Consider the following 110,783-nt stretch of genomic DNA (forward strand, 5'->3'; position numbering starts at 1 on the left):
CAGGCCGACCACGGTCAGTACCGGGATCAGCGCGTTGCGCAGGCCGTGCACGAACACCACGCGCGAGGGCGACAGGCCTTTGGCCCGTGCGGTGCGGATGTAGTCTTCGCGCAGTACTTCGAGCATCGAGGAACGGGTCATCCGCGCGATCACTGCCAGCGGAATGGTGCCGAGCACGATGGCCGGCAGGATCAGGTGATGCAGGGCGTCGAGGAACGCGCCCATGTCATCGGCCAGCAGCGTGTCGATCAGCATGAAGCCGGTGCGCGGCTCGATGTCGTAGAGCAGGTCGATCCGCCCGGAAACCGGGGTCCAGCCCAGGCTCACCGAGAAGAACATGATCAGGATCAGGCCCCACCAGAAGATCGGCATCGAATACCCCGCCAGGGAGATGCCCATCACCCCATGGTCGAACAGGGATCCTCGCTTGAGTGCCGCAATCACCCCGGCCAGAAGGCCCAGGACACCGGCGAACAGCAGGGCGGCCATGGACAGTTCCAGGGTCGCCGGGAAGAGGGAGGTGAACTCGGTCCATACGCTCTCACGCGTACGCAGGGACTCGCCGAGATCGCCGTGGGCCAGTTTGCCGATGTAGTCCAGGTACTGGGCATACAACGGCTTGTTCAGACCAAGGCGTTCCATTGCCTGAGCGTGCATTTCGGGGTCGACCCGACGTTCGCCCATCATCACTTCCACGGGGTCGCCAGGGATCATGCGAATCAACGCGAAAGTCAGCAGGGTGATGCCGAAAAACGTGGGGATCAACAACCCCAGTCGGCGGGCAATAAAACTAAACATCTTGTGTGGTACCTCATCAGCCGGTTAGGCGTGCCCGGCGACCCTGGGATCAGGGAGGCCGGGAGTTTCTTATCTACTTCACCTGGGTGGTGGCGAAGTTATTGGTTGTCAGAGGGCTGATGTGATAACCCTCTACGTTGTTGCGCATTGCGGTAAACATCCGGGTGTGGGCCATGCTGATCCACGGTTGGTCCTGATTAAACAACACCTGGGCCTGTTCGTAGAGCTTCGCGCGTTCGGCCGGATCTACTTTAGCCCGTGCTTCGTCCAGCAGCGCCTGGAATTTCTCGTTGCACCAGCGAGCGTAGTTTTCGCCGTTCTTGGCCGCCTCGCAACTGAGCATAGGCGTCAGGAAGTTATCCGGGTCGCCGTTGTCGCCCGCCCATCCGGCCGACACCATGTCGTGCTCGCCGTTCTTGGCGCGTTTAAGCATCTCGCCCCATTCCATCACGCGGATGTCGACCTTGATGCCCACTTTCGCCAGGTCGGCCTGCATCATCTGTGCGCCGAGCATCGGGTTCGGGTTGGTCGGGCCACCGCCGTTACGGGTAAACAGGGTAAACACGGTGCCTTCCGGAACGCCGGCTTCCTTGAGCAGGGCGCGGGCCTTGTCGAGGTCACGTGGCGGGTTCTTCAGGTCGTGGTTGTAGCCCAGCAGCGTCGGCGGGTACGGGTTGACCGCCACCGAGGCGTTGCCTTTGCCGAACAGCGCGTTGACATAGGCTTCCTTGTCGAAGGCGATGTCGATGGCCTTGCGCACGCGCACGTCGCTCATGTATTTGTGCTGGGTGTTCATCGCGATGTACGAGACGGTCATCGCGTCCAGCTCATCGACTTTCAAGTTGCTGTCTTTCTTGATGCTCGGGATGTCATCCGGTTTCGGATACAGCGCAACCTGGCACTCGTTGGCCTTGAGCTTCTGCAGGCGTACGTTGTTGTCGGTGGCGATCGCCAGAATCAGCGCGTCGGCTGGCGGCTTGCCACGGAAGTAGTCCGGGTTGGCCTTGAAGCGCACCTGCGCATCCTTGGCGTAACGCTGGAAGATGAACGGGCCGGTACCGACAGGCTTGTTGTTCAGGTCGCCGGTCTTGCCGGACTTGAGCAACTGGTCGGCGTATTCGGCCGGGTAGATCGAGGAGAACGCCATCGCGATGTCGGCCAGGAATGGCGCTTCGCGGCGGGTCAGGGTGAACTTGACGGTGTTGTCGTCGACTTTCTCGACGTTTTTCAGCAGTTCCTTGAAGCCCATGCTCTCAAAGTACGGGAAGCCCACACTCGACAGTTTGTGCCACGGGTGATTCGGGTCCAGTTGACGCTGGAAGCTCCAGACCACGTCGTCGGCGTTCATGTCGCGGGTCGGCTTGAAGTATTCGGTGGTGTGAAACTTGACGCCTTTGCGCAGGTGGAACGTGTAGGTCAGGCCGTCTTCGCTGATGTCCCAGGATTCGGCCAGTGCCGGAATCACTTCGGTGGTGCCGGGCTTGAAGTCCGCCAGACGGTTGAAGATGGTTTCGGCCACAGCGTCCGCCGTGACTGCAGTTGTGTACTGGACCATATCGAAGCCTTCCGGGCTGGCTTCGGTGCAGACCACCAAGGGTTTGGCCGAGACGCCGATGGCGGCGCTCAACAACGCAGCCGCGACGGCCGCACGTAGGGGAAGCATTTTCATCGATAACCCTCTGCAATCGGTTGAAGACAAAAAACCGAACGGCCGACTCTTCATGAATCAGCCGTCGGTTGGCGTTTTTTACAGGATGTTGAATGGAACAGTGGTCACGAGACGGAACTCGTTGATGCTGCCGTCAGACTGGTTTTCGCTGGCGCGGTGAGCGGTGTAGGTGCCACGAATGGTGGTCGCCTTGAGTGGGCCGCTCTGTACCGCATAGGTAGCACCGATGCCGTATTCATAGTGGTGCTCACCGTCCATGTTGCGTACGTCGTACGCGGTGCCGGTGTAGTGAGTACCGTCGATGCCCCAGCCGCGCGCCTGGTAGATGTTGAACTTCAGGCCTGGCACGCCGTATTCGGCCATGTTCAGACCGTAGGCGACCTGGAAGGATTTCTCGTTCGGGCCGTTGAAGTCGGACAGCAGGGAGTTGGCCAGGTAGATGCCGTTGGTTTCGTGCAGGTAGTCGAAGTACTCGTCGCCGTTGATGGCCTGGTACGAGAAGGTCAGGCTGTGGGCCTGGTGAGTCAGGCCGAACGACAGCGAGTAGGTGTCGTTGTCGATTTCGCCCATCTCTTTTTTGCCGGTATCGACCGTCTTGTAGTAGTTCAGGCCGGTGGTCAGGCTCACGATGTTGCTGTCACCCAGTTCATGGGTGGCGCCGAAGTAGTACTGGTTCCAGAAGTCTTCAACCTTGGAGGCGTACAGGCTGGTCTTCAGGCTTTTCAGCGGCTGGTAGTTCAGGCCGACGATGCTTACGCGATCGGTCTCGGCTTTGTTGTTGGTGTACTCGGAGCGGAACTTCGACAGGCTCTCTTCGGTACGCGGCGATACGCGGTCGAAGCTGCCGGCGTCGAACGACAGGTTGTTCAGTTCTTCGCTGTGCAGGCTCACACCTTCAAAGCTCGAAGGCAGCGCACGGTTGCCGATGGTGTCGACGATCGGGGTGCTGAAGTTCTGGCGACCGGCGGTCAGAGTGGTGTTCGACACACGGAACTTGACGTTGGCCAGGCCCAGTTTGCTCCACTGGCCTTCAGCGTCGCCGCCTTCTTTGGTCAGCGTACGGTTGTTGCCCGCGCCCGGACGCGAACCCGGTGCACCACCGTTGTTGGAGGCCAGATCCTTGCGATCACGCTCCAGCGCCACGGCGTTGTAGGCGGCTATTTCAGTGCTGACACCGACGGTGCCCTGAGTGAAGCCAGAGTTGAAGTTGACGATGGTGCCCTGCACCCAGTTGATACGACGGTCAGTCGGGGTGGCGACGCCGTCCTTGCGGTAAGTGAACTTGCCACCGCGCTTGAGTTGCTCGTTGGCGTACCAGTTACGGGTGGTGCCGCTGATTGTCGAACCTTCGAGGAAACCGGTGGCGTCAGCCTGGGCGCTTTTCTCGTTGACGGTCACCGGGGTGAACGCCTGGCTCTGTTCCTCGGCATAAGCCGAGGCGGTGATGCTGCTGATGGCCAAGGCCAGTATCGCGGTGCTGCTCAGTTTCATGGGTGAAGCTCCTTTACTTTCTTTTTATGCCGGCTTTTTTGGGTTGGCCGGTTATTGGTTTAGAACTCATTCACACATCGCAAACGTTTGCAAAAGGCCGGATCGGCGAATTTCGGCAAAGCGCTTGCGTGAGGGGGATAGACGGCCCCCCTCAGCGTTGCGGCTAATCGGTTGGGTTAATCGATACTGACGCCCGAGAATACGTTGCGACCGAAGGGGCTGACTTTGAACCCTTCAACCCTGGCGCTTAACGGCTGGTTGACCGTCGAGTGGGCGACAGGCGTGATCGGCACTTGCTGCTTGAGCAACTGCTGAGCCTGTTTGTAAAGCGTGGTGCGCTGGTCGCGGTCGGTGACGACCTTGGCCTCTTTGATCAGCTTGTCGTACGCCGGGTCGCACCACATGGAGTAGTTGTTGCCGCCAATGGCGTCGCAGCTGTACAGGGTGCCAAGCCAGTTGTCCGGGTCCCCGTTGTCACCGGTCCAGCCGATCAGGCTGATGTCGTGTTCGCCATTCTTGGTGCGCTTGATGTATTCGCCCCATTCGTAGCTGACGATCTTCACTTTCAGACCGATTTTCGCCCAGTCAGCCTGGAGCATTTCGGCCATCAGTTTGGCGTTCGGGTTGTACGGACGTTGTACCGGCATCGCCCACAGGGTGATCTCGGTGCCTTCTTTGACGCCGGCAGCCTTGAGCAGCTCGCGGGCTTTTTCCGGGTTGTAGGCGGCGTCCTTGATACTGTCGTCGTAGGACCACTGGGTCGGCGGCATGGCGTTGACGGCCAGTTGCCCGGCGCCTTGATAAACAGCGTTGAGAATCCCTTGTTTATTCACCGCCATGTCCAGCGCCTGGCGCACTTCGAGCTGGTCGAAGGGCTTGTGGCGTACGTTGTAGGCGATGTAACCAAGGTTGAAGCCCGGCTTGGAAATCAGTTGCAGTTTCGGGTCGGCTTTCAGGGCTTCAACATCGGCGGGGCGCGGATGCAGGGTGATCTGGCATTCGCCGGCCTTGAGCTTCTGCACACGGACCGACGCATCGGTGTTGATCGCGAAGATCAGATTGTCGAGTTTGACCCGGCTCGGGTCCCAGTAATGTTTATTCCCGGTGTAACGGATGTTCGAGTCTTTCTGATAGCTCTTGAACACGAACGGCCCGGTACCGACCGGCTTCTGGTTGATGTCGCTCGGCTTGCCTTCGGCCAGCAGCTTGTCGGCGTATTCGGCGGACAGGATGGCGGCGAAGCTCATGGCGATGTTCTGGATGAACGCGGCGTCGACGCTGTTGAGCGTGAACTCCACGGTCAGCGGCCCGGTCTTTTCGACCTTGGCAATGTTCTTGTTCAGGCTCATCCCGTTGAAATACGGGAATTCTGTCGGATAAGCCTTACGGAATGGCTGCTGCGGATCGAGCATGCGGTTAAACGTGAACAGCACGTCGTCGGCGTTGAAATCGCGTGTCGGTTTGAAGTACGGCGTCGTATGAAACTTCACACCTTCACGCAGGTGAAAGGTGTACTTGAGACCATCCTCGGAAATATCCCACTTGGTTGCCAGACCCGGTACGACGTTGGTCGCGCCTTTTTCGAACTCGACCAGGCGGTTGTACAGCGGCTCGGCGGCGTCGTTGTCGGTCGCCGTCGTGTATTGAGCGGTATCAAAACCCGCCGGGCTGCCTTCGGAGCAGAACACCAGGCTCTTGCTGGCGGCGTAACTGGCGGAGGTGGCGGCCAACAGACCGGCACCCAGCAATGCGGAAAAAACCAAGGTATGGCGCATGACGCTCCCTCTTTTTGTAGTGTTGTCCAATGCACCGCGATCCCGTCCAGGGAAGTTGAGGTTGCATTGAGCTCAATCCAGTACGTACGGCAAGCCGGTGGCCCACACAGAGACTGGTCAGAACCCGACGGTAGGGGCCGTGGGTCTGGCAGTAAATGCGTAATTGCCTTAAAACTCGTAGGAAAAGACGACACGTCCTCTGCCGCTGCAGTCATCTGCAGCGGAATTGGCTGTAGGCAAATTCCTGACTTCCCGGCAGCTAAAACAACGGCGACGTCATGAACGTCGCCGTTGCAATGGCTTAATTGCTGACGCTGACGCCGTAGAAGGAATTCAAGCCGAATGGGCTGATCTTGAAGTCCTGCACGTTGGCGCGCATGGGTTGGTACACCGTCGAGTGAGCGATAGGTGTCATTGGGACTGCATCTTTGAGGACGTGTTGCGCCTGTTTGTACAGTTCGGTGCGCTTGGCCTGGTCGGTCGTGCGCTTGGCTTCTTTGACGAGGCCGTCGAACTTCTTGTCGCACCACTTGGAGAAGTTGTTGCCGCTGAGCGAGTCGCAGCCGAACAGCACGTTCAGCCAGTTGTCCGGATCACCATTGTCACCGCTCCAGCCAATGATCATGGCCTGGTTCTCGCCACCTTTGGAGCGCTTGATGTACTCGCCCCACTCGTAGCTGGTGATCTTCACGTTCAAGCCGATCTTCTTCCAGTCGGACTGGAGCATTTCAGCCATCAGCTTGGCGTTCGGGTTGTACGGACGCTGAACCGGCATCGCCCACAGAACGATCTCGGTACCTTCCTTGACGCCAGCTTCCTTGAGCAGTTGCTTGGCTTTTTCAGGATCGTACTTGGCGTCCTTGATGGTGGTGTCGTAGGACCACTGGGTCGGCGGCATGGCGTTGACGGCCAACTGGCCAGCGCCCTGGTAAACCGAGTCGATGATCTGTGGCTTGTTCACTGCCATGTCCAGCGCCTGACGCACGCGCAGGTCAGCCAGCGGGTTTGGCTCGTTGCTGCCCTTGACCTTGTCCATCACGTTGTAGGCGATATAGCCCAGGTTGAAACCGGCCTGGTCAGGCATCTTCAGGGTCTTGTCGGCCTTGAGTGCCGCGAGATCCGCCGGACGCGGGAACAGAGTGACCTGGCACTCGTTCTTTTTCAGTTTCTGGATACGCACCGACGGGTCGGTGGTGATGGCGAAGATCAGGTTGTCGATCTTCACGTCCTCAGGTTTCCAGTAGTCCTTGTTGCCGGTGTAACGGATGTTCGAGTCTTTCTGGTAGCTCTTGAACACGAACGGGCCAGTGCCGATCGGCTTCTGGTTGATGTCGGCAGCCTTGCCTTCCTTGAGCAGCTGGGCAGCGTACTCGGCGGACTGGATCGAGGCGAAGCTCATGGCCATGTTCTGGATGAACGCGGCGTCAACCTGGGCGAGGGTGAACTTGACGGTGTGGTCGTCGACTTTATCGATCTTGGTGATGTTGGTGTCCATCCCCATGTCGGTGAAGTATGGGAATTCGGTCGGGTATGCCTTACGGAACGGGTCATCCTTGTTAATCATGCGATTAAAGGTGAACAGCACGTCGTCGGCGTTGAACTCACGAGTCGGCTTGAAATACGGGGTAGTGTGGAACTTGACGCCTTCACGCAGGTGGAAGGTGTAAGTCAGGCCGTCCGGGGAAATGTCCCAACTGGTGGCCAGGCCCGGGATAACGGCGGTGCCGCCACGCTCGAACTGGCTCAGACGGTTGAACATGGTTTCGGCTGAGGCGTCGAAGTCGGTTCCGGTGGTGTACTGGCCTGGATCAAAACCGGCCGGGCTCCCTTCGGAGCAGAACACCAGGTTAGTCGCAGCGGATGCGAAAGGTGCGGAGGCTAACAAGCCTGCGCCGACTAAAAACGGAATGACCGCGTGTTTAAGCATGTTGGCCTCATGATTTGTTGTCATTTTTTAATATTGAGGTACGACCTCGTGAGTCGTGCCTGCGGATACTTATGCAGGGGCCATACCCAATGCAAGATCCAGAGCGACTGCCGGCCTCAAAGCGTGGCACGAACGTACCTTAATGTCGCATTTGTATAATAGTTGACGCATTTGACCGTTTGCGGCCGTTTTTTACGGTGCAAATGGAGCCCCAAAACGGTGCATTGGTCACGTTGTGCGCGCCGCCTTGGGGCTCGGTGTTACTTATTTATACCCACGCCGTAGAAGGGCGTCAGGCCAAACGGGCTGATCTTGAAGTCAGTCACTTCCTTGCGCAGCGGCTGGAACACCGTGGAGTTGGCGATCGGGGTGATCGGCACCTGCTGTTTAAGGATCAATTGCGCCTGTTGATACAGTTTTACCCGTTGCGCCTTGTCGCTCGTCACCTTGGCCTGCTGCACCAGTTTGTCGTAGGCCGGGTCGCACCACTTGGCGTAGTTGCTGCCCTTGACCGCCGCGCAGCTGTAGAGCACGCCGAGCCAGTTGTCCGGGTCGCCGTTGTCACCTGTCCAGCCATAGATCATCGCGTCGTGTTCGCCATTTTTCGCGCGTTTGATGTACTCGCCCCATTCGTAGCTGACAATGTTGGCCTTGATGCCGATCTTGTCCCAATCCTGCTGGATCATCTGTGCCGACATCCGCGCATTCGGGTTGGAGGCGCGCTGCACGGTCATCGCCCAGAGATTGATGGTGGTGCCCGGTGCAACCCCGGCTTCCTTGAGTAGCGCCTTGGCTTTGACCGGGTCATACGGTGCGTCCTTGATGCTCGGGTCATACGACCATTGCGCCGGTGGCAAGGCGTTCTGCGCCAGTTGGCCGGCACTCTGGTAGACCGCTTTGATGATCGCCGGTTTGTCGATGGCCATGTCCAGCGCCTGGCGGACCTTGAGCTGATCGAGCGGTGGGTGGGTGGTGTTGTAGGCGAGGAAGCCGAGGTTGAAACCGGCCTGCTTGAGCACGCGCAGGTTCGGGTCCTTTTCCATCACTTCGATGTCGGCCGGGCGCGGGTAGCCGCTGACCTGGCATTCGCCGGTCTTGAGTTTCTGCAGGCGCACGGCGGCGTCGGGGGTGATCGAGAAGATCAGGTTGTCGATCTTCACGTCTTCGGGTTTCCAGTAGGCCTTGTTGGCGGCGTAGCGGATCTGCGAGTCCTTCTGGTAACGCTTGAACACGAACGGGCCGGTGCCCACCGGTTTCTGGTTGAGGTCGGCGGCTTTGCCTTCCTTCAATAGCTGGGCGGCGTATTCGGCCGACTGCACCGAGGCGAAGCTCATGGCGAGGTTTTGCACGAATGCGGCGTCGACGTTATTGAGGTTGAAGCGCACGGTGTTGTCGTCGAGTTTTTCCACCGATTTGATCGTGGTGTTGAGGCCCATGTCGGTGAAGTAGGGGGACTCGGCGGGGTAGGCCTTGCGGAAGGCGTTATCCGGGTCGAGCAGGCGCTGAAAGGTGAACAGAACATCGTCAGCGTTGAAATCACGGGTTGGGGTGAAGTAGTCCGTGGTGTGGAATTTTACGTTTTGGCGCAGGTGGAAGGTGTATTGCAGGCCATCCTGGGAGACGTCCCATTTGGTCGCCAGGCCAGGCTCGATGTCGGTGCCGCCGCGCTGGAATTGGGTGAGACGGTTGAAGACGGTTTCGGCGGAAGCGTCGAAGTCGGTGCCGCTGGTGTACTGGCTAGGGTCGAAGCCGGCCGGGCTGGCTTCGGAGCAGTAGACCAGGGTGGTGGCTGCGTGGGCTATGGGGGTGGTTGCGGCCAGGGCCAGGGAGATCAGGAGCGGTTTGAGGGTGGATCTTGGCATGGAGTCCCCGGGTAGATTGGCGGTAGTTGTGTTTTCAGGGTAGCGGGGATTTGGGGGGCTTCGGAAATATCGTTTTTCTTGTTTGGGTGTCTATCTCGGTATATCTGGGGTGTGTGTACATATCCGTTGCTGCGGTAACGGCGGCTTGGGGTTGCGCCCTTACGGCGGGTGACTTTTTCCAGACGCCGAAAAAGTAACCAAAAAGGCTTGCTCCTGCGTGCGGCCCGCTCGCTGGGGCTCGGGGTCCCTTCGCTCCGGGATCGATCCGCTCAGCCTGCCGACGGCGCCCGTGGATCAAGATCAAGAGCTGCAGCCGAGCTTGCGCTCATCCTGTTGAGTGGGGCGGCTGCGCCGCATGGGTTTAGACAAATCAAATCTGTGGGAGCCAGCCAGCCAGCTAGCCTGCCAGCCGACCAATCTCTAACAGACCACACGCAATCCCACTGTGGGAGCGGGCTTGCTCGCGAAGAGGCCCGCCCAGTCACCCAATAACATTGGCCTGTTTAACGTCGTTTCAAGTCACCAGAACCGTCCTACAAAAAATCGCCTCCAGTGGGGGGCTGGCCTGCAAGAATTGCTGTCGCCTATACCTGTCAGGTTTGACAGTAGATATACCGCGCCGATTGATTGAGCATGGTTCTGGCTTGTCGCTGAGCATGATGTGCGCCAGGCGCCTGGCTTTAACGGAACGCCAATCCTTATAAGGACACATACTCATGACTCCTGAACAAAAGAGCGATGCACAGCGACGTGGCTACGAAGTTCTACATGTCTCTGCGACCAGCGACTCCTGGTGGCAGGTTTACCGTAATGGAACGAAATTGGACGGTCAGCGGTTCGGGACGGAAGGCGAGGCCTGGCAGCACGCCGTCGATGTGATTTCGAGTGATCAATACAACCATTGATGCTCTGCTTCGCAGGGGCACCGCGTTATCGTTCTTCGCGAGCAGGCTCGCTCCCACAGGGGACTGCATTTCAAACTGTGGGAGCGGGCCTGCTCGCGACGGCGGCAGATCATTCAGTACGAAATCCGGGCACAAAAAAACCGGCGATCATTCACTGATCGCCGGTTTCTCATTCAGTCCACATCAAATCACTGCATCAGTACTTCGATCGAGCCATCGGCGGTCAGGCTGACCTGGCTGGTGCCCGCCTCAACGTCAGGCGTGACCGGTGCCGAATCCGCCATGCCGGCAGCCTTCATCATCATCGGGGCGCGCATGTACGGTTGTGGGTAACCGTTGCTGTTGAGGTTCAGGTTGACGATTTTGTAGCCTTTGCCGCCCAGTGCATCGGTAGCCAGTTGGGCGCGGGCCTTGAAGGCGCTGACGGCTTCTTTGAGCAGTTTGTCTTCGCTGGCCTTGCGGGTCGGCTCGGCGATGGCGAAGTCCATGCCGCCCATTTTCAGGTCGGTCAGCAGTTCGCCGGTGAGTTTGGACAGGGCGGCGAAGTCGGCGCTTTCCAGGCGCAGTTCGGCGCGCTCACGCCAGCCGGTGATCTTCTGGCCCTTGGTGTCGTAGATCGGGTAGCTGTTGCGGCTGCCCTGGCGCAGGGTGATGTCCTTGACTTGCTTGGCCTGGGCCAGTGCCTTGTTCATGGTGGTGCTGACGTCGGCGGCGAGTTTGGCCGGGTCGGTGTTCTGCTCTTCGGTGTAGAGCGTCACGATCATCAGGTCGCGGGCCACTTCCTGGCTGACTTCGGCGCGCAGGGAAATCTGGTTGTAGTGCAGCTCATCGGCGGCCAGGGCCGGAAGGCTGGCGACACTGCCGACGGTCAGGGCGAGAAGGGCGGCGCTGCGGCGAAAGGTGTGCATGAAGGCTCCTTGAATAATGCGCAGGTGTTGATTCGTCCCTGCGTGAAACCATCAGACTCTAGCTTCTGTGATCCGGTTCGCCCAGTTACAACTTCTATACAGATCGCCGGAGCTGCTGCGCAGCCATTCGCGAGCAGGCTCACTCCAACAGGGGAAAGCATTTCAAAGGTGGGAGCGAGCCTGCTCGCGAAGGCGCCCTTATAGCTGCCGGAACTCTTTTCGCCATGTGGTCGTTTGCCGCACTTTCGCCTCTCAAGGCCGTGGCTTGGTTATACTCCGTGCGATCCGCCTGGAGCGCTCATCAGGAGAGCTCATGCTCGCCCCCGTACAACTGACTTCCGCCACTCGCCAGAACCTCTGGCGGCTGACCTTTATCCGCACTCTGGTGCTGGCCGCGCAGGCGGGCTCCGTGGGCCTGGCCTACTGGCTGCAACTGCTGCCGTTGCCGTGGGTGCAACTGGCAATGACCCTCGGCTGCTCGACGCTGCTGTGCGTATTCACCGCCGTGCGCCTGCGCACTTCGTGGCCGGTGACCGAGCTTGAATATGCGCTGCAACTGGCCTGCGATCTGGTGATCCACAGTGCGCTGCTGTATTTCTCCGGCGGCTCGACCAATCCGTTCGTTTCCTATTATCTGGTACCCCTGACCATTGCGGCAGTGACGCTGCCATGGCGTTATTCGGTGGTTCTGTCCGGCATCGCGCTGGCGCTGTACACGTTGATGCTGACGCGTTTCTATCCGCTGGAAACCCTGCCGATCGCCCGTGAGAACCTGCAGGTGTACGGCATGTGGCTGAGTTTCGCCCTCGCGGCAGCGGTCATCACCTTCTTCGCCGCACGCATGGCCGAAGAGCTGCGCCGCCAGGAAGAGTTGCGGGCCATTCGCCGTGAAGAAGGCCTGCGCGATCAGCAGCTGCTCGCGGTCGCCACTCAGGCGGCCGGCGCCGCGCACGAACTGGGCACACCGCTGGCGACCATGAGCGTGTTGCTCAAGGAGATGCAGCAGGACCATCCCGACCCGATGCTGCAGGACGATCTGAAGGTGCTGCAGGATCAGGTCAAACTGTGCAAGGAAACCCTGCAACAACTGGTGCGCGCCGCCGAGGCCAACCGACGTCTGGCAGTAGAAATGCAGGATGTCACCCAATGGCTCGACGAGGCGCTGAACCGCTGGCACCTGATGCGTCCGGAAGCCAGTTACCGCTTCCACCGTCTCGGCCAGGGCAGCGTGCCGCGCATGGCGCCGCCGCCGGATCTGACCCAGGCGTTGCTCAATCTGTTGAACAATGCTGCCGACGCCTGCCCGGAAAACCTCCAGGTGACGCTGGACTGGGATGCGGAAAACCTCACCATCAGTATTCGTGACCACGGCGCCGGTGTGCCGCTGGCCATCGCCGAACAGATCGGCAAACCATTTTTTACCACCAAGGGCAAAGGTTTCGGCCTGGGCCTGTTTTTGAGCAAGGCCAGCGTGACACGTGCTGGCGGCTCAGTGAAACTCTATAGTCATGAGGAAGGCGGCACGCTCACCGAGCTGCGCCTGCCTCACGGCGCCCGAGGAGACCAACATGAGTGACGAAATCCAAGTCGAAGGCGAAGAACTGCCGCATTTGCTGCTGGTCGACGACGACGCGACCTTCACCCGAGTGATGGCCCGTGCCATGGCCCGCCGTGGCTTTCGCGTCAGCACCGCAGGTTCGGCCGAAGAAGGCCTGACCATCGCCCAGGCCGATCTGCCTGATTACGCCGCGCTGGACCTGAAAATGGACGGCGACTCCGGCCTGGTGCTGCTGCCCAAGCTGCTGGAGCTGGACCCGGAAATGCGCGTGGTGATCCTCACCGGCTATTCGAGCATTGCCACGGCGGTCGAAGCGATCAAGCGCGGCGCCTGCAACTACCTGTGCAAACCGGCTGACGCCGACGACGTACTGGCTGCGCTACTCTCCGAACACGCCGACCTCGACAGTCTGGTGCCGGAAAACCCGATGTCGGTCGATCGCCTGCAGTGGGAACACATCCAGCGTGTGCTCACGGAGCATGAAGGCAACATCTCCGCCACTGCCCGCGCCCTGGGCATGCACCGCCGCACCCTGCAGCGCAAACTGCAGAAGCGCCCGGTTCGTCGCTGAACCTGCGCTGAACGGCCATCGCCAGCCCTCGCGATAAAACGCGCCGATCAACTATGATCGGTGCGTGTCTGTTCTTTTCTTTATCGAGCCTTTTCCATGAATCAGAACGCTGAATATTCCGCGGTCAACGATGCTGTGCGCGGGCAGTTTTTTCGCAAGGTGTGGGGGATCATCACGCCCTACTGGCGCAGCGAAGAGAAGGGCAAGGCCTGGACATTGCTGATTGCAGTGATCGCGCTGTCGTTGCTCAGCGTGGGGATCTCGGTGTGGTTCAACACCTGGTACAAGGATTTCTACAACGCGCTGCAGAAGAAAGATGAAGCGGCTTTCTGGCAGCTGATTCTGTATTTCTGCGCAATTGCAGCGGTGGCGATTGTCGGTGCCGTGTACCGGCTTTATCTGACCCAGATGCTGACGATTCGCTGGCGGGCCTGGCTGACCGAAAAGCATTTCTCCCGTTGGCTAGCGGACAAGAACTACTACCAGCTGGAGCAGGGCGGTTATACCGATAACCCGGATCAGCGGATTTCCGAAGACCTCAACAACTTCACCTCCAACACCCTTGAGCTGGGGATCGGCCTGCTGCGCAATATCGTCAGCCTGGTGTCGTTCTCGATCATTCTGTGGGGTGTGTCGGGCAGTATCGAAGTCTATGGCATCACTATTCCCGGCTACATGTTCTGGTGCGTGCTGGTCTATGCGGTGGTGGGCAGCTGGCTGACGCACTTGATCGGTCGTCGCTTGATCGGCCTGAACAACCAACAACAACGCTTTGAAGCCGACCTGCGTTTTTCCATGGTGCGGATTCGCGAAAATGCCGAGAGCATCGCGTTGTATAACGGCGAACCGAACGAAAATCGTCGTTTGAGCGGTCGTTTCGGCAATGTCTGGCATAACTTCTGGGACATCATGAAAGTGTCCAAGCGTCTGACATTCTTCACCGCCGGTTACAGCCAGGCAGCCATCATCTTCCCGTTCATCGTGGCCTCGCCGCGTTACCTCGCCGGCAAGATCGAACTCGGTGAGCTGATGCAAATCAGCTCGGCATTCGGCAATGTCCAGGAGAGCTTCAGCTGGTTCATCAGTGCGTACCAGAACCTCGCCTCCTGGCGCGCTACCTGTGATCGTCTGCTGAGTTTCCGTCAGGCCATGACCGACAATGAAGACCGCAGCCCGGCCATCGATGTGCAGAATCAGGGCAGCGCGCTGAAAGTGCACAACCTTGGCCTGGACCTGGCCGACGGTCGTCACCTGCTGACCAATGCCGACATGACGGTGGAGCCAGGCGACCGGGTGATGCTCAGCGGCCGATCCGGCAGCGGCAAGTCCACTCTGTTGCGGGCGATGGGGCATTTGTGGCCCGCGGGCCACGGCAACATCCGCTTGCCGGCGGCGCGGTATCTGTTCCTGCCGCAGAAACCGTACCTGCCGATCGGCACCCTGCGCGAGGCGTTGAGTTATCCACAACCGGGCGACACTTACGCGCCGCAGCGTTACGTCGAGGTGCTGGAAACCTGCCGTCTGCCGCACCTGGTCGCGCGTCTGGATGAAGCCAATCACTGGCAGCGCATGCTGTCGCCGGGTGAGCAGCAACGCCTGGCCTTCGCCCGCGCGCTGCTCTACGCACCGCAATGGCTGTACATGGACGAAGCGACATCGGCGATGGATGAAGAGGATGAAGCGACGCTGTATCAGGCGCTGATCGATCAGTTGCCGGGGCTGAGCATTGTCAGCGTCGGCCATCGCAGCAGCCTCAAGCGTTTCCATCCGCGGCATGTGCGGATCGACAGCGGGCATCTGGTCGAACAGGCCGTGACCGCCTGATCACCACCATGCCTCTGTAGGAGTGAGCCTGCTCGCGATAGCGGCGCAACAGTCGACATCTTTGTTGAATGTGAAACCGCAATCGCGAGCAGGCTCACTCCTGCAAGGAGCGCTGTTGTGACTCGACAGTGATCGTACAACCCGCCTGCGCTATGATGCGAACCAAGCCGAATTTTCGAGACCAGACGTTGACCATGGAAAACCCGATCGACACCCCTCGCCTCCCGCGCAAGCGCCGCAGCCTGGCTCAGGAGCTGGTGACGGTGCTGACCGAGCAGATCCGCGACGGTCTGCTCAAGCGTGGCGACAAGCTGCCCACTGAGTCGGCGATCATGCAGGAGCATGGTGTCAGCCGCACCGTGGTGCGCGAGGCAATTTCCCGTTTGCAGGCTGCAGGCCAGGTGGAAACCCGTCATGGTATCGGCACGTTTGTGCTGGATACGCCAAGCCCCAGCGGCTTTCGCATCGACCCGGCCACGGTGGTCACCCTGCGCGACGTGCTGGCGATTCTGGAATTGCGCATCAGCCTGGAAGTGGAGTCCGCCGGCCTTGCCGCGCAACGTCGCAGCCCCGAGCAACTGGCGACCATGCGCGCGGCCCTCGATGCGCTGAACGACAGCGTCGCGCACGCCAGTGATGCGGTGGCGTCGGACTTCGCCTTTCACCTGGAAATCGCCCTGTCCACCGGCAACCGTTACTTCACTGACATCATGACTCACCTGGGCACCAGCATCATTCCGCGTACGCGGCTGAATTCGGCGCGGCTGGCCCATGATGATCAGCAGCACTACATGAACCGCCTGAGCCGTGAGCACGAGGAAATCTACGAGGCAATTGCCCGCCAGGATTCCGATGCGGCGCGGGCGGCGATGCGTCTGCACCTGACCAATAGCCGTGAACGGTTACGTCAGGCGCATGAAGAGGCGCAGGCGCAGCGGGGTTGAGTTTGCAGATCTGAGTCATGTGTTGCTGATACACCGCCTTCGCGAGCGAGCACGCTCCCACTTTGGACTCTCGGCGACCCCAGATTGTGGGAGGCAGCCGAGATTCAATGCAGGATTTTGCAGATCTGAGTCATGTGTTGCTGATACACCGCCTTCGCGAGCAAGCCCGCTCCCACTTTGGACTCTCGGCGACCCCAGATTGTGGGAAGTAGTTGAGATTCAAAGCGAGCAAACCCGCTTTCACTTTGGAATGCATTTCAAGTGTGGGAGCGGGCTTGCTCGCGAAGGGGCCGGTGAGTTCAGCGCGGCAATATCGAACGATCCACCCTCACTGCCAGTTTCGCGTTACCAGGCTTGGCAGCAAACGCCACATCTCCCGATTTATCCACAACCCCCCGCGCAATCGGCTTGCCGTCGGCCAGCAACTCCAGTGGTGCACCTTGCAGCGACTGGCCCGACGCCAGTTCCAGTTTCAATTTGATCGTCATGGTGATTCTCCTTAATTGACGTTACCGGTCGGGTGGTAGTCCTTGAGCAGCAGGTACGTGCTCCAGCCCCACCAGTCGTCGATGGTGGCGGTATCGTTGAGGTTGTTCACGTCTTTGCGCCGCAGCACCTTGCCGCCCTCGACGCGGAACAGCGGCGAGAAGTTGCCGGAAAGATTCAGTACCGCCGTCAGGTCCGGCAGCCGTTGCAGCGCGGCGAACGCCGAAGGCGCGGGCACGTTGCCGCTGAGGTAGGCGGCGAAGATCTCATCCGCCGAGGCCTGCACCGCCAGATTGACCTGGGTGCGGTTGTCCGCATCACTGGCCTCGAAGTAGCGTTTGTCACCATAGGCGCGCCATTGATCGCCATGAGCATTGCGCACCTTGAGGCCGAATTTGCTGTCTTCGTCGTGCATGAAACGGGTCACCAGCGAGCCGAGATCGCTCGGGGTCACCACCGCGGCCATCTCTTTGCGTGGCACGCGCAGGTGGCCGGAGGAGAACAGGTCGGTGAGGAAGTGGTCGGCGAACGCGTTCATTGCGTAGGCCCGTTCCAGTTGTTGTTCATCGTGATTGGCGCGGGCCGCGACGGCGGTCTGCAATGCAACGGTATGGCCGGCGATGTAAGCCAGTTTTGCCCGTTCGCCGAAGTGATCGGCGTTGTTCGCCGCCAGTTTCAGGTAACGCCCAAGGGGGAACAGCGCGGAGACGAAACTGCCGCCGCCGGTGAGTTTGTTCCACTCTTCGGACAACGTATCTCCCAGTGCATCGTAGGCTTCGTGCGATTGTTTGCCATCCTTGATCGCCTGTTTAACTGCGTCGATCTCTTTTTGCATGACCGCGAGGATCTGCGGCGCCTCGGCGCGGGAGGCCGGCAGCACCGCGAGGGAATCGAATGCAGCGTTGAAGCGATTCAGGCGATCGGCCGGGGTCGCACCTTCGTTGATCGGCCGGTCGACCACGGCGTAGAAATCTCCGGCCAGCGCCACGACTTGGCCGTAAGTCAGGGCGAGGCCGTTAGGCAAGTGCAATTGCACATTTTGCGCGCGGATCGGTTCGGCGTTTTCGACGAAGCGCAGCAGTGTGTTGTCGCCGATTGCCGTGTGTTCGCCGCCTTCGAAGCGTAATTGCGGTTTGCCTTTGAGCGCTTTGCCCGGCACGGCAGTGGCCGGTTCGACATCGCTGTGGGCGTCGGCGATGTGCAGCACCAGATGCGGGTTGTCGGCGCTGAAGTGGATGCCGGTTGGGGTGAACAGATCATCGAAACGGGCGATAACCGGCTTGGGTCTTTCCTGTGGTTTGGGGTGCAGTCCGGACATTTCTTTCTCCTTGATATGTCGTCGGTGGATTCAATTTAACTGTATATACATACAGCTAAATCGATCCTAGACGAGATTTTTCCTACGTCAAGAAAGAATCTTGTCTGACAAAAAATGCCGGGCGACGATGAAATGCAGTTGACGGTTATTTTTTAGGTTGTACGATGACCTACAACTTCAGCGCTGGCTGAACGATAAAACTCACAAGAAATGTTGCTACCCAGGGTGTTCGAAAAATGAATCCACAAGAACTGAAGTCCATCCTCTCCGCCGGTCTGCTGTCGTTCCCGGTCACCGATTTCAACGCCCAGGGCGATTTCCATCGCGCCGGTTACATCAAGCGTCTGGAATGGCTGGCCCCGTACGGTGCTTCGGCCTTGTTCGCGGCGGGTGGTACCGGCGAATTCTTCTCCCTGGCGGCCAGCGAGTATTCGCAGATCATCAAGACCGCGGTCGACACCTGCGCCAGCAGCGTGCCGATTCTCGCCGGTGTCGGCGGTTCGACCCGTCAGGCCATCGAGTACGCACAGGAAGCCGAGCGCCTGGGCGCCAAAGGTTTGCTGCTGCTGCCGCACTACCTCACCGAAGCCAGCCAGGACGGCGTTGCTGCCCACGTTGAAGCGGTGTGCAAATCGGTGAACATCGGCGTGGTGGTCTACAACCGCAACGTCTGCCGTCTGAACGCGGCGCTGCTGGAACGTCTGGCCGAGCGCTGCCCGAACCTGATCGGTTACAAGGACGGCCTGGGCGATATCGAGTTGATGGTGTCGATCCGTCGTCGCTTGGGTGACCGCTTCAGCTACCTCGGCGGCCTGCCGACCGCTGAAGTCTATGCCGCCGCGTACAAGGCCCTCGGCGTGCCGGTTTACTCGTCGGCGGTGTTCAACTTCATCCCGAAAACCGCGATGGACTTCTACCACGCGATTGCCCGTGAAGATCACGCCACCGTCGGCAAGATCATCGACGACTTCTTCCTGCCGTACCTCGACATCCGCAATCGCAAGGCCGGCTACGCCGTGAGCATCGTCAAGGCCGGGGCAAAAATTGCCGGCTATGACGCAGGCCCGGTGCGGGCGCCGCTGACTGACCTGACCGGCGAAGAGTACGAAATGCTCGCCGCGCTGATCGACAAACAAGGCGCGCAATAACACCGACCCACAAGGCCGCTGAGCAATCAGCGGCTTTTGCGTACAGAGGAGAATGTTCTGTGGCTGATTCCAAGCGTTACGACAACTACATCAACGGTGAATGGGTCGCCGGTGCCGATTACTCGGCCAACATCAACCCGTCCGAGTTGAGCGACACCATTGGCGACTACGCCAAGGCTGACCTGATTCAGGTGTACGCGGCCATCGATGCTGCGCGTGCGGCGTTCCCGGCCTGGTCGGTCTCGGGCATTCAGGCCCGTCACGATGCGCTGGATAAAGTCGGCACGGAAATCCTCGCCCGTCGCGAAGAACTTGGCACTTTGCTGGCCCGGGAGGAGGGCAAGACTCTGCCCGAAGCCATCGGCGAAGTGACCCGCGCCGGCAACATCTTCAAATTTTTCGCCGGTGAATGCCTGCGTCTGTCCGGCGACTACGTGCCGTCGGTGCGCCCCGGCGTTAACGTTGAAGTGACCCGCGAAGCCCTTGGCGTGGTCGGCCTGATCACCCCGTGGAATTTCCCGATGGCGATCCCGGCATGGAAAATCGCTCCGGCCCTGGCCTACGGCAATTGCGTGGTACTGAAACCAGCGGATCTGGTGCCGGGTTGCGCCTGGGCGCTGGCCGAAATCATCTCTCGCGCAGGCTTCCCCGCCGGCGTGTTCAACCTGGTGATGGGCAGCGGTCGGGTGGTGGGGGAAGCGCTGGTCAACAGCCCGAAAGTCGACGGCATCAGCTTCACCGGTTCGGTGGGCGTGGGCCGGCAGATCGCGGTCAACTGCGTCTCGCGCCAAGCCAAGGTGCAGCTGGAAATGGGCGGCAAGAACCCGCAGATCATTCTCGACGACGCTGACCTCAAACAAGCGGTCGAGCTGTCGGTGCAGAGCGCGTTCTACTCCACCGGCCAGCGTTGCACGGCGTCGAGCCGCTTGATCGTCACCGCCGGGATTCACGACAAGTTTGTCGAAGCGATGGCTGAGCGCATGCAGTCGATCAAGGTCGGCCACGCGCTGAAGTCCGGCACCGACATCGGTCCGGTGGTCTCGCAGGCGCAGCTGGAACAGGACTTGAAGTACATCGACATCGGCCAGAGCGAAGGTGCGCGCGTGGTCAGCGGTGGTGGTCTGGTGACCTGCGACACCGAAGGCTACTTCCTCGCGCCAACGTTGTTTGCCGACAGCGAAGCGTCGATGCGCATCAGCCGTGAAGAGATCTTCGGCCCGGTGGCCAACATTGTTCGCGTCGCCGATTACGACGCCGCGCTGGCGATGGCCAACGACACCGAGTTCGGCTTGTCGGCCGGTATCGCCACCACCTCGCTGAAATACGCCAACCACTTCAAGCGTCATTCCCAGGCCGGGATGGTGATGGTCAACCTGCCGACGGCCGGTGTCGATTACCACGTTCCGTTCGGTGGCCGTAAGGGTTCATCCTATGGCTCACGTGAGCAAGGCCGCTATGCGCAAGAGTTCTACACGGTTGTGAAAACTGCCTACATCGGCTCCTGATAGCTGCAATAGCTGTGGGGGCTGGCTTGCAGCCCCCACAGATGACAGACCCAAGAAGATTCACCCGCGCATAAAAATAATCAGTGGGAGTACATCTACATGCAATCGTCCAAGCCGACTCACGTCCGCTATTTGATCCTGCTCATGTTGTTCCTGGTGACCACGATCAACTACGCCGACCGCGCGACCATCGCCATCGCCGGTTCCAGCCTGCAAAAAGACCTCGGTATCGACGCGGTCACCCTCGGTTATATCTTCTCTGCATTCGGCTGGGCCTACGTCGCCGGGCAGATTCCCGGTGGCTGGCTGCTCGATCGCTTCGGCTCGAAAAAAGTCTATGCCCTGAGCATCTTCTGCTGGTCACTGTTCACCGTGCTGCAAGGTTTTGTCGGTGAGTTCGGCATGTCCACGGCGATTGTCGCGCTGTTCATGCTGCGCTTTCTGGTGGGCCTGGCCGAAGCGCCATCGTTCCCCGGTAACGCGCGTATTGTCGCCGCCTGGTTCCCGACCGCAGAACGTGGCACCGCCTCGGCGATCTTCAATTCGGCGCAATACTTCGCCACCGTGCTGTTCGCTCCGCTGATGGGCTGGATCGTCTACACCTTCGGCTGGGAACACGTGTTCATCGTCATGGGCGTGTTCGGCATCGTCTTCTCGCTGATCTGGCTGAAGGTTATCCACAGCCCGCGTCAACATCCTATGGCCAACGACGCCGAAGTTCAGTTCATCGCTGACAACGGCGGCATGGTCGACATGGACCAGAAACAAGGCAAAAAGTCTGATGGACCGAAGTGGGACTACATCCGTCAGTTGCTGACCAACCGCATGATGCTCGGCGTGTATCTGGGCCAGTACTGCATCAACGGCATTACCTATTTTTTCCTGACCTGGTTCCCGGTGTACCTGGTGCAGGAGCGCGGCATGACCATTCTCAAGGCCGGTTTCATTGCTTCGCTGCCGGCAATCTGCGGTTTCATCGGTGGCGTGCTCGGCGGGGTGATTTCCGATTACCTGCTGCGCAAGGGCCATTCGCTGACCTTCGCTCGCAAGGCGCCAATCATTGGTGGCTTGCTGGTGTCGAGCAGCATCGTCGCCTGCAACTATGTTGATATCGAATGGATGGTGGTCGGCTTCATGGCCCTGGCCTTCTTCGGCAAAGGCGTCGGTGCGCTGGGCTGGGCGGTGGTTTCCGACACGTCGCCGAAGCAGATCGCCGGCCTCAGTGGCGGTCTGTTCAACATGTTCGGCAACATCGCGTCGATCACCACACCGATCGTGATCGGCTACATCATCAGCTCCACCGGGTCGTTCAAATGGGCGCTGGTGTTTGTTGGCGCCAATGCGCTGGTTGCGGTGTTCAGCTATCTGGTGATTGTCGGCCCGATCAAACGGGTGGTGCTCAAAGAGCCACCAACCAACGGTGGTTCTGAAATCACCGGCAAATTGTCTCAAGCGCATTCCTGAGGAGCGGCGTCATGCAGTTGATTGAACATTCCGACTCGCCGCGCTACATCCGCCTGCACGAGCGGGACAACGTAGTGATTGTGGTCAATGACCAGGGCGTGCCGGCCGGCACCGAATTCCCGGACGGTCTGGTAACCGTGGACTTTGTGCCGCAGAGCCACAAGGTCACCCTCGAAGACATTCCCGAGGGCGGCCAGGTGATTCGCTACGGCCAGACCATCGGCTATGCGTTGCAGCCGATCCCGCGTGGCAGTTGGGTCAAGGAAGATCAACTGCGCATGCCGACCGCGCCACCGCTGGACAGCCTGCCGCTGTCCACCGAAGTGCCGGCCGCACAGGCGCCGCTGGAAGGCTTCACCTTCGAGGGTTATCGCAATGCCGACGGCACTGTCGGCACGCGTAACATTCTCGGGATTACCACCACCGTGCAGTGCGTCACCGGCGTGCTCGATCACGCGGTGAAACGCATCAAGGACGAGTTGCTGCCGAAATACCCGCACGTCGATGACGTGGTGGCACTGACCCACAGTTATGGCTGCGGCGTGGCGATCACCGCTACCGATGCGTACATCCCGATCCGCACCGTGCGCAACCTGGCGCGCAACCCGAACCTGGGCGGCGAAGCACTGGTGATCAGCCTCGGCTGCGAGAAGTTGCAGGCAGGGCAGGTGATGCACGAGGACGATGCGTCGGTCGATCTGAGCGAGCCGTGGCTGTATCGCCTGCAGGATTCCAGTCACGGTTTCACCGAGATGATCGAGCAGATCATGGCGCTGGCCGAAGTCCGTTTGAAGAAGCTCGACCAGCGCCGCCGCGAAACCGTGCCGGCTTCCGAGCTGATCCTCGGCATGCAGTGCGGTGGCAGTGACGCGTTTTCCGGAATCACCGCCAACCCGGCGCTGGGCTACGCCTCGGACTTGTTGTTGCGCGCCGGGGCGACGGTGATGTTTTCCGAAGTCACGGAAGTGCGCGATGCGATCTACCTGCTGACCTCCCGCGCCGAAACCAGGACCGTTGCCGAGGAACTGGTGCGCGAGATGGACTGGTACGACCGTTACCTGGCCAAGGGCGAAGCGGACCGCAGCGCCAACACCACCCCGGGCAACAAGAAGGGCGGGTTGTCGAACATCGTCGAGAAGTCGCTGGGCTCGATTGTCAAATCCGGCAGCAGCGCGATCAACGGCGTGCTCGGCCCGGGCGAACGTTTCAAGCGCAAGGGCCTGATCTTCTGCGCGACGCCGGCCAGTGATTTTGTCTGCGGCACGTTGCAACTCGCGGCGGGGATGAACCTGCATGTGTTCACCACCGGGCGCGGCACGCCGTATGGCTTGGCGATGGCGCCGGTGGTCAAGGTTTCGACCCGGACCGAGTTGGCGCAACGCTGGCCGGATCTGATCGACATCGACGCCGGGCGGATTGCGACCGGGCGTGCGTCCATCGAGGAGTTGGGGTGGGAGTTGTTTCACTACTACCTGGATGTGGCGAGCGGCAAGCAGCAGACCTGGACGGAGAAGCACAAGCTGCATAACGACATCACCCTGTTCAACCCGGCGCCGATTACCTGACATCGTGTCATGGTTCTTCGCGAGCAAGCCCGCTCCCACATTTGATCTGCGGTGTAAATGAGATCCCTGTGGGAGCGGGCTTGCTCGCGAAAGCGTTCTCACAGACGCCGAAGGATCGGCTGGCTTATCATTAGCCTCCTGACGAACGCTCACCCAAAGGCTCCCACGGCATGCTGGCAATCTTCCTCGAAACCCTGAACATCACCGCGCCGGTGTTCGCCATGCTGTTTCTCGGGGTGTTGCTCAAACGCATCGACTGGATCAACGACAACTTCATTCACACCGCCTCGTCGCTGGTGTTCAACGTCAGCATGCCGGCGCTGCTGTTTCTCGGGATCCTGCATGCGGATCTGCACGCTGCTTTGCAACCAGCACTGCTGATCTACTTCGCGCTCGCCACGCTGGCGAGTTTCGCCCTGGCGTGGAGCTGGGCGATTTTCCGTTGCCCGCGCGAGGATCGCGGCATCTACACCCAGGGCGCGTTTCGCGGCAACAACGGAGTGATCGGCCTGGCGCTGGCGGCGAGCATGTACGGCGACTACGGGATTTCCCTCGGGGCGATTCTCGCGGCGCTGGTGATCCTGTTCTACAACACCCTGTCGACCATCGTGCTGGCGGTGTACAGCCCGGTGATCAAGTCCGATCCGTGGAGCATCTGCAAAAGCGTGTTCAGCAACCCGCTGATCATCAGCGTGATTGCCGCGGCGCCGTTTGCCTGGTTCAAGATCAGCCTGCCGGGCTGGCTGGAAACCTCCGGCCAGTATCTGGCGCAGACCACCTTGCCGCTGGCGCTGATCTGCATCGGCGGCACGTTGTCGCTGGCGGCGCTGCGCCAGAGCGGCAGCATGGCGCTCAGCTCCAGCCTGCTGAAGATGATCGGCCTGCCGGTGCTGGCAACACTGGGGGCGTGGCTGTGGGGTTTTCGCGGGGCGGAGCTGGGGATTCTGTTTCTGTATTTCGGCAGCCCGACGGCGGCGGCCAGTTTTGTCATGGCCCGGGCGGCGCAGGGCAATCATGAGCTGGCGGCGGCGATCATTGTGCTGACCACGCTGATGGCGGCGGTGACCACCAATGTCGGGATCTTTGTGTTGCAGTGGGGTGGGTGGATCTGACAGACGGATCTTCAGTGGCTGAAAGGGTCTCTTCGCGAGCAGGCTCGCTCCCACAGGGAAATGCATTCCTGATGTGGGAGCGAGCCTGCTCGCGAAGGCGTCAGTTCGATCACTCGGGTTTCTGATAACTGTCGATCACTTCCTGCGCCGCGCGAAACGCATCAATCGCCGCCGGCACCCCGGCATACACCGCGCAGTGCAGCAGCGCCTCGCGGATCTCTTCCACTGTGCAGCCATTGTTCAGCGCACCGCGCACGTGGCCTTTCAATTCCTGCGGGCACTTCAATGCCGTCAGTGCTGCCAGGGTGATCAGGCTGCGGGTTTTCAGCGGCAGGCCTTCGCGATTCCACACGCCGCCCCAGGCGTGTTCATTGACGAAATCCTGCAACGGCTGAGTGAACTCGGTGGCATTGCCCAGCGCGCGATCAACGAACGCATCGCCCATTACCTGACGGCGGATTTCAACCCCGGATTTCTTCGAATCGGTCATGGCACATCCCTCTTGTGGTGTTGGCGGCGCCAGGCGCGTACGGACGTGAACAACAGGAACGCCAGCAGCGTTGGCAGCACGTAAAACAGCATCAGTTTTTCAAGTTTGCCGGCCAGCGGCATACCGGTGGTGAACGACACCACATGCAACCCGTACGCCAGGTACAAACCCAGCAGCAGCAAACCTTCGGCGCGGGTCACGCGGTAGCCGGAATAGAACACGGGGAGGCACAGCGCCGCGACGCCGAGCATCACCGGCAAGTCGAAATCCAGCGCGTTGGGCGACACCGATAATGGCGTCGGCGCGATCAGTGCGGTGATGCCTAGCACCCCCAGCAGATTGAACAGGTTGGCGCCGATCACGTTGCCCACCGCAATGTCACGCTGGCCGCGCAATGCGGCGATCAGCGAGGTGGCGAGTTCCGGCAGTGAGGTGCCGACCGCGACCACGGTCAGGCCGATCACTCGCTCGGAGAAGCCCAGGTCGGTCGCCACCGCCACCGCTGCGCCCAGCAGCAAATGCCCGGCGAACACCAGCAGCGCCAGGCCGGCGGCGATCATCAGCAAGCTGCCGAACCACGATGCGTGCGGCGTGTGCGGTAACTCGGAATGCGGCCGGGCCGAGTGCCGCGACTGGCGCAGCAGCAGGCCCAGATACAGCGCCAGCGCCGCGAGCAGCAGAATGCCGTCGAGGCGGCCGATCTGTTCATTCCACGCGAGGACGAACACCAGCAGGCTGGCGCCGATCATCAGCGGGATGTCCAAACGCACCAGTTGCCGCGAGACGCGCAGCGGAATGATCAGCGCCGACAGACCGAGGGTCACGAGGATGTTGAAGATGCTGCTGCCGATCACACTGCCGACGGCGATGTCGGGGTTGTGTGCCAGTGTCGCCTGCAGGCTGACGGCCATTTGCGGGGCGCTGCTGCCGAGAGCGACGATGGTCAGGCCGATGATCAGCGGGCGCACATGCAAGCGCGCAGCCAGACGCACGGCGGCGCGTACCATCAGTTCGGCGCCGATGATCAGCAGAAACAGGCCGCTGAGCAGTTCGATCACGTTGATCAGCGGTAAATCGGCCAGAACAAAAATAGTCAGCGCTCCATCAGTCGTCGAGAGCCTGTATGCGAACCCGCGCCGTGCCGCTGCCGAGCATGCCGAGACGCTCGGCCGCCTCACGCGAGACATCGATCAGGCGGCCGCGGGTGTGCGGTCCGCGATCGTTGATGCGCACAATGCAGGATTTGTCGTTTTTCAGGTTGGTGACCTTCACCCGCGTGCCGAACGGCAGTTGGCGATGGGCGGCGGTCAGGGAATGCTGGTTGAACGCTTCGCCGCTGGCGGTGCGTTTACCGTGGTGTCTGGCGCCGTAATAGGAGGCGACGCCGGTCTGGTCGTAACCGTGCGGGTCGATGATGTCGTTGCTGGCGCAACCCGCCAGTAAAGAGAGCAGGGCGCAAAGGCTGAACAGACGCTTCATTCAAAGGATTTCCGAATCAAATGCAGGAGTGAGCCTGCTCGCGATAGCGCAATGTCAGACACCGGAAAAGTGACTGTCAAATCGCTATCGCGAGCAGGCTCACTCCTACAAGGGATGGCGCCAGGCTTTAAGGCTGGCTCCATTTACATCAGCCTTCGAGCTTGCTTTTCAGCAGTTCGTTCACTTGCTGCGGGTTGGCCTTGCCTTTGGAGGCTTTCATGGCCTGGCCGACGAAGAAGCCGAACATTTTGCCGCGCTTGGCTTCATCAGCCGCACGATATTGTTCAACTTGCTCGGCGTTGGCCGCGAGCATTTCGTCCAGCACCGCGGAGATCGCGCCGGTGTCGGTCACTTGCTTGAGGCCGCGCTTGTCGATGATTTCGTCTGCGTTGCCTTCGCCGTTGGCCATCGCCTCGAACACCACCTTGGCGATCTTGCCGGAGATGGTGTTGTCCTTGATGCGCTGCAGCATGCCGCCCAACAGTTCAGCCGAAACCGGCGACTCGTCGATGTCCAGGCCTTGCTTGTTGAGCAGGCTGCCCAACTCGACCATCACCCAGTTCGCCGCCAGTTTGGCGTCGCCGCCGATGGCTGCGACTTTCTCGAAGTAGTCCGCTTGCTCACGGCTGGTGGCCAGCACGTTGGCGTCGTAGGCCGACAGACCGAACTGGCTCTGGAAGCGCTCGCGTTTTTGCGGTGGCAGTTCCGGCAGGGTGGCGCGCACCTCACCCAGGAACGACTCTTCGATGACCACTGGCAGCAGGTCCGGATCGGGGAAGTAACGGTAGTCGTTGGCTTCCTCTTTCGAACGCATCGGACGGGTCTCGTCCTTGTTCGGATCGTACAGACGGGTTTGCTGGATCACTTTGCCGCCGTCTTCGATCAGCTCGATCTGACGCTGGATCTCGGAGTTGATCGCCTTCTCGATGAAACGGAACGAGTTGACGTTCTTGATCTCGCAGCGCGTGCCGAACTCGACCTGGCCCTTGGGACGGATCGACACGTTGCAGTCGCAACGCAGCGAGCCTTCGGCCATGTTGCCGTCGCAGATGCCCAGGTAGCGTACCAGCGCGTGGATCGCCTTGACGTAAGCCACGGCTTCCTTGGCGCTGCGCATGTCAGGCTCGGAAACGATTTCCAGCAGCGGCGTGCCGGCACGGTTCAGGTCGATGCCGGTGGCACCGTTGAATTCTTCGTGCAGGCTCTTGCCGGCGTCTTCTTCCAGGTGCGCGCGGGTGATGCCGACACGTTTGACGGTGCCGTCTTCCAGCGCGATGTCCAGGTGGCCCTTGCCGACGATCGGCAATTCCATCTGGCTGATCTGATAGCCCTTCGGCAGGTCCGGGTAGAAGTAGTTCTTGCGGGCGAACACGTTGTGCTGACCGATCTCGGCATCAATCGCCAGACCGAACATCACTGCCATACGCACGGCTTCCTGGTTCAGCACCGGCAAAACGCCAGGCATGCCCAGGTCGATCAGGCTGGCCTGAGTGTTCGGCTCGGAACCGAACGTGGTGGAACTACCGGAAAAGATTTTCGACCGGGTAGTGAGCTGAGTGTGAATCTCCAGCCCGATCACGACTTCCCATTGCATGTGTGTCTCCTCAGAAGCCGGTTGGGGTGCGGGTGTGCCAGTCAGTGTTCAACTGATACTGGTGCGCAACATTGAGCAAACGGCCTTCCTGGAAATATGGAGCGAGCAACTGCACGCCAACCGGCAGACCGTCGACAAAACCGGCCGGCATCGACAGGCCCGGCAGGCCCGCGAGGTTGGCGGTGATGGTGTAGACGTCTTCCAGATAGGCAGCGACCGGGTCGCTGTTCTTGGCGCCGAGCTTCCAGGCCGGGTTTGGCGTGGTCGGGCCGAGGATGATGTCGACTTCATTAAAGGCAGCCATGAAGTCGTTCTTCACCAGGCGACGGATCTTCTGCGCTTTCAGGTAGTAGGCGTCGTAGTAACCGGCGGACAGGGCGTAGGCACCGACCATGATCCGGCGCTGGACTTCCGGGCCGAAGCCTTCGCCACGAGAACGCTTGTACAGGTCAATCAGGTCTTTCGGCTGCTCGCAGCGATGGCCGAAACGCACGCCGTCGAAACGTGACAGGTTCGAGGAGGCCTCTGCCGGCGCGATCACGTAGTACGCAGGAATTGCGTGTTGCATGTTCGGCAGGCTGATTTCCTTGATCACGGCACCGAGCTTCTGCAGCTCTTTGATGCTGTTCTGGATCAGCTCGGCGATGCGCGGGTCGAGACCGGCGCTGAAGTATTCCTTCGGCACGCCGATGCGCAGGCCTTGCAGCGAATCGCCGAGGCTGGCGGAGTAATCCGGCACTGGCTCATCGATGCTGGTGGAGTCGTTCTGATCGAAGCCGGCCATACCTTGCAACAAAATTGCGCAGTCTTCGGCCGTGCGCGCCAACGGGCCGCCCTGATCGAGGCTGGAGGCGTAAGCGATCATGCCCCAGCGCGAAACGCGACCGTAGGTCGGTTTCAGGCCGGTGAGGTTGGTGAATGCCGCCGGCTGACGGATCGAACCACCCGTGTCGGTAGCCGTCGCCGCCGGCAACAGACGAGCGGCAACGGCCGCCGCCGAACCGCCGGACGAGCCGCCCGGTACGTGTTCCAGGTTCCACGGGTTTTTTACCGCGCCGTACCAGCTCGACTCGTTGGCCGAACCCATGGCGAACTCGTCCATGTTGGTCTTGCCCAGGGTCACAGCGCCGGCAGCGGCCAGTTTCGCAACCACGGTGGCGTCGTAGGGCGCCTTGAAGTTGTCGAGCATCTTCGAGCCGCAGCTGGTGCGAATGCCCTGGGTGCAGAACAGGTCTTTGTGGGCGATCGGCGCGCCGAGCAGGGCGCCGCTCTCACCGTTGGCCCGGCGTGCGTCGGCGGCTTTCGCCTGCTCGAGGGCCAGCTCTTCGGTGAGGCTGATGAAACTGTTGAGCTGCGGATCGAGCTGGGTAATACGCGCCAGCAGGACTTTGGTCAGCTCTTCGGAGGAAAACTTTTTATCGGCGAGACCGCGGGCGATCTCGGCCAGAGTCATTTGATGCATTGCAGGCTCTTTCCCTTTAGTCGATGACTTTCGGAACCAGATACAGGCCGTTTTCGACCGCTGGTGCGATGGACTGGTAAGCCTCGCGGTGATTGGTCTCGGTCACGACGTCAGCGCGCAGGCGCTGACTGGCTTCCAGCGGGTGGGCCAAAGGCTCGATACCGTCGGTATTGACGGCCTGCATTTCGTCGACCAGCCCGAGAATGCTGTTGAGGGCGGAAGTAATGTGTGGAAGATCGGCATCATTGAGGCCAAGGCAGGCCAGATGTGCGATTTTTTCCACGTCGGAGCGTTCTAGCGCCATCGGGATTCTCCTGTGGAAAACAGAACGGACGGCGTCCGTGTGTTAGATTGTCGGAACACTACCGCACTTCTACGGTCATAAGGCCGCGATTGTGGGGCTTGGTGCACAGAAAAGCGGCCAATTTAACATATTGGCGCCTTGCCCAAAATCCCTGTCGTTGTTAGAGTTTGCCGCACTTTTTTACCCACGCGTTGCCTAGGGTCCCTTTCCCATGTTCAAGAAACTGCGTGGCATGTTTTCCAGCGATCTTTCCATTGACCTGGGCACTGCCAACACCCTTATTTACGTGCGCGAGCGCGGTATCGTCCTGAATGAGCCATCGGTTGTGGCCATTCGGACACACGGTAACCAGAAAAGTGTCGTTGCTGTCGGCACCGAAGCCAAGCGCATGCTCGGCCGTACGCCGGGCAACATTGCTGCCATTCGTCCGATGAAGGACGGCGTTATTGCCGACTTCAGCGTCTGCGAAAAGATGCTGCAATACTTTATCAACAAGGTTCACGAAAACAGTTTTCTGCAGCCTAGCCCTCGTGTGCTGATCTGCGTTCCATGCAAATCCACTCAGGTTGAGCGTCGTGCCATCCGTGAATCGGCCCTTGGTGCCGGTGCTCGTGAAGTGTTCCTGATCGAAGAGCCAATGGCCGCTGCGATCGGTGCCGGCCTGCCGGTCGAAGAAGCTCGCGGCTCGATGGTCGTGGATATCGGTGGTGGTACCACTGAAATCGCGCTGATCTCCCTGAACGGCGTGGTGTATGCCGAATCCGTACGCGTTGGCGGCGACCGCTTCGACGAAGCGATCATCACCTACGTGCGCCGCAACTACGGCAGCCTGATCGGTGAATCGACTGCCGAGCGCATCAAGCAGGAAATCGGCACGGCCTACCCGGGCGGCGAAGTTCGCGAAGTCGACGTTCGCGGCCGCAACCTGGCCGAAGGCGTTCCACGCGCATTCACCCTGAACTCCAACGAAGTGCTGGAAGCTCTGCAAGAGTCCCTGGCAACCATCGTTCAGGCCGTGAAAAGTGCGCTGGAGCAGTCGCCGCCGGAACTGGCTTCCGACATCGCCGAGCGTGGCCTGGTGCTGACCGGTGGTGGCGCGCTGCTGCGTGACCTCGACAAGTTGCTGGCCCAGGAAACCGGTCTGCCGGTGATCGTTGCCGAAGACCCGCTGACCTGTGTTGCTCGCGGCGGTGGCCGTGCATTGGAAATGATGGACAAACACACCATGGACCTGCTCTCCAGCGAATAACTCGCCGGTTTGCAATACGTGGGTGAGCGCGCAGGCAGCACTTTGCAGTGCTGCCTGTTGGCGTTTATCTTCTGTCAGTCTTCATCCAGGCCGGTTTGATGCCGTATGAATAAACAGAACATTTGCCTGGGAGGAGCGGCTTATTAAACCGCTTTTCGCCAAGGGCCCTTCGTTGGGCGTCCGCCTGTTGGTGCTGGCCGTGTTATCGGTTGCACTGATGGTGGTCGATGCCCGTTTCAGTCTGCTCAAGCCAGCACGCAGCCAGATGTCGCTGGTGCTGATGGACGCCTACTGGATCACCGACCTGCCCGGACGTTTGTGGGAAGGCGTCGCCAGCCAGTTCGGCAGTCGTACCGAGCTTGTTGCCGAAAACGAAAAACTCAAGACCGAAAACCTGCTCCTGCAGGGCCGCATGCAGAAGCTTGCCGCCCTCACCGAGCAGAACGTTCGGCTGCGCGAGTTGCTCAACTCCTCCGCGCTGGTCAACGAAAAGGTTGAAGTGGCCGAGTTGATCGGCATGGACCCCAATCCCTTCACCCACCGCATTATCATCAATAAAGGTGAGCGTGATGGCGTGGTCCTCGGTCAGCCGGTGCTCGATGCGCGTGGTCTGATGGGGCAAGTAGTCGAGTTGATGCCGTACACCTCCCGCGTGCTGCTGCTCACTGACAGCACCCACAGCATTCCCGTGCAGGTCAATCGCAACGGTTTGCGGGCGATTGCCAGCGGCACCGGCAACCCTGAACGCCTGGAATTGCGCCATGTCGCCGACACGGCGGACATCAAGGAAGGCGATCTGCTGGTCAGCTCCGGCCTCGGGCAACGCTTCCCGGCAGGCTACCCGGTCGCGACTGTGAAGGAAGTGATCCACGATTCCGGCCAGCCGTTTGCCATCGTCCGTGCCGTACCGACGGCTGCGCTGAACCGCAGCCGCTACATGCTGCTGGTGTTCAGCGACAACCGCACGGCCGAAGAGCGTGCCAACGATGCGGCGCAGGCCCAGGAAAACCTCGATGCGCAGGGCGGTGGCCCGGTGATTCCCGCAACAGTGCCTAAAACCGTGACCCCGCCGGCCGCCGCAATCACGCCTGCCACGGCGACGCCAGCGGCTGCCCCTGCTGCCAGTACTCCACCGGCCAAGCCCGCTGCAAGCAAACCGCCCGCTGCTGCAAAACCACCTGCAGCCAGTAAGCCACCGGCGAGTCAGCCTGCTGCCCGACCGGCGGCCAAACCGCCTGTCACCGCACCGGCAACTACCGGGAGACAAGAATAATGGTCGGGGCTACCGCATCGCGTAACGGCTGGATTGTCTGGCTGACGTTTCTGATTGGCATACTGCTCAGTGTGTCGCCATTACCGATTTTCATGGAAATCCTGCGTCCGCTGTGGCTGGCCTTGCTCCTGACATTCTGGGCCTTGTATATGCCGCATACGGTCGGCATGGTCACGGCGTTTTGCCTGGGGCTGGCCGAAGACGTGCTGCAGGGTGATCTGCTCGGTCAGAACGCCTTGATCCTGACCCTGATCACGTTCCTGGTGCTGTCATTGCAGCAACGCCTGCGGATGTTCCCGATATGGCAGCAATGCCTGGTCATCCTGGTCATCTTCGGTCTCGCGCAACTGGTTCAGCTGTGGCTCAGTGCCCTGACCGGCAACCGCCAACCGACCCTGGCACTGGTGTTGCCGGCATTGACCAGCGCGCTGCTCTGGCCTTGGGTCAGCTTCGCTTTGCGTGGATTGCGCCGGCGCTACAAAATCAATTGATCCGGTGAGGCTGGGCACTGAACAGGGAGATGTTTTGATGAAGCCGCTGTACCTCGCCTCAGGATCGCCGCGCCGGTGTGAATTGCTCACGCAGATCGGCGTGCCGTTCTCCGCCATCAGTGCGGACATCGATGAAACCCCGCTAGCCGAAGAATCGCCTTCGGCCTATGTCGAGCGCCTGGCGCGCGGCAAGGCCGAGGCCGGTCGGCGCACGCTCGCATCTGCCGCGGCGTTTTGCGTGCTGGGGGCGGACACCGCCGTGGTGCTCGACGGCAAAATTCTTGGCAAACCGGTGGACGAAGCCGAGGCATGCGCCATGCTGATGATGTTGTCCGGCAAGGAGCATGAAGTGCTGACGGCCATTGCCGTGCTCGAAGGCGAGCGTTGTGAGTCGCGAGTGGTGCGCAGCCTGGTGCGCTTTCGCCCGATCAGCCGCGACGAAGCCGCCGCCTATTGGGCCAGCGGCGAGCCTCGGGACAAGGCCGGCGGTTATGGCATTCAGGGCCTGGGCGCGGTGTTTGTCGCGGGCCTCAATGGCAGCTATTCGGCCGTGGTCGGGCTACCGGTTTGCGAAACCGCAGAACTGTTGGGCCATTTCGGCATACCCTGTTGGCAAAACCTGCACGCGCAATGAGCGTCGTACGAATCAAGATGCGGCCATTATCGTGAACATGCCTGAACGAGACCCTGCCATGAGTGAAGAGATTCTGATCAACATCACGCCGATGGAATCGCGTGTGGCGGTGGTCGAAAACGGTGTGCTGCAAGAAGTCCACGTCGAGCGCACGCAAAAACGCGGGATCGTCGGCAACATCTATAAAGGCAAGATCGTGCGTGTGCTGCCGGGCATGCAGGCGGCTTTCGTCGACATCGGTCTGGATCGCGCGGCGTTCATTCATGCTTCGGAAATTTCCCTGCGCGAAGGGCCGGCGGTCGAGAGCATCAGCTCGCTGGTGCACGAAGGTCAGAGCCTGGTGGTGCAAGTCACCAAGGACCCGATCGGTTCCAAAGGCGCGCGGTTGACTACACAGCTGTCGATTCCTTCGCGCTATCTGGTGTACATGCCGCGCACCGCTCACGTCGGCATTTCCCTGAAGATCGAGGACGAAGCCGAGCGCGAGCGCCTCAAGCAGGTGGTCAGCGATTGCGTGGCCAAGGAAGGGATCAAAGAGGCCGGTGGCTTCATCCTGCGTACTGCCGCCGAAGGCGCCGGGGCCGATGAAATCCTCATGGACATTCGCTACCTGCGGCGCCTGTGGGATCAGATCAACGCGCAGATCCAGACCATCGGCGCGCCGAGCGTGATTTATGAAGACCTCGGCCTGGCCCTGCGCACGCTGCGCGATCTGGTCAGCCCGAAGATCGAGAAAATCCGCATCGACTCCCGGGAAACCTTCCAGAAAACCACGCAGTTCGTCGCCGAACTGATGCCGGAGATCGCCGACCGTCTGGAACATTATCCGGGCGAACGGCCGATTTTCGACCTGTATGGCGTCGAAGATGAAATCCAGAAAGCCCTTGAGCGCAAAGTACCGCTCAAGTCCGGCGGTTATCTGGTGGTCGATCCGGCAGAAGCCATGACCACCATCGACGTCAACACCGGGGCGTTCGTCGGTCATCGCAACCTCGAAGAAACCATTTTCAAGACCAACCTCGAAGCCGCCACCGCGATTGCCCGGCAGATGCGCCTGCGCAATCTGGGCGGGATCATCATCATCGACTTCATCGACATGGAAGATGAAGAGCACCAGCGCCAGGTGCTGCGTACCCTGGAAAAACAGCTGGAGCGCGATCACGCCAAGACCAACATCATCGGCATCACCGAGTTGGGCCTGGTGCAGATGACCCGAAAGCGCACCCGCGAAAGTCTGGAGCAAGTGTTGTGCGAGCCATGCAGCAGTTGCCAGGGGCGCGGCAAGCTGAAGACCCCGGAAACCATCTGTTACGAGATCTTCCGCGAGATTCTGCGTGAAGCCCGCGCCTATCAGGCCGAGGGCTATCGCGTCCTGGCGAACCAGAAAGTGGTGGATCGACTGCTCGATGAAGAATCCGGTAACGTCGCCGAGCTTGAAGGATTCATCGGGCGCACCATACGCTTTCAGGTCGAAACCATGTATTCCCAGGAACAATATGATGTGGTGCTGCTCTGATCCCCTGCGGCACATTTAATCCACAACGGCTGGCCTCAGCTTTTCGCAGTTTTTTCGCCATGGGAGCCAACTGACATGGAGCGTCTGACACGCATTTTGGCCGCACTCACCCGCTGGGGGCTGGGCCTGTGCGCGTTGGTTCTGGTGTTGATGGCGTTGTACGTCAGCCTCGGTCGGGAACTGACGCCGCTGGTGGCGGAGTACCGCACCGACATCGAAGACAAGGCCAGTGCGGCCCTCGGCATGCCGCTGCGCATCGGCGAGCTGGAAGGTAACTGGAACGGATTTGCGCCGATCCTGCTGGCCCATGACGTGATGGTCGGCGATGGCACGAATGCCTTGCGTCTGGACCGGGTACGCGCGGTGCCGGACCTCTGGGGCAGCCTGCTGGCGCGCGAAGTGCGTATCGCCCATCTGGAATTGAACGGCCTGAAAATCAGCCTCAAGGAAGCGCAGGATGGCAGCTGGGCGCTGGAAGGCTTGCCGGTGCAGAACGATCAGCCGCTGGATCCCGAGCAACTGTTCAATCGCTCGCAGATGATTCAGCAGCTGTCGGTGCTCGACAGTCAGGTGACCTTGCAGCCGCTGGATCAGGCCCCGATGACCTTCACCTACGTCGGCCTCAATCTGAAAACCGGTGCCAGTCGTCAGCGTCTCGATGCGCGTTTGACCTTGCCCGACGGGCAGCCAGTGGCCATGAGCCTGCGCACCCGGATTCGCCCCAAGCAGTTGCCGGACAGCTCGGTGGAAGGTTATGTCAGCCTGCCGCAAAGCGACTGGTCCAAGTGGTTGCCCGAGCGTTTGACCCAGCAGTGGAATTTTTCCGAGATCAAGGCCGGCGGCGAGCTCTGGGTGAACTGGAATGACGGCGCCCTGCAGAGCGCCGCCATTCGTTTGAACGCGCCACAACTGACCGGCGCCTACGCCGAACGCAAGCCGATCCTGATCAACAATCTGGCGCTCAACGGTTATTACCAGCGCGACGATGACGGCGCGACGGTGACCCTCGACTCACTGGCAATGAACTTCGGTGAGACCCGTTGGGAATCCCATGTGCAGCTCAAGCAGACGGCGGTCACCGATAAAGTCGACGAACTCTGGCATCTGCAGGCGGACCGCCTCGATCTGACGCCGATCACCCCGCTGCTCAATGCGCTGGGGCCACTGCCGGAAGGCTTCGCCACTGTCGTCGAGCACTTGAAGGTGACGGGTGGGCTGCGCAACGTGCTGCTGGATTTTCGTCCCAATGCCACCGACGGCTCGAAATTCAGCTTCGCTGCCAATCTGGATCAGGTCGGGTTCGATGCCTATCACGGTGCCCCGGCGGCGCGAAACGTCAGTGGCAGTCTCAGCGGCAACCTCGACGGTGGCGAGTTGCGCATGGACAGCAAGGATTTCGTCCTGCACCTGGACCCGATCTTCGCCAAGCCATGGCAATACATTCAGGCCAACGCCCGGTTGACCTGGAAACTCGACAAAGACGGTTTCACCCTGATCGCGCCGTACCTGAAAGTGCTGGGCGAAGAAGGCAAGATTGCCGGCGACTTCCTGATCCGCCTGCACTTTGATCATACCCAGGAAGACTACATGGATCTGCGCGTCGGCCTGGTCGATGGCGACGGACGCTACACCGCCAAGTATCTGCCAGAAGTCCTCAGCCCGGCGCTCGACGAGTGGCTGCGCACGGCAATCCTCAAGGGCGCGGTGGACCAGGGCTTCTTCCAGTACCAGGGCTCGCTGAACAAGAACGCCAAAGACGTCGATCGCAGCATCAGTCTGTTCTTCAAGGTGCATGACGCCGAGCTGGCATTCCAGCCGGGCTGGCCGCACGTGAGCAAGGTCAGCGGCGACGTGTTCATCGAGGACAGCGGTGTTCGCATTGTCGCTGACAAGGGCCAGTTGCTCGACACCCGGGTCAGCGATGTTTTCGTCAACATTCCCCATGTGCCGGCCGGGCAACATACGCATCTGTTCCTCGATGGCGGGTTTGCCGGCGGGCTGGGCGATGGCTTGAAAATTTTGCAGACCGCGCCGATCGGTACTGGCGAAACCTTTGCCGGATGGGAAGGCGAGGGCGATCTGCAGGGCAAGGTCAAACTCGACATTCCGCTAGAAAAGGGCGATCTGCCGAAGATTCTCGTCGACTTCAAAACTGCCAATGCGCGCCTGAAACTGGCCGAGCCGAAGCTTGAACTGAGCCAGCTCAAGGGCGATTTCCGCTTCGACAGTGCCAAGGGTTTGAGCGGGCAGAATATCGCCGCCAGGGCTTTCGACAAGCCAGTGACGGCGCAGATTTTCGCTGATGGCAGCCCGAACAGGCTCAAGACTCGGGTCGCGGCATCCGGGCAGGTCGAGGTCAAAAAGCTCACTGACTGGCTGGGTGTGACCCAGCCGTTGCCGGTGTCAGGGACTATTCCCTATCAGTTGCAGGTCAACCTGGACGGCACTGACAGTCAACTGACGGTCAGTTCCAGCATGAAAGGTGTAGCGGTGGATCTGCCGGCACCGTTCGGCATGTCGGCCCAGCAGGGGCGTGACACGGTGTTCCGCATGACCTTGCAAGGCCCGGAGCGGCGCTACTGGGTCAGTTACGATCAGTTGGCCAGCTTCACCTTCGCCGCGCCGCCGAGCAATATCGCCGATGGTCGGGGCGAGCTGTTCCTCGGCACCGGCGACGCGGTCCTGCCGGACGCCAAAGGCCTGCGCATACGCGGTGTGTTGTCGGAGCTGGACGTCGCGCCGTGGCAGGATCTGGTCAATAAATACGCCGGTAACGATCCGGGGGGCAGCGCCAAGCAACTGCTTAACAGCGCCGACTTCAAAGTGGGCAAGCTCACCGCATTTGGCACCACGCTTGATCAGGCCGCAGTGCAGGTCAATCGCAAGCCATGGGCGTGGAATCTATCACTCGACAGTCAGCAGGCCAAGGGCTCGGCCAGCCTTCCCGATGCCAAAGGCGCACCGATTGCGGTCAATCTGCAATACGTGCGGCTGCCGGCGCCGGATCCGACGGTGCAGGCCGACGAGAATTCGCCCGACCCGCTGGTTTCCGTCGACCCGACGAAGATTCCCGCGCTGGATATCACCATCAATCAGTTGTACCAGGGCCAGGATCTGGTCGGTGGCTGGGCGCTGAAGGTCCGCCCGACCGCCAAAGGCATCGCCTTGAACAACCTCGACATGGGCCTCAAGGGCATCCTGTTGCAGGGCAATGGCGGCTGGGAAGGTGCGCCGGGCTCGACCAACAGCTGGTTCAAGGGGCGGATCAGTGGCAAGAACCTCGCCGATGTACTCAAGGGCTGGGGTTTCGCACCGAGCGTGACCAGCGAAGAATTCCATATGGACGTCGATGGCCGCTGGCCAGGCTCGCCGGCATGGCTGGCGACCAAGCGTTTCTCCGGCACGCTGGATGCCTCGCTCAATAAAGGTCAGTTCGTCGAAGTTGAGGGCGGCGCGCAGGCACTGCGGGTGTTCGGTCTGCTCAACTTCAACTCCATCGGCCGCCGTCTGCGTCTGGACTTCTCCGACCTGTTTGGCAAGGGCTTGAGCTATGACCGGGTCAAGGGCCTGCTGGTGGCCAACGCCGGTGTCTATGACACCCGCGAGCCGATCCGCCTGACCGGGCCGTCGAGCAACATTGAGCTCAACGGCACGCTGGATCTGGTCCGTGAACAGGTCGATGCCAAGTTGCTGGTGACGTTGCCGGTGACCAACAACCTGCCGATTGCCGCGTTGATCGTCGGCGCACCGGCGGTCGGCGGGGCGTTGTTCCTGATCGACAAGCTGATCGGCGACCGCGTGGCGCGCTTCGCCAGCGTCAAATACACCGTCAAAGGCCCGTGGAAAGAGCCGAAAATCACCTTCGACAAGCCTTTTTGAACAGCCACATCCCGAGCCTATGGAGTAGCATGGCCGCATACCTGTTGCGGAGTGCGCCATGTCTTTAGCGGTGATTCAAATGGTCAGCCAGAGCGATGTGCTGGCCAATCTGGCCCAGGCCCGACGCCTGCTCGAGCAGGCTGCGGCCGGCGGGGCGAAGCTCGCAGTACTGCCGGAAAACTTCGCCGCCATGGGCCGTCGCGATATCGCCGACATCGGCCGCGCCGAAGCGCTCGGCGATGGGCCGATCCTGCCATGGTTGAAACAGGCCGCCCGCGACCTCAAGTTATGGATAGTGGCCGGCACGTTGCCGTTGCCGCCGCTCGGGCAGCCGGATGCCAAGTCCCACGCCTGTTCGCTGCTGGTCAACGATCAGGGTGAAACCGTTGCGCGGTATGACAAGTTGCACCTGTTTGACGTCGATGTGGCGGACAATCGCGGGCGGTATCGTGAATCCGATGACTATGCTTATGGCAGCGGCGTCGTGGTGGCGGACACGCCGGTCGGCCGAGTCGGTCTGACGGTGTGTTACGACTTGCGTTTCCCGGAACTGTACAGTGAGTTGCGCGCTGCCGGTGCCGAGTTGATCACCGCCCCGTCGGCCTTCACCGCGGTGACTGGTGCGGCGCACTGGGACGTGCTGATTCGCGCCCGCGCCATCGAGACTCAATGTTATGTGTTGGCGGCAGCGCAGGGCGGAACCCACCCGGGACCACGGGAAACCTTCGGTCATGCGGCGATCGTCGACCCGTGGGGCCGTGTGCTGGCGCATCAGGATCAAGGCGAAGCGGTGTTGTTGGCCGAACGCGACAGTGATGAACAAGCGTCTATCAGGGCGCGAATGCCGGTGACGAGTCATCGGCGGTTTTTCTCGCAGGGCGCACAGCGGCCTGCTTCAGAACATGAATTTAAGGCGTAAACCTATGAGCGAGTTGTTGTCCTCAGTCAGTGATCACCTGTTGGCGCCCGGCGGCGTGACGATCGAGAGCCTGCAAGGCGTGCTCGGCGATCTGGCAGGCCCGGGCATCGATGCTGCCGACCTGTATTTCCAGGGTCAGATCTCCGAGTCGTGGTCGCTGGAAGACGGAATCGTCAAGGAAGGCAGTTTCAACCTCGACCAGGGCGTCGGCGTGCGTGCGCAGTCTGGTGAAAAAACCGGTTTCGCCTACAGTAACGCGATCACCCTCGAAGCCCTCGGCGCTGCGGCCCGTGCCGCGCGCTCGATCTCCCGTGCCGGGCAGAACGGCACGGTGCAGGCGTTCAGCACCCAGGATGTTGCGCAGTTGTATGCGCCGGACAACCCGTTGGAAGTGCTGAGCCGCGCCGAAAAAGTCGAGCTGCTCAAGCGCATCGACGTTGCCACCCGCGCCCTTGATCCACGTATTCAGCAGGTCAGCGTGAGCATGGCCGGGGTCTGGGAGCGGATTCTGGTTGCGTCCACCGACGGTGGCCTGGCCGCCGATGTGCGCCCGCTGGTGCGCTTCAACGTCAGCGTGATCGTCGAGCAGAATGGCCGTCGCGAGCGCGGCGGGCATGGCGGCGGCGGGCGAACCGACTACCGTTATTTCCTCGCCGAAGACCGCGCCATGGGCTATGCCCGTGAAGCGCTGCGTCAGGCGCTGGTGAACCTGGAAGCGATTCCCGCCCCGGCCGGTACCTTGCCGGTGGTGTTGGGTTCGGGCTGGTCTGGCGTGCTGCTGCACGAAGCGGTCGGCCACGGTCTGGAAGGCGACTTCAACCGCAAGGGCAGCTCCGCCTACAGCGGGCGCATGGGCGAAATGGTTGCCTCCAAGCTGTGCACCATCGTCGATGACGGCACCCTGAGTGGTCGTCGCGGTTCGCTGAGCGTCGACGACGAAGGCACTCCGACCGAGTGCACCACGCTGATCGAAAACGGCGTACTCAAGGGCTACATGCAGGACAAGCTCAACGCGCGTCTGATGGGCGTGGCCCGTACCGGCAATGGTCGCCGCGAGTCTTACGCGCATCTGCCGATGCCGCGCATGACCAACACCTACATGCTCGGTGGCGAAAGCGATCCGGCGGAAATCATCGCTTCGGTGAAGAAAGGCATCTACTGCGCCAACCTTGGCGGTGGTCAGGTCGACATCACCAGCGGCAAGTTCGTGTTCTCCACCAGCGAGGCCTACTTGATCGAGGACGGCAAGATCACTGCGCCGGTCAAAGGCGCGACGTTGATCGGCAACGGCCCTGAAGCGATGAGCCGGGTGTCGATGGTTGGTAACGATCTGGCGCTGGACAGCGGTGTGGGCACATGTGGCAAGGATGGACAGTCGGTGCCGGTGGGTGTCGGTCAGCCAACATTGAAGATCGATGCGATCACCGTGGGTGGCACGGGCGCATAAGAGTGGATGGAGCTGCGGGTGGCGCACAATGTGGCCACCCGATGGCGAATATCAACGCAGGCCGCGTTGGGTATCGTCCAGCTCACGGATGTACTTGAAGATCTTGCGGCTGGAAGCAGGAGGTTTGTTTTGCGCAACCTCGTGCTGAGCCTGACGGATCAGGGAACGCAATTGCTGGCGATCGGCGTCCGGGTACTCGACGACGAATTTTTCCAGCACGGCATCGTCACCGGCGATCAGGCGGTCACGCCAGCGTTCGAGGTTGTGGAAACGCTCGTTGTACTGACGGGTGGAGGCATCGAGTTGATCGAGCAACGTCAGAATCGCGTCAGTGTCCTGATCGCGCATCAGTTTGCCGATGAACTGCAAGTGCCGTTTACGCGCGATGTTCGCGGTGTGCTTGGGCGCATCGGCCAAGGCTCGGCGCAAAGCGTCGGTCAATGGCAGTTTTGCCTGCAAGTCGGGCTTGAGTGTTGTAAGGCGCTCGCCAAGGTCAACCAGAGCATGCAGCTCGCGTTTGACCTGAGATTTGCTTTTTTCTCCCGTATCGAGGGAGTCGTCGTAAGAATCAACCATGGTGGCAGTCCGCAAAGAAACGCCGCCATGATAACCAGTCGGGGGCCGCTTGTCCGGCCCGGTCGCTCGATGACCCCAGCCGAAAGCAGAATTTGAGTGGAGATGAGCATGAGTGCAGTTCAAAGCGTCGGCCCGCAGGCATTGCCGGCACTGCAGGAACAGGTCGAGCAGATCATCGCCGAAGCCAAGCGCCAGGGCGCCAGTGCCTGCGAAGTAGCGGTGTCGCTGGAGCAGGGGCTGTCGACGTCAGTACGCCAGCGTGAGGTCGAGACGGTCGAGTTCAACCGTGACCAGGGCTTTGGCATCACCCTGTACGTGGGTCAGCGCAAAGGCTCGGCCAGCACGTCTGCCACCGGGCCTGATGCGATTCGCGAAACGGTCGCGGCGGCGCTGGCCATCGCCAAGCATACCTCTGAAGATGAAGCCTCGGGCCTGGCCGATGCGGCACTGATGGCCAGGGATCAGCAGGATTTCGACCTGTTCCACGAATGGGACATCACTCCGGAGCAGGCCATCGAGAAGGCGTTGCTGTGTGAAGCCGCCGCGTTTGACGCCGATGCGCGGATCAAGAACGCCGACGGCACTACCCTCAGCACCCATCAGGGCTGCCGTGTGTATGGCAACAGTCACGGTTTCATCGGTGGCTATGCGTCGACCCGGCACAGCCTCAGCTGCGTAATGATCGCCGAGGCCGACGGCCAGATGCAGCGCGATTACTGGTACGACGTCAGCCGTCAGGGCAATTTGCTGGCCGATCCGGTGAGCATCGGCCAACGTGCCGCGCAACGGGCGGCGAGCCGTCTGGGCGCGCGTCCTGTGCCGACCTGCGAAGTGCCGGTGCTGTTTTCCGCAGAGCTGGCGGGCGGGTTGTTTGGCAGCTTCCTGTCGGCGGTGTCTGGCGGCAGTCTGTACCGCAAATCGTCGTTCCTGGAAGGCACGCTGGGGCAGAAGCTGTTTCCGGAGTGGCTGACCATCGACGAACGTCCACACCTGATGCGCGCCATGGGCAGTGCGTCTTACGACGGTGATGGCCTGGCGACCTACGCCAAACCGTTCGTCGAGAAGGGCGAATTGGTGTCGTACATTCTCGGCACCTACTCCGGACGCAAACTCGGCATGCCGAGTACCGCCAACGCTGGCGGCGTGCACAACCTGTTCGTGACGCACGGCGATGAGGATCAGGCGGCGCTGCTGCGCCGTATGGGCCGTGGGCTGCTGGTCACCGAATTGATGGGCCATGGCTTGAACATGGTCACCGGCGACTATTCGCGCGGAGCGGCGGGTTTCTGGGTCGAGAACGGCGAAATCCAGTTCGCGGTGCAGGAAGTGACCATCGCCGGCAACATGCGCGACATGTTCAAGCAGATTGTTGCGGTCGGTAATGATCTGGAGCTTCGCAGCAACATTCGTACGGGCTCGGTGTTGATCGAGCGGATGACGGTCGCGGGCAGCTAAGCCCCGATTCCGTTACGCAAAAAGGCGCGCCATCCCATCGGATGGCGCGCCTTTTTTATTGGCCGCACACAAAACCAGGTAGGAGCGAGCCTGCTCACGAAAGCGATTTGACTGCCGACCGCAGGGGGTACTGACACGACGCCTTCGCGGGCCGGCTCGCTCCCACAATGGACTCTTCGTAACTCGCCACGCTTGTTTTGGTTCTCATTATCATCTAATAATAAATCTCATCTGCGAACGAGTCCCGGATCATGAGTTCTGCCTTGCACGAGCAGCCGTACCTCGAAAGCTGGCGCTGGATGAGTCGCCAGATCCGTTGCGCGATGGATCCTGACGAGCCGCGCCTGATCGAACACTACCTGGCCGAAGGCCGTTATCTGGCCTGCTGTACGGCAACGTCTCCCTGGACCATCGCTGAAACCTCCTTCCGTTTGCTGCTCGACACGGCCACCGACATCGCGTTGCCGTGGCACTGGCGCAGCCTCTGTCTCGATCAAGCCTGGCGCCCGTTGCGTGAAATGGAGCGCCTGTCGCTGTGCAACTGCCGGCTCCAGCGTTGGCAGCGCTACACCTGGCAGCTCGCCACCTGCGAACTGCTTCCCTCGATTCCTCTTATTGAACTGGTGCAAGGATTTTCAGATGACCAAGACACGTATTGAGCGCGACAGCATGGGCGAACTGCAGGTGCCGGTGGACGCTCTCTACGGCGCGCAAACCCAGCGCGCAGTGGATAACTTCCCGATCAGCGGCAAGCCGATGCCAACCCAATTCATTCGCGCGCTGATCCTTGCCAAAGCCGCCGCTGCCCGGGCCAACGTCGAACTCAATCAGCTCAGCGCCGCTCAAGGCAAAGCCATCAGCGACGCGGCCCAGGGCCTGCTCGAAGGCGATTTCATGCAGCACTTCCCGGTGGACATCTTCCAGACCGGCTCCGGCACCAGCTCCAACATGAACGCCAACGAAGTGATTGCCACCCTCGCCAGCCGTCTGCTCGACGAGCCGGTGAATGCCAACGATCACGTCAACTGCGGCCAAAGCAGCAACGACATCATCCCGACCACCATCCACGTCAGCGCTGCCCTGGCTTTGCACGAGCAATTGCTGCCCGCGCTGCTGCACCTGGTGCAGGTGATCGAAAAGAAATCCGCGCAAGTGCATCACCACGTCAAAACCGGCCGTACGCACCTGATGGATGCGATGCCGGTGCGCATGAGCCAGGTGCTCAATGGCTGGGCGCAGCAACTCAAGGCCAACATCGGTCACTTGCAGGACTTGCTGCCAAGCCTGCAATCGCTGGCTCAGGGCGGCACAGCGGTCGGTACCGGAATCAACGCGCATCCTGAATTCGCCGCACGTTTCAGCCGCCAGTTGAGCCAACTGACCAATGTGCAATTCACCCCGGGCAAGGACTTGTTCGCGCTGATCGGTTCGCAGGACACCGCTGTCGCCGTCTCCGGTCAGCTCAAGGCCACCGCCGTGTCGCTGATGAAAATCGCCAATGACCTGCGCTGGATGAACTCTGGCCCACTCGCCGGCCTCGGTGAAATCGAGCTTGAGGGTCTGCAACCGGGGTCGTCGATCATGCCGGGCAAGGTCAATCCGGTGATTCCGGAAGCCACCGCCATGGTCGCTGCGCAGGTCATCGGCAATGACTCGGTGATCACTATCGCCGGGCAGTCGGGCAACTTCGAGCTGAACGTGATGCTGCCGATCATCGCCCAGAACCTGCTGAGCAGCATCGAATTGCTGGCCAACTCCAGTCGTTTGCTCGGTGATAAAGCCATCGCCAGCTTCAAGGTCAACGAGTCGCGGCTCAAGGAAGCGTTGTCGCGCAACCCGATTCTGGTGACCGCGCTCAACCCGATCATCGGCTACCAGAAAGCCGCGGAAATCGCCAAGCAGGCCTACAAACAGGGGCGCCCGGTGATCGACGTCGCGCTGGAGCACACCGACCTGTCACGCAATCAGCTGGAAGAGTTGCTCAATCCCGAGAAACTCACCGCCGGCGGCGTGTAATCACCGCAACCGCTTTGGAGGCTCACCATGGAGCACTGGAAACGCACGATCGAACGGGCCAATCGCTGCTTCATGCTGGGCGAACTGATCGATGCCCGCGAGGCTTACCTGCAAGCCCTGGCCCTGGCGCAAGTGTTGTTCGAGCGCTGGGCCGATGCCGACGAAGCGGTGGCGGCCTGTGTCATCTCTCATCACAACCTGGCGGACCTGCACCTGCGCCTGAATCAGCCGGAGGAGAGCGCCGAGTATCTCTGCGCGATCCACCAACGGCTGTTGCAGACCATGCAGGACGAGCGCTTGCGCCCGGCCTTGCGTGAAGCGGCGTTGCGCCAGAGCAGCAAGACCTATGTCGAACTGCTGAATTTCATCAGCGAACACGGCGAATACCCGCGCACCCAGCGCCTGCTGCACCCGGATACCGGCAACGCACGCCGCGCGCCAGTCGCACATCATCATGGAGTCCACTGAAATGGCTTTTACCTTGCCCGCCTTGCCGTACGCCTATGACGCCCTGGAACCGCATATCGATGCGCAGACCATGGAGATCCACTACACCAAGCATCACCAGACTTACATCAATAACCTCAACGCCGCAGTAGAAGGCACTGAATACGCCGAGTGGCCGGTGGAAAAACTGGTCGCCAGCGTTCAGCAATTGCCGGAAAAACTCCGTGCAGCGGTGATCAATCAGGGCGGCGGTCACGCCAATCACTCGTTGTTCTGGGAAGTCATGGTGCCAAGCGGCGGCGGTAAGCCCGATGGCGCACTGGCCAAGGCCATCGATGAACAACTGGGTGGTCTGGACAGTTTCAAAGAGGCGTTCACCAAAGCCGCGCTGACCCGTTTCGGCAGTGGCTGGGCCTGGCTCAGCGTGACCCCGGAGAAAAAACTGATCGTGGAAAGCAGCGGCAACCAGGACAGCCCGTTGATGAACGGCAATACGCCGATTCTCGGTCTCGATGTCTGGGAACACGCCTACTACCTGCGTTACCAGAACCGTCGTCCGGAATACATCAATGCGTTCTACAACGTGATCAATTGGCCTGAAGTCGCTGCGCGCTACAAAGCCGCACTGGTTTAAGTCTTCTATAAAAACAATCCAAGGCTGGCTATGGGCACTGAAACACTGGCGATCGGAAGTGGGCGTATGTTTCGTTATGCGGTGGGGTCGCTCTTGCTGTTGGCGGGCATGACCTTGCTGGTCGCTCACGGACTGCAATGGCTGGATCTGGAGCCGAGGCTTTCCCGGGCGTTGCAAGGCGGGGCGATCTGCGCACTCGGCACGGCGCTCGGTGCGGTGCCGGTACTGGTGATCCGGCGGATGCCGCAGATGCTCAGCGATACCCTGCTGGGGTTTGGCGCCGGGGTGATGCTGGCCGCGACGGCGTTTTCGCTGATCGTGCCGGGCATTGCCGCCGCGCAAAGCCTGGGCATGACCCCGTGGGGCGCCAGTGGTCTTATCTGCCTGGGCATCATGCTCGGTGCGTTCGGCCTTTACCTGGTGGATTTGCAGTTGTCCGGCGCTTCACCGGAAACGCTTGTTGGCTCCGTTGAACACCCGGTAATTCCACCGCGAATCTGGCTGTTCGTCTTCGCAATCATTGCTCACAACATTCCGGAGGGCATGGCAGTCGGTGTCTCCGCTGGTGGTGGCATGCCGGATGCCGACAGTCTCGCCATGGGCATTGCCTTGCAGGATGTGCCGGAAGGTCTGGTGATTGCGCTGGTGCTGGCTGGCGCAGGGATGTCACGGATCAGGGCGTTTTTGATCGGTGCGGCGTCGGGTCTGGTCGAGCCGGTGTTTGCACTGCTGTGTGCGTGGCTGGTCAGTCTGGCAGAGCTGCTACTGCCGTTGGGACTGGCGCTGGCGGCGGGGGCGATGTTGCTGGTGGTGACTCATGAGGTGATCCCCGAGTCGCGACGCAATGGTCACGACAAGCTCGCCAGTCTTGGCTTGCTGATCGGTTTCTGTCTGATGATGGTGATGGATACGGCGCTGGGCTGAAGGATGAGAGAGGGAGCAGGCTCCCTCGACACACTGAATCAACCACCTTCGTCGAAGTAGTTGTTGATCAACGCCACCAGTGCATCCAGCGCTTCCTGCTCCTGATGGCCTTCAGTACTCAGATAGATTTTCGTGCCCTTGCCGGCGGCGAGCATCATCATCGCCATGATGCTTTTGCCATCCACCGTGGTTTCAGGGGTGCGACCCACTCTGATGGTGCAATCCGGGTACTGGCCCGCCACGCCAACGAACTTGGCCGACGCGCGGGCATGCAAGCCCAGTTTGTTGATGATTTCGATTTCCAGAGCAGGCATCGCGGTGTGAATCCTTTAAGTGAGGTCGCGGTGGCGAACCTGGACGTTCTTCAGGGTTTTCTGCAGGGCCTGACCCAGGCGTTCAGTCAGGTAAACGGAGCGGTGATGCCCGCCGGTGCAGCCAATGGCAATGGTGACGTAGGCACGGTTACTCGCGGCGAAGCGCGGTAGCCATTTATTCAGATAGCCGTAGATGTCCTGAAACATCTCCTCGACTTCGGGCTGCGCCGCCAGGTAATCGGCGACCGGTGCATCGAGACCCGATTGCGCGCGAAGTTCCGGCTTCCAGTACGGGTTGGGCAGGCAGCGTACGTCGAACACCAGATCGGCATCCACCGGCATGCCGCGCTTGAAGCCGAACGACTCGACCAGAAAGGCTGTGCCCGGCTCCGGTTGGTTCAGCAGGCGCAGCTTGATGGTGTCGCGCAGCTGGTACAGATTCAGGTTGGTGGTGTTGACCTTGAGGTCGGCCAGGTCGGCAATCGGACCGAGCAGGGCGGTTTCGTCATTGATGGCTTCGGCCAGCGAGCGATTGGCAGTGCTCAGTGGGTGGCGCCGACGGGTTTCCGAGAAACGCTTGAGCAGGGTTTCCTCATCGGCATCCAGATAGAGCACATCGCACTGGATGTGGCGGCTGCGGACTTCTTCCAACAGCTCCGGGAAGCGCGACAGATGGCTCGGCAGGTTGCGGGCATCGATCGAGACGGCCACCAGCGGCTGGGCCAGTTCGGTGTGAATCAGGGCGCGCTCGGCCAATTCAGGCAACAGGCCGGCCGGCAGGTTGTCGATGCAGTAGTAGCCGTTGTCCTCAAGGACATCCAGGGCGGTACTTTTACCCGAGCCGGAGCGGCCGCTGACGATGATCAAACGCATGATTAGTGACCGTTCTGCTCGCTCAGGACGACCTGATACAAGGCTTCGTTACTCGGTGCGCTACGCAGTTTTTCGCGCACTTCCTTGCGATCGAGCATGCTGGCGATCTGGCGCAGTAATTCCAGGTGAGCATCGGTGGCTGCTTCCGGGACCAGCAGAACAAACAGCAGGTCAACCGGTGCGCCGTCGATTGCATCGAAATCGATGGGGGCATCAAGGTGCATCAATGCGCTGATAGGCGCTTCGCAGCCTTTGAGGCGACAGTGGGGAATGGCGATGCCGTTGCCGAAACCGGTGGAGCCGAGTTTCTCACGGGCGATCAGCGCTTCGAAGACGTCCTGCATCTCCAGATCCGGCACTTCGCGGGCGATCAGGTTGGCAATCTGTTCGAGGGCTTTCTTTTTACTGCCGCCCGGCACGTTCACCAGGGAACGGCCGGGGGTCAGGATACTTTCAAGTCGGATCATGGGTTGGGGGTGTTAACGACCTGTTGCGCCCTGAAGGAGGCTCTGGGTCTTTTCCTTATGCTTTTTGAGTTGGCGATCCAGCTTGTCGGTCAGTGAGTCGATCGCAGCGTACATGTCGGTATCTTCTGCGTTGGCGACCACTTCGCTGCCGGGAATATGCAAGGTGGCTTCGATTTTCTGCTTCAGCTTTTCGACGCACATCGTGACTTGCACGTTGGTGATCTTGTCGAAATGGCGCTCCAATCGTTCGAGTTTCTCGTTGATGTAGGTGCGCAGCGGTTCGGTCACTTCCAGTTGGTGTCCACTGATGTTGACTTGCATACAGCTTCTCCTTCGTTGCCAGTGCATAAAGCGGCAGGCTGAATAGCCTGCCACTGGAACGCTGTAACGTGGCTTACATCAACCGCTTGCGTTCGCTCGAAGGCGCGATCCCGAGGGATTCACGGTACTTGGCGACGGTGCGGCGAGCCACCTGAATGCCTTGTGCCTCCAGTAAACCAGCGATCTTGCTGTCACTCAACGGCTTTTTCTGATTTTCCGCTGCAACCAGTTTTTTGATGATCGCGCGGATCGCTGTAGACGAGCATTCGCCGCCTTCGGAGGTGCTGACGTGGCTGGAGAAAAAGTATTTCAGTTCATAAATACCGCGCGGGGTATGCATGAATTTCTGGGTGGTGACCCGGGAAATCGTCGATTCGTGCATACCCACCGCCTCGGCGATGTCGTGCAGGACCAGCGGCTTCATGGCTTCGTCGCCGTATTCCAGGAAGCCGCGCTGATGCTCGACGATCTGGGTGGCGACCTTCATCAGGGTTTCGTTGCGGCTTTGCAGGCTCTTGATGAACCAGCGCGCTTCCTGCAACTGATTGCGCATGAAGGTGTTGTCGGCGCTGGTGTCGGCACGGCGCACGAAGCCGGCGTACTGGGCGTTGACCCGCAGGCGTGGCACCGATTCCTGGTTCAGCTCGACCAGCCAGCGTTCGTTGTCCTTGCGCACGATGACATCGGGCACCACGTACTCGGCTTCGGTCGATTCGATTTGTGAACCCGGGCGTGGGTTGAGGCTCTGTACCAGTTCGATGACCTGGCGCAGTTCATCTTCCTTGAGCTTCATGCGCCGCATCAACTGGCTGTAGTCGCGACTGCCGAGCAGATCGATGTAATCGCTGACCAGACGCTTGGCTTCGTTCAGCCACGGGGTCTTGGCTGGTAGCTGGCGCAGTTGCAGCAGCAGGCATTCGCCGAGGTTGCGGGCGCCGATGCCGGCCGGTTCGAACTGCTGGATGCGGTGCAGCACGGCCTCGATCTCGTCCAGCTCGATGTCGAGCTCCGGATCAAAGGCGTCGAGAATTTCTTCAAGGGTTTCGTCGAGGTAGCCCTGATTATTGATGCAGTCGATCAGGGTCACGGCGATCAGGCGGTCGGTGTCGGACATCGGCGCCAGGTTCAATTGCCACAGCAGATGGCTTTGCAGGCTTTCCCCGGCGGAAGTGCGGGTGGTGAAGTCCCACTCGTCATCATCGCTGCTGGGCAGGCTGCTGGCGCTGGTCTGGTAGACGTCTTCCCAGGCGGTGTCGACGGGCAATTCGTTAGGGATGCGCTCGTTCCATTCGCCATCTTCCAGGTTGTCCACCGTCGGTGCGGTTTCCTGATAGGAGGGTTCCTGAATCTCGGTGTTGGGCTTTTGTTCGGCGTTGTCGGCCAAAGGATCGGAGTTGTCGAAGTCGTCGCCTTCTTCCTGGCGTTCGAGCATCGGATTGGATTCCAGGGCCTCCTGGATTTCCTGTTGCAGGTCCAGGGTCGACAATTGGAGCAGGCGGATGGCCTGTTGCAGCTGCGGTGTCATCGTCAGCTGCTGGCCCATTCTCAAGACTAGCGATGGTTTCATGGCAGGGGCTTAACACCTTATTCGCCGGCGCGCATGCGCCATCCACTACAGGGCGCCGGAGCGCCAAACTTAAGCAAATTATATGCCTGAAACTGTCGTGTTTGCCTAGAGCGCTGTAACAATAAAAGCGTATAAAACTTCGCTTCAACGTTACAGCACTCGGACGGCTGGCCGAATGCGATTGCGCTTTAGAGGCGGAACTCGTGGCCCAGGTACACTTCCTTGACCAGATCGTTGGCCAGGATGGTCGCGGCGTCACCTTCGGCGATCAGTTGACCGTCGTTGACGATGTAGGCGGTTTCGCAGATATCCAGGGTCTCACGCACGTTGTGATCGGTGATCAGTACACCGATGCCCTTGGCCTTGAGGTGGTGGATGATCTGCTTGATGTCGCCGACCGAGATCGGGTCGACACCGGCGAACGGTTCGTCGAGCAGGATGAATTTCGGTGCGGTGGCCAAGGCACGGGCGATTTCCACCCGGCGGCGCTCACCACCGGACAGGCTCATGCCCAGGTTGTCGCGAATGTGGCTGATGTGGAATTCCTGCAGCAGGCTTTCCAGCTCCTTGCGACGACCGGCCTTGTCGAGTTCCGTGCGGGTCTCGAGGATGGCCATGATGTTGTCGGCCACCGACAGTTTGCGGAAGATCGACGCTTCTTGCGGCAGATAGCCGATACCGGCCTTGGCGCGGCCGTGCATTGGCTGGTGGCTGACGTCCAGATCATCGATCAGCACGCGGCCCTGATCGGCCTGCACCAGGCCGACGATCATGTAGAAGCAGGTGGTCTTGCCGGCGCCGTTCGGGCCGAGCAGGCCGACGATCTGGCCGCTGTCGATCGACAGGCTGACGTCACGCACGACCTGGCGGCTTTTATAGGCCTTGGCCAGGTGCTGAGCTTTCAGAGTTGCCATTACTGGGTCTTCTCGTCGGTTTTCTTCTTCGGCTGGATCACCATGTCGATGCGCGGACGCGTTTCGGTGACTTTATTGCCGGTAGCGCGACCGGCGCTGGCCAGTTTTCTCACCGTGTCGTAAACGATTTTCTCGCCTTGGGTGGTGTTGTTGTCCTTGTCGACAACCTTGGCCTTGTCGATCAGCACGACGCGGTTTTGCGCGGCGTGGTACTGGATCGTCACGCCCCAGCCCTGTACAGGCTTGGTATCGCCCTGGGTCTGCAGTTGCTCGAAGTAGGCAAGGTTGCCCACCGACGTCACGACGTCGATGTCACCGGTCGGGGTGCGGGTGATGGTCACCGTGTTGCCTTTAACGATCATCGAACCCTGGGTGATGATCACGTCACCTTTATAGGTGGCGATGCCATTCTTGTCGTCCAGTTGGGCGTCGTCGGCCTGAATGCGGATAGGTTGCTGCTGATCGTTCGGCAGAGCCCAGGCGCTCACGCTTCCCAGTGCTGCGCCCAGACTGAGCAAAATAGGGAGGGTTTTAACGAGCCTCATACTGTCCTCTTACGTTCGATTGCAGGTGTATCCTGCTTTCCTTCAAATACGCCTTCATTCCCACGCCAGTCGATACACCGCCAGCACCGTCGATTCTAACGGGTTGCTCGGTCTGCGCATATTGCTGCTGAGGGAACACCGTCATGCGTGTGCTGGTGATCAGGGTGTCGCGGTTCTTTTCATCGGTGCGCTTGATGCGTACCGAGTCGATCAGTTCTACCTGGGTGCCGTCAGGATTGACTTCGCCGCGCTCGCTGGTCACGTGCCACGGGAACTCGGTGCCACGGAACATGTTCAGGTCGGGTTTGGTGACCAGGGTCACGTCCGTCGCTTTCAGGTGCTCGGCCTTGTCGGACGTCATTTCGTACTGCAGCTTGCCGTCCGGAAGGTATTGCAGGGTATGCGTGTTGGTCGCGTACCAGTCGATGGCCGTGTCTTCGACCTTGACCGGGGGTTTGTCGAGGAAGCGTTCAGGGCTGATGTTCCAGTAGCCGACCGCTGCAAACATTGCAGCGATGCAGCCGAACAGCAGGAAGTTGCGAAATTTTTTGCTAAACATGTTTTGGCTCACAGGTACGCGGCATTGGCCGCATCGAGGCGGCCCTGGGCGCGCAGGATCAATTCGCAGAATTCGCGGGCGGCACCTTCGCCACCACGGGCCCGCGTGACGCCATGGGCGTGCTCGCGTACGAAATCGGCGGCATTGGCGACGGCCATGCCCAAGCCTACGCGGCGGATGACCGGCAGGTCTGGCAGGTCGTCACCGAGATAGGCAACCTGTTCATAGCTTAGGCCCAGTTGCTGCAGAAGACCGTCCAGAACCACCAATTTGTCTTCGCGCCCCTGAAACAGGTGCGGGATGCCGAGGTTTTTCGCCCGGCGCTCAACCACCGGGGTCTTGCGGCCACTGATGATCGCGGTTTCGACACCGGCGTTCATCAGCATTTTGATGCCCTGGCCGTCGAGGGTGTTGAAGGTCTTGAATTCGCTGCCGTCTTCAAGGAAATACAGGCGCCCGTCAGTGAGCACACCGTCGACGTCGAACACCGCCAGTTTGATCGCTTTGCCGCGCTGCAGCAGGTCGGTTGTCATTACATCACTCCTGCACGCAGCAGATCGGAGAGGTTGAAGGCGCCGATCGGGCGATCTTCTTCGTCCACGACCACCAGGGCGTTGATTCGGTGGTCTTCCATGATTTTCAGGGCTTCGGCAGCGAGCATCTCGGGCCGTGCAGTCTTGCCGTGTGCGGTCATGACCTGGTCGATGGTGGCACTGCGGATGTCGATGCTGCGATCCAGCGTGCGACGCAAGTCGCCGTCGGTGAAGATCCCGGCCAGTTTACCGTCGGCCTCAAGGATCACGGTCATGCCCAGACCCTTGCGGGTCATTTCCATGAGTGCGTCCTTGAGCAGGGTGCCGCGTTGCACCTGCGGCAGTTCCTGGCCTGCGTGCATGACGTTTTCCACTTTCAGCAACAGACGTCGGCCCAGCGCACCACCCGGGTGGGAAAACGCGAAATCTTCAGCGGTAAAGCCACGGGCTTCCAACAGTGCCACGGCCAGTGCGTCGCCCATGACCAGCGCGGCGGTCGTAGAGGAAGTCGGCGCCAGGTTCAGCGGACAGGCTTCGTGCTCGACATGCACGTTGAGGTTGACTTCGGCGGCCTTGGCCAGCGGCGACTGAGGATTGCCGGTCACGCTGATCAACTGGATACCCAGGCGTTTGATCAGTGGCAGCAGGGTGACGATTTCGTTGGTCGAACCGGAGTTGGACAAGGCCAGGATCACGTCGTCGCGGGTGATCATGCCCATGTCACCGTGGCTGGCTTCGGCCGGGTGGACGAAAAACGCCGGGGTGCCGGTGCTGGCCAGGGTCGCGGCAATCTTGTTGCCGACATGCCCGGACTTGCCCATGCCGACCACGACCACACGGCCTTTGCTGGCCAGAATCATCTCGCAAGCGCGTACGAAATCGGCGTCGATATGGGGCAACAAGCCTTGTACGGCTTCCACTTCGAGGCGGATGGTGCGTTGTGCCGATTGAATCAGGTCGCTGGATTGGCTCATGTCAGAAATCGTATAGCCCGATGAAAAGGCGGCGATTATAGCGGTTATGTTGAAAAGCCTCACGTAAGTTCGTCGTGCTTTGTCATTCCTCGTAACTAAAACACTTAAAAAGTGCCGTCAGGCCTGTCATATCGCTGAACGCGGACGGGCATGGGCCTTGGGCGCTTGGCGTTTGCAGTGATATAGTTCGCCGCCAGTTCGGCCCGCCCGCGAGGTATGTGCTTTCCAAGGAAAGCCAGGCGTCCGAGTGAGAGGCTGCATCGCAAGGAGTTTAGATGAGTGCCGATAACGCCTACGCGGTCGAGCTGAAGGGAGTCTCCTTCAAGCGCGGTGCGCGCAGCATTTTCAATAACGTCGATATTCGCATCCCGCGTGGCAAGGTCACCGGCATCATGGGGCCTTCCGGGTGTGGCAAGACTACCTTGCTGCGTTTGATGGGTGCGCAATTGCGTCCCTCCAGCGGGGAAGTCTGGGTCAACGGTCAGAACCTGCCGACGCTGTCGCGCAGTGATCTGTTCGATGCGCGAAAGCACATGGGCGTGCTGTTTCAGAGTGGCGCGCTGTTCACCGATCTCGATGTTTTCGAGAACGTCGCTTTCCCCCTGCGTGTTCATACCCAATTGCCGGATGAGATGATCCGCGACATCGTCCTGCTCAAATTGCAGGCGGTCGGTCTGCGCGGCGCGATCGAGCTGATGCCTGACGAGCTTTCGGGAGGCATGAAGCGTCGTGTCGCCCTGGCCCGTGCGATTGCACTCGACCCGCAGATCCTCATGTATGACGAACCGTTCGTCGGTCAGGATCCGATCGCCATGGGCGTACTGGTCCGCCTGATCCGTCTGCTCAACGATGCGCTGGGCATCACCAGTATCGTGGTTTCCCACGACCTGGCCGAAACCGCGAGCATCGCTGACTACATCTATGTAGTGGGTGATGGTCAGGTGCTGGGGCAGGGCACGCCGGACGAGTTGATGAATTCGGATGAGCCGCGTATCCGCCAGTTCATGACCGGCAACCCCGATGGCCCGGTGCCGTACCATTTTCCAGCGACGGATTACCGCGCAGATCTTCTGGGGAAGCGCTGATGCGCAGAATTTCATTAATAGAACGCGTACGCCGATTCGGCGAGACGGCGATCGACGCCGTTGCGGTGTTTGGCCGCGCGACCCTGTTCCTGTTTCACGCACTGCTCGGTCGCGGTGGCATCAGCGGCGGTTTCGGCCTGCTGGTCAAGCAACTGCACTCGGTCGGCGTGATGTCGCTGGTGATCATTGTCGTGTCCGGGATTTTCATCGGCATGGTGCTGGCGCTGCAGGGCTTCAGTATTCTGTCGAGCTACGGTTCGGAGCAGGCGGTGGGGCAGATGGTGGCCCTGACGTTGCTGCGCGAGCTGGGGCCGGTGGTGACGGCGTTGCTGTTTGCCGGGCGTGCAGGTTCGGCGCTGACGGCCGAAATCGGCAACATGAAGTCCACCGAACAGCTTTCCAGCCTGGAAATGATCGGTGTCGATCCGCTCAAATACATTATTGCCCCGCGTCTGTGGGCCGGTTTCATTTCCCTGCCGGTGCTGGCGATGATTTTCAGCGTGGTGGGTATCTGGGGCGGTTCGTGGGTGGCTGTCGACTGGCTTGGAGTGTATGAAGGCTCCTACTGGGCGAACATGCAAAACAGCGTGAACTTCACCAGTGATGTGCTCAACGGCGTCATCAAAAGTATCGTTTTCGCCTTCGTCGTGACCTGGATCGCCGTATTCCAAGGCTATGACTGTGAGCCCACTTCCGAGGGTATCAGTCGTGCCACCACCAAGACCGTGGTATTCGCCTCGCTGGCAGTACTGGGCCTGGACTTTATTCTGACCGCTTTGATGTTTGGAGATTTCTGATGCAAAACCGCACCCTGGAAATCGGTGTCGGCCTGTTCCTGCTGGCAGGGATCCTGGCCTTGTTGCTGCTTGCTCTGCGGGTCAGTGGCCTGTCTCCGACTTCGACCACCGACACGTATAAACTGTATGCCTACTTCGACAATATCGCCGGTTTGACGGTCAGAGCCAAAGTGACCATGGCCGGTGTGACCATCGGCAAGGTCACGGCAATCGATCTGGATCGCGACAGCTTCACCGGTCGGGTGACCCTGCAAGTGGATAAAAAAGTCGACAACCTGCCGACTGACTCCACAGCGTCTATCCTGACCGCTGGCCTGTTGGGCGAGAAGTACATCGGTATCAGCGTAGGCGGGGAAGACACCCGCCTGAAGGATGGTGGAACCATCCACGACACGCAGTCGTCTCTGGTACTGGAAGACCTGATCGGTAAATTCCTGCTCAATACCGTTAGCAAAGACGCCAAATGAGGAGCTTTTGAATGATCTCTACCTTGCGACGTGGCCTGTTGGTGTTGCTCGCGGCAGTGCCGTTGCTGGCCAACGCTGCGCCCGGACAGTCGGCGCACGATCTGGTTCAGGACACCACGAACCGTATGCTGGCCGATCTGTCGGCCAACAAAGCGAAGTACAAGCAGGATCCGGCTGACTTCTATGCCGCGCTGAACACGATTGTCGGTCCGGTGGTCGATGCCGAAGGCATTTCCAAGAGCATCATGACGGTCAAGTATTCGCGCAAGGCCACGCCTGCGCAGATGCAGACCTTCCAGGAAAACTTCAAGAAAGGCCTGTTCCAGTTCTACGGCAACGCCTTGCTCGAGTACAACAACCAGGGCATCACGGTTGATCCAGCCAAGGACGAATCGGGCGATCGCACCAGCGTCGGCATGACCGTCAAAGGCAGCAACGGCGCGATCTACCCTGTGCAGTACACGCTGGAGAAGATCAATGGCGAGTGGAAGCTGCGCAATGTGATCATCAACGGCATCAACATCGGCAAGCTGTTCCGTGATCAGTTCGCCGATGCGATGCAGCGCAATGGCAACGATCTGGACAAGACCATCAACGGTTGGGCCGGTGAAGTCGCCAAGGCCAAGGAAGAAACCGACAAAGCTGCCGCGAAGCCAGCGCAATGAATGAGGCGGCAGTTCGTATGAGTGATGTCGACGAGCTATTGCTCAGCGGAGTGCTGGACTACCGCACAGGTCCCGACCTGCGCAAGGAAGGCCAGGCGCTGATCAAGTCCAGCAAGGCTGCAGCGCTGGTGATCGATTGCTCGGCAGTCAAGAAGTCCAGCAGCGTCGGTTTGTCGTTGCTGCTGTGCTTCATGCGCGATGCCCAGGCGGCCGGCAAGGCCGTGAGCATCCGCGCGATGCCGGAAGACATGCGCGAAATCGCTCAGGTCAGTGAGCTGACCGAGTTGCTGGCGCACCCCTGAACCCGCATCGATAAAGAAGCCCCCCGTCAGAGTCCTGCCAATGCGGGGTTCGCAGGCGCGGGGCTTTTTTGTATGATGTCCGACCCGTGCGCACAGGGCGCCGATTGAGGTTGAGCATGCAGGCCGTAGAAGTGAAGAGCTTCCTTGAAGGGAAGCTGCCAGGAATTCAGGTAGAAGTTGAAGGCGAAGGCTGCAATTTCCAACTGAACGTGATTAGCGATGAACTGGCGGCGTTAAGCCCGGTCAAGCGTCAGCAGAGCATCTATGCCCATTTGAACCCTTGGATTGCTGATGGCAGCATCCACGCGGTCACTATGAAATTTTTCAGCAGCGCGGCCTGGGCCGAGCGCACCTGAGCCCTAGGGCGTCGAGATTCTTATGGATAAATTGATTATTACCGGTGGCGTTCGTCTTGATGGCGAAATCCGTATCTCCGGGGCGAAGAACTCCGCCCTGCCGATTCTGGCTGCCACTCTGCTGTGCGATGGCCCGGTGACCGTTGGCAACCTGCCGCACCTGCACGACATCACCACCATGATCGAGCTGTTCGGTCGCATGGGCATCGAGCCTGTGATCGACGAGAAGCTCAGCGTCGAAATCGACCCGCGCACCATCAAGACCCTGATCGCCCCGTACGAGCTGGTGAAAACCATGCGTGCGTCGATCCTGGTACTGGGCCCGATGGTTGCCCGTTTCGGTGAAGCCGAAGTCGCACTGCCTGGCGGTTGCGCCATCGGTTCGCGTCCGGTCGACCTGCACATCCGTGGCCTCGAAGCCATGGGCGCGGTCATTGACGTCGAAGGCGGCTACATCAAGGCCAAGGCGCCAGAAGGCGGCCTGCGCGGTGCACACTTCTTCTTCGATACCGTCAGCGTGACCGGTACCGAGAACATCATGATGGCGGCGGCCCTGGCCAAAGGCCGCAGCGTGCTGCAGAACGCTGCGCGTGAGCCTGAAGTGGTCGACCTGGCGAACTTCCTCAACGCCATGGGCGCCAAGGTATCCGGCGCTGGTACCGACACCATCACCATTGATGGCGTCGAGCGCCTGGGTTCGTGTTTCTACAAGGTCATGCCTGACCGTATCGAAACCGGTACTTACCTGGTGGCCGCTGCGGTCACGGGTGGTCGAGTGAAGGTCAAGGACACTGATCCGACCATTCTCGAAGCAGTTCTGGAAAAGCTCCGTGAGTCCGGCGCAGAAATCACCACCGGTGAAGACTGGATCGAGCTGAACATGCACGGCAAGCGCCCGAAAGCAGTGAACGTGCGCACTGCGCCGTACCCGGCATTCCCGACTGACATGCAGGCCCAGTTCATCTCGCTCAACGCCATTGCCGAAGGCACCGGTGCAGTGATCGAGACGATCTTCGAAAACCGTTTCATGCACGTGTACGAGCTGCACCGCATGGGCGCGAAGATCCAGGTCGAAGGCAACACCGCCATCGTTACCGGTACTGAAGTCCTCAAGGGCGCGCCAGTAATGGCCACCGACCTGCGAGCTTCGGCCAGCCTGGTGATCTCGGCACTGGTTGCCGAAGGCGACACGCTGATCGACCGCATCTACCACATCGACCGTGGTTACGAGTGCATCGAAGAAAAACTGCAGATGCTGGGCGCCAAGATCCGTCGCGTTCCGGGCTAATCACTGCATTGGGACACAGGGACGTGTCCACTGAGATTATGAGTCGAGCCGGTTTCCGGCTCGATGTGTGTCTGGCGCCGATTGCGACCGGACATGAGTACCTTGATAAGGACTGACGTTTCCCATGTTGACCATCGCACTGTCCAAGGGCCGCATCCTTGACGACACCCTGCCGCTTCTCGCTGAAGCAGGCATCGTGCCGACCGAGAATCCGGACAAGAGCCGCAAGCTGATCATCCCTACCACTCAGGATGACGTACGTCTGTTGATCGTGCGTGCCACCGACGTGCCGACTTATGTCGAGCATGGCGCGGCCGACCTCGGCGTCGCCGGTAAAGACGTGCTGATGGAATACACCGGCCAGGGCCTGTACGAGCCACTGGATTTGCAGATTGCCCAGTGCAAACTGATGACCGCCGGCAAGATCGGCGCCGCCGAGCCCAAGGGCCGTCTGCGTGTGGCGACCAAGTTCGTCAACGTGGCCAAGCGTTACTACGCCGAACAGGGCCGTCAGGTCGACATCATCAAGCTCTACGGCTCGATGGAGCTGGCGCCGCTGATTGGTCTGGCTGACAAGATCATCGACGTGGTCGACACCGGCAACACCCTGCGCGCCAACGGCCTGGAACCTCAGGAACTGATCGCCACGATCAGCTCGCGTCTGGTGGTCAATAAAGCTTCGATGAAAATGCAACACGCCCGAATCCAGGCGTTGATCGACACCCTGCGCAAGGCAGTGGAGTCTCGACACCGCGGCTGATGTACCTGCGCGACCTTGAGTCGCGCCCGTCTATCCGCCTCATAGCCAGAATCTCAGGTGCCCAAGCGGAAACGACTGCTAAGTTAGGGCGCCTGAGTTTTTGCCATTCCTATGAGGCTCTCGCTATGACCGCACCGACTGCAATTCGCCGACTCAACGCTGCTGACCCGGATTTCGCGCATCATCTGGATCATTTGCTGAGCTGGGAAAGTGTGTCTGACGACTCGGTCAATCAGCGGGTGCTGGACATCATCAAGGCTGTGCGCGAGCGCGGTGACGCGGCGCTGGTCGAGTTCACCCAGAAGTTCGATGGCCTCGAAGTCGCTTCGATGGCTGACCTGATCCTGCCGCGCGAGCGTCTGGAACTGGCCCTGACCCGCATCACCGTGGCGCAACGCGAAGCGCTGGAGACAGCCGCCTCCCGCGTGCGCAGCTACCACGAAAAACAGAAGCAGGATTCCTGGAGCTACACCGAGGCTGACGGCACTGTCCTCGGCCAGAAGGTCACGCCACTGGATCGCGCAGGCCTGTACGTACCCGGCGGTAAGGCGTCGTATCCGTCGTCGGTGTTGATGAATGCGATTCCGGCCAAGGTGGCGGGTGTGACCGAAGTGGTCATGGTTGTGCCGACTCCACGCGGTGAGATCAACGAACTGGTGCTGGCGGCCGCGTGCATCGCCGGCGTTGACCGGGTGTTCACCATCGGTGGCGCACAAGCGGTTGCCGCTCTGGCTTACGGCACCGAAAGCGTGCCGCAAGTCGATAAAGTGGTTGGCCCGGGCAACATCTATGTCGCCACCGCCAAGCGCCACGTGTTCGGTCAGGTCGGCATCGACATGATTGCAGGCCCCTCGGAAATCCTCGTGGTGTGCGACGGCCAGACCGATCCGGACTGGATCGCCATGGACCTGTTCTCCCAGGCCGAGCACGACGAAGACGCGCAGGCGATTCTGGTCAGCCCGGACGCCGAGTTCCTCGACAAGGTTGCGGCGAGCATCGACAAACTGCTGCCGACCATGGATCGCGCGACCATCATCGAAACCTCGATCAATGGCCGTGGTGCACTGATTCACGTGAAAGACATGGCGCAAGCCATTGAAGTCGCCAACCGCATCGCCCCGGAACACCTGGAGTTGTCGGTCGCTGACCCACAAGCCTGGCTGCCACAGATCCGCCACGCCGGCGCGATCTTCATGGGGCGTCATACCTCTGAGGCGCTGGGCGATTACTGCGCCGGCCCGAACCACGTGTTGCCGACGTCCGGCACCGCGCGTTTCTCCTCACCGCTGGGCGTGTATGACTTCCAGAAGCGTTCGTCGATCATCTTCTGCTCCGAAGCCGGTGCTTCCGAGCTGGGCAAGACCGCTTCGGTGCTGGCCCGTGGCGAATCGCTGAGCGCGCACGCACGCAGCGCCGAATACCGCATCAAAGACGAACAGAAGGGGAACTGAACATGAGTAAATTCTGGAGCCCGTTCGTCAAGGATCTGGTGCCTTACGTGCCGGGCGAACAACCGAAGCTGACCAAACTGGTCAAGCTCAACACCAACGAAAATCCGTATGGCCCTTCTCCAAAGGCCTTGGCCGCGATGCAGGTCGAACTCAACGACAACCTGCGTTTGTACCCGGACCCGAACAGTGATCTGCTGAAAACGGCCGTCGCGAAATACTACGGCGTGCAAAACAATCAAGTGTTCCTCGGCAACGGTTCGGATGAAGTGCTGGCGCACATTTTCCACGGTCTGCTACAGCACGATCAGCCGCTGCTGTTCCCGGACATCAGCTACAGCTTCTACCCGGTGTACTGCGGTCTGTACGGCATCCAGTTCGATGCCGTGCCGCTGGATGCACAGTTCCAGATCAACCCGGCGGATTACGCCAAACCCAACGGCGGGATCATTTTCCCGAATCCGAATGCACCGACCGGTTGCCTGTTGGCGCTGGAGGCAGTCGAGCAGATCCTCAAGGCCAGCCCGGATTCGGTAGTGGTGGTGGATGAGGCGTACATCGACTTTGGCGGCGAAACGGCGATCAGCCTGGTGGACCGCTACCCGAACCTGCTGGTGACCCAGACCCTGTCCAAGTCGCGCTCGCTGGCCGGCCTGCGCGTTGGTCTGGCGGTAGGGCATCCGGATCTGATCGAAGCGCTGGAGCGGATCAAGAACAGCTTCAACTCGTACCCGCTGGATCGTCTGGCGATCGTCGGCGCTGCCGCTGCATTCGAAGATCGCGAGTACTTCGACAAGACCTGCCGTCTGGTCATCGAGAGTCGTGACTGGGTGATTGCGCAGTTGCAGGCCAAAGGTTTTGAAGTGCTACCTTCGGCGGCGAACTTCATCTTTGCCCGGCATCCGCAGCATGATGCGGCGGGGCTGGCGGCCAAGCTGCGTGAGCAGGGCGTGATCGTGCGCCACTTCAAGCAGGCGCGGATTGCCCAGTTCCTGCGGATTTCGATCGGTACGCCGGAGCAGAATCAGGCATTGATCTACGGCCTCGGCGACCTCTGAAGCACGGCTGAACCTGTGGGAGCGAGCCTGCTCGCGAAAGCGCTTTCTCATTCAACATCCATGTTGAACGTCGAGGCCTCTTCGCGAGCAGGCTCGCTCCCACACTGCTTTGTGCTTACTCTTCTTCTTTCACTGGCGCCGGAGGCGGGCGCAGACCGATTTCAGCGGTCAGCTTCAGCTCTTTGCCGTTGCGCATCACCTGAATGGTCACCTTGTCGGTCGGTTTGATCCGCGCCACCTGGTTCATCGACCGACGACCATCGCCCGCCGGCTCGCCGTCGATGCTCAGAATCACGTCACCCAACTGCAGGCCGGCCTTCTGCGCCGGGCCATCGCGGAAGATCCCCGCCACGACAATCCCCGGACGCCCGGACAAGCCAAACGATTCGGCCAGTTCCTGGGTCAGCGGTTGTACTTCAATGCCGAGCCAGCCACGAATCACCTGGCCGTGCTCGATGATCGACTTCATCACTTCCATCGCCAGTTTCACCGGGATCGCGAAACCGATGCCCTGCGAGCCGCCGGACTTGGAGAAGATTGCGGTGTTGATGCCGGTGAGGTTGCCGTTGGCATCGACCAGCGCGCCGCCGGAGTTGCCCGGGTTGATCGCCGCGTCGGTCTGGATGAAGTCTTCGTAGTTGTTCAGGCCCAACTGGTTACGCCCGGTGGCGCTGATGATGCCCATGGTCACGGTCTGGCCGACACCGAACGGGTTACCGATGGCCAGTGCGACGTCGCCGATGCGAATGTTGTCGGAGCGGCCGACGGTGATGGCCGGGAGGTTTTTCAGGTCGATCTTCAGGACCGCGAGGTCGGTTTCCGGATCGCTGCCGATCACTCGTGCGAGGGTTTCGCGACCATCCTTGAGCGCGACAACGATCTGATCGGCGCCTGTGGTCACGTGGTTGTTGGTCAGGATGTAGCCTTCCGGGCTCATGATCACACCGGATCCGAGGCTCGATTCCATGCGTTTCTGCTTCGGCGAGTTGTCACCGAAGAAGCGCCGGAACTGCGGATCTTCAAACAACGGGTGCGCCGGTTTGGCAATCACCTTCGTGGTGTAGAGGTTGACCACCGACGGTGCGGCGATGACCACGGCGTCCGCATAGGACACGGGCCCCTGTTGCACGCTGGTGGTTTGTGGGGCCTGTTGCAGGTTGACGTCGAGGCTCGGGAGCCCGACCCACTGCGGGTAACGCTGAATAATCAACAGAGCGATAAGCACGCCGGCCAACAGCGGCCAGCCGAAAAAACGCAGCGCCTTGAGCATTAAGCACGTCCTGGAAAAGTTGCAGGCGGGGTCAGACCGCCCATAATGTCGCGCATTATACGAGGCCGCGCGCGCCTCTGAACGGGATTTTCAGGAGTCTTTCATGGCCGTCGCCCTCAGCACCCTGGTCGAAGAAGCCGACCGTTACCTTGGCAGTGCAAAAATTGCCGATTATTGCCCCAACGGTCTGCAGGTCGAAGGTCGTCCGCAGGTGATGCGCATCGTCAGCGGTGTGACTGCCAGCCAGGCCTTGCTCGATGCTGCCGTCGAAGCCGAGGCCGACCTGGTGCTGGTGCACCACGGTTACTTCTGGAAGGGTGAGAACCCATGCATCACCGGCATGAAACAGCGTCGGTTGAAGACGCTGCTCAAGCACGACATCAGTCTGCTGGCGTATCACCTGCCGCTGGATCTGCACCCGGACGTCGGCAACAACGTGCAGTTGGCAAGGCAGCTCGACATCACGGTTGAAGGGCCGCTGGATCCGGACAACCTGAAGATCGTCGGCCTGGTCGGCTCGCTGGATGAGCCGGTCACCGCCCGCGACTTCGCCCGTCGTGTGCAAGAGCGTATGGGGCGTGAGCCGCTGCTGGTCGAAGGCAGCGCGATGATCCGTCGGGTCGGCTGGTGCACCGGCGGCGGTCAGGGCTACATCGATAATGCGATCGCCGCCGGCGTCGATCTGTTTATCAGTGGCGAGGCTTCCGAGCAGACCTTCCACAGCGCCCGAGAAAACGACATCAGCTTCATCGCCGCCGGCCACCACGCCACCGAACGCTACGGCGTGCAGGCGTTGGGTGACTATCTGGCGAAGCGCTTTGCACTCGAACACATGTTCATCGACATCCCGAACCCGATCTGAAGTTAAACATCTCTCCAATGTGGGAGGGGGCTTGCTCCCGAAAGCGGTGTGTCATTCAACAATGATTTCGACTGATCCTCCGCCTTCGCGAGCAAGCCCGCTCCCACAGGGACAGCGTTTCACGGCCGAACCAGCGGGCATATTCATATGCCCTTTCGTTCTAGCTTGCGCCCTGATTAGAAGAAGGACGCTGTGCTAGGATTCCCCGCTCGAACACGGCCCGCTGGCCGTTCATAAGAAAGCTTTCGTGAGTAGCCATGGTCGACAAACTGACGCATCTGAAACAGCTGGAGGCGGAAAGCATCCACATCATCCGCGAGGTGGCCGCCGAGTTCGACAACCCGGTGATGCTGTACTCCATCGGTAAAGACTCCGCCGTGATGCTGCACCTGGCACGCAAGGCGTTCTTCCCGGGCAAACTGCCGTTTCCGGTGATGCACGTCGACACCCGCTGGAAATTCCAGGAGATGTACAAGTTCCGCGACAAGATGGTCGAAGAACTGGGCCTGGACCTGATCACTCACATCAACCCGGACGGCGTGGCGCAGAACATCAACCCGTTCACCCACGGCAGCGCCAAGCACACCGACATCATGAAGACCGAAGGCCTGAAGCAGGCACTCGACAAGCATGGTTTCGACGCAGCCTTTGGCGGCGCCCGTCGCGATGAAGAGAAATCCCGCGCGAAAGAGCGCGTGTACTCGTTCCGCGACAGCAAGCACCGCTGGGACCCGAAGAACCAGCGCCCTGAGCTGTGGAACGTCTACAACGGCAAGGTCAACAAGGGCGAATCCATTCGTGTGTTCCCTTTGTCGAACTGGACCGAGCTGGACATCTGGCAGTACATCTACCTCGAAGGCATCCCGATTGTGCCGCTGTACTTCGCCGCCGAGCGTGAAGTGATCGAGAAGAACGGCACGCTGATCATGATTGACGACGAGCGCATCCTCGAGCACCTGTCCGACGAGGACAAAGCCCGCATCGTCAAAAAGAAAGTGCGTTTCCGTACCCTTGGCTGCTACCCGTTGACGGGCGCGGTGGAGTCCGAAGCCGAGACGCTGACGGACATCATTCAGGAAATGCTCCTGACGCGAACTTCCGAGCGCCAGGGCCGGGTCATCGACCACGATGGCGCTGGCTCCATGGAAGACAAAAAACGTCAAGGCTATTTCTAAGGGGTTGTCATGTCGCACGTATCTGATTTGATCAGCGAGGACATCCTCGCCTACCTGGGCCAGCACGAACGTAAAGAGCTGCTGCGCTTTTTGACCTGCGGTAACGTCGATGACGGCAAGAGCACCCTGATCGGGCGCCTGCTGCACGACTCCAAGATGATCTACGAAGATCACCTGGAAGCCATCACCCGCGATTCGAAGAAAGTCGGCACCACCGGTGACGACATCGACCTGGCGTTGCTGGTCGACGGTCTGCAGGCCGAGCGTGAGCAGGGCATCACCATCGATGTCGCCTACCGCTACTTCTCCACCGCCAAGCGCAAATTCATCATCGCCGACACCCCCGGCCATGAGCAGTACACCCGCAACATGGCCACCGGTGCGTCCACCTGTGACCTGGCGATCATCCTGGTCGACGCCCGCTACGGCGTGCAGACCCAGACCCGTCGCCACAGCTTCATCGCCTCGTTGCTCGGCATCAAGCACATCGTAGTCGCCATCAACAAGATGGACCTCAAGAACTTCGACGAAGGCGTGTTCGAGTCGATCAAGGCCGACTACCTGAAGTTCGCCGAAGGCTTGAAGATGAAGCCGACCAGCATGCACTTCGTGCCGATGTCGGCGCTGAAGGGCGACAACGTGGTGAACAAATCCGAGCGCTCGCCTTGGTACAAAGGTCAGTCGCTGATGGAAATTCTCGAGACCGTGGAAGTGGCGGGCGACCGCAACTTCACCGATCTGCGTTTCCCGGTGCAGTACGTCAACCGTCCTAACCTGAATTTCCGCGGTTTCGCCGGCACCCTCGCCAGCGGCATCGTCAAGAAGGGCGACGAAGTGGTTGTTCTGCCGTCGGGCAAGAGCAGCCGCGTGAAATCCATCGTCACCTTCGAAGGCGAGCTGGAGCACGCCGGTCCTGGTCAAGCGGTGACGCTGACCATGGAAGACGAAATCGACATCTCCCGGGGCGACCTGCTGGTGCATGCCGACAACGTGCCGCCGGTCACCGACAGCTTCGAAGCGATGCTGGTGTGGATGGCTGAAGAACCGATGCTGCCGGGCAAGAAATACGACATCAAGCGCGCCACCAGTTACGTGCCGGGCTCCATCGCCAGCATCGTCAACAAGGTCGACGTGAATACGTTGGAAGAAGGTCCTGCGAGCGCACTGCAGCTCAACGAAATCGGCAAGGTGAAGATCGCGCTCGACGCACCGATCGCCCTCGACGGTTACGACAGCAACCGCACCACCGGCGCGTTCATCATCATCGACCGCTTGACCAACGGCACCGTCGGCGCCGGCATGATCGTCGCTCAGCCTGTGAGCCACGGTACCGCCACGCACCACGGCAAGCTGGCCCATGTGGCTACCGAAGAACGTGCACAGCGTTTCGGTCAGCAACCGGCGACCGTGCTGTTCAGCGGCCTGTCAGGCGCGGGCAAGAGCACGCTGGCCTACGCCGTCGAGCGCAAGTTGTTCGACATGGGCCGTGCGGTGTTTGTGCTCGACGGGCAGAACCTGCGTCACGACCTGAACAAAGGTCTGCCACAGGATCGTGCCGGCCGTACCGAGAACTGGCGTCGTGCCGCGCACGTGGCGCGTCAGTTCAACGAAGCCGGTCTGCTGACCCTGGCCGCGTTCGTCGCGCCGAGTGCTGAAGGTCGTGAACAGGCCAAGGACCTGATCGGCAAGGATCGTCTGCTGACCGTCTACGTGCAGGCTTCGCCTGCTGTGTGTGCCGAGCGTGATCCGCAAGGGCTGTATGCTGCCGGTGGCGATAACATTCCGGGCGAATCCTTCCCGTATGACGTGCCGCTGAATGCTGATCTGGTGATCGACACCCAGTCGCTGTCGCTGGAAGAAAGCGTCAAGCAAGTGCTCGATCTGCTGCGCAAGCGTGGCGCGATCTAAGCGTTAGCTGAAAACAAAAAGCCCGCCGATGAGCAATCATCGGCGGGCTTTTTGTTTCGGGCCAACTCGGTCAAAACTGTGGGAGCGGGCCTGCTCGCGAAGGCGGTGTGTCATTCAGCATCGTTGCCGGCTGATCCACCGTTTTCGCGAGCAAGACATGGGGTCTCTATTGAATACACAAGGGTGTTCAGCACAGATCATCCCGAGTCAGCGGCGCTCCGGGTATTCGCGGTGCATCTGTTCCAGCAGCGCATCCTTGTCCTGCCACAGCTGATTGATCCAGCCCTGAAACTGCAGGCGGTATTCGCCGTCCTGATCGTAGTTCTTGCCGATGAATTGCTGCGGGATTTTCAGTTCTTCAAAGTGCACCACCACGTCGCGCACATTGCCGCACAGCAGGTCCCAGAACCCCGGGCGGCCGCCTGGATAGTGAATGGTCACGTTGACGATCGATTCCAGCTGTTCACCCATCGCATCCAGCACAAAGGCAATGCCGCCAGCCTTGGGCTTGAGCAGGTATTTGAACGGCGACTGCTGCTGCGCATGCTTGCCTTCGGTGAACCGCGTGCCTTCGACGAAGTTGAAAATTCCTACCGGGTTATCGCGAAATTTTGCGCAGGTCTTGCGGGTGGTTTCCAGGTCTTTGCCTTTCTTCTCCGGATGCTTTTCCAGATACGCCTTGGAGTAGCGCTTCATGAACGGAAAGCCCAGCGCCCACCACGCCAGACCGATCACCGGGACCCAGATCAGCTCCTGCTTGAGGAAGAATTTCAGCGGTTGAATACGCCGGTTGAGCACGTACTGCAGCACCAGAATGTCGACCCAGCTCTGATGGTTGCTGGTGATCAGATACGAGTGCTGATAGTCGAGCCCTTGCAGGCCGCTGATGTGCCAGCGCGTGCGCCGCACCAGGTTCATCCAGGCTTTGTTGTTGCTGATCCATGCCTCGTGGGTGTGGCTCATCAGCCACAGCGAGGCGCGTCGGGCGAGGTCGAAGGGCAGCACTTTGATCAGCGCCACACAGAACAGAAACGAGCACAGCAGTATCGTATTGAGCGCCAACAGCAGTGAGGCGATCACGCCGCGCAGCGGTGCGGGGAGAAAATCCAGCATTTACACATCCATAGGTCGGTTGGCAGCTTGAATCGCGGTGAGGGCGATGGTGTAGACGATGTCGTCGACCTGCGCGCCGCGCGGCAGATCGTTCACCGGTTTGCGCAGGCCTTGCAGCATCGGCCCGAGGCTGACGCAATCGGCGCTGCGCTGCACGGCTTTGTGGGTGGTGTTGCCGGTGTTCAGGTCAGGGAACACAAACACCGTGGCGCGTCCGGCCACCTGGCTGTTCGGCGCCAGTTGCCGGGCGACTTCTGCGTTGGCGGCGGCGTCGTATTGCAGTGGGCCGTCGATCAGCAGCGAGTGCTGTTGCTCGTGGGCGAGCAGGGTGGCCTCGCGCACCTTCTCGACTTCTTCACCGCTGGCGGATTCGCCGCTGGAGTAACTGATCATCGCCACCCGCGGGGTAATGCCGAATGCCGCAGCGGAGTCGGCGCTTTGCAGGGCAATCTCGGCCAGCTCCGTGGCACTTGGGTGCGGGTTCATCACGCAGTCGCCGTAGACCAGCACTTCTTCCGGGAACAACATGAAGAACACCGACGACACCAGGGTGCAGCCCGGCGCGGTCTTGATCAGTTGCAGGGCCGGGCGGATGGTGTTGGCGGTGGTGTTGATCACGCCCGAAACCAGCCCGTCGACTTCATCCAGCGCGAGCATCATGGTGCCGATCACCACGGTGTCTTCCAGCTGTTGTTCGGCCATTGGCGCATTGAGGCTTTTGCTTTTGCGCAGGGCGACCATCGGCTCGATATAGCGCTCGCGGATCAGGTCCGGATCGAGAATCTCCAGGCCTGGCGGCAGCTCGATGCCCTGGGCGCGGGCCACGGCTTCGACGTCCTCGGGTTTGGCCAGCAACACGCAACGGGCGATTCCGCGCTCCTGGCAGATCGCCGCCGCTTGCACGGTGAGTGGCTCGCTGCCTTCGGGCAGGACGATGCGTTTGTTCGCCGACTGCGCCCGTTGAATCAGTTGATAGCGGAATACCGCTGGCGACAGGCGCATTTCTCGTGGCGTGCCACAGCGCTGGTGCAGCCACTTGGCATCGAGATGACTGGCGACGAAATCGGTGATGATCTCCGCGCGCTCGCGGTCATCGATGGGGATTTCCTTGTTCAGGCCATTGAGCAGGTTGGCGGTGTCGTAGGAGCCGGTGCTCACCGAAAGCACCGGCAAACCGGCCTGCAGCGCGCCACGACACAGGTCCATGATGCGCGGGTCGGGCAGGGTGTCGCTGGTCAGCAACAGGCCGGCCAGCGGTACGCCGTTGAGTGCCGCGAGGCTGACCGCGAGGATGATGTCGTCGCGATCGCCCGGGGTCACCACCAGCACGCCGGGCTTGAGCAGCTCCACGGTGTTGCGCATGGTTCGCGCGCAAATAATGATTTTGGTCATGCGCCGGGTTTCGTAGTCACCGGCATTGAGCACCTGCGCGCCCATCAGGTCGGCGACGTCACGGGTGCGCGGCGCATTGAGTTCCGGCTGGAACGGGATGCAGCCGAGCAGGCGGAAATCACCGCTGCGCAGCAATGGCGAATGTTCTTTCAGACGCGTGGCGAAGGCGTCCATGCTCTCGTCGGTCTTGACCTTGTTGAGGATCACGCCGAGGACTTTCGGGTCTTTCGGGCCACCGAACAATTGCGCCTGCAATTCGACGCGACCGGAGAGTTCGGCGAGCACTTCGTTTTCTGGCGCCGAGACCAGAATCACCTCGGCATCCAGGCTTTTCGCCAGGTGCAGATTGACCCGCGCGGCATAACTGGCGCTGCGGGTCGGCACCATGCCTTCGACCACCAGCACGTCTTTGCCGATGGCGGCCTGCTGATACAGGGCAATGATTTCTTCTAGCAGTTCATCGAGCTGGCCGTCGCCAAGCATCCGCTCGACATGCGCCAGGCCCAGTGGCTGCGGCGGTTTCAGGCCGTGGGTACGCGCTACCAGTTCGGTGGAGCGTTCAGGGCCAGTGTCGCCCGGATGTGGCTGGGCAATCGGTTTGAAGAAGCCGACTTTCAGTCCGGCCCGCTCCAGGGTACGCACCAGCCCGAGGCTGATGGAGGTCAGACCCACGCCAAAATCGGTGGGCGCGATAAAAAAAGTTTGCATGCGGATTCTCTAAGGGTGCATGGCAATGGTGAAGGCCCTATGGCTGGCCATCTACCGAAATTCAGTCGCCAAGGTTATCGCTAACCGAGCCTTGTGCGCACCAACCGCAGGCAAAGGGTTGGCCTATTTTTTCAATACGTTGCGCCGGGTCCAGAACCCAGGTGCGCGATTGCCATGGCGGCTGATGACGAAGGTGCTGAGTGTGGCCACAGGAAAGCTCGGCCACCCAGTGTCCGTCTTCGTCCTGATGGAAGCCTTCGATCGTCGAACCCCGTTTGTCAGGGTTGTGTTCGCTTTCGCGCGATTGCTTCGCTAAACTTGGCCTTTCTATATTCTTATGCAAAAGGTCTCGCCCCATGCTGATCGCCGCCAATAAGGCTGTCTCCATCGACTATACCCTGACCAACGACGCTGGTGAGGTCATCGACAGCTCCGCCGGCGGCGCTCCGCTGGTCTACCTGCAAGGCGCAGGCAACATCATCCCGGGCCTGGAAAAAGCCCTGGAAGGTAAAGCTGTTGGTGACGAACTGGAAGTCTCCGTTGAACCGGAAGACGCTTACGGCGAATACGCTGCCGAACTGGTCAGCACCCTGAGCCGCAGCATGTTCGAAGGCGTTGACGAGCTGGAAGTCGGCATGCAGTTCCACGCTTCGGCGCCGGACGGCCAGATGCAGATCGTGACCATCCGTGACCTGGACGGCGACGACGTTACCGTCGACGGCAACCACCCACTGGCCGGTCAGCGCCTGAACTTCAAAGTGAAGGTCGTTGATATCCGTGACGCCAGCCAGGAAGAAATCGCTCATGGTCACGTCCATGGCGAAGGTGGCCATCACCACTGATTTTCTGCGCTAAGCTTCGAGTACTGGAGAGGCGCCTGCGGGCGCCTTTTTAGTCCGCGGCTGTCCTTGGTGGTCTCGCCAAGTGGCTGTTTCGAGTAGAACACGGGAATCCTGGAGTACGTCATGAGTGCTTTTCACGACCTTAAGTTGACAGCCCTGGATGGTCAGGAGCTACCGCTGGCGCCTTTCAAGGGCCAAGTCGTGCTGGTGGTCAACGTCGCCTCCAAATGCGGCTTGACCCCACAGTACGCGGCGCTGGAAAACCTCTATCAGCAGTTCAAAGGCAAAGGTTTCAGTGTGCTGGGCCTGCCGTGCAACCAGTTTGCCGGTCAGGAACCCGGTACAGAACAGGAAATTCAAGAGTTCTGCAGCCTCAACTACGGTGTGACATTTCCGTTGTCGAGCAAGCTCGAAGTCAACGGCCACGAGCGCCATCAGCTCTACCGCCTGCTGGCGGGCGAGGGCGCGGAGTTCCCCGGTGACATCACCTGGAATTTCGAGAAGTTCCTGCTCGGCAAGGACGGCCGTGTATTGGCGCGGTTCTCACCGCGCACGGCGCCGGATGATCCGAGCATTGTTCATGCGATTGAAAAAGCGCTGAGCTGAAACAAGCGGATCGCAGCCCTCGGGCTGCGATTTTTTTCGCCTGCCTTTTGAGCCTTAATCATTCTGATCAATAGTGCTATCGCCCGGGTGCAGTCCTGCATATTATCGCCGTCATATAGGTTCATGCCTGTCGATAACGTTTTCGTGGAGCTTCCCGATGCCTGTTCAAGCCCTGTTCAAACCGTTCCATCTCGGTGCCCTCGAACTGCCGACCCGTGTGGTCATGGCGCCAATGACCCGCTCGTTTTCTCCGGGCGGCGTACCGAACTCAAAAGTCATCGAATACTACCGTCGTCGGGCTGCTGCCGGCGTCGGCCTGATCATTACCGAAGGCACCACCGTTGGCCACATCGCCTCCAACGGCTATCCGAACGTGCCGCAGTTCTTTGGTGAAGCACCGTTGGCCGGCTGGAAAAAAGTCGTCGACGCGGTGCATGCCGAGGGCGGCAAGATCGTTCCGCAACTGTGGCACGTGGGCAGCGTTCGCCGCATCGGCACCGAGCCGGACGCCAGCGTGCCGGGTTATGGTCCGTCGGAAAAACTCAAGGAAGGTCAGGTCGTGGTGCACGGCATGACCAAACAAGACATTCAGGATGTGATTGCAGCGTTTGCACAAGCCGCCAGGGATGCGCAAAGCATCGGCATGGACGGCGTGGAAATCCACGGCGCCCACGGTTACCTGATCGACCAGTTCTTCTGGGAAGGCAGCAACCAGCGCACCGACGAGTATGGCGGCAGCCTGGCCAACCGTTCGCGTTTCGCCATCGAATTGATTCAAGCGGTGCGCGCGGCAGTCGGTGAAGGCTTCCCGATCATCTTCCGCTTCTCGCAGTGGAAACAGCAGGATTACACCGCGCGGCTGGTGCAAACCCCGGAGGCGTTGGGTGAGTTCCTCAAACCGCTGGCCGAGGCCGGTGTGGATATTTTTCACTGCTCGACGCGGCGCTTCTGGGAGCCGGAGTTCGACGGTTCCGAGCTGAACCTGGCCGGCTGGACGCGCAAGCTGACCGGCAAGCCTACCATTACTGTCGGCAGCGTCGGCCTGGATGGCGAGTTCCTGCAGTTCATGGTCAACACCGACAAGGTCGCGCAGCCGGCCAGTCTGGAGAAACTGCTGGAGCGTCTGAACAACGACGAGTTCGACCTGGTGGCGGTAGGCCGCGCGCTGCTGGTGGATCCGGACTGGGCGCTGAAAGTCCGCGAAGGGCGTGAGCAGGACATCTTGCCGTTCAGCCGTGAGGCGTTGATGACGCTGGTTTAAGCGGCGGTTTCACCGGCTCCTTCGCGAGCAGGCTCGCTCCCACAGGTTTCTCTGGTGTTCACCGAAGATCCCCCTGTGGGAGCGAGCCTGCTCGCGAAGGCGGTTCTGAAGTCTGCAAGGATTCAGGGCAATGTCTGCGCATGCGGTACAACTTGCTCCCCGACACACGCCCCGCGCAAATGCTTTTCAAACTGCTCGATGATCGCCGCCCAGCCCTGGCGACTGGCATGCTGGCGCGCATTCAGGCGCACGCAACGCAACGTTTCATCCTCTTCCAGCAACCACGCCGCCGCATCGCAGAACGCCTCTTCATCACCGGGCATCGCCAACATGCCGTTGTAGCCATGGCGGATGTGCTGCGCCGCTGCCGCCTGATCGTAAGCCACCACGCCCAGACCTGAAGCCAGTGCTTCGAGCACCACGTTGCCGAAGGTTTCGGTCATGCTCGGAAACAGAAACAAATCGCCCGAGGCGTAGTGCGCCGCCAGCGCTTCGCCGCGTTGCGAACCACAGAAAATCGCCTCCGACAGGTCCTTTTCCAGCGCAAGCCGTTGCGGTCCGTCGCCGACCACAATCAGCTTCAGGTTGCGCTGTGGATAAGTGCTGCGGAGTTTGTCGAAGCAGCGCTTGAGCAGGCCCAGATTCTTCTCTGGGGCCAGACGTCCTACGTGAATCACCGCAATGTCCTGCTCGCTCAGGCCCCATTGCTCACGCAATCCGTTCAGCCGCTTGGCCGGGTGAAATAACTGGCTGTCCACGCCTCGGGAGAGCAAGGCGAGGCGGTCGAAATGCCGGCGCTCCAGCTCCAGGCGCTGGCTGATACTCGGCACCAGAGTCATCGCCGAGCGGTTGTGGAACCAGCGCAGATAATGGGTCAGCAAGCGCGTCAGTAAACCCAGCCCGTACTGGTTGGTGTACTGCTGGAAATTGGTGTGAAAGCCACTGACCACCGAGATCCCCAGGCGCCGCGCTGCACGCAATGCCGACAAGCCGAGCGGGCCTTCCGTGGCGATGTACAGCACGTCCGGGCGATGGCGCTTCCAGCGTCGCAACAGCTTGTGCATCGACGACTGGCCCCATTGCAGCCCCGGATACCCGGGCAGCGGCCAACCCCGACACAGCAACAGCGCGTCATCCTCGGTGCGCTGCGGATCGCCCGCCTGACGCGGCCGCACCAGCTCCACCTGATGCCCACGCGCGCGCAATCCATCGCACAAGCGGCCAAGGGTATTGGCCACCCCGTTGATTTCCGGTGGGAAGGTTTCGCTGATCAGGGTGATATGTAGAGCTGTCGTCATGACCTCAGTGTCGGCTGAGGCCATGTCGTGCCTGTGACGTTCGGATGATGGATTTGTGACCGGTCTGTCCGTGACCGGTTCAGCGCTGGGTGACGAGGTTCTCCGCGCCGCGTTCACGCACCCAGAACAACGTCGCACCTGCAACGGCGGCTGGCATCATCAGGATGTTGACCACCGGGATCAGTAGCACCAGATAGACGATGCCGCCGAAGCTCATGCTCTGCCAGCGCTTCTGGCGCAGCCAGGCGAGCATCTCGTTCCAGCCCAGTTTGTGGTTGTCCGCCGGGTAGTCGATGTACTGGATCGCCATCATCCACACGCCGAACAGCAGCCACAGCGGCGCGGCGACGATGTTCACCACCGGGATGAACGAGAGGATGAACAGGCCGATCGCTCGCGGCAGGAAGTAGCCGAGTTTGCGCATTTCCCGGGCGAGGGTGCGCGGGATCATCGCGATCAGTTCGCCCCAGCTGAACGCCGGGAAGTCGTCGGTGCCGCGCACCACCACTTCGACCTTTTCCGCGAGAAAGCCGTTGAACGGCGCGGCGATGACGTTGGCCAGCATGGTGAAGGTGAAAAACACCATCAGTGCCACCAGCACCACGAACAGCGGCCAGAGGATGTAGCTGAGGAAGCTCAGCCAGTCGGGCAGCGACGGCATCAGGCTGTCGACCCACAGGCTGAACTGATGGCCGGCCAGATAGATCAATCCGACGAACAGCACCAGGTTGATCGCCAGCGGCAGCAACACAAACAGGCGCAGGCCGGGGCTGAGGACCAGTTTGAGGCCTTCGCGCAGGTATTGCGGGCCGGACAGGACAGGGGCGGGCATAGGGTGCTCCGAGCAAGGGAAAACGCGCCGACCTTACCGGCTTTGCAACACGTGCGAAAGCGCGGCAGAGCGATCGACATTGACTGTAACAAAGACGTCCATCTCGTCAGTGTCTGCGCATAGAGACCACCTATGAGCTGGATTGTTAAACCGTATTTCCTTAATCTTGCCCCCCTCGATACGCTGCACCCAACTTTTTACAGGACTGTCGAGCTCATGCCTTCCCCAAGGTTATCCACAGTCCTTTTTTATTCCCGCCGGCAGTCCGGCGTTCCGCGCCAGTCTTTCGGCCCGGTCAACAGGAGCAGGTCATGTCTGAAGTCCGTCATTCGCGAGTGATTATTCTCGGTTCCGGCCCTGCCGGTTACAGCGCTGCGGTCTACGCCGCCCGTGCCAACCTCAAGCCACTGCTGATCACCGGCATGCAGGCCGGCGGTCAACTGACCACCACCACCGAAGTCGACAACTGGCCGGGCGACGTGCACGGTCTGACCGGCCCGGCACTGATGGAGCGGATGCGCGAGCACGCCGAGCGTTTTGAAACCGAGATCGTTTTCGATCACATCAACGCCGTGGACTTCGCCGCCAAGCCATACACCCTGACCGGCGACAGCGCGACCTACACCTGCGATGCGCTGATCATCGCCACCGGCGCCAGCGCTCGCTACCTGGGCCTGCCGTCGGAAGAGGCGTTCATGGGCAAAGGCGTTTCGGCCTGCGCAACCTGCGACGGTTTCTTTTACCGCAACAAGCCAGTGGCTGTGGTGGGCGGCGGCAACACCGCTGTTGAAGAAGCGCTGTACCTGGCCAACATCGCCAGCACCGTGACCCTGATCCACCGTCGCGAAACCTTCCGCGCCGAGAAGATCCTGATCGACAAGCTCAACGCCCGCGTGGCCGAAGGCAAGATCATCCTCAAGTTGAACGCCAACCTCGACGAAGTGCTGGGCGACAACATGGGCGTGACCGGTGCGCGCCTGAAGAACAACGATGGCAGCTTCGACGAAATCAAGGTCGACGGCGTGTTCATCGCTATCGGCCACACTCCGAACACTTCGCTGTTCGAAGGTCAGTTGACGTTGAAAGACGGTTATCTGGTGGTGCAGGGCGGCCGTGACGGCAACGCCACTGCAACCAGCGTCGAAGGCATCTTCGCCGCCGGTGACGTGGCTGACCACGTTTACCGTCAGGCCATCACCTCGGCCGGCGCCGGCTGCATGGCGGCACTGGACACCGAGCGTTACCTGGACGGTCTGCAGAACGCTTCGTTCTAAATCGCAGATACAAAAAAACCGGCTTCGGCCGGTTTTTTTATACCCTCATTTTCAGCTACACCGCCTGACCAGTGTGGGAGCGGGCTTGCTCGCGAAGGCGTCGTGTCAGGCAATATTTTGGGTGTCTGACACAGCGCTTTCGCGAGCAAGCCCGCTCCCACTGGGCGATTGGGGCTGCGACTGAAATCAGCGGCGGGTCAGGGGTTGGGCGGTGAATTTGACGCCAGCCAGACCGTGCTGGATCAGCGCCCGAATGTTGCCGTGGTCGCTGCCTTCAGGCGTCGCCAGTACCGAGCGGTAATGCTCGCCGAATGCCAGCAGCGCTTCCTCATCGCTCAGGCCTTCCAGCAGCGCCAGACCCAACGTCTTGCACGAACCTTCGTTCTGCCCGGCGGCGTTTTCCACGCCGCCGTTGTTGAATGCTTGCGGCTGGTAGTCGTAACCGGCGGCGATGAAGGCCAGGGTGTCGGCGAAAACGTGTTCGCCGCTCTTGAGGCTGGCGCGCAGGGTGTTCAAATCACTCATTGGGTTTTCCTTTGGCGAACGCCGCCTGTTGTTCGGCGTTGGCTTCTTGCTGGTATTGGGCTTTCCACTCGGCGTAGGGCATGCCGTATACCACTTCACGGGCGTCGTCGAGGCTGACCTCGATCTGCTGTTCATCGGCGGCGGCCTTGTACCACTTGGACAGGCAGTTGCGGCAGAAACCGGCAAGGTTCATCAGGTCGATGTTCTGCACATCCTTGCGGCTGTCCAGGTGGGCGACCAGCCGGCGGAAGGCGGCGGCTTCGAGTTCGAGGCGTTGTTGCTCGGTCATGATGGGCTCTGTGCAGTCAAATCGTGGCGCGGATGATAAAAGTCTGACGCTTGAAGCGCCAGACGCACTCAGCGGCTGGCGGCGAGGGTAATCGACACCGACTCGGCAAATCGCAGTGCATGCGGCTTGTCGACTTCGACTTCGGCGTACAGCACGGCGGTGTTGGTCATCACCAGATCCAGCAACTCCTGGGTCAGACGTTCGAGCAACGCAAAGCGATTGCCCTCCACGTGGGCGATAATCGCCTTGGTGATGGTGCGGTAGTTCAGTGCGTGATCGATGTCGTTGTCACGCACCGCTTCCTGCGCGGCGTACAGGATGGTCAGGTTGATCAGCACGTCCTGTTTGTTGAGGATCTCGTCCTCGTTGATCCCGATAAAGGTGCGCAAGCGCAGATCCTTGACCCGGATGCGCGCCATTCCCGGTTGAAGTTGTGACATTTACTTGCTCCGTCCAATCAATTGCAGGAACTCCTGGCGGGTGTTGCTCGAGTCGCGGAACGCGCCGAGCATGACCGAGGTGTTCATGGTCGAATTCTGTTTCTCGACGCCGCGCATCATCATGCACATGTGCCGGGCCTCGATGACCACCGCAACACCGGCGGCATCGGTGACTTGCTGTACTGCATCGGCGATTTGCCGGGTGAGGTTTTCCTGAATCTGCAGGCGCCTGGCGAACATGTCCACCAGCCGCGCGATCTTCGACAGCCCCAGCACCTTGCCCGTTGGAATATAAGCCACATGCGCCTTGCCGATGAAGGGCAGCAGGTGATGTTCGCACAACGAGTACAACTCGATGTCGGCGACGATGATCATCTCGTCGCTGTCGGAGGCGAACAGCGCGCCGTTGACGATCTCATCCACACTCTGTTCGTAGCCATGACACAGGTATTGCATGGCTTTGGCCGCGCGCACGGGCGTATCGAGCAGGCCTTCGCGGTCTGGGTCTTCACCGAGGCCGATCAGGATCTCGCGGTAATTCTCGGGCAGGGAACGGGTCATGGGAGGTCCTCGCGCAGCAGCTTATTTGACGTGCCGTCCGCCGTTGACGGTCAGGGTCGTGCCAGTGACATAGGGGTTGTCGAGCAGATAGCGCAGGCTCTGGTAGATCACTTCGCTGCCGGGCTCGATGCCCAGCGCGGATTTCGCCAGGGCCTTGGCACGGTACGCCGCGTCGTCGTCGGGATTGAACAATAGCAGGGCCGGCGCAATGCCGTTGACCTTGATCACTGGCGCATAACGCGCGGCGAAGGACAGGGTCAGGCTGTCGAGCCCGGCCTTGCTGGCGCAATAACCGATGTGCTTGCTGCTGCCCTTGCGGGTGACGTCGTCGCTGATGTGGATGATGTCTGCAGGCGTCGAGCGCTTGAGCAGGTCGGCGCAGTGCAGATTGATCAGGTAGGGCGCGAGCATGTGCACGTTGACCATGCGCACAAAGGCGTCGGCTTCGTTGTCCACAGTTTCCGCCAGCCACTCGGAAGCGTTGTGGATGATGGCGCGCAGGTTGTCGGTATGGGTTTTCAATTCTTCGATGAAGGCAAGAATGGAGGCTTCGCTGGAAAAGTCCGCGAACACCCCGACAGCGCCAAGATCACGCAGGGCTTGCACGCCCGGACGTTCGCTGCGGTAAGTGAAGATGACGCGATGGCCGTCTTCGAGCAGGCGCCGCGCACAGTGCAGGCCGACACGCTGGCCGGCACCGGTAATGAGGATCGGGGCGGAAGAAGTGGTCATGAACGGCTCGCGTCGCGGTGAGAGCAAAACTATAACAGCGACGCGGGTTGCCCACCTATCGCAAGACGGGTGTTGTGCTTTTGTGGGAGCCGGGCTTGCTCGCGAAAGCGGTGTATCAGTCATCGGCATTGTTGAATGCCACACCGCTTTCGCGAGCAAGCCCGCTCCCACATGGAATCTCAACGGTTTTGAGAGACCGGTTCAACAGGCAGTCGACGTGCCGGAACGCTGTTCAGCCAACCGGCCAGCAACCGTGTCGACAGCGGAATAAAGAAATAAACCATCAGCGGTGTCAGGCACGCCGTGCTGATCAATACGCGAGGCAACAGGCTCAACTCGCCGAGCAAGGGCCCGAGGACAAAGTTGAACAGCAGCGACACCGGGAAGAACGCCAGCCAGATCGCCACGGCCTGTTTCCAGCGCGGTGGTCGCTGGCCCGCTGCGCCGAACCAGCCTTCGATGCCGCTGACCCGATGCTCTTTGGGATGCGCAAACAGATCGCTGCCTCGCGCCAGCCAGGCGGTGCGTGAGGCCGAGTGCTCCCAGGCGTGCAGGGTCTGCTCGTCGACGAAGCGGAAAATGATCTGGAATTCGTTGTCACCGGGCGGCGGAGCGAGCACGCCGGAACCCAGGTAACCGGGAAAGTCAGTGGCCAGTTGTTCGCCTTCGCGCAACCAGGCAATCAGGTCCTGATAGCGGCCGTCGGCGACGCGACGCGCAACCATCAGCGTGACAGGGGAAGTAGACATTGTGTATCTCCGTATTTCCGAGTGCGTCGCTCCGGGTAGGAGTTTCGCAATACGCAGGCTGGGGGTAGGTGCCTGCGCTTTTCAACAAGCAAGGATTATTCCTGATTTTGATGACAGTTTCAGAGACTTTCGTCTCTGTTCATGGGTTGAACCGATGACGTGCATCGGATGTAGAATGGGATCCAAATCAATCGAGCGGACTCACCTGCAAATGGCTGTTATCACGGACGTTAACCCTGCCTCGCAGGCATCTGTCGCGCTCGAGCGTGAAGAGCTGTTCCCCATTCGTGAAGTGTCACGGCTGACCGGGGTGAATCCGGTCACGCTGCGGGCATGGGAGCGTCGCTACGGTTTGATTGAGCCGGTACGCACCGAAAGTGGGCATCGGCTGTATTCGATGACCGATATTGAGCGTGTGCGCAGCATTGTCGAGTGGATCGACCGTGGAGTGGCGGTCAGCAAGGTTGGCAAGATTCTGGCCAAGACCGAGCCGCTGAAGGCACTGGCGCACATCATTTCCGATGACCAGGTGACGGCGGACTATCAACAATGGCAAGACCAGATGCAGTGCGCGGTCAGCGCTTTCGACGATCTGGAACTGGATCGGGTCTACTCGCAGATCTTTGCTTCCTACCCGTTGCCGGTGGTGTTTCAGGACATAGTGCTGCCGCTGTGGCGACGCCTGCTCCAGCATCGTGAAGCCTTCGGGCAAACCAGTGAATGGCTGTTTCTCGATGGCTTCCTGCGTACCCGGGTCCTGGGGCGGATCATGGTGTTACGCAAGTCGCAGCCGCGCAGGATCATCGTCAGTGACTTGGCCGGGGAGTGCCGTGAACTCGAGTTGTTGGTGGCTGCGCTGTTTCTCAGCGGTGGAGAAACCGGTGTGCGCGTGCTGACGACGGGGCAGCCGTTCGACGAATTGACGCTGGTCTGCGAGAAGATCAAACCCCAGGCGCTGGTGCTGTTTTCCAACCATGCACCGACGACGGAGCTGCCGCGACGTCTGAATCGGCTGGCGCTGAGTCTCGATTGTCAGTTGTTGCTGGCTGGGGATGCGGCAGACCTGGCGCAAGACGCATTGGCCGGTTCTTCAATCGGCTGCCTGGGTAACGAAGGGGCGACAATGCAGCAGCGCATGACGCAATTCCTTGCGGGCAAACTCGATACCTGAAACTCAGGTGTGCAGGGCGGGATGGGTCAGACGGTGTTGTTGCAGAATGAACTGGCGCAGACGTTCAGTTTCATCGGCATCAGTCTGGCTCAGCTCATAGGCGTAGAAGCCGTGCTCGGTTTCCCGCTCGAAATTGCCGCGCAGGGAAATCCGCTCATAACCTGAAGGACTGAACCACAAGGCGAAATGCTTCGGCGGTTTGGTCTTGTTGCGCATTTCCAGCAGCACGCCTTTGTGCGACACCTCGTGCACCCACATCATGCCCGGTTGGCCCTTGGCGTTTTCCAGCGCCACCGGCTCTTCCAGAGTCAGCCGCCACGGGCGAACCATCGGCCCGTCCTCGTAAATGCTTGGCACGCCCAGGCGCAAGTGCAACGCGTGGAATTCGTCTTCCACCAAATGCAGCGGGAAAGTCATTTGCTGGTTTTCGAAGTTGGCCTGGATCGTCACTTGTTCGTGAGCGGCCAGGCGCGTGAGCAAGTCACGGATCTGCGAACCACCATTGACTAGCAGGCTCGACGTTGCATCCCGCACATTGAGCTGCGGGTTGTGCTGCATGGTCTGGATGAAATCCAGCTCATCCTGGGTCAGGAGTGCGTCGCGTTGCATGGCCTGGCTCGAAAGAAATAGTTACAAAGTCATTGGTGATTGTAGTTACTGACACTTAGTTCGCAGTTTTGTTTGCGCCGTTCGTCGTTTTCAGCGCGGCGAGTTCGGCTTGCAAGGCGGCAACCTGCGCTTCCAGCTGTGCGACGCGTTGCTGCGCCTTGACCTGCACTGTGACGTCTTTCTGCACGCCGACGAAATAAGTCTGGCCGTCTTCGGCATTTTTCACCGTAGAAAGCGACAGTTCATTCCAGAATGGCGTGCCGTCCTTGCGGTAGTTGCGCAGGATTTCCCGGCACGACCCGCCATTGCGCAACGTGTCGCGAATGAGCGTCAGGCTGGCCTGATCGCGGTCTCCGGACTGCAGAAAACGGCAGTCCTGGTAGAGAATCTCTTCGCTGGTGTAACCGGTCAGGCGCTCGAAGGCAGGGTTCACATAGATCAGGATGTTGTCCTGTTCCCCTTCCTTCTCTGCGACCACGATCCCGTCGTTCGACGCGTTGATCACCATTTGCAGCAGACTGGCGTTGATCATCAATGAATCCATTCAGTGTTGATGGTGGCTGGCATTCTAGAAGTTCCAACGCCGCTGTCTACTGGCCATCACCGCTAATTGAGTGCGGATCGCGGCTTTTGTATCGGGCTGCTACTATCCCGGCTCATTTTTTTCAGCTTCAGGATCAGATTGATGAAAGTCGCCATCCTCTCCGGCTCGGTTTACGGCACGGCCGAAGAAGTCGCCCGTCACGCGCAGAACCTGCTGAAAGACGCCGGTTTTGAAACCTTCTACAACCCACGCGCCAGCCTGGCCGATATCCAGGCATTTGGCCCGGAAGCGTTTCTTGCAGTGACTTCGACCACCGGCATGGGCGAACTGCCGGACAACCTGCAGCCATTGTATTTCAGCATTCGCGATCAGTTGCCAATGGCCTGGCGCGGTCTGCCGGGTGCGGTGATCGGTCTGGGCGATGCCAGTTACGGCGATACCTTCTGTGGCGGCGGCGAGATGCTGCGCGAGTTGTTCGCTGAGCTGGGCGTGCGCGAAGTGCAGGAGATGCTGCGTCTGGACGCCAGCGAAAGCGTGACGCCGGAAACCGACGCCGAGCCATGGCTGGCGCAATTGATCAGCGCCCTCAAGGGCTGATTGCGCGCTCGCGCAACAATGCCAGCCAAGCCTGGGCGGCTTTCGACAGATAGGCGCCCTGACGCCAGATGAAAGCGATGTCCCAGCGCAGGTAATCCGGCGCGCGCAAGGTCAGGCGCACCACGCCCGGGCGCTCAAGTGCCCGGGCGACCACGCTGGGCAGCAGCACCACGCCTTGCCCGGCGGCCACCAGTGCCACGAGAAAATCCGCCTGTCCGCTGCGCCCGCCTTCCTTTGGTGTAAAACCCATTTGCTGGCAGGCCTGCAGCAGCCGATCGTTGAGCACGAAGCTGCGCTGATACAGCAGGAACGGCGTCTCGGCCAACTCCTCCAATCCGATCTCGCCACGTGCCGCCAGCGGATGATCCACCGGCAGCAGCGCATCGAGTTTCTCGTCGCAGAACGGCTGAAAGTCGAATTGCGGGTCTTTCGGCAACAGGCTGCCGCCCAATTCCAGTTCGCCACTCAGCACCGCCTGCTCAACGTTGCGACTGCCTCCTTCAAGCAGTTGAATGCTGATGTTCGGATAGCGCCGCCGGTATTCGGCAAACAGCCCGGCGAACAGCGCGTCGCTGCCCAGTAACGGCAAGCCGAGCCGCAACTCGCCGCGCGCCAGGTGACTCAGATCATCCAGCTCCCTGAGCAGTTCATTGCGCAGGCGCAACATGCCTTCGGCGCGTTGCAGCACCACACTGCCAGCAGCGGTCAGGCGCAGTTGCGAACCCAGCCGCTCGAGTAGCGGCGTGCCCAGACTCTGTTCGAGCTGCGCGACTTGTTTACTCACCGCCGACTGGCTGATGTGCAGGGTTTTTGCCGCCTGGGTAAAGCCGCCCTGATGCATGACTTCGACAAAACTGCGTAGCTGTTTGAATTCCATTGCCTGATTCCATTTTGGAATGGTGTTGAGTCTAACAATTCGCTTCAGGGATGGCAGTCGGCTTCGTAAAATAAGCCCCTGTCAGGAGCCAAAACCATGAAACCCGCCCCCCTAAAGCATCTTTCCCGTCTGTTGGTCGAACTGGCTGTGTTGCTCGGCCTCTACCTGCTCGGCTGCCAACTCGCCGCATGGCTGGCCTGGCCGATTCCCGGTGGGGTGATCGGTATGGCCCTGTTGCTGCTGGCGTTCGCCGTCGGCTGGGTCAAACCGGCGGCGCTGCAACTGGGTGCGGGGCTGCTGATGGCCGAGATGCTGCTGTTCTTTATTCCGGCGTTGATGAGCCTGCTCGACTACGGCGCGCTGCTGCGCAATGACGGCTGGCGGATCGTGCTGGTGATCGCTGCCAGTACCCTGATGGTGATGCTGGTGACCGCGTTCACGGTGGAACTGGCCGTGCGAATGAGGCGTTCCCATGAAGCTTGAATTGATGCCGATGTTCTGGCTCGCCTTCACCTTGCTGGCGTACCTGTTCAGTCGCTGGATCTATCGGCGCACTGGACGTTATTTGCTGTCGCCGCTGATTCTGGTGCCGGCGCTGTTGCTGGCCCTCGCCGTGCCGCTGCACACCGCGTATGCCGAATACGCCAGCAACACCCACTGGTTGATGCTGGTGCTCGGCCCGGTCACGGTCGCCTTCGCCGTACCGATCTGGCAGCAACGACGGTTGCTGATGCAGCATTGGTCAGCGCTGCTGCTCGGCATGCTCGCTGGCAGTGCCGCGTCGATCGCCACCTCGTTTGGCCTGGCCAGGGCGCTGGCGCTGGACAGTTCGGTAACGATGTCGCTGGTGCCGCGCTCGATCACCACGCCGTTCGCCATGCCGCTGGCGCAGGATCTGGGCGGCGTGCCGGAACTGACCGCGGTGTTCGTGATGTTCACCGGGGTCTTTGGTGCGATGCTCGGCGGCGTGCTGCTCAAGTGGTTGCCGTTGCGCAGTGCCCTGGCGCGGGGGGCGCTGTTCGGTGTCGGCGCGCACGGTGCCGGCGTCAGTCGCGCCCATGAAGTGGGCGGTGAAGAAGGTTCGGTGGCGGGGCTGGTGATGGTCTTGACCGGACTGCTCAACCTGTTCGCCGCACCTTTATTGGCGTCGCTGCTTTGACATGGATCCAAGCTGTCTGCATTGCTGACTCGTTCAGTCATCAAGCTGGCTGGCAATGCAACTACGTGAGTCCCGGGAGCTGACTAGACTGCTGACACGTGCCAGACAACAAGAACGCAGAGGTGCATACAGTGAGCGTAGCCCCCGTCCAATCGTCCCTTAATGTCAAAGACCAGGTCAGTGCCGCGGAATGGCAGACCCGGGTCGATCTCGCCGCCTGTTATCGTCTGGTCGCGCTGCATAGCTGGGACGATCTGATCTTCACCCACATTTCCGCCAAGGTCCCGGGCACCGAAGATTTTCTGATCAATCCGTTCGGCTTGATGTTCCATGAGATCACCGCGTCGAGCCTGGTCAAAGTCGATCAGGCCGGCAACAAGCTCATGGACAGCCCTTATGAAATCAATCCCGCCGGTTACACCATTCACAGCGCCGTGCACGAAGTGCGGCACGATGTGGTGTGTGTGCTGCATACCCACACCGCCTCGGGTGTCGCAGTGTCGGCGCAAAAGCAGGGCGTGCTGCCGATCAGTCAGCAGTCGCTGTTCGTGCTGTCGAGCCTGGCCTGTCACGCCTACGAAGGCGTGGCGCTGAATCACGAAGAAAAGGCCCGCTTGCAGGCCGATCTGGGCGAGAACAATTTCCTGATGCTGCACAACCACGGGTTGCTGACCTGTGGCGGCACCATCGCCGACACGTTTCTGATGATGTTCACCTTCCAGCGCGCCTGTGACATTCAGGTCATGGCGCAGACCGGTGGCGCTGAACTGATCGCCATCGAACCGCAGATTCTCGCGGGCGCCAAAGCGATGATTGCCGGCGTCACCAAAAGTGCTCAAGGCATGGGTGGCGCGCTGGCCTGGCCGGCGCTGCTGCGCAAACTCGATAAACAAGACCCCGGATATAAACTCTGATGCCTCTTGCCGAGATTCCTCTGTGTGTCTGGCGCAAACGCAGCCGGACGTTTGTCTTTCGTGGCCAGTCGATCCGTTACTGGACGGCGGGGCAGGGTGAGCCGCTGCTGCTGATCCACGGTTTCCCGACGGCCAGTTGGGACTGGCATTACCTGTGGCAGCCACTGGCCCAGCGTTATCGGGTGATTGCCTGCGACATGCTCGGTTTCGGTGATTCGGCCAAACCGTTGAATCACAGCTACAGCCTGTTGGAACAGGCCGACCTGCAGCAAGCGTTGTTGGCGCATCTGCAGGTCGAACAACCGATCCATGTACTGGCGCACGATTACGGCGACAGCGTTGCCCAGGAGTTGCTTGCCCGGCATTACGAAAACCAGATCGAAGTCGCCAGTTGCGTGTTCCTCAACGGCGGGCTGTTCCCGGAAACCCATCGCCCGGTGCTGATGCAAAAGCTGTTGCTCAGCCCTTTGGGCTGGATGATCGGCCGTGCCTTCACCCGTGATGGCCTGGTAAAAAGTTTTCGCCAGATCTTCGGTCCGCAGACCAGCCCCACGGAAAGCGAGCTGGATGATTTCTGGAGCCTGATCGAGACCCATCGCGGTCCGCGCATCATGCACAAACTGATCAGCTACATTCCCGAGCGCCGGGTGCAGCGCGACCGCTGGGTGACGGCCATGCAGCGCGATGAAGTGCCGCTGCGGGTGATCGATGGCGAAGTCGATCCGATCTCCGGTGCGCACATGGTCAAGCGTTACCGCGAGTTGATTGCTGACGCCGACACGGTGTTGTTACCGGGCATCGGCCACTACCCGCAGATCGAAGCGCCGGTTCAGGTGCTCAAGCATTATCTGGCGTTTCGCGAGCGCCTGGAGTTGCCGCCGCGCAAGGTCGCGTGCTCGTGATCACACCGGGAGGAGTTTGCTCCTCCCGCCACGCTGCTCATCATCCCCCTGCCTTATCGCCCACCATTCAGCCCCAGCCGTGTTCGTTGTGACCCAAAGCCCCGTGCCTGACACTCGGGGTCATTGTCCCTCGGCCTGCTGGAGTTGCCCCCGATGAATGAGTCCGTACGCTTCGAAGATAAAGTCGTGATCGTCACCGGAGCCGGTGGTGGCCTGGGTCGGGCGCACGCTTTGCTGTTCGCCCGGCACGGCGCCAAAGTGCTGGTCAACGACCTCGGCGGCTCGACCCAGGGTGAAGGTGCCAACGCCTCTGCCGCTGATCGCGTAGTGGCGGAAATTCGTCAGGCCGGCGGTATCGCCGAGGCCAACCACGACTCGGTCACCGACGGCGACAAACTGGTGCAGAACGCCCTCGATGTCTATGGCCGGGTCGACGTGGTGGTGAACAACGCCGGAATTCTGCGCGACAAGACCTTCCACAAGATGGATGACGCCGACTGGGATCTGGTCTATCGCGTTCACGTTGAAGGCGCCTACAAAGTGACTCGTGCCGCATGGCCGCACCTGCGCGAGCAAAACTATGGCCGGGTGATCTTCACCGCTTCGACCTCGGGCATCTACGGCAACTTCGGCCAGTCCAACTACGGCATGGCCAAACTCGGCCTTTACGGGCTGACCCGAACCCTGGCCATCGAAGGTCGCAAGAACAACATCCTGGTCAACGCCATCGCGCCCACTGGCGGCACGCGCATGACCGAAGGCCTGATCCCGCCGCAAGTGTTCGAACAGCTCAAGCCAGAACTGGTCAGCCCGCTGGTGGTGTACCTGGCCAGCGAGCAGTGCCAGGAAACGTCCGGCTTGTTCGAAGTAGGGGGTGGCTGGATGGGCAAGGTGCGCTGGGAGCGCAGCCTCGGCGCCGGGTTCGATCCTCGGGTGGGTTTCTCGCCGGAAGATGTGGCGGCGCGCTGGCAGCAGATCTGCGACTTCGAAGGCGCTGCGCACCCGAAGGACAATATCGAGGCGTTGAAGGAAATGATGGCGAATTTGCAGAAGTATTCGCTTTAGGCATGCAGGGCCACCCGGCTTCCAGATAATTGCCGGGTGGCTTCTTGTTGATTACTCGTAGCGCTTTTCCGTCACGAACGTCGGTGCTATCCAGTTCGGACCTTTAACGGTTTTCCCATTCGCATCAATAGAAAGTACTCCGTTTTTGAATAACGAGTTGTAAGTGTCCATCAATATGCCTTCTGAAATTACCTCGGTGCGATATCGTCCATACATATTGTCAATGCGCATCGCCGGCCACATCAGGGCAAAGAGTGAAATTACCTCGGACACGGGCTCATTTCTGATTATTTTTTCGACAGTGTTCATTGGCCAAAACTCCTGATGTCTTTTTCGTATTCTCTTTGATCTTGCATATTCATCGCATTCATGGCGCCCTCGGTATAGAGAAGTGTCAGTTCGCTGCCGAGCTTGTAGTCTTCCAAGGCCGCCGTGTGCGCGTTGTTCCATATTGGGGACTGGTCGGAAGGTGATGTTTCGTCGCTGTAACCGAATGCCCTGTAACGCTCAAGTTCTCTTATTTCATGAGTGTAGTAGCGCAAGTCTGTATCAGTAATCTCCCAGTATCCACCCAGTATTTTTTCCAGACGTTCAATCATGATGTCGTTGGCATCCGATTGGCTTAAGCGGGCGGTGTGCAGTTTTACCGCATCGATCCCTTTGCGAGTAATGGCAGTCGCACGCCAATCCAGATCAAGTATCGATCCACCCGCTTGCTCCGGATTGAATGCTCGGCCACTGAATTTACCTTTGACGGTGGCACCCTCATATGGACTGCTGAACACCACATACAGCGGTGCAATCCCCGAGTCGTCCGGAAAGACGATGATGAAACGCTCCCAGCCCTCCACCACGATGGGATGCAGATCCAGGCGCCCTTCAATGGGAATGATCGAGGCGCCGCTGTATGGCGTGATCGGCGTTTCAGCGGACGGCAGGAGAGTGGAACTGTTGTCCGGTGTGACTGCTGGCGTCCAGGTCAGGAAATCGTCCGGCGAACCCGGCATGGCAATCTGGTAAAGATCGCTCTGCCCGTTGTAGTCGGCGCTCAGCACGGGAACATCTGTATGAAGGTCGAATCCGTCGGTGGTAACAGCGAACACTTCTGTGCCGCTGCCGATGGATCTGAAGCCCAGTCCTACTGGAAGATCCACGGAGCCCTGACGATCGGCGATCTCTCGCAGGGTCTCGGTGTTTTCCATTGTCAGTTCTGCGAGCGGCACGCTCATCACGAAGCGTTCGCCGTTACCCAATCGAGATGGCATCAGCAGTGCCGCGAAACCGAGGAGCGCTGAGCCCAACGCTGCAGTGCTGGCTGCAGTGACGATTTGCACGGCAGAGCGCAATGCCGTTTGTATCGCGAGGCCTTTTTCGGGTGAGAGTGTTATGGCCGTCGCGGCGATAGCAAAGCTCGGGCCCGAAGTAGCAATGGCTGAAGCAGGAAAGACGCTGCGGATTTCAAGTGTTGCCAGTTGCCGATCGAGTTTCAGTCGCTCAGCTTCGATCCTGAGCAATTCCGCCTGCCGTTCTGCTTCGGCCAAAGCTGCAAGGCGCGCGTTTTCGCGAGCCTGCAACTGAGCCAGCGCCTCGGCCTGCGCTTTGGCTTGGGCCTGGATTCGGGCCTGTTCGGCGGCAATACGTTCTGCCGCCAGTCGCGACTGTTCCGCCGCTTGCAACATCGCCAGGGTATTTTGCAGGTCGGTCGTGCGCTGGTTGAGTGACTGCAGAACGTGGGCCGCCACGCGGGCATCATTGGCTGCCTGCAGCGACCTTTGCAGCGCTTGCATGGCGATGCCATTGGGCCCCGGCCATTTCTCCATCGTCGTGGCCTTGACCATGAATTCGTTGACATGCCGATTGAATGGATCGCCGCCATAAAACTCATGGGCTGTCACCGTCTTGCGGTGAAACTCGTTTGCCTTGCGTTGGGCCAGTGTGTGCAGTACGCCAAGCTCCCTGATGATGGACTGCACGGGTGCCAGTGGATGAGTGGCGCCTTCGGATCTGACGGTTGCAAGTTCGCTTTCAATGGCATTAGGTAGTTGGCCAAGTCTGTTTTGATAGTCCTGCTCGAGTGCCTGATTAGTTGTACGTATTTTTTGCAGGTTCTGATTGTAGGCACTAACGCCGTGACCGATTGGACCGGCGCGATTGTCATTCGAAGTGCGTGGGCCAGGCCGCATATGGTCAGGCGCCACACCTTTTATTTCGAGTGCGGTATCGATTTCAAGAAAACCTGGCCTGGAAGTATTGGGCGGCTTCGGTGGGTTTTGCATATTCATATCCTTTTGAATGTGCGTGATGAAGTTGTGGTGCTGTGGCATAGCCATGCCGCTGACAAGCGACCCTTGTTGTCAGAGGATGTTTGAATCGTTTTAAGTTACAACAAAGCCTGAGTTAAGAAGTCTGATAAGTTCGTGAGTTAATGCTTGTTGTCTTGAATGAACTTTCGAGGCTTTGGAAAAGGGCGGGGTGCTGTACTTCTTTGCAATAAGAAGTTTCTGATGGAATCTTCGGAGATTTCTTGTAGGACGGGATGCCTGCTTTTCAGCAGGCATAAAAAAGGCCGCTGCAAACGCAGCGGCCAAGGTAAGACGTTGGATCAAGGAGCTACAAATCAACGTCAGTGAACACCGGGGCGATAAATCGACGATTCGACTCATCTGAAATCGGTCGGCGCATGGCGCGAATTGCTCAGCGGCCAGGGGCTTCGTGCTTTGCGGCATGTGCCGTGAAAGCCCGCTCAGAATAAGGACTTGAGCCCGAAGGAAAAATAGCGATTCCGGACATGCACTGTTACGGGGCATGCAACAGTCGTGTCCGGCTGCGCCGGTGCATCACTGAATGGATGGCGGCCTTTGCGTCAAGGTCGCAGGTCGTCGGCCTGGTAGCCCATTCGCCAACTGACCGCGCGCGCCGCTGCCAGCAAGCGCTGGGCAGCAGGGCCGTTTTCGTCGGCGTGGAACAGAGAGGTCGGGCCGACGATGGTCAGCACGGCGGCGATCTGTCCGACCGCGTTGAACACTGGGGCCGACAATGCATCCACGCCCGGCATCAGCAAACCGTGCACATGATGCAGGCTGCGGGTGCGGATCTGTTCACACAGATCTGCATAGATTTTTTCGTTGGCCAGCGGATGGCCGGCGACGGCGATTTCCTGCTCGCGCAATTCATCGGTTTCCCGGTGCGGCAGGTAGGCGCTGAACACCAGCCCGGTGGACGAACTGAGCAATGGCAGCACCGAACCCAGTTGCGTAACCACTGTCACCGCGCGCACTGCGGGTTCGATGTGCACCACGGTCGCGCCCTGATTGCCCCATACCGCCAAAAAGCAGGTTTCATTCAACTCGTCGCGCAACTCGGATAAGGGCAGGGCGGCGACTTTGAGCACGTCCATACTGTTAAGCGCGGCCAGGCCCACGCGCAGCGCTTCACGGCCGAGGCCGTAATGGTTGGTGGCGGCGTTCTGTTCGGCAAAGCCGCTGGCGATCAGTGCCTGAAGATAGCGGTGCACCTTGCTTGCCGGCATCTGCACATGTTCGGCCAGACGCGACAGCGAGGTGGAGGGCGACAACTCGGCCAGAGCCTTGAGGATGTCGGTGCCGACCTCGGCGGAGCGGACTTTCTGTTTGCCGTTGCTGTCGCTGGTTTTTTCCATGGTGCGGCCGGGATCCGAAAACGAATGGGCGTCTTTATAGCTTGACGCTGGATAGCGAGCAAATTACGTTATGCGTAATCGAATTACGATAATAACAACCCCGGCGTGCCGAAACCTCTGAGCCAGAGCGATGGGCCACTGCCGACTCCCTGTTCAGGAGGCTCCATGAACCTCGATTCAAACGCGTCGGAGCTGGCGTACCAGTCCGGTTTCGGCAACGAGTTCAGCAGTGAAGCGTTGCCCGGCGCCTTGCCCATCGGCCAGAACTCGCCACAAAAAGCCCCGTACGGTCTGTACACCGAATTGCTCTCCGGCACCGCGTTCACCATGACCCGCAGCGAAGCGCGGCGCACCTGGATGTACCGGATTCAGCCGTCGGCCAATCATCCGGCGTTCGTCAAACTGGAGCGGCAACTGGCCGGTGGCCCGTTGGGTGAAGTGACCCCCAATCGCCTGCGTTGGAATCCGCTGAAGATGCCCGACGAGCCGACCGATTTCATCGACGGCCTGGTTGGCATGGTCGCCAACTCGGCGGCGGAAAAGCCTGCCGGCATCAGTATCTATAACTACGCCGCCAACTGCTCGATGGAGCGGGTGTTCTACAACGCCGACGGCGAACTGCTGCTGGTGCCTCAACTGGGACGGCTGCGCATTGCCACCGAACTCGCTGTGCTGGACGTGGCGCCGCTGGAGATCGCCGTGCTGCCGCGCGGTTTAAAGTTCCGCGTCGAACTGCTCGATGCGCAGGCCCGTGGCTACATGGCCGAGAATCATGGCGCACCGCTGCGCCTGCCGGACCTGGGGCCGATCGGCAGCAACGGTCTGGCCAATCCGCGAGACTTCCTGGCCCCGGTTGCCGCTTACGAAAACCTGCAGCAGCCGACGACGCTGGTGCAGAAATTCCTCGGCCAGTTGTGGGGGACCGAGCTCGATCATTCGCCGCTGAACGTGGTCGCCTGGCACGGCAATAACGTGCCGTACAAATACGATCTGCGTCGTTTCAACACCATCGGCACCGTGAGTTTCGATCATCCGGATCCTTCGATCTTCACTGTGCTGACCTCGCCGACCAGCGTGCATGGCCTTGCCAATCTCGACTTCGTGATCTTCCCGCCGCGCTGGATGGTGGCGGAGAACACTTTCCGTCCGCCGTGGTTCCACCGCAACCTGATGAACGAATTCATGGGCCTGATCCAGGGCGAGTACGACGCCAAGGCTGAAGGCTTCGTGCCCGGCGGTGCGTCCCTGCACAGCTGCATGAGCGCCCATGGCCCGGACGGCGAAACCTGCACCAAAGCGATCAACGCCGAGCTCAAGCCGGCGAAAATCGACAACACCATGGCCTTTATGTTCGAAACCAGTCAGGTGCTGCGCCCAAGCCGTTTCGCCCTCGACTGCCCGCAACTGCAATCCAATTACGACGCCTGCTGGGCCACGCTGCCCGCCACGTTCGACCCGACCCGGAGATAACCCATGACTCAGAATTCCATCACCCGCAGCTGGGTTGCTTCGGCCAACGGCCATACAGATTTCCCGTTGCAGAACCTGCCGCTGGGCGTGTTCAGCCTCAACGGCTTGGCGCCGCGCGCCGGTGTAGCGATCGGTGATCACATTTTCGATCTGCAGGTGGCGCTCGAAGCCGGCCTGTTCGACGGTGCCGCTCGCAGTGCAGTCGAAGCCATGCACGGCGGTCTGTTGAACGCCTTCTTCGACCTCGGTCGCCAAGCCCGTGTAGCCTTGCGCAGCCGCTTGCTGGAATTGTTCAGCGAGGGCAGCAGCCACCGCGGCGCTATCGAAGCCCAGGGCGCAAAACTGCTGCCACTGGCTACCGATTGCCAGATGCACCTGCCGGCGCGCATCAGCGATTACACCGACTTCTATGTGGGCATCGAGCACGCCCAAAATGTCGGCAAACTGTTCCGTCCCGACAACCCGCTGCTGCCGAACTACAAGCACGTACCGATCGGTTATCACGGTCGCGCCTCCACGGTACGTGCCTCCGGCACCGACGTACGCCGCCCGAAAGGCCAGACGTTGCCTGCCGGTGCGAGCGAGCCGACGTTCGGCCCTTGCGCACGCCTGGACTACGAACTGGAGCTGGGCATCTGGATCGGTCAGGGCAACGAAATGGGCGATTCAATTGCCATCGGTGACGCTGCTGAGCACATCGCCGGTTTCTGCCTGCTCAACGACTGGTCGGCCCGCGATATCCAGGCCTGGGAATACCAGCCGCTTGGGCCGTTCCTGTCCAAGAGTTTCATCACCAGTGTGTCGCCCTGGGTGGTGACAGCTGAAGCGCTGGAGCCATTCCGTACTGCGCAACCGGCGCGTCCTGAAGGTGATCCGCAGCCGTTGCCGTATCTGTTCGACAAGCGCGACCAGGCGGGTGGCGCCTTCGATATCGAGCTGGAAGTACTGCTGCTCACCGAAGCCATGCGCGAGCAGAACCTGCCGGCCCATCGCCTGACCCTGAGCAACACCCGCTACATGTACTGGACTGTCGCACAAATGGTCGCGCACCACAGCGTCAACGGATGCCAGTTGCAGGCCGGTGACCTGTTTGGTTCGGGCACCTTGTCCGGTCCGCAAAGCGGTCAGTTCGGCAGCCTGCTGGAAATCACCGAGGGCGGCAAAAAGCCGGTCGAACTGGCCTCCGGCGAAGTGCGCAAATTCCTCGAAGACGGTGATGAAATCATCCTGCGCGCGCGTTGCGCCCGTGACGGTTTTACCTCGATCGGCTTCGGCGAATGCCGTGGCAAAGTGCTGGCGGCGCGCTGACAGGAGCGGCTTATGGATCTCTACACTTACTACCGCTCCACTTCGTCATATCGGGTGCGCATTGCCCTGGCGCTGAAGGGGCTCGACTACACCGCGCTGCCGGTCAACCTGATCGCGCCGCCCGGTGGCGAGCATCGGCAAGCGGCCTATCTGGCGATCAACCCGCAAGGCCGGGTGCCGGCCTTGCGCACCGATGAAGGCGAGTTGCTGATTCAGTCGCCGGCGATCATCGAGTACCTGGAAGAGCGTTATCCACAACGGCCGTTGTTGCCCGAAGACCTCGCCGCCCGCGCCCATGTGCGCGGTGTGGCGGCGGTGATCGGTTGCGACGTGCATCCGCTGCACAACGTCAGCGTGCTCAATCGCCTGCGTCAGTCGGGGCACGAAGAGCCGCAGGTGGTGGAGTGGATTGCGCACTGGATCGGTCAAGGATTGGCGACAGTGGAGCAGTTGATCGGTGACAGCGGTTTCTGTTTCGGCGAGTGGCCGTGTGTGGCGGACGTCTATCTGATTGCGCAGTTGTATGCGGCCGAGCGCTTCAATGTTTCGCTGGAAGCTTACCCACGGATTCGTCGGGTGGCGGCGCTGGCGGCTGAGCATCCGGCATTCATCAAGGCGCATCCGGCCAACCAGCCGGATACCCCTTAAAGCATCACGCTACTCCAATGTGGAAGCGGACTTGTTCGCGAATGCGGAGTGTCAGATACGGGGATGTTGGCTGACAAACCGCATTCGCGAGCAAGCCCGCTCCCACACATTGTCCGTGTTGCACCTGAAAAATCATAAAAACAAAACAGGTACCTTGCGATGCACAACCAGATTGCCAGCTTCCGGGCGGCACTCGACGCCCGTCCTGTGTCCCGCTATCAGTGGTTGCTCTTGATCCTCCTCGCCTTGCTGCTGGTCACTGACGGGTATGACGCCCAGGTGCTGGGTTACGTGGTGCCAGCACTGGCGCAGGACTGGGGGCTGGAAAAAGCCGCGTTCGGGCCTGTTTTCAGCGCCAACCTGTTGGGCTTGACCCTCGGTTCGCTCGCCGTGACACCGTTGGCCGACCGCTTTGGCGTGCGGCGGATTTTGCTCGCGTGCGTGCTGATCTACGCCAGCCTGACGGTGCTGATGGTGTTCGCCAATTCCCTGAACACCCTGATGATCGCGCGTTTCATCTGCGGCATCGGCATGGGTGGGGCAATGCCCAGTGCCATGGCCCTGATGTCGGAATACTCGCCACCGCGTCTGCGCACGTTGATGGTGACGCTGGCGGCCTGTGGTTTTTCCTTCGGGGGGGCGGCGGGTGGGTTTGTCGCGGCGGGATTCATCGACCGCTTCGGCTGGCAAGCGGTGTTTCTCGCCGGTGGCGTGACGCCGCTGCTGCTGTTTCCGTTCCTGTGGTGGATGCTGCCCGAATCGCTGCCGCGTCTGCTGCGCGACTCACCGCCCTATACGCGCTTGCGCAAGGTCACTGCGCGGATGCTGCCGGACTGGCAACCGCCGGCCGCTTCGGTTGAGCAGAGCGAACGCGAGCAAGGCAGCAAACTGACGGTGGTCGAATTGTTCCGCAACGGCTACGCACGGCCGACCCTTCTGATCTGGGCGACGTTTTTTGTCAGCCTGATTCTGTTGTATTTCATGATCAGCTGGCTGCCGACGTTGCTGCTGGAAAGCGGCCTGAAACTCAATGAAGCGAACCTGGTGACCTCGATGTTCCTGTTCGCCGGCACCGTGGGCGCCGTCTGCATGGCGTGGTTCGCCGACCGTCTGAAGCGCAAGGTACGGCTGCTCTGTGCGGTGTTGGCCGGCGCGGCTGTGTGCACGATTCTGCTGGGTTTGAACCACGACAACCCGCGTTATCTGGTGGCCTGCGTGTTTGCGGCCGGTTTCTGCATCATCGGTGGACAACTGACCCTGAACGCCTTCGCCAGTAACTTCTACCCGGCCCACGTTCGCGCCACGGGCACAGGTTGGGCATTGGGCGTTGGGCGATTCGGTTCGATACTCGGGCCGCTGTTCGGCAGCATGCTGCTGGCGATGCACATTCCGGTGGCGCAGATTTTTTTCTTCTGCGCGATTCCAGCGGTCATCGCGGCGCTGTTGATCATTCAGGTGCGCGCCCCCTCGGACACCACGCACCCTCCTGTGGGAGCCAGCCTGCTGGCGAAGAACGATAACGCGGTCTGACTGGAAAAACGGCGGCGTCTGCTTCGCGAGCAGGCTCGCTCCTACACGGGATCTGTGTGATGCAGATGGATAGATTTACGCCAAACCTTGTGGGAGCCAGCCTGCTGGCGAAGAACGATAACGCGGTCTGACTGGAAAAACGGCGGCGTCTGCTTCGCGAGCAGGCTCGCTCCCACACGGGATTTGTGTGATGCAGATGGATAGGTTTACGCCAAACCTTGTGGGAGCCAGCCTGCTGACGAAGAACGATAACGCGGTCTGACTGGAAAAACGGCGGCGTCTGCTTCGCGAGCAGGCTCGCTCCCACACGGGATCTGTGTGATGCAGATGGATAGGTTTACGCCAAGCCCTGTGGGAGCCAGCCTGCTGGCGAAGAACGATAATGTGGTCTGACTGGAAAAACGGCGGCGTCTGCTTCGCGAGCAGGTTCGCTCCTACAAAAAAGCGTTTAGTGGACCACGGAGTTCGGGGGCAGGTGGCCGAGGCGTTCGGTCAGGCGCAGGCGCTGGATCGGATCGTCACTGAGCATCAGCGCATGTTCCAGATCGAAGCGCTCGGCGTTCGGGCAGTCGAGGCGTTGGTACAGGCTGGCGCGGGCCAGGTAATCGGCCGCGCTGGCAGTGCCCACTTGCAGCACGCGTTCGGCATCGATCAGCGCGGCGATGTAATCCTCATGCGCCAGATGCAACTGCCGCAGGTTGCGCGACAGGCGCTGGAGCATCTGCAGCGACGTGGCGGTGGCCAGGTGATCGGCGTTGAGTTTGAGGTGCGCGCCATACTGGCGCTGCAACAAATCACGGCAATCGTTAGGGTACAGACGACGTCCGCCACAGGGGTCGAGCAAATGGTCGGCGCCGGGCACTCGCAGCAGGAAATGCCCGGGGAAGTTCACCCCGACTAAAGGAATCTCCAGACCGCGCGCCAGCTCCAGTGCAATCAGCGCCAGGGCCAACGGCTGCCCGCGCCGTGTCTGCAACACCTTGTGCAGCAAGGCCGCCTGCGGGCGCAGCGGCAGAAAATCGTCCTGGGCAAACCCCAGATCATTCATCCGCCGCAACAACGGCTGCGCCAGTTCGCTGACCGGCAACATCGGCAAACCGTAGCTGACGCGCTGCTGCAGCTCCTTGAAGTCTTGCTGCAACGCTTCGACATCGAGGCCTTTTTCGTGCTCGGCGGCCATCCACAGCGCGGCTTCGAACAGCGCGGGCGGTGAACGGTGCAGACACTCGAAAAAACGTTGGCGCGGGCTCATCTGAATCTCCGGGGAATGCCTCGTTTTAGCCCCGTCCGTGGCATTCGTCCAGTACCGACCAGGTTATGCCGCAAAGTCACCGTCGAGGCGGGCGCTTATTCCGGTGCGCTTCAGCAATTTTTGGGCGCAAGCCTATACTGGCGTCTACCAGAAGTGATTCGGGAGCCTGCCGATGTTCGCTCTCATGCAAAGCACTCGCCTGGAATCGCTGCACCTCAGCGTTGACCCGGTCACCGGGTTGAAGGCGGTCATTGCCATTCATAACAGTCGTCTCGGGCCAGCCCTGGGCGGTTGCCGTTATCTTGCCTATCCCAACGACGAGTCCGCGGTCGAGGATGCCATTCGCCTCGCACAAGGCATGAGCTACAAGGCTGCGCTGGCCGGTCTTGCCCAGGGCGGTGGCGTCGCGGTGATCGTGCGCCCGGCGCATGTGGAAAACCGCGCGGCACTGTTCGAAGCGTTTGGTCGCTGCATCAATCAGCTCGACGGTCGCTACATCACCGCAATCGACAGCGGCACCTCGGTGGCGGACATGGATTGCATCGCCCAGCAGACCCAACATGTCACCAGCACCACCTCGGCCGGCGACCCGGCACCGCATGCGGCGATGGGCGTGTTCACCGGGATTCGCGCTACGGCGATGGCGCGGCTGGGCAGTGACAATCTCGAGGGCCTGCGCGTGGCGATTCAGGGCCTGGGCAACGTCGGTTACGCACTCGCCGAGCAACTGCACGCGGCGGGCGCCGAATTGCTGGTCAGCGACATCGATCACGGCAAGGTGCAACTGGCGATGGAGCAGCTTAATGCCCACCCGATCGCCAACGACGCGTTGCTCAGCACGCCTTGCGACATCCTTGCGCCGTGCGGTCTCGGTGGCGTGCTCAACAGCCACACGGTGACGCAACTGCGTTGCTCGGCGGTGGCAGGCTCGGCCAACAATCAGCTGACGCATCTGGACGTGGCCGATCAACTGGAGCGACGCGGCATCCTCTATGCGCCGGACTACGTGATCAATGCCGGTGGCTTGATCTATGTCTCGCTCAAGCATCGCGGTGAAGAGCTGGGGACGATTACCGCACACCTGTCGAAAATCTGCTCGCGCCTGACCGAAGTGTTCGCCCATGCACAGGCCGAGAAGCGCTCGCCGGCACGGGTGGCGGATGAGTTGGCGGAGAAAGTGTTGTACCGCTGAGCTGTTCAGCGAGCATGAAAAAGGCCCCGAGCCATATGACTCGGGGCCTGTTCAATTCAGGTAACGCTTACTTGGCCGCTTTCGCAGTTTTTGCCGGTTTGACCGGTGCTTCGGCAGACTCTGCCGGTTCAGCCACTTCTGCCACCGGCTCGGCCGGTGCGTTGATCAACTCCGACAGGGCGTCAGGCTGACTCTTGAAGGCCTTGGCGAACACATCGCGATTCTTCGCCATGTAGATCCCGACTTCTTCAACCTGCTGCTCGTTCAGCGACGGAACGGCTTTTTGCAACACTTCGGACAGCATTTCGGCCAGTTCGAGCATTTTGTCATGACGGTCAGCTTCGGCTTTATCCATGAACAAGCGCTCCAGATCTCGGCTGCTGCGGTATACCACTTCGACGGCCATTCACCACCTCACATGCCTTCACATTTAGTTGTCTTGGCGACTACTGTATTTATATACAGCGAAAGGATAAGCGAATCCCTGCGCTTTGGGTAGTGGCTTTTCAATGTAGACCGGATTTGGCGTTTTTTCTGATTCCGGCGCCGAACAAAACGACCCGCGCATGGCGGGTCGTTCGGCTTTCTTGTGGTCAGAACTTGCCGCTGGCGTAGCCTCCATCAATGGGCATGATCACCCCGGTGACGTAAGCCGCCTGCTCGCTGAGCAGCCAGAGTACAGCGTTGGCCACTTCATCCGCCGTACCGAAGCGTTTCATCGAAGTCACGTTGATTTTGCGCTGGGTGTTTTCCGGCGCGGCCTTGAGGCGCGCCTCGCTGTTCATCCCGCCGAGAATCGGCCCCGGCGCGACCGCATTGACGCGAATGCAGCCACCCTCTTCGAGCCGGGCGTTTTCAATCGACGCGACCTGGGTCATGCCGTTGATTGCCTGTTTGCTGGCAACGTACGCCACTTGGCCGCCAATCGGTACGACGCCGGCGCAGGACGAGGTGTTAACGATGGCGCCAGTACCGCGAGTGAGCATGAGTTGCAATTCATGACGCATGCAATGGTAGGTGCCGTTGACGTTGATGTTCATCACCTTCATCCAGTCTTCCGGGCACGAGTCCGCCAGTGCGCCGTAACGTGCGGTAACGCCGGCATTGTTGAACGCGCAATCGAGTTTGCCGTAGACCGAACGAATGGTCGCGAAGGCCTGCTCGACCTGCGCCGGATCACCGACATCGCAGGCGATGAACCGGCAGTGTTCACCCAGCCGATCGGCCAGGGCCGCGCCTTTTTCCTCGTCTCTGCCGAATACGATCACCTCGGCTCCCGCCCTGATCAGGCGCTCGCTGACAGTTTCGCCAATGCCGCTGGTGCCGCCGGTGACCAGGCATACTTTTCCCAGAAAATCGTACATGTGTCGCATCTCCTTATGCCAACGCGGGGCGTAAATATTTGGGGTTCACGCAGCAATACACGCGGTCCAGACGTGGGTTGCTTTTATCGCTGAAGCACTGGCTGTCCCATCGGCATTTATGGATGTCGGCGGAGCGGCCCTGCAGGGTTTTGTTGATCAGATCGTTGTCGGCAAACAGCGCCCGTGACATTCCCACCCAGTCGCATACGCCATCGGCCAGCAATTGTTCGGCCTTGTCCAGGCCATCGATGAAGCCGGCATAGCCCACCGGCACCGTCGACACGGCCTTGACCGCCCGGACGCCGGCTTGCAGGTACTCATCCATGGTCTCGGAATGCATGATCAACTGGCCGAATGTCGCACCCATGCACATCGAACATTCCAGCGCAGCGACACCTGCCTGGCAGAGGGCCTGAACGGTTTCCTTGATGTCGGGAAACTGCAGCCCTGCATCACCCAGGCGATCATCGATGCCGAGCCTGATGGTGACGATCAACTGGCCCTCGGTGCGCTCGCGAATGGCCTTGACCACCTCAAGCAGCAGGCGCGCGCGATTCTCTTCGCTGCCACCGTAGCGATCCGTGCGATGGTTGGTGTGCGGCGAGAGAAAACTGCTCAGCAAGTAGCCATTGGACGCTTGTAATTGCACCAGTTGCGCGCCGTTGGTCCAGGCCAGCCAGGCGGAATGGGCGAACTGTTCGATCACCAGGGCGATGTCGGTTTCGTCCATGATCCGCACCCGATAGTCCGGATCGAGCTTCGACACGCGCGGGCAGGGCACGCCACTGGGTGTCAGCACCGCAACGCCGGTGTGCGTGGTGGTGCCCTGACCGCCGTAATGCTGCAACTGCACACCTATCGGCGTATTGACGCGCCTGGCCATGGCGAACATGGCCTTGAGCGATTCGCCCTGATGCGCCTCGAACAGACCCAGGCCGGTGCTTTGCAAGCGTGATTGCGGCGAGACGGTGGCGTTGCACAGAAACGCCATGGAGCATCCGCCCTCCATGATGCCCTGATAGAACTCGATCATGGCGGGCGTCACACACCCGCTGTGATCGGCCAGGTCAACGCCCATCGAGGCGAAGAACAACCGATTGCGCAACTCCAGCCCGCCGGCAAGGTGCAGAGGCTCAAGCACATGGGGATAGCGCGACATCATGCTTCCTTCCTTTGCTCGGGCATGGCGCAGGCCTGGTCGAACGTCATCCACAGCGGCTGCCCGAGGGCCGCCACGGACGCTGGCGCCGTTTCTTCGTGGGAGAAGTAGGCGAACTGCTTGAGCACTTCGCGCCATTTGAAGCGCAGGGGTGAATCCAGTTCTGCCAGTTGCAGTCTGAGTGTGCCGGCATTCGCCGCATTGCTGACGTACAGCGACTGCAGCGGCAGGCTGATCATGCCTTCGCTGTCCAGATACAGATAGACGTGGCCGCGCTCGGATGCGTTGAGCGGGCTGTCGCATTGCACTTGCAAGCCGGCCATCGACAGCAACTCCAGGCGCGCAGACAGATGGCGACCGGAATCCAGGCGCACCAGCACTTCATGGCGGATGCCCTTGAGCGGACGGAACCAGCAGGCCGGGTCGATGCTGATGTTACGCATGCGCTTGAACACCGGCATCTTGATCACTTCGCCGTGCAGACGGATGTCGGCCACCAACTCGCCGCGCTGGAAGAAGCGCGCACGCTTGTCGACCTTGCGCCCCCGTGGTGGCGCCATGCCTTCGTAATCACCGACGAGTACGTCGACCTGAAACGACGACTCGGTGTAACGGGGGAAGCTGGATAACAGGTCAACGATGGAAATCGACACTTCACCCCGGGCGTAGCCGCTGTGCTCATAGAACTGCGCGTACATTGCCTGGCGCGCGGCTTCGATCAGCATCAGGCCGGGAACGTGCTCGTGGTGTTTGCGGTAGAAGAAGTAGTTGGCGGTATCGTTGAACAGCGTGAAGTAGAGCAGGCCCTGCTGCGGGCAACCGTCGATCTGCTTCAGGACTTGGTGTACGCGTCGACGCTGAGCGAGGTCGAGCAAGGATTGCTGGCCAGGCAGTTGGGCCAGTTTGGCCTCGGTGCTTTCCAGTACCCAGGCGCCACTGAGAATCAGGTGGTCAGTGGCTTTTTCGTAGTTCGTCAGCAGCTCCGGCAGACAGTCCGACAGGCCCGCCTGTTCGAGTTCTTCGAGGTCGATGATCGTTGGCAGCGAGCGCAGTACCAGACGATTGCTGTCCAGACGATAGGCCTGATTGACGATTTCCAGATCCGCCGGATCAAGGTTGGCCTGCTGCACGATGGCGGCAGGTAGCCAGGCTGGCAACAAGTGGTGGGCGTCGTAAATCAATACATCGTCATCATGGCCCTTGTGGACGATGTCTTTGGCAACTTTCCTTTGCATGTCGATCATGATCATCCCTCTGCGTTGAACGTTGGTTGTACTGCGGTTGCTATCCATGGCGTGAAATCGACCCACACCGATGTGAGCTGCTCGACGGCTGTCAGCAGCTTCACTGGATGTGCGCATGTGGTAGGCCGGAAAGGGTTACTGCACCGTGATGTAGCAGGCACCCAGGGTACGGTTGTCGAGAACCTGCGGCGGTGCCAGCCACTTGTAATCAATGCCGCCACGCTTCAACAGACGTCCGATCGCCACCGGTGAAACCGACACCAGGTGCGAGACGCCGCATGTTCTGGCGTATTCCAGAGTGGCCATGAACAGGCCGACGGTGTTTTCGTCGGACATCACCTGTTCGTTTTTTCCGCCCTCGGCATCAAGGTCCAGGGAGGTAAACCGCGACAGCTCCCAGATGTCGTCGCCGCACGGGGCAGGCGTGTCGCCGAGCAGCGAGGTGAACACCTCACTCAGCAGGTATGGTTGGGTGGTCGGCAGCAGGCGCGCGCAACCTTTGATGTTGCCGTCGTCTTCTTCAGCGACGATGTAATGGGTGCCACTGTGGTCAAACTGGTCGAACTCGAAATCGTCCGGTGTTGATAATTGCCAGCCGAGGCGTTCGACAAAGACCTGATAGCGATATTGAGCCAAGCGTTGACGCTTTATTGTCGTCAACTGGTCATAACGTCCTGACAAGTAATCCATCACAGATTCCGTTTAGTGATTGGTTAGGTGGCGATTAAAGTGCACACTGCGATCGCAGACTACCTGTCACCCTTGACAGCTAGCGGAAACATTTGGAAATATGCTAGGCATGTTGGCAAGAGGCCGACAGCAATAACGGTGAGAAAGGAATCTCTATGTCGTACTGGCAGGCCGAACTGTTGGAAAACGCCATGTCTGCAACGGATGTCGAATTATTGTTCGACAATATCAAGGCCGTTGCCAGGCAATTGGAGTTTGATTATGTGGCCTATGGTTCACGCAGGCTTTTTCCTATCACCAAACCTTGCCTGTTTCTCGCCAATAACTATTCCCCCGCCTGGCAAGCTGCCTATTCCGCCAATCGTTACCTGGAAATCGACCCATACGTCATACGCGCAATGCGCAGTGTGAAACCGGTGCTGTGGGACGCCGAACTCAAGGCTCTGGCACCCGAATTCTGGCAGGAAGCGCAGTCTCACGGGCTCTCGGAGGGATGGGGGCAAACGCTGCTCAACAGCGAAACTCAAGGGCTGGTGACGTTTGCGCGGGGCGGCGCGACGATCACCGCGCTGGAACTCGAGAGCAAACAGGCGGAGCTGTCATGGCTGGCGCAGATTACCCATTTGGGCCTCACCCGATTACAGATGCGCGGGGCGGATGCTGTGCTGCCGGTGCCGATCGAGTTGTCTCTGCGCGAAAAGGAAATCCTCCAATGGACGGCTGACGGAAAGTCATCGGACGATGTTTCGGTGATCCTCGGCATCAGCAAAAGGACGGTTAACTTCCATATAAATCATTGCCTGAAGAAACTCGGTTGCCAAAACAAGATTGCTGCGGCGGTTAAAGCTTCTTTGATGGGGCTGCTCTGGAAATAATTACAACAGCCATTAATTAATGACTGCCTGGTCAATAATCGGGGTGAATGTGAGCAAGTTCACATGTTGAGCCGGTTAATAATATTTCGCTTATAAGCTAATGCCTTTTCAATCGTCATTAATTCATCAAGAAATTTAAGTTATACCGTCACAATCATTCCGGCTGACGGTACTTGTTCTACGGTGCGACCAAACGCCACGGCGCAGGATTTATGCCCGCTCGCCATGATGCGTGGCCTTGTTTCTGCATGGCACAAAGCGCATACAGAAAACCGTCACGTCCAACCGGCATCATCCGCTCGCATCGGGCTAAGGAACATCATCGTGAAAATCAACTGGGCCGAGAAACTGCGGCAAAACGTGCATCAACTGGCCGAGTCCCTGGGCAACCTGTTCGTCGAGACCTTCCACTACCTGGCGCTGTTCGCCATTGGTGCGGTGACCGCGTGGGCGGCGGTGATGGAATTTCTCGGCATGCTCGAAGAAGGCCACATCAAGATCGATGACATTCTGCTGCTATTCATCTATCTCGAACTAGGGGCGATGGTCGGGATTTATTTCAAGACCAACCACATGCCAGTGCGCTTCCTGATCTACGTGGCGATCACGGCGCTGACCCGCCTGCTGATCTCCAACGTCTCGCACCACAACCCGCCGGACATGGGCATCATCTACCTGTGCGGCGGGATTCTGCTGCTGGCATTTTCGATCCTGGTGGTGCGTTACGCGTCGTCGCAATTTCCCTCGGTGAAGATCGAGAAGCCGCAGCGCAAGCTCGGTGCCGGTTCCGGTGAGCACCCCGAAATCGAGAAGGGCGAGCTTTAAAGACCTGCCGACGGTCGTGACCGGCCGTCGATTTGCTGCGGCGGCGGCAGCCCGGCGCCGTTGGTCATCGCTTCGAGGATCGCCATGGCGCTGTGGCCCTGTTCGATGGCGATGCCGAATTGAATGCTTTGCACCAAGCGCTTCAGGCGCTCTGGATCGTTACGTTGTTCGCTGCTGATCATGCGTTTGGCCACGATGCGGCCGCTGTTCGACAGGGTCAGCATGATGCAGCCGTCCAGCCCCTGAATGCTCAGGTTGATCTGATAGTCCGGCGCGAAGGCATCGGTAATGATCTGAAAAGGGTTGTCCATGATGCGTCACCGCCTGATTGAACGTGCAGTTGTTGACCGGCCGTGATCGGGTTGGTTCGCCATACCGGACCATCGGCCATTCCGTGGCCATTTCGCCATTTGCCTCTGTAAGTGCTGTGGAAGGCTGCGGTCTTTTGCTCTGCCGTGCGTTGACGCAGGTCATCAAGAGCCAGGGATCGCGGGCCTGCGGCAGCGCTTGCAGGTGTGTAGCAAGGGCTATGCCGGGAAATTTTTCACACAATGGATACGGCAGAAAAAAGGCGAGCACAGGGCTCGCCTTGTTCATTTGTGGCCCGTTTCAGGGCAGAACCGAGTAGATGATCGCCGACAGTGCAATCAAGCCGATCAGCACCACGAACACGTTGGACACCTGACCCGAGTACTGGCGCAAGGCCGGCACGCGGCGGATGGCGTACATCGGCATCAGAAACAACAGGCAGGCAATCACCGGCCCGCCGAGATTTTCGATCATGCCCAGGATGCTCGGGTTGAAGGTCGCCACGGCCCAGCAACTGAGGATCATGAACAGTGCGGTCGCACGGTTCAGCCAGCTCGCCGACATCACCTTGCCACGGCTGCGCAGGCTTTTGACGATCATGCCCTGAAAGCCTTCGCTGGCGCCGATGTAGTGGCCGAGGAAGGATTTGGTAATCGCCACCAGCGCAATCAGCGGCGCGGCGTAGGCGATGACCGGCGTCTGGAAATGGTTCGCCAGGTACGACAGGATCGAAATGTTCTGCGCCTTCGCGGCGGCCAGATCGGCCGGCGACAGCGCCAGCACGCAACTGAAGCAGAAGAACATCACGGTCACCACCATCATGCCGTGCGCGATGGCAAGGATGCCGCTGCTCTTGCGTTCGGCTTGGGCGCCATAGCGCTGCTTCTGGTCAACCGCGAACGCGGAGATGATCGGCGAATGGTTGAACGAGAACACCATCACCGGGATCGCCAGCCACATCGTCTTGAGGAACGTCGACAGCGGCATCGCCTCCTGGGCGCTGGCGAAGAACGCACCGTTCCAGTTGGGGATCAGGCTCAGACCGAGCAGCAACAGGGCGGCGACGAACGGGTAGACCAACACACTCATGGCCTTGACGATCACGTTCTGCCCGCAACGCACGATTGCCATCAGGCCGAGGATCAGCGCCAGCGACAGAATCGCCCGGGGCGGCGGGGCGATGTGCAATTGGTGCTCGAGAAAACTGCTCAGGGTATTGGTCAGCGCGACGCTGTACACCAGCAGGATCGGGAATATCGCGAAGAAATACAGGAGGGTGATCAGCTTGCCGGCACCGATGCCGAAGTGTTCTTCGACGACTTCGGTGATGTCGCCCGAACGTCCGGACAGCACGAAACGGGTCAGGCCCCGGTGGGCGAAGAAGGTCATCGGGAACGCCAGCAGCGCCAGAATCAGCAACGGCCAGAAACCGCCGATGCCAGCGTTGATCGGCAGGAACAAGGTGCCGGCGCCAATCGCGGTGCCGTACAGGCCGAGCATCCAGGTGGTGTCGGATTTGCTCCAGCCCTTGTGGGCCGTTTCGGTGTTGCGGGTGAGATCTACAGCGGGATTTTCGGCAGCAGGTGTACGTACATCGGTCATCGTTTTTGCCTCGTTATTATTTTTGCTCGGGCTCACGGTTGGCGGGCCGCTGTTCGCGGCCTGCCGGGGCGGTCAGGGAATGCGCGTCAGCACTCCACCCAGCTCACGGCCAGGCCGCCCCGTGAAGTCTCTTTGTATTTGTCGTGCATGTCGGCGCCGGTATCGCGCATGGTGCGGATCACCCGGTCGAGGGAAATGAAGTGTTTGCCGTCGCCGCGCAGGGCCATTTGCGTGGCGTTGATCGCCTTCACCGCGGCGATGGCGTTGCGCTCGATGCACGGCACTTGCACCAGTCCGCCGACCGGATCGCAGGTCAGCCCGAGGTTGTGTTCAAGGCCGATTTCAGCGGCGTTTTCCAGTTGCTCCGGGGTCGCACCGAGCACTTCGGCCAGGCCTGCAGCGGCCATGGCGCAGGCCGAACCGACTTCGCCCTGGCAGCCGACTTCGGCGCCAGAGATCGAGGCATTTTTCTTACACAGAATGCCGACGGCGGCGGCGCCCATGAAGAACGCGACCACGTCATCGTCGGACGCGTCCGGATTGAATTTCATGTAGTAGTGCAGAACCGCCGGAATGATCCCGGCCGCACCGTTGGTCGGCGCGGTCACCATGCGCCCGCCAGCAGCGTTTTCTTCGTTGACGGCAAGGGCGAACAGGTTGACCCACTCCATCGCTGACAGCGTCGAACTGATGACATTCGGCTTGCCGATTTCCAACAGGCTGCGGTGCAGTTTCGCCGCGCGGCGCGGCACGTTCAGACCGCCGGGCAGGATGCCTTCGTGACGCAGGCCCTGTTCGACGCACTCGCGCATCACCGACCAGATGTGCAGCAGGCCTTTGCGGATTTCATCGTCGCTGCGCCAGGCGCGTTCGTTGGCCATCATCAGTTCCGAGACCCGCAGGTTGTGCTGCTTGCACAGGCTCAGCAGTTCGGCGGCGCTGGAAAAATCGTACGGCAGCAGCACATCGTAGGCCGGCGCCACACCGGACTCGGCTTCCGCCGATTCGATGATGAAACCGCCGCCGATCGAGTAGTACGTTTGTGTGAACAGCTCGACGCTTTCGCCAAAGGCTGTCAGCGACATGGCGTTGGGGTGGTAGGGCAGGCTCTCGTCCAGCAGCAGGAGATCGTGTTGCCAGTTGAAGGCAATTTCTCGCTGACCGGCCAGAGCTAGCCGGCCGCTTTCGCGCAGTTGCTGGATGCGCGGGTCGATGGTCGACGGATCAATGCTGTCCGGCCATTCGCCCATCAGGCCCATGACCGTGGCTCGGTCGGTGGCGTGGCCGACACCGGTGGCCGACAACGAACCGTACAAGCGGATTTCCACCCGACGCACATCGTTCAACAACCGTTGGTCGATCAGCGCTTGAGCGAAGGTCGCGGCGGCACGCATCGGGCCGACGGTGTGGGAACTGGACGGGCCGATGCCGACCTTGAATAAATCGAAAACACTGATAGCCATGCTAAAGCCTTACAAGCAATGGAGTAGGAATCGCCGCCATTTTTTGTAGGACAAGCGCAATGTCGGCGATACTGCCTACCTCGGTCGTACGTGACCAACGAAACTTCCTAAGAAAGCCTTTAGCAGGACTAAACGATGAGTCGTCAATTGCATGCCCAGACCTACGTCTGGCTGCAGGTGTTTTCCTGTGCCGCGCGGCACCTGTCGTTCACCCGATGCGCAGAGGAATTGCACATCACCCCGGGGGCGGTCAGCCAGCAGATCCGTCAACTGGAAGAGCGCCTCGGTTTTCGCCTGTTTCACCGTCGTGCACGGGGCGTGGAGTTGAGCGCCGAAGGGCAGCGGCTGGCGATTACGGTCAATGAGGCCTACGGCAGCATCGATGCCGAATTGCGTCGACTGGATGCCGGGATGATCAGCGGGATTCTGCGCGTGCGTTCGATTCCGTCGTTCCTCAGCAAATGGCTGACACCGCGTCTGCCGCGCCTGCAACAGCGTTTTCCGGACATCCAGCTGCGGCTGGTCGCCGAGGACAGCAGTGTGCCGTTGCACGAGGGCGATTTTGACCTGGCAATCGACCTGAATGACGGCAGCTACCCGGGGCTGTTATCCACAGCCTTGCTTGATGAGCAGATTTTTCCGGTGTGCGCACCAAGCCTGCTGCGTGGCCGCCCGCCGCTGCACGGGCCGGCGGATCTGGTGCATTTCCCGTTGTTGCACGACATCACCGCCTGGCGCGGCAGTTACGAATACGCGGAATGGGAGTTTTATCTGAACGCGATCGGCTTCGAAGGCGCCGATGTTCGGCGCGGCCACACCTTCAATCGCAATCACCTGACCATCGAAGCGGCAATCGCCGGCATGGGCGTGGCGATTGCCCGGCGCACGCTGCTCAACGATGAGCTGGAGCGGGGGACTTTGATTGTGCCGTTCGGGCTGTCGGTGCCCAACCACAAGCGTTACGTGCTGCTGTATGCGCCGGGGGCGTTGAGCCATCCGGGCGTGCGCGCCGTGCATGACTGGCTGGTGGAGGAGGCGGGGATTTTCCGCAGCCTGCACCCGTTGAACGACGGGCAATTGTGAGCAAATTTTTCAGGGTTGCGAGGCGACCCAACTCCCGACCTTACCAGCGACTTGCTCGGTTGTCCGGCTTTTTTTGCGTATGAATATTTATCTTTTTTCAGGGGTTGAAATGTTCGTCAGTCGGGCCGATTGTTGTAACCAAGAGGTCAGGAAATTCAATTCAGGCCTCTCGCGAGCTAGCTGAAATAAGGGATGAACTATGCAAATCCAAGTCAACAGCGATAACCATATTCAAAGCAGTAAACGACTGGAGGAGTGGGTACGTACAACCATTGAGAGCACGCTCGACCGTTATGAAGAAGACCTGACCCGTGTCGAAGTCCACCTGAGCGACGAGAACGGCGATAAACCAGGTCCCCATGACTTGCGCTGCCAACTGGAAGCGCGGCCAAAAGGCCATCAACCGATTTCCGTCACCCATAAAGCCGATTCGCTGGAACAGGCGATCGATGGTGCAGCCGAAAAACTCGAGCACGCACTGGAGCACCTTTTCGGCAAACTGCGAGGTAAACCCCGTGCCGCTG

109 protein-coding genes and 1 pseudogene (2 of these 110 only partly in view) are annotated in these 110,783 nt (G+C 60.2%); 57 read left to right on the forward strand and 53 right to left on the reverse strand.

Annotated features, from left to right (window positions below; all coding sequences use genetic code 11):
* The 6 genes from AC1UK9_RS04565 to AC1UK9_RS04590 all read right to left on the reverse strand — a co-directional run.
* Positions 1-798, reverse strand: partial view of an ABC transporter permease subunit gene (locus AC1UK9_RS04565; RefSeq protein WP_025109497.1) — the 5' portion only. It extends 213 nt beyond the left edge of the window; 798 of the gene's 1,011 nt are visible here — the first part of the coding sequence; the start codon lies at positions 796-798; its stop codon lies off the left edge, out of view.
* Positions 799-871: 73 nt separating this feature from the next.
* The gene (locus AC1UK9_RS04570; RefSeq protein ID WP_025109496.1) at positions 872-2,467 is read right to left on the reverse strand and encodes an ABC transporter substrate-binding protein; all 1,596 of its coding nucleotides are present in this window, start codon (positions 2,465-2,467) and stop codon (positions 872-874) included.
* A 78-nt stretch (positions 2,468-2,545) separates the two neighbouring features.
* Positions 2,546-3,958 carry an OprD family porin gene (locus tag AC1UK9_RS04575; RefSeq protein WP_482579595.1) on the reverse strand — a complete coding sequence of 471 codons (1,413 nt, stop codon included), beginning with the start codon at positions 3,956-3,958 and terminating at the stop codon, positions 2,546-2,548.
* Between the two features lie 176 nt (positions 3,959-4,134).
* The gene (locus AC1UK9_RS04580; RefSeq protein ID WP_025109494.1) at positions 4,135-5,733 is read right to left on the reverse strand and encodes an ABC transporter substrate-binding protein; all 1,599 of its coding nucleotides are present in this window, start codon (positions 5,731-5,733) and stop codon (positions 4,135-4,137) included.
* Positions 5,734-6,034: 301 nt separating this feature from the next.
* Positions 6,035-7,660 (reverse strand): ABC transporter substrate-binding protein, encoded by a 1,626-nt coding sequence (locus AC1UK9_RS04585; RefSeq protein ID WP_473014469.1) that lies wholly within the window; start codon positions 7,658-7,660, stop codon positions 6,035-6,037.
* Positions 7,661-7,920: 260 nt separating this feature from the next.
* Positions 7,921-9,522 (reverse strand): ABC transporter substrate-binding protein, encoded by a 1,602-nt coding sequence (locus tag AC1UK9_RS04590; protein ID WP_482579596.1) that lies wholly within the window; start codon positions 9,520-9,522, stop codon positions 7,921-7,923.
* A gap of 716 nt (positions 9,523-10,238) precedes the next feature.
* Between AC1UK9_RS04590 and AC1UK9_RS04595 the strand changes: the two genes are divergently transcribed.
* Positions 10,239-10,427 carry a hypothetical protein gene (locus tag AC1UK9_RS04595; protein ID WP_025109491.1) on the forward strand — a complete coding sequence of 63 codons (189 nt, stop codon included), beginning with the start codon at positions 10,239-10,241 and terminating at the stop codon, positions 10,425-10,427.
* 188 nt (positions 10,428-10,615) lie between these two features.
* Here the strand turns inward: AC1UK9_RS04595 and AC1UK9_RS04600 are convergent, their stop codons facing one another.
* Positions 10,616-11,335, reverse strand: coding sequence for an SIMPL domain-containing protein (locus tag AC1UK9_RS04600; protein ID WP_025109490.1), 720 nt, complete (start codon positions 11,333-11,335; stop codon positions 10,616-10,618).
* Positions 11,336-11,648: 313 nt separating this feature from the next.
* Between AC1UK9_RS04600 and AC1UK9_RS04605 the strand changes: the two genes are divergently transcribed.
* The 4 genes from AC1UK9_RS04605 to AC1UK9_RS04620 all read left to right on the forward strand — a co-directional run bounded on the left by AC1UK9_RS04605 (position 11,649) and on the right by AC1UK9_RS04620 (position 16,232).
* Positions 11,649-12,911, forward strand: coding sequence for an ATP-binding protein (locus AC1UK9_RS04605; RefSeq protein ID WP_482579597.1), 1,263 nt, complete (start codon positions 11,649-11,651; stop codon positions 12,909-12,911).
* Complete coding sequence (locus AC1UK9_RS04610) at positions 12,904-13,464, forward strand: response regulator transcription factor (RefSeq protein WP_003221630.1); 561 nt, start codon at positions 12,904-12,906, stop codon at positions 13,462-13,464. The genes AC1UK9_RS04605 and AC1UK9_RS04610 overlap by 8 nt, the downstream gene beginning before the upstream one ends.
* Positions 13,465-13,560: 96 nt before the next feature.
* The gene (locus AC1UK9_RS04615) at positions 13,561-15,288 is read left to right on the forward strand and encodes an ABC transporter ATP-binding protein/permease (protein ID WP_025109488.1); all 1,728 of its coding nucleotides are present in this window, start codon (positions 13,561-13,563) and stop codon (positions 15,286-15,288) included.
* A gap of 194 nt (positions 15,289-15,482) precedes the next feature.
* A complete protein-coding gene (locus AC1UK9_RS04620) occupies positions 15,483-16,232 on the forward strand; it encodes a FadR/GntR family transcriptional regulator (RefSeq protein ID WP_024164483.1) in 750 nt (249 codons plus the stop codon).
* Between the two features lie 299 nt (positions 16,233-16,531).
* On the opposite strand, the gene AC1UK9_RS04625 is transcribed toward AC1UK9_RS04620, so the two are convergent.
* Together AC1UK9_RS04625 and AC1UK9_RS04630 are read right to left on the reverse strand one after the other, a co-directional pair.
* A complete protein-coding gene (locus tag AC1UK9_RS04625; RefSeq protein ID WP_482579598.1) occupies positions 16,532-16,720 on the reverse strand; it encodes a hypothetical protein in 189 nt (62 codons plus the stop codon).
* Positions 16,721-16,731: 11 nt separating this feature from the next.
* Positions 16,732-18,036, reverse strand: a complete 1,305-nt coding sequence (locus AC1UK9_RS04630; RefSeq protein WP_482579599.1) for a phospholipase — start codon at positions 18,034-18,036, stop codon at positions 16,732-16,734.
* A gap of 236 nt (positions 18,037-18,272) precedes the next feature.
* On the opposite strand from AC1UK9_RS04630, the gene kdgD reads away from it, so the two are divergent.
* The 5 genes from kdgD to AC1UK9_RS04655 all read left to right on the forward strand — a co-directional run bounded on the left by kdgD (position 18,273) and on the right by AC1UK9_RS04655 (position 24,830).
* Positions 18,273-19,184 (forward strand): 5-dehydro-4-deoxyglucarate dehydratase, encoded by a 912-nt coding sequence (gene kdgD / locus AC1UK9_RS04635; protein WP_025109484.1) that lies wholly within the window; start codon positions 18,273-18,275, stop codon positions 19,182-19,184.
* Between the two features lie 59 nt (positions 19,185-19,243).
* Positions 19,244-20,689, forward strand: coding sequence for an aldehyde dehydrogenase family protein (locus AC1UK9_RS04640; protein WP_482579600.1), 1,446 nt, complete (start codon positions 19,244-19,246; stop codon positions 20,687-20,689).
* A gap of 99 nt (positions 20,690-20,788) precedes the next feature.
* Positions 20,789-22,153 (forward strand): MFS transporter, encoded by a 1,365-nt coding sequence (locus AC1UK9_RS04645; RefSeq protein ID WP_482579601.1) that lies wholly within the window; start codon positions 20,789-20,791, stop codon positions 22,151-22,153.
* A gap of 11 nt (positions 22,154-22,164) precedes the next feature.
* Positions 22,165-23,718, forward strand: coding sequence for a galactarate dehydratase (gene garD, locus AC1UK9_RS04650; protein ID WP_482579602.1), 1,554 nt, complete (start codon positions 22,165-22,167; stop codon positions 23,716-23,718).
* Positions 23,719-23,888: 170 nt separating this feature from the next.
* Positions 23,889-24,830 (forward strand): AEC family transporter, encoded by a 942-nt coding sequence (locus AC1UK9_RS04655; RefSeq protein WP_482579603.1) that lies wholly within the window; start codon positions 23,889-23,891, stop codon positions 24,828-24,830.
* 109 nt (positions 24,831-24,939) lie between these two features.
* Here AC1UK9_RS04655 and AC1UK9_RS04660 read toward each other — a convergent pair whose 3' ends face one another.
* From AC1UK9_RS04660 to gatC, 6 genes are all read right to left on the reverse strand, one after another.
* Positions 24,940-25,320 (reverse strand): carboxymuconolactone decarboxylase family protein, encoded by a 381-nt coding sequence (locus tag AC1UK9_RS04660; RefSeq protein WP_102356058.1) that lies wholly within the window; start codon positions 25,318-25,320, stop codon positions 24,940-24,942.
* Positions 25,317-26,378 carry a calcium/sodium antiporter gene (locus AC1UK9_RS04665; RefSeq protein ID WP_482579604.1) on the reverse strand — a complete coding sequence of 354 codons (1,062 nt, stop codon included), beginning with the start codon at positions 26,376-26,378 and terminating at the stop codon, positions 25,317-25,319. Before AC1UK9_RS04665 ends, AC1UK9_RS04660 begins: the two co-directional genes overlap by 4 nt.
* A 46-nt stretch (positions 26,379-26,424) precedes the next feature.
* Positions 26,425-26,799 (reverse strand): septal ring lytic transglycosylase RlpA family protein, encoded by a 375-nt coding sequence (locus AC1UK9_RS04670; RefSeq protein ID WP_025109477.1) that lies wholly within the window; start codon positions 26,797-26,799, stop codon positions 26,425-26,427.
* A 148-nt stretch (positions 26,800-26,947) separates the two neighbouring features.
* The gene (gatB, locus tag AC1UK9_RS04675; RefSeq protein ID WP_025109476.1) at positions 26,948-28,393 is read right to left on the reverse strand and encodes an Asp-tRNA(Asn)/Glu-tRNA(Gln) amidotransferase subunit GatB; all 1,446 of its coding nucleotides are present in this window, start codon (positions 28,391-28,393) and stop codon (positions 26,948-26,950) included.
* A gap of 10 nt (positions 28,394-28,403) precedes the next feature.
* Positions 28,404-29,855: an Asp-tRNA(Asn)/Glu-tRNA(Gln) amidotransferase subunit GatA gene (gene gatA, locus AC1UK9_RS04680; protein ID WP_025109475.1), complete on the reverse strand. Its 1,452-nt coding sequence runs from the start codon at positions 29,853-29,855 to the stop codon at positions 28,404-28,406.
* Between the two features lie 16 nt (positions 29,856-29,871).
* Positions 29,872-30,159: an Asp-tRNA(Asn)/Glu-tRNA(Gln) amidotransferase subunit GatC gene (gene gatC, locus AC1UK9_RS04685; RefSeq protein WP_007901429.1), complete on the reverse strand. Its 288-nt coding sequence runs from the start codon at positions 30,157-30,159 to the stop codon at positions 29,872-29,874.
* A 211-nt stretch (positions 30,160-30,370) separates the two neighbouring features.
* On the opposite strand from gatC, the gene mreB reads away from it, so the two are divergent.
* The 8 genes from mreB to tldD all read left to right on the forward strand — a co-directional run bounded on the left by mreB (position 30,371) and on the right by tldD (position 41,567).
* The gene (mreB, locus tag AC1UK9_RS04690) at positions 30,371-31,408 is read left to right on the forward strand and encodes a rod shape-determining protein MreB (protein WP_002555108.1); all 1,038 of its coding nucleotides are present in this window, start codon (positions 30,371-30,373) and stop codon (positions 31,406-31,408) included.
* Positions 31,409-31,580: 172 nt separating this feature from the next.
* Entirely contained in the window at positions 31,581-32,681 is a 1,101-nt protein-coding gene (gene mreC / locus AC1UK9_RS04695) for a rod shape-determining protein MreC (RefSeq protein ID WP_482579605.1), read from the forward strand.
* Entirely contained in the window at positions 32,681-33,172 is a 492-nt protein-coding gene (mreD, locus tag AC1UK9_RS04700) for a rod shape-determining protein MreD (RefSeq protein WP_102356064.1), read from the forward strand. The genes mreC and mreD overlap by 1 nt, the downstream gene beginning before the upstream one ends.
* A gap of 37 nt (positions 33,173-33,209) precedes the next feature.
* Positions 33,210-33,806 carry a Maf family protein gene (locus AC1UK9_RS04705; RefSeq protein ID WP_482579606.1) on the forward strand — a complete coding sequence of 199 codons (597 nt, stop codon included), beginning with the start codon at positions 33,210-33,212 and terminating at the stop codon, positions 33,804-33,806.
* 58 nt (positions 33,807-33,864) lie between these two features.
* Positions 33,865-35,322 (forward strand): ribonuclease G, encoded by a 1,458-nt coding sequence (gene rng, locus AC1UK9_RS04710; RefSeq protein ID WP_025109471.1) that lies wholly within the window; start codon positions 33,865-33,867, stop codon positions 35,320-35,322.
* Between the two features lie 75 nt (positions 35,323-35,397).
* Positions 35,398-39,201 carry a YhdP family protein gene (locus tag AC1UK9_RS04715; RefSeq protein ID WP_482579607.1) on the forward strand — a complete coding sequence of 1,268 codons (3,804 nt, stop codon included), beginning with the start codon at positions 35,398-35,400 and terminating at the stop codon, positions 39,199-39,201.
* A gap of 58 nt (positions 39,202-39,259) precedes the next feature.
* Complete coding sequence (locus AC1UK9_RS04720) at positions 39,260-40,120, forward strand: carbon-nitrogen hydrolase family protein (RefSeq protein WP_482579608.1); 861 nt, start codon at positions 39,260-39,262, stop codon at positions 40,118-40,120.
* Between the two features lie 4 nt (positions 40,121-40,124).
* On the forward strand, positions 40,125-41,567 hold the full coding sequence (gene tldD / locus AC1UK9_RS04725) for a metalloprotease TldD (protein ID WP_007961588.1): 1,443 nt from the start codon (positions 40,125-40,127) through the stop codon (positions 41,565-41,567).
* A 51-nt stretch (positions 41,568-41,618) separates the two neighbouring features.
* On the opposite strand, the gene yjgA is transcribed toward tldD, so the two are convergent.
* Positions 41,619-42,143: a ribosome biogenesis factor YjgA gene (yjgA, locus tag AC1UK9_RS04730; RefSeq protein WP_025109468.1), complete on the reverse strand. Its 525-nt coding sequence runs from the start codon at positions 42,141-42,143 to the stop codon at positions 41,619-41,621.
* 108 nt (positions 42,144-42,251) lie between these two features.
* Here yjgA and pmbA point away from each other — a divergent pair, with 108 nt between their 5' ends.
* The 6 genes from pmbA to AC1UK9_RS04760 all read left to right on the forward strand — a co-directional run bounded on the left by pmbA (position 42,252) and on the right by AC1UK9_RS04760 (position 47,619).
* Positions 42,252-43,598, forward strand: a complete 1,347-nt coding sequence (gene pmbA / locus AC1UK9_RS04735) for a metalloprotease PmbA (protein ID WP_025109467.1) — start codon at positions 42,252-42,254, stop codon at positions 43,596-43,598.
* Positions 43,599-43,849: 251 nt separating this feature from the next.
* Positions 43,850-44,257, forward strand: coding sequence for a FagA protein (locus AC1UK9_RS04740; protein WP_103521624.1), 408 nt, complete (start codon positions 43,850-43,852; stop codon positions 44,255-44,257).
* Entirely contained in the window at positions 44,238-45,614 is a 1,377-nt protein-coding gene (locus AC1UK9_RS04745) for a class II fumarate hydratase (RefSeq protein WP_025109465.1), read from the forward strand. The genes AC1UK9_RS04740 and AC1UK9_RS04745 overlap by 20 nt, the downstream gene beginning before the upstream one ends.
* Before the next feature lie 27 nt (positions 45,615-45,641).
* Complete coding sequence (locus AC1UK9_RS04750; protein ID WP_482579609.1) at positions 45,642-46,082, forward strand: hypothetical protein; 441 nt, start codon at positions 45,642-45,644, stop codon at positions 46,080-46,082.
* Position 46,083: 1 nt separating this feature from the next.
* On the forward strand, positions 46,084-46,695 hold the full coding sequence (locus tag AC1UK9_RS04755; protein WP_201227969.1) for a superoxide dismutase: 612 nt from the start codon (positions 46,084-46,086) through the stop codon (positions 46,693-46,695).
* Between the two features lie 30 nt (positions 46,696-46,725).
* Positions 46,726-47,619: a ZIP family metal transporter gene (locus tag AC1UK9_RS04760; RefSeq protein ID WP_482579610.1), complete on the forward strand. Its 894-nt coding sequence runs from the start codon at positions 46,726-46,728 to the stop codon at positions 47,617-47,619.
* A gap of 38 nt (positions 47,620-47,657) precedes the next feature.
* On the opposite strand, the gene AC1UK9_RS04765 is transcribed toward AC1UK9_RS04760, so the two are convergent.
* The 10 genes from AC1UK9_RS04765 to AC1UK9_RS04810 all read right to left on the reverse strand — a co-directional run bounded on the left by AC1UK9_RS04765 (position 47,658) and on the right by AC1UK9_RS04810 (position 54,686).
* A complete protein-coding gene (locus tag AC1UK9_RS04765) occupies positions 47,658-47,933 on the reverse strand; it encodes an HPr family phosphocarrier protein (protein WP_008085079.1) in 276 nt (91 codons plus the stop codon).
* 15 nt (positions 47,934-47,948) lie between these two features.
* A complete protein-coding gene (rapZ, locus tag AC1UK9_RS04770; RefSeq protein WP_025109460.1) occupies positions 47,949-48,806 on the reverse strand; it encodes an RNase adapter RapZ in 858 nt (285 codons plus the stop codon).
* A 2-nt stretch (positions 48,807-48,808) separates the two neighbouring features.
* A complete protein-coding gene (ptsN, locus tag AC1UK9_RS04775; RefSeq protein WP_025109459.1) occupies positions 48,809-49,273 on the reverse strand; it encodes a PTS IIA-like nitrogen regulatory protein PtsN in 465 nt (154 codons plus the stop codon).
* A 12-nt stretch (positions 49,274-49,285) separates the two neighbouring features.
* The gene (gene hpf, locus AC1UK9_RS04780) at positions 49,286-49,594 is read right to left on the reverse strand and encodes a ribosome hibernation-promoting factor, HPF/YfiA family (RefSeq protein ID WP_025109458.1); all 309 of its coding nucleotides are present in this window, start codon (positions 49,592-49,594) and stop codon (positions 49,286-49,288) included.
* A gap of 73 nt (positions 49,595-49,667) precedes the next feature.
* Positions 49,668-51,161, reverse strand: a complete 1,494-nt coding sequence (locus tag AC1UK9_RS04785; RefSeq protein WP_025109457.1) for an RNA polymerase factor sigma-54 — start codon at positions 51,159-51,161, stop codon at positions 49,668-49,670.
* Positions 51,162-51,349: 188 nt separating this feature from the next.
* Positions 51,350-52,075, reverse strand: a complete 726-nt coding sequence (lptB, locus tag AC1UK9_RS04790; protein WP_007967211.1) for an LPS export ABC transporter ATP-binding protein — start codon at positions 52,073-52,075, stop codon at positions 51,350-51,352.
* Positions 52,075-52,620, reverse strand: coding sequence for a lipopolysaccharide transport periplasmic protein LptA (lptA, locus tag AC1UK9_RS04795; RefSeq protein ID WP_025109456.1), 546 nt, complete (start codon positions 52,618-52,620; stop codon positions 52,075-52,077). Before lptA ends, lptB begins: the two co-directional genes overlap by 1 nt.
* Complete coding sequence (gene lptC, locus AC1UK9_RS04800; RefSeq protein ID WP_102356078.1) at positions 52,607-53,179, reverse strand: LPS export ABC transporter periplasmic protein LptC; 573 nt, start codon at positions 53,177-53,179, stop codon at positions 52,607-52,609. The genes lptA and lptC overlap by 14 nt, the downstream gene beginning before the upstream one ends.
* 8 nt (positions 53,180-53,187) lie before the next feature.
* Positions 53,188-53,712 carry a KdsC family phosphatase gene (locus AC1UK9_RS04805; RefSeq protein ID WP_025109454.1) on the reverse strand — a complete coding sequence of 175 codons (525 nt, stop codon included), beginning with the start codon at positions 53,710-53,712 and terminating at the stop codon, positions 53,188-53,190.
* Entirely contained in the window at positions 53,712-54,686 is a 975-nt protein-coding gene (locus tag AC1UK9_RS04810) for a KpsF/GutQ family sugar-phosphate isomerase (RefSeq protein WP_482579611.1), read from the reverse strand. Before AC1UK9_RS04810 ends, AC1UK9_RS04805 begins: the two co-directional genes overlap by 1 nt.
* Positions 54,687-54,961: 275 nt before the next feature.
* On the opposite strand from AC1UK9_RS04810, the gene AC1UK9_RS04815 reads away from it, so the two are divergent.
* From AC1UK9_RS04815 to hisC, 10 genes are all read left to right on the forward strand, one after another.
* Positions 54,962-55,771: an ATP-binding cassette domain-containing protein gene (locus tag AC1UK9_RS04815; RefSeq protein WP_003221703.1), complete on the forward strand. Its 810-nt coding sequence runs from the start codon at positions 54,962-54,964 to the stop codon at positions 55,769-55,771.
* Complete coding sequence (gene mlaE, locus AC1UK9_RS04820; RefSeq protein ID WP_025109452.1) at positions 55,771-56,568, forward strand: lipid asymmetry maintenance ABC transporter permease subunit MlaE; 798 nt, start codon at positions 55,771-55,773, stop codon at positions 56,566-56,568. The genes AC1UK9_RS04815 and mlaE overlap by 1 nt, the downstream gene beginning before the upstream one ends.
* On the forward strand, positions 56,568-57,035 hold the full coding sequence (gene mlaD / locus AC1UK9_RS04825) for an outer membrane lipid asymmetry maintenance protein MlaD (RefSeq protein WP_007967220.1): 468 nt from the start codon (positions 56,568-56,570) through the stop codon (positions 57,033-57,035). The genes mlaE and mlaD overlap by 1 nt, the downstream gene beginning before the upstream one ends.
* A gap of 11 nt (positions 57,036-57,046) precedes the next feature.
* Complete coding sequence (locus AC1UK9_RS04830) at positions 57,047-57,700, forward strand: MlaC/ttg2D family ABC transporter substrate-binding protein (protein WP_025109451.1); 654 nt, start codon at positions 57,047-57,049, stop codon at positions 57,698-57,700.
* The gene (locus tag AC1UK9_RS04835) at positions 57,697-58,002 is read left to right on the forward strand and encodes an STAS domain-containing protein (RefSeq protein ID WP_025109450.1); all 306 of its coding nucleotides are present in this window, start codon (positions 57,697-57,699) and stop codon (positions 58,000-58,002) included. Before AC1UK9_RS04830 ends, AC1UK9_RS04835 begins: the two co-directional genes overlap by 4 nt.
* Positions 58,003-58,118: 116 nt before the next feature.
* Positions 58,119-58,358, forward strand: a complete 240-nt coding sequence (locus AC1UK9_RS04840; RefSeq protein ID WP_008070578.1) for a BolA family protein — start codon at positions 58,119-58,121, stop codon at positions 58,356-58,358.
* 22 nt (positions 58,359-58,380) lie between these two features.
* The gene (murA, locus tag AC1UK9_RS04845) at positions 58,381-59,646 is read left to right on the forward strand and encodes a UDP-N-acetylglucosamine 1-carboxyvinyltransferase (RefSeq protein ID WP_025109449.1); all 1,266 of its coding nucleotides are present in this window, start codon (positions 58,381-58,383) and stop codon (positions 59,644-59,646) included.
* 124 nt (positions 59,647-59,770) lie between these two features.
* On the forward strand, positions 59,771-60,406 hold the full coding sequence (hisG, locus tag AC1UK9_RS04850) for an ATP phosphoribosyltransferase (RefSeq protein ID WP_003221711.1): 636 nt from the start codon (positions 59,771-59,773) through the stop codon (positions 60,404-60,406).
* A gap of 125 nt (positions 60,407-60,531) precedes the next feature.
* Positions 60,532-61,857: a histidinol dehydrogenase gene (gene hisD / locus AC1UK9_RS04855; RefSeq protein WP_482579612.1), complete on the forward strand. Its 1,326-nt coding sequence runs from the start codon at positions 60,532-60,534 to the stop codon at positions 61,855-61,857.
* A 2-nt stretch (positions 61,858-61,859) separates the two neighbouring features.
* Positions 61,860-62,912 (forward strand): histidinol-phosphate transaminase, encoded by a 1,053-nt coding sequence (hisC, locus tag AC1UK9_RS04860; RefSeq protein ID WP_473014490.1) that lies wholly within the window; start codon positions 61,860-61,862, stop codon positions 62,910-62,912.
* 115 nt (positions 62,913-63,027) lie between these two features.
* On the opposite strand, the gene algW is transcribed toward hisC, so the two are convergent.
* Positions 63,028-64,182, reverse strand: coding sequence for a Do family serine endopeptidase AlgW (gene algW, locus AC1UK9_RS04865; RefSeq protein ID WP_025109446.1), 1,155 nt, complete (start codon positions 64,180-64,182; stop codon positions 63,028-63,030).
* 103 nt (positions 64,183-64,285) lie between these two features.
* Between algW and AC1UK9_RS04870 the strand changes: the two genes are divergently transcribed.
* The 3 genes from AC1UK9_RS04870 (at position 64,286) to cysN (ending at position 68,127) form a co-directional block, all read left to right on the forward strand.
* Entirely contained in the window at positions 64,286-65,044 is a 759-nt protein-coding gene (locus tag AC1UK9_RS04870; protein WP_482579613.1) for a Nif3-like dinuclear metal center hexameric protein, read from the forward strand.
* A gap of 257 nt (positions 65,045-65,301) precedes the next feature.
* Entirely contained in the window at positions 65,302-66,219 is a 918-nt protein-coding gene (cysD, locus tag AC1UK9_RS04875) for a sulfate adenylyltransferase subunit CysD (protein ID WP_008085033.1), read from the forward strand.
* A gap of 9 nt (positions 66,220-66,228) precedes the next feature.
* Positions 66,229-68,127 carry a sulfate adenylyltransferase subunit CysN gene (cysN, locus tag AC1UK9_RS04880; RefSeq protein ID WP_482579614.1) on the forward strand — a complete coding sequence of 633 codons (1,899 nt, stop codon included), beginning with the start codon at positions 66,229-66,231 and terminating at the stop codon, positions 68,125-68,127.
* A gap of 207 nt (positions 68,128-68,334) precedes the next feature.
* Here the strand turns inward: cysN and AC1UK9_RS04885 are convergent, their stop codons facing one another.
* From AC1UK9_RS04885 to AC1UK9_RS04895, 3 genes are all read right to left on the reverse strand, one after another.
* Positions 68,335-69,240: an acyltransferase gene (locus AC1UK9_RS04885; protein WP_025109442.1), complete on the reverse strand. Its 906-nt coding sequence runs from the start codon at positions 69,238-69,240 to the stop codon at positions 68,335-68,337.
* Positions 69,241-71,340 (reverse strand): phosphate acetyltransferase, encoded by a 2,100-nt coding sequence (pta, locus tag AC1UK9_RS04890; RefSeq protein WP_473014494.1) that lies wholly within the window; start codon positions 71,338-71,340, stop codon positions 69,241-69,243.
* Between the two features lie 61 nt (positions 71,341-71,401).
* Positions 71,402-71,728 (reverse strand): DUF3565 domain-containing protein, encoded by a 327-nt coding sequence (locus AC1UK9_RS04895; RefSeq protein WP_081794848.1) that lies wholly within the window; start codon positions 71,726-71,728, stop codon positions 71,402-71,404.
* Between AC1UK9_RS04895 and AC1UK9_RS04900 the strand changes: the two genes are divergently transcribed.
* From AC1UK9_RS04900 to AC1UK9_RS04910, 3 genes are all read left to right on the forward strand, one after another.
* On the forward strand, positions 71,697-72,182 hold the full coding sequence (locus AC1UK9_RS04900; protein ID WP_025109439.1) for an FKBP-type peptidyl-prolyl cis-trans isomerase: 486 nt from the start codon (positions 71,697-71,699) through the stop codon (positions 72,180-72,182). The genes AC1UK9_RS04895 and AC1UK9_RS04900 overlap by 32 nt on opposite strands.
* A 123-nt stretch (positions 72,183-72,305) precedes the next feature.
* Positions 72,306-72,788 carry a glutathione peroxidase gene (locus tag AC1UK9_RS04905; protein ID WP_025109438.1) on the forward strand — a complete coding sequence of 161 codons (483 nt, stop codon included), beginning with the start codon at positions 72,306-72,308 and terminating at the stop codon, positions 72,786-72,788.
* A 157-nt stretch (positions 72,789-72,945) separates the two neighbouring features.
* Positions 72,946-74,049 (forward strand): NADH:flavin oxidoreductase, encoded by a 1,104-nt coding sequence (locus AC1UK9_RS04910; RefSeq protein ID WP_473014496.1) that lies wholly within the window; start codon positions 72,946-72,948, stop codon positions 74,047-74,049.
* 122 nt (positions 74,050-74,171) lie between these two features.
* Here the strand turns inward: AC1UK9_RS04910 and AC1UK9_RS04915 are convergent, their stop codons facing one another.
* Positions 74,172-75,371 carry a glycosyltransferase family 4 protein gene (locus AC1UK9_RS04915; protein ID WP_482579615.1) on the reverse strand — a complete coding sequence of 400 codons (1,200 nt, stop codon included), beginning with the start codon at positions 75,369-75,371 and terminating at the stop codon, positions 74,172-74,174.
* A gap of 55 nt (positions 75,372-75,426) precedes the next feature.
* Positions 75,427-76,179 (reverse strand): sulfate transporter CysZ, encoded by a 753-nt coding sequence (cysZ, locus tag AC1UK9_RS04920; protein WP_025109435.1) that lies wholly within the window; start codon positions 76,177-76,179, stop codon positions 75,427-75,429.
* 311 nt (positions 76,180-76,490) lie between these two features.
* Between cysZ and trxB the strand changes: the two genes are divergently transcribed.
* Entirely contained in the window at positions 76,491-77,453 is a 963-nt protein-coding gene (trxB, locus tag AC1UK9_RS04925) for a thioredoxin-disulfide reductase (RefSeq protein ID WP_003221727.1), read from the forward strand.
* 186 nt (positions 77,454-77,639) lie between these two features.
* Here trxB and AC1UK9_RS04930 read toward each other — a convergent pair whose 3' ends face one another.
* The 6 genes from AC1UK9_RS04930 to AC1UK9_RS04955 form a co-directional block, all read right to left on the reverse strand.
* Entirely contained in the window at positions 77,640-77,978 is a 339-nt protein-coding gene (locus AC1UK9_RS04930) for a HopJ type III effector protein (RefSeq protein WP_128615114.1), read from the reverse strand.
* A complete protein-coding gene (locus AC1UK9_RS04935) occupies positions 77,971-78,267 on the reverse strand; it encodes a DUF1244 domain-containing protein (RefSeq protein ID WP_482579616.1) in 297 nt (98 codons plus the stop codon). Before AC1UK9_RS04935 ends, AC1UK9_RS04930 begins: the two co-directional genes overlap by 8 nt.
* Before the next feature lie 68 nt (positions 78,268-78,335).
* On the reverse strand, positions 78,336-78,707 hold the full coding sequence (gene folX / locus AC1UK9_RS04940) for a dihydroneopterin triphosphate 2'-epimerase (protein ID WP_025109432.1): 372 nt from the start codon (positions 78,705-78,707) through the stop codon (positions 78,336-78,338).
* Complete coding sequence (folE, locus tag AC1UK9_RS04945) at positions 78,708-79,268, reverse strand: GTP cyclohydrolase I FolE (RefSeq protein ID WP_025109431.1); 561 nt, start codon at positions 79,266-79,268, stop codon at positions 78,708-78,710. It abuts the gene before it with no gap.
* Between the two features lie 21 nt (positions 79,269-79,289).
* Positions 79,290-80,000 carry a dihydromonapterin reductase gene (gene folM, locus AC1UK9_RS04950; protein WP_473014499.1) on the reverse strand — a complete coding sequence of 237 codons (711 nt, stop codon included), beginning with the start codon at positions 79,998-80,000 and terminating at the stop codon, positions 79,290-79,292.
* A 179-nt stretch (positions 80,001-80,179) separates the two neighbouring features.
* Positions 80,180-80,749 (reverse strand): antibiotic biosynthesis monooxygenase, encoded by a 570-nt coding sequence (locus AC1UK9_RS04955; RefSeq protein WP_482579617.1) that lies wholly within the window; start codon positions 80,747-80,749, stop codon positions 80,180-80,182.
* Between the two features lie 211 nt (positions 80,750-80,960).
* On the opposite strand from AC1UK9_RS04955, the gene AC1UK9_RS04960 reads away from it, so the two are divergent.
* Entirely contained in the window at positions 80,961-81,920 is a 960-nt protein-coding gene (locus AC1UK9_RS04960) for a MerR family transcriptional regulator (protein WP_482579618.1), read from the forward strand.
* Positions 81,921-81,923: 3 nt separating this feature from the next.
* Here the strand turns inward: AC1UK9_RS04960 and AC1UK9_RS04965 are convergent, their stop codons facing one another.
* Entirely contained in the window at positions 81,924-82,529 is a 606-nt protein-coding gene (locus AC1UK9_RS04965; RefSeq protein ID WP_025109427.1) for a hypothetical protein, read from the reverse strand.
* A 55-nt stretch (positions 82,530-82,584) separates the two neighbouring features.
* Complete coding sequence (locus tag AC1UK9_RS04970) at positions 82,585-83,061, reverse strand: PAS domain-containing protein (RefSeq protein ID WP_473014502.1); 477 nt, start codon at positions 83,059-83,061, stop codon at positions 82,585-82,587.
* A 153-nt stretch (positions 83,062-83,214) separates the two neighbouring features.
* On the opposite strand from AC1UK9_RS04970, the gene AC1UK9_RS04975 reads away from it, so the two are divergent.
* Positions 83,215-83,670, forward strand: a complete 456-nt coding sequence (locus AC1UK9_RS04975) for a flavodoxin (protein WP_473014503.1) — start codon at positions 83,215-83,217, stop codon at positions 83,668-83,670.
* Here AC1UK9_RS04975 and AC1UK9_RS04980 read toward each other — a convergent pair.
* Complete coding sequence (locus tag AC1UK9_RS04980; protein WP_025109424.1) at positions 83,660-84,547, reverse strand: LysR family transcriptional regulator; 888 nt, start codon at positions 84,545-84,547, stop codon at positions 83,660-83,662. The two genes, AC1UK9_RS04975 and AC1UK9_RS04980, sit on opposite strands and share 11 nt — an antisense overlap.
* Positions 84,548-84,643: 96 nt before the next feature.
* Between AC1UK9_RS04980 and AC1UK9_RS04985 the strand changes: the two genes are divergently transcribed.
* The 5 genes from AC1UK9_RS04985 (at position 84,644) to AC1UK9_RS05005 (ending at position 88,587) form a co-directional block, all read left to right on the forward strand.
* Entirely contained in the window at positions 84,644-85,030 is a 387-nt protein-coding gene (locus AC1UK9_RS04985; protein WP_482579619.1) for a CidA/LrgA family protein, read from the forward strand.
* Entirely contained in the window at positions 85,020-85,706 is a 687-nt protein-coding gene (locus AC1UK9_RS04990) for an LrgB family protein (protein WP_025109422.1), read from the forward strand. The genes AC1UK9_RS04985 and AC1UK9_RS04990 overlap by 11 nt, the downstream gene beginning before the upstream one ends.
* 131 nt (positions 85,707-85,837) lie before the next feature.
* Entirely contained in the window at positions 85,838-86,620 is a 783-nt protein-coding gene (locus AC1UK9_RS04995; protein WP_482579620.1) for a class II aldolase/adducin family protein, read from the forward strand.
* Positions 86,620-87,522: an alpha/beta fold hydrolase gene (locus AC1UK9_RS05000; protein ID WP_482579621.1), complete on the forward strand. Its 903-nt coding sequence runs from the start codon at positions 86,620-86,622 to the stop codon at positions 87,520-87,522. The genes AC1UK9_RS04995 and AC1UK9_RS05000 overlap by 1 nt, the downstream gene beginning before the upstream one ends.
* 153 nt (positions 87,523-87,675) lie before the next feature.
* Positions 87,676-88,587, forward strand: coding sequence for an SDR family oxidoreductase (locus AC1UK9_RS05005; RefSeq protein ID WP_482579622.1), 912 nt, complete (start codon positions 87,676-87,678; stop codon positions 88,585-88,587).
* Between the two features lie 51 nt (positions 88,588-88,638).
* Here AC1UK9_RS05005 and AC1UK9_RS05010 read toward each other — a convergent pair whose 3' ends face one another.
* The 3 genes from AC1UK9_RS05010 to AC1UK9_RS05020 form a co-directional block, all read right to left on the reverse strand.
* Complete coding sequence (locus tag AC1UK9_RS05010; protein WP_025109418.1) at positions 88,639-88,896, reverse strand: hypothetical protein; 258 nt, start codon at positions 88,894-88,896, stop codon at positions 88,639-88,641.
* The gene (locus AC1UK9_RS05015; RefSeq protein ID WP_482579623.1) at positions 88,893-90,863 is read right to left on the reverse strand and encodes an S-type pyocin domain-containing protein; all 1,971 of its coding nucleotides are present in this window, start codon (positions 90,861-90,863) and stop codon (positions 88,893-88,895) included. Before AC1UK9_RS05015 ends, AC1UK9_RS05010 begins: the two co-directional genes overlap by 4 nt.
* 587 nt (positions 90,864-91,450) lie before the next feature.
* The gene (locus tag AC1UK9_RS05020) at positions 91,451-92,245 is read right to left on the reverse strand and encodes an IclR family transcriptional regulator (RefSeq protein ID WP_025109416.1); all 795 of its coding nucleotides are present in this window, start codon (positions 92,243-92,245) and stop codon (positions 91,451-91,453) included.
* 165 nt (positions 92,246-92,410) lie between these two features.
* On the opposite strand from AC1UK9_RS05020, the gene hmgA reads away from it, so the two are divergent.
* From hmgA to AC1UK9_RS05040, 4 genes are all read left to right on the forward strand, one after another.
* Positions 92,411-93,715, forward strand: coding sequence for a homogentisate 1,2-dioxygenase (gene hmgA / locus AC1UK9_RS05025; RefSeq protein ID WP_482579624.1), 1,305 nt, complete (start codon positions 92,411-92,413; stop codon positions 93,713-93,715).
* A 3-nt stretch (positions 93,716-93,718) separates the two neighbouring features.
* Positions 93,719-95,023, forward strand: a complete 1,305-nt coding sequence (gene fahA / locus AC1UK9_RS05030) for a fumarylacetoacetase (RefSeq protein ID WP_482579625.1) — start codon at positions 93,719-93,721, stop codon at positions 95,021-95,023.
* Between the two features lie 12 nt (positions 95,024-95,035).
* Positions 95,036-95,671, forward strand: a complete 636-nt coding sequence (gene maiA, locus AC1UK9_RS05035) for a maleylacetoacetate isomerase (protein ID WP_473014510.1) — start codon at positions 95,036-95,038, stop codon at positions 95,669-95,671.
* A 159-nt stretch (positions 95,672-95,830) separates the two neighbouring features.
* Entirely contained in the window at positions 95,831-97,201 is a 1,371-nt protein-coding gene (locus AC1UK9_RS05040) for an MFS transporter (RefSeq protein WP_482579626.1), read from the forward strand.
* A 448-nt stretch (positions 97,202-97,649) separates the two neighbouring features.
* Here AC1UK9_RS05040 and AC1UK9_RS05045 read toward each other — a convergent pair whose 3' ends face one another.
* On the reverse strand, positions 97,650-98,453 hold the full coding sequence (locus AC1UK9_RS05045; RefSeq protein WP_482579627.1) for a SirB1 family protein: 804 nt from the start codon (positions 98,451-98,453) through the stop codon (positions 97,650-97,652).
* A 172-nt stretch (positions 98,454-98,625) separates the two neighbouring features.
* Here AC1UK9_RS05045 and AC1UK9_RS05050 point away from each other — a divergent pair, with 172 nt between their 5' ends.
* Positions 98,626-99,645 carry a Glu/Leu/Phe/Val dehydrogenase family protein gene (locus AC1UK9_RS05050; protein ID WP_025109410.1) on the forward strand — a complete coding sequence of 340 codons (1,020 nt, stop codon included), beginning with the start codon at positions 98,626-98,628 and terminating at the stop codon, positions 99,643-99,645.
* A 151-nt stretch (positions 99,646-99,796) separates the two neighbouring features.
* Here the strand turns inward: AC1UK9_RS05050 and AC1UK9_RS05055 are convergent.
* From AC1UK9_RS05055 to AC1UK9_RS05075, 5 genes and pseudogenes are all read right to left on the reverse strand, one after another.
* A pseudogene (locus tag AC1UK9_RS05055) lies at positions 99,797-100,051 on the reverse strand (YebG family protein); the annotation flags it as partial.
* 187 nt (positions 100,052-100,238) lie between these two features.
* On the reverse strand, positions 100,239-101,009 hold the full coding sequence (locus tag AC1UK9_RS05060) for an SDR family NAD(P)-dependent oxidoreductase (RefSeq protein ID WP_473014512.1): 771 nt from the start codon (positions 101,007-101,009) through the stop codon (positions 100,239-100,241).
* 13 nt (positions 101,010-101,022) lie between these two features.
* Positions 101,023-102,171, reverse strand: a complete 1,149-nt coding sequence (locus tag AC1UK9_RS05065) for an oxidoreductase (RefSeq protein ID WP_482579628.1) — start codon at positions 102,169-102,171, stop codon at positions 101,023-101,025.
* Complete coding sequence (locus tag AC1UK9_RS05070; protein ID WP_482579629.1) at positions 102,168-103,412, reverse strand: AfsA-related hotdog domain-containing protein; 1,245 nt, start codon at positions 103,410-103,412, stop codon at positions 102,168-102,170. Before AC1UK9_RS05070 ends, AC1UK9_RS05065 begins: the two co-directional genes overlap by 4 nt.
* A 135-nt stretch (positions 103,413-103,547) precedes the next feature.
* Entirely contained in the window at positions 103,548-104,102 is a 555-nt protein-coding gene (locus AC1UK9_RS05075) for an acyl-homoserine-lactone synthase (protein WP_473014515.1), read from the reverse strand.
* A gap of 155 nt (positions 104,103-104,257) precedes the next feature.
* Between AC1UK9_RS05075 and AC1UK9_RS05080 the strand changes: the two genes are divergently transcribed.
* Positions 104,258-104,977, forward strand: a complete 720-nt coding sequence (locus AC1UK9_RS05080; RefSeq protein ID WP_482579630.1) for an autoinducer binding domain-containing protein — start codon at positions 104,258-104,260, stop codon at positions 104,975-104,977.
* A 324-nt stretch (positions 104,978-105,301) separates the two neighbouring features.
* Complete coding sequence (locus tag AC1UK9_RS05085) at positions 105,302-105,802, forward strand: phosphate-starvation-inducible protein PsiE (RefSeq protein ID WP_003221775.1); 501 nt, start codon at positions 105,302-105,304, stop codon at positions 105,800-105,802.
* Here AC1UK9_RS05085 and AC1UK9_RS05090 read toward each other — a convergent pair.
* The 3 genes from AC1UK9_RS05090 to AC1UK9_RS05100 form a co-directional block, all read right to left on the reverse strand.
* Complete coding sequence (locus tag AC1UK9_RS05090) at positions 105,799-106,113, reverse strand: DUF3509 domain-containing protein (RefSeq protein ID WP_482579631.1); 315 nt, start codon at positions 106,111-106,113, stop codon at positions 105,799-105,801. The genes AC1UK9_RS05085 and AC1UK9_RS05090 overlap by 4 nt on opposite strands.
* Before the next feature lie 298 nt (positions 106,114-106,411).
* The gene (locus AC1UK9_RS05095) at positions 106,412-107,713 is read right to left on the reverse strand and encodes an HAAAP family serine/threonine permease (RefSeq protein ID WP_025109402.1); all 1,302 of its coding nucleotides are present in this window, start codon (positions 107,711-107,713) and stop codon (positions 106,412-106,414) included.
* An 86-nt stretch (positions 107,714-107,799) separates the two neighbouring features.
* Positions 107,800-109,176, reverse strand: coding sequence for an L-serine ammonia-lyase (locus AC1UK9_RS05100; RefSeq protein WP_473014516.1), 1,377 nt, complete (start codon positions 109,174-109,176; stop codon positions 107,800-107,802).
* 135 nt (positions 109,177-109,311) lie between these two features.
* Between AC1UK9_RS05100 and AC1UK9_RS05105 the strand changes: the two genes are divergently transcribed.
* Together AC1UK9_RS05105 and AC1UK9_RS05110 are read left to right on the forward strand one after the other, a co-directional pair.
* Complete coding sequence (locus AC1UK9_RS05105) at positions 109,312-110,259, forward strand: LysR substrate-binding domain-containing protein (protein ID WP_025109400.1); 948 nt, start codon at positions 109,312-109,314, stop codon at positions 110,257-110,259.
* Positions 110,260-110,458: 199 nt separating this feature from the next.
* A protein-coding gene (locus AC1UK9_RS05110; RefSeq protein ID WP_025109399.1) for an HPF/RaiA family ribosome-associated protein crosses the window boundary here: on the forward strand, positions 110,459-110,783 show its 5' portion. Its footprint extends 83 nt past the window's final position; the window shows 325 of its 408 coding nt (coding positions 1-325); the start codon lies at positions 110,459-110,461; its stop codon lies off the right edge, out of view.

The sequence above is a fragment of the Pseudomonas sp. AK-TSAG1-1 genome, assembly GCF_056821665.1.

Excerpts from the sequence above, each read along its gene's own strand:
- AC1UK9_RS04745 (WP_025109465.1), top strand. The coding sequence starts at position 44,238 with ATGACCAAGACACGTATTGAGCGCGACAGCATGGGCGAACTGCAGGTG.
- algW (WP_025109446.1), bottom strand. The coding sequence starts at position 64,182 with ATGCTCAAGGCGCTGCGTTTTTTCGGCTGGCCGCTGTTGGCCGGCGTG.
- mreD (WP_102356064.1), top strand. The coding sequence starts at position 32,681 with ATGGTCGGGGCTACCGCATCGCGTAACGGCTGGATTGTCTGGCTGACG.
- rapZ (WP_025109460.1), bottom strand. The coding sequence starts at position 48,806 with ATGCGTTTGATCATCGTCAGCGGCCGCTCCGGCTCGGGTAAAAGTACC.
- AC1UK9_RS04785 (WP_025109457.1), bottom strand. The coding sequence starts at position 51,161 with ATGAAACCATCGCTAGTCTTGAGAATGGGCCAGCAGCTGACGATGACA.
- mlaE (WP_025109452.1), top strand. The coding sequence starts at position 55,771 with ATGCGCAGAATTTCATTAATAGAACGCGTACGCCGATTCGGCGAGACG.
- AC1UK9_RS04595 (WP_025109491.1), top strand. The coding sequence starts at position 10,239 with ATGACTCCTGAACAAAAGAGCGATGCACAGCGACGTGGCTACGAAGTT.
- AC1UK9_RS04670 (WP_025109477.1), bottom strand. The coding sequence starts at position 26,799 with ATGAAGCGTCTGTTCAGCCTTTGCGCCCTGCTCTCTTTACTGGCGGGT.
- AC1UK9_RS04980 (WP_025109424.1), bottom strand. The coding sequence starts at position 84,547 with ATGGAATTCAAACAGCTACGCAGTTTTGTCGAAGTCATGCATCAGGGC.
- AC1UK9_RS04840 (WP_008070578.1), top strand. The coding sequence starts at position 58,119 with ATGCAGGCCGTAGAAGTGAAGAGCTTCCTTGAAGGGAAGCTGCCAGGA.
- AC1UK9_RS05105 (WP_025109400.1), top strand. The coding sequence starts at position 109,312 with ATGAGTCGTCAATTGCATGCCCAGACCTACGTCTGGCTGCAGGTGTTT.
- kdgD (WP_025109484.1), top strand. The coding sequence starts at position 18,273 with ATGAATCCACAAGAACTGAAGTCCATCCTCTCCGCCGGTCTGCTGTCG.
- AC1UK9_RS04905 (WP_025109438.1), top strand. The coding sequence starts at position 72,306 with ATGAGTGCTTTTCACGACCTTAAGTTGACAGCCCTGGATGGTCAGGAG.
- trxB (WP_003221727.1), top strand. The coding sequence starts at position 76,491 with ATGTCTGAAGTCCGTCATTCGCGAGTGATTATTCTCGGTTCCGGCCCT.
- AC1UK9_RS04765 (WP_008085079.1), bottom strand. The coding sequence starts at position 47,933 with ATGCCTGCTCTGGAAATCGAAATCATCAACAAACTGGGCTTGCATGCC.
- folM (WP_473014499.1), bottom strand. The coding sequence starts at position 80,000 with ATGACCACTTCTTCCGCCCCGATCCTCATTACCGGTGCCGGCCAGCGT.
- AC1UK9_RS04580 (WP_025109494.1), bottom strand. The coding sequence starts at position 5,733 with ATGCGCCATACCTTGGTTTTTTCCGCATTGCTGGGTGCCGGTCTGTTG.
- hisC (WP_473014490.1), top strand. The coding sequence starts at position 61,860 with ATGAGTAAATTCTGGAGCCCGTTCGTCAAGGATCTGGTGCCTTACGTG.
- cysD (WP_008085033.1), top strand. The coding sequence starts at position 65,302 with ATGGTCGACAAACTGACGCATCTGAAACAGCTGGAGGCGGAAAGCATC.
- gatB (WP_025109476.1), bottom strand. The coding sequence starts at position 28,393 with ATGCAATGGGAAGTCGTGATCGGGCTGGAGATTCACACTCAGCTCACT.
- AC1UK9_RS04715 (WP_482579607.1), top strand. The coding sequence starts at position 35,398 with ATGGAGCGTCTGACACGCATTTTGGCCGCACTCACCCGCTGGGGGCTG.
- fahA (WP_482579625.1), top strand. The coding sequence starts at position 93,719 with ATGACTCAGAATTCCATCACCCGCAGCTGGGTTGCTTCGGCCAACGGC.
- AC1UK9_RS05090 (WP_482579631.1), bottom strand. The coding sequence starts at position 106,113 with ATGGACAACCCTTTTCAGATCATTACCGATGCCTTCGCGCCGGACTAT.
- AC1UK9_RS04585 (WP_473014469.1), bottom strand. The coding sequence starts at position 7,660 with ATGCTTAAACACGCGGTCATTCCGTTTTTAGTCGGCGCAGGCTTGTTA.
- AC1UK9_RS04910 (WP_473014496.1), top strand. The coding sequence starts at position 72,946 with ATGCCTGTTCAAGCCCTGTTCAAACCGTTCCATCTCGGTGCCCTCGAA.
- AC1UK9_RS04960 (WP_482579618.1), top strand. The coding sequence starts at position 80,961 with ATGGCTGTTATCACGGACGTTAACCCTGCCTCGCAGGCATCTGTCGCG.
- lptB (WP_007967211.1), bottom strand. The coding sequence starts at position 52,075 with ATGGCAACTCTGAAAGCTCAGCACCTGGCCAAGGCCTATAAAAGCCGC.
- AC1UK9_RS04895 (WP_081794848.1), bottom strand. The coding sequence starts at position 71,728 with ATGGAGACAGCCTTATTGGCGGCGATCAGCATGGGGCGAGACCTTTTG.
- AC1UK9_RS05010 (WP_025109418.1), bottom strand. The coding sequence starts at position 88,896 with ATGAACACTGTCGAAAAAATAATCAGAAATGAGCCCGTGTCCGAGGTA.
- lptA (WP_025109456.1), bottom strand. The coding sequence starts at position 52,620 with ATGAGGCTCGTTAAAACCCTCCCTATTTTGCTCAGTCTGGGCGCAGCA.
- yjgA (WP_025109468.1), bottom strand. The coding sequence starts at position 42,143 with ATGGTTGATTCTTACGACGACTCCCTCGATACGGGAGAAAAAAGCAAA.
- pmbA (WP_025109467.1), top strand. The coding sequence starts at position 42,252 with ATGAGTGCAGTTCAAAGCGTCGGCCCGCAGGCATTGCCGGCACTGCAG.
- mlaD (WP_007967220.1), top strand. The coding sequence starts at position 56,568 with ATGCAAAACCGCACCCTGGAAATCGGTGTCGGCCTGTTCCTGCTGGCA.
- AC1UK9_RS04935 (WP_482579616.1), bottom strand. The coding sequence starts at position 78,267 with ATGACCGAGCAACAACGCCTCGAACTCGAAGCCGCCGCCTTCCGCCGG.
- AC1UK9_RS04605 (WP_482579597.1), top strand. The coding sequence starts at position 11,649 with ATGCTCGCCCCCGTACAACTGACTTCCGCCACTCGCCAGAACCTCTGG.
- gatC (WP_007901429.1), bottom strand. The coding sequence starts at position 30,159 with ATGGCGCTAGAACGCTCCGACGTGGAAAAAATCGCACATCTGGCCTGC.
- lptC (WP_102356078.1), bottom strand. The coding sequence starts at position 53,179 with ATGTTTAGCAAAAAATTTCGCAACTTCCTGCTGTTCGGCTGCATCGCT.
- ptsN (WP_025109459.1), bottom strand. The coding sequence starts at position 49,273 with ATGATCCGACTTGAAAGTATCCTGACCCCCGGCCGTTCCCTGGTGAAC.
- AC1UK9_RS04835 (WP_025109450.1), top strand. The coding sequence starts at position 57,697 with ATGAATGAGGCGGCAGTTCGTATGAGTGATGTCGACGAGCTATTGCTC.
- AC1UK9_RS04630 (WP_482579599.1), bottom strand. The coding sequence starts at position 18,036 with ATGTCCGGACTGCACCCCAAACCACAGGAAAGACCCAAGCCGGTTATC.
- AC1UK9_RS04975 (WP_473014503.1), top strand. The coding sequence starts at position 83,215 with ATGAAAGTCGCCATCCTCTCCGGCTCGGTTTACGGCACGGCCGAAGAA.
- pta (WP_473014494.1), bottom strand. The coding sequence starts at position 71,340 with ATGCAAACTTTTTTTATCGCGCCCACCGATTTTGGCGTGGGTCTGACC.
- AC1UK9_RS04760 (WP_482579610.1), top strand. The coding sequence starts at position 46,726 with ATGGGCACTGAAACACTGGCGATCGGAAGTGGGCGTATGTTTCGTTAT.
- rng (WP_025109471.1), top strand. The coding sequence starts at position 33,865 with ATGAGTGAAGAGATTCTGATCAACATCACGCCGATGGAATCGCGTGTG.
- AC1UK9_RS04740 (WP_103521624.1), top strand. The coding sequence starts at position 43,850 with ATGAGTTCTGCCTTGCACGAGCAGCCGTACCTCGAAAGCTGGCGCTGG.
- AC1UK9_RS04805 (WP_025109454.1), bottom strand. The coding sequence starts at position 53,712 with ATGACAACCGACCTGCTGCAGCGCGGCAAAGCGATCAAACTGGCGGTG.
- AC1UK9_RS05045 (WP_482579627.1), bottom strand. The coding sequence starts at position 98,453 with ATGAGCCCGCGCCAACGTTTTTTCGAGTGTCTGCACCGTTCACCGCCC.
- AC1UK9_RS04660 (WP_102356058.1), bottom strand. The coding sequence starts at position 25,320 with ATGACCGATTCGAAGAAATCCGGGGTTGAAATCCGCCGTCAGGTAATG.
- AC1UK9_RS05050 (WP_025109410.1), top strand. The coding sequence starts at position 98,626 with ATGTTCGCTCTCATGCAAAGCACTCGCCTGGAATCGCTGCACCTCAGC.
- AC1UK9_RS05020 (WP_025109416.1), bottom strand. The coding sequence starts at position 92,245 with ATGGAAAAAACCAGCGACAGCAACGGCAAACAGAAAGTCCGCTCCGCC.
- AC1UK9_RS04570 (WP_025109496.1), bottom strand. The coding sequence starts at position 2,467 with ATGAAAATGCTTCCCCTACGTGCGGCCGTCGCGGCTGCGTTGTTGAGC.
- tldD (WP_007961588.1), top strand. The coding sequence starts at position 40,125 with ATGAGCGAGTTGTTGTCCTCAGTCAGTGATCACCTGTTGGCGCCCGGC.
- AC1UK9_RS04655 (WP_482579603.1), top strand. The coding sequence starts at position 23,889 with ATGCTGGCAATCTTCCTCGAAACCCTGAACATCACCGCGCCGGTGTTC.
- hisG (WP_003221711.1), top strand. The coding sequence starts at position 59,771 with ATGTTGACCATCGCACTGTCCAAGGGCCGCATCCTTGACGACACCCTG.
- AC1UK9_RS05040 (WP_482579626.1), top strand. The coding sequence starts at position 95,831 with ATGCACAACCAGATTGCCAGCTTCCGGGCGGCACTCGACGCCCGTCCT.
- AC1UK9_RS05060 (WP_473014512.1), bottom strand. The coding sequence starts at position 101,009 with ATGTACGATTTTCTGGGAAAAGTATGCCTGGTCACCGGCGGCACCAGC.
- AC1UK9_RS05075 (WP_473014515.1), bottom strand. The coding sequence starts at position 104,102 with ATGGATTACTTGTCAGGACGTTATGACCAGTTGACGACAATAAAGCGT.
- AC1UK9_RS04985 (WP_482579619.1), top strand. The coding sequence starts at position 84,644 with ATGAAACCCGCCCCCCTAAAGCATCTTTCCCGTCTGTTGGTCGAACTG.
- mreB (WP_002555108.1), top strand. The coding sequence starts at position 30,371 with ATGTTCAAGAAACTGCGTGGCATGTTTTCCAGCGATCTTTCCATTGAC.
- AC1UK9_RS04620 (WP_024164483.1), top strand. The coding sequence starts at position 15,483 with ATGGAAAACCCGATCGACACCCCTCGCCTCCCGCGCAAGCGCCGCAGC.
- gatA (WP_025109475.1), bottom strand. The coding sequence starts at position 29,855 with ATGCATCAAATGACTCTGGCCGAGATCGCCCGCGGTCTCGCCGATAAA.
- AC1UK9_RS05015 (WP_482579623.1), bottom strand. The coding sequence starts at position 90,863 with ATGCAAAACCCACCGAAGCCGCCCAATACTTCCAGGCCAGGTTTTCTT.
- AC1UK9_RS04815 (WP_003221703.1), top strand. The coding sequence starts at position 54,962 with ATGAGTGCCGATAACGCCTACGCGGTCGAGCTGAAGGGAGTCTCCTTC.
- hmgA (WP_482579624.1), top strand. The coding sequence starts at position 92,411 with ATGAACCTCGATTCAAACGCGTCGGAGCTGGCGTACCAGTCCGGTTTC.
- AC1UK9_RS04755 (WP_201227969.1), top strand. The coding sequence starts at position 46,084 with ATGGCTTTTACCTTGCCCGCCTTGCCGTACGCCTATGACGCCCTGGAA.
- cysN (WP_482579614.1), top strand. The coding sequence starts at position 66,229 with ATGTCGCACGTATCTGATTTGATCAGCGAGGACATCCTCGCCTACCTG.
- cysZ (WP_025109435.1), bottom strand. The coding sequence starts at position 76,179 with ATGCCCGCCCCTGTCCTGTCCGGCCCGCAATACCTGCGCGAAGGCCTC.
- AC1UK9_RS04990 (WP_025109422.1), top strand. The coding sequence starts at position 85,020 with ATGAAGCTTGAATTGATGCCGATGTTCTGGCTCGCCTTCACCTTGCTG.
- folX (WP_025109432.1), bottom strand. The coding sequence starts at position 78,707 with ATGTCACAACTTCAACCGGGAATGGCGCGCATCCGGGTCAAGGATCTG.
- AC1UK9_RS04600 (WP_025109490.1), bottom strand. The coding sequence starts at position 11,335 with ATGCACACCTTTCGCCGCAGCGCCGCCCTTCTCGCCCTGACCGTCGGC.
- AC1UK9_RS04610 (WP_003221630.1), top strand. The coding sequence starts at position 12,904 with ATGAGTGACGAAATCCAAGTCGAAGGCGAAGAACTGCCGCATTTGCTG.
- AC1UK9_RS05065 (WP_482579628.1), bottom strand. The coding sequence starts at position 102,171 with ATGATGTCGCGCTATCCCCATGTGCTTGAGCCTCTGCACCTTGCCGGC.
- AC1UK9_RS04720 (WP_482579608.1), top strand. The coding sequence starts at position 39,260 with ATGTCTTTAGCGGTGATTCAAATGGTCAGCCAGAGCGATGTGCTGGCC.
- AC1UK9_RS04625 (WP_482579598.1), bottom strand. The coding sequence starts at position 16,720 with ATGACGATCAAATTGAAACTGGAACTGGCGTCGGGCCAGTCGCTGCAA.
- AC1UK9_RS04915 (WP_482579615.1), bottom strand. The coding sequence starts at position 75,371 with ATGGCCTCAGCCGACACTGAGGTCATGACGACAGCTCTACATATCACC.
- garD (WP_482579602.1), top strand. The coding sequence starts at position 22,165 with ATGCAGTTGATTGAACATTCCGACTCGCCGCGCTACATCCGCCTGCAC.
- AC1UK9_RS04900 (WP_025109439.1), top strand. The coding sequence starts at position 71,697 with ATGCTGATCGCCGCCAATAAGGCTGTCTCCATCGACTATACCCTGACC.
- AC1UK9_RS04590 (WP_482579596.1), bottom strand. The coding sequence starts at position 9,522 with ATGCCAAGATCCACCCTCAAACCGCTCCTGATCTCCCTGGCCCTGGCC.
- AC1UK9_RS04930 (WP_128615114.1), bottom strand. The coding sequence starts at position 77,978 with ATGAGTGATTTGAACACCCTGCGCGCCAGCCTCAAGAGCGGCGAACAC.
- AC1UK9_RS04615 (WP_025109488.1), top strand. The coding sequence starts at position 13,561 with ATGAATCAGAACGCTGAATATTCCGCGGTCAACGATGCTGTGCGCGGG.
- AC1UK9_RS04830 (WP_025109451.1), top strand. The coding sequence starts at position 57,047 with ATGATCTCTACCTTGCGACGTGGCCTGTTGGTGTTGCTCGCGGCAGTG.
- AC1UK9_RS04645 (WP_482579601.1), top strand. The coding sequence starts at position 20,789 with ATGCAATCGTCCAAGCCGACTCACGTCCGCTATTTGATCCTGCTCATG.
- hisD (WP_482579612.1), top strand. The coding sequence starts at position 60,532 with ATGACCGCACCGACTGCAATTCGCCGACTCAACGCTGCTGACCCGGAT.
- AC1UK9_RS05095 (WP_025109402.1), bottom strand. The coding sequence starts at position 107,713 with ATGACCGATGTACGTACACCTGCTGCCGAAAATCCCGCTGTAGATCTC.
- AC1UK9_RS05080 (WP_482579630.1), top strand. The coding sequence starts at position 104,258 with ATGTCGTACTGGCAGGCCGAACTGTTGGAAAACGCCATGTCTGCAACG.
- AC1UK9_RS05070 (WP_482579629.1), bottom strand. The coding sequence starts at position 103,412 with ATGATCGACATGCAAAGGAAAGTTGCCAAAGACATCGTCCACAAGGGC.
- AC1UK9_RS04885 (WP_025109442.1), bottom strand. The coding sequence starts at position 69,240 with ATGCTGGATTTTCTCCCCGCACCGCTGCGCGGCGTGATCGCCTCACTG.
- hpf (WP_025109458.1), bottom strand. The coding sequence starts at position 49,594 with ATGCAAGTCAACATCAGTGGACACCAACTGGAAGTGACCGAACCGCTG.
- AC1UK9_RS04870 (WP_482579613.1), top strand. The coding sequence starts at position 64,286 with ATGGCCGTCGCCCTCAGCACCCTGGTCGAAGAAGCCGACCGTTACCTT.
- AC1UK9_RS04970 (WP_473014502.1), bottom strand. The coding sequence starts at position 83,061 with ATGATCAACGCCAGTCTGCTGCAAATGGTGATCAACGCGTCGAACGAC.
- AC1UK9_RS05000 (WP_482579621.1), top strand. The coding sequence starts at position 86,620 with ATGCCTCTTGCCGAGATTCCTCTGTGTGTCTGGCGCAAACGCAGCCGG.
- AC1UK9_RS04810 (WP_482579611.1), bottom strand. The coding sequence starts at position 54,686 with ATGAGCCAATCCAGCGACCTGATTCAATCGGCACAACGCACCATCCGC.
- AC1UK9_RS04965 (WP_025109427.1), bottom strand. The coding sequence starts at position 82,529 with ATGCAACGCGACGCACTCCTGACCCAGGATGAGCTGGATTTCATCCAG.
- AC1UK9_RS05005 (WP_482579622.1), top strand. The coding sequence starts at position 87,676 with ATGAATGAGTCCGTACGCTTCGAAGATAAAGTCGTGATCGTCACCGGA.
- AC1UK9_RS04575 (WP_482579595.1), bottom strand. The coding sequence starts at position 3,958 with ATGAAACTGAGCAGCACCGCGATACTGGCCTTGGCCATCAGCAGCATC.
- AC1UK9_RS04750 (WP_482579609.1), top strand. The coding sequence starts at position 45,642 with ATGGAGCACTGGAAACGCACGATCGAACGGGCCAATCGCTGCTTCATG.
- AC1UK9_RS04705 (WP_482579606.1), top strand. The coding sequence starts at position 33,210 with ATGAAGCCGCTGTACCTCGCCTCAGGATCGCCGCGCCGGTGTGAATTG.
- AC1UK9_RS04955 (WP_482579617.1), bottom strand. The coding sequence starts at position 80,749 with ATGTCTACTTCCCCTGTCACGCTGATGGTTGCGCGTCGCGTCGCCGAC.
- maiA (WP_473014510.1), top strand. The coding sequence starts at position 95,036 with ATGGATCTCTACACTTACTACCGCTCCACTTCGTCATATCGGGTGCGC.
- murA (WP_025109449.1), top strand. The coding sequence starts at position 58,381 with ATGGATAAATTGATTATTACCGGTGGCGTTCGTCTTGATGGCGAAATC.
- AC1UK9_RS05100 (WP_473014516.1), bottom strand. The coding sequence starts at position 109,176 with ATGGCTATCAGTGTTTTCGATTTATTCAAGGTCGGCATCGGCCCGTCC.
- folE (WP_025109431.1), bottom strand. The coding sequence starts at position 79,268 with ATGACCCGTTCCCTGCCCGAGAATTACCGCGAGATCCTGATCGGCCTC.